This is a genomic window from Xanthocytophaga flava (assembly GCF_030068545.1).
GTDB lineage: Bacteria > Bacteroidota > Bacteroidia > Cytophagales > 172606-1 > Xanthocytophaga > Xanthocytophaga flava.
On sequence record NZ_JASJOR010000013.1, the window covers coordinates 1 to 115,343 of the forward strand.

Genomic DNA, 115,343 nt, shown 5'->3' on the forward strand with positions numbered 1-115,343 from the left:
TTATTCTTTTTTTGGCAAGTCCCTACACACTGCCTGAGGGGCTTGCCAAAAAAAGAATGGGCTATTGGGTGTTTCTGGCAATTAGACCTGAACTTATATTTTTGTTCACTTTTTTCTTGCATGTTCACAACAAAACTTTTGACGTGAATTCCGATCAGCTACTTAGTGAGACTGTAAAATTCTAAAATTTAGTAAAATATATTAACGGCTTGGAACACCACTATTTCCACCTGCGGAAGAACGATTTCCCCCAAACATCCAATGCAATCCTAATTGTACACCCACAAGTAAATTAGCTCTACGTCCAAACAAATCATTAATAGCTTGTTTAGCTGTTTTATCCTTTAGTTCATTTACCAGATCTTCATTTCTCATATCGACAAAGCCATAGTTTGCCCGAACTTGTGTAGATAGATACAGATTATTTCCAAGATCAATATCAGCACCTATCCCAAATGCAATCTGGACATCTGTTTTCTTAAATCTTTCTATTGCATCCTTAGCTTCTGTACTAAATATCGTTTGCTTGGTAGCAGGGTATTGATATGTTCCATCCGAATTTACTTTCACCGGTTCACCTGTGTTTGGATCAGTTGGGGCATCTGCACCAGGAGGCAACTGCAATGTTCCAGCCTTATACTGATCATAGACTTCTTTACCATTCGTAAGTAAAGATAATTGAGGCCCAAACATAAAGTTGAAACGTGTACGTGCAGTCCCAGTACCAAAGGAACGAAGTAATAGTGGTAAATGAATGTAACTCAGATCTACATTTCGTTGTCCTATCACTTGTTTTGCCACGTCTATAATTTCAAAAACCTGTCCTTGTTTTGAGAAGATAGACTCTAATTGTAAGCCAAATCCTCTTCCAAAGTCTACTCCTGCAGTAAATCCAATAGGCGCAAAATTGTAGGTAGGCTTTGCATTATAACGAGGATCTTCAGATAATCCTTTGTCCAATACAAATGTCCCATTATATGCACTGGTAAGTCCCAGATGTAATTTTGTCTGGGCATTTGTTTGGGAGAACCACCCTAAAATAATCAGGCTGGCAGAAACAAGTACTTTTTTCATACTAAACGCTGGCTATACGATGTAAAATTCAATTCAATAGTAAAGTGTTTTACTACAAAAATACATCAATGTATAGCGTGATTACCAGCAAGAAATAGTATAAACCTTACGCTCAACCGAAAAGCATTAAACCTATATAATCTCTACCAACCTTTTCAACTTTAAATGCAATACCAGAAATCGACAAAAGTGATAAAATCTTCAAGAAAGATGTTTCTAAATCAAAAATATATATTTACCTTTGCGGTTCTAATTTTTGGAGGGTGTCCTGTGAAAGATCTGAAAGACTTTGATATAGACATTATAGGGCTTAAAGATAAGGCCTATACATTCGATTTTGAGGGAAACAACAGCTTTTTCAAACTATTTGAAAATAGCCTGGTTGAGAGTGGAGTATTTAAAGTGAAGTTGTACCTAGATAAGTCAGCGACAATGATTCAGCTGAACTTTCATATTACAGGTAGTATTGAGTTAACGTGTGATCGTTCATTAGAACAGTTTGACTATCCTCTAGATATAGAGGAAAAGCATATTCTGAAGTTTGGAGAGGATGATAAGGAACTCACAGATGAGATTGAAATTATTAATCGTCATACAGCAACCATAAATGTAGCTCAATATATTTATGAGTTTATAGTTTTGGCGATCCCAATGAAAAAGATCCATCCTAAATTTGCAGATCAGCAATACGAAGAAAACGAGGAAGGCTTGTTAGTTTATCGATCTAAAGAGGAGGAAGAAACTTCAGAAGAAAAGGATGAAGAAAATATAGATCCGCGTTGGGCAGCATTGCGAAAATTGAATAATAATTAAATACAATCAGGTTTTCCTTCTTATATAAGAAGGAAAACTCTATATAAACAATTACCAAATCCTTTGTAAAAAACAATAAATTAAAATAGAAAATGGCACATCCTAAACGAAAGATTTCCAAAACCCGTCGGGACAAACGTCGTACGCATGACGTAGCTACACCTAAAGCTATCTCTATCTGCCAATCGACAGAAACTCCTCACATACGTCATCGTGCATACGTTGTAAACGGAGATCTATATTATAATGGCAAAGTAGTTATCGAAAACTACACAGCTATTGCTTAATACACAGAATTGTTGTATTGTTGAGCAAGCAAAATCAATAGGCAAGTAGCAATAGGCAACACGCAGTTGAGTAACTTTTATTGCTGATTGCCTATTGCTACTTGCCTGTTTTATTTTTCCACCAGCCACTAAACGCCTACATGAAAATTGCGATAGACGCAATGGGAGGTGATTTTGCCCCCGAAGCTATTGTCGAAGGTACATTATTAGCCGGTGAAGCCTTGCCCGCCGATGTTGAGTTAATTCTGGTAGGTCAGGAAGATGTAATTCAAGCTCTTTTACATGTGCCTGCCTTTTCTACTTCTGTTGTTGAAGTAATACATGCGCCTGAGGTAATTGCAATGGCCGAACATCCGACCAAAGCACTTACTCAGAAAACACGATCTAGTATTGCCATTGGCTTTCATCTTTTGAAAGAAGGCAAGGTAGACGCATTTTGTAGCGCGGGTAATACAGGGGCAATGATGGTGGGATCTATGTTTAGCGTAAAGCCACTCGAAGGTATACTACGTCCTACTATAGCATCTTTTTATCCAAAACAAGATGGAGGACATGGGGTTATTCTCGATGTTGGAGCCAATGCAGATTGCAAGCCTGAAGTTCTGGATCAATTTGCTGAACTTGGTAGTGTGTATGCCAAAAGTGTACTAAACATTGCGAACCCTCGTGTAGGATTGGTAAATATAGGAGAGGAAGAGCAAAAAGGAAACCTGATCTCACAACAAGCTCATCAACTTCTTAAAGTAAATAAGAAGATTAATTTTATTGGCAATATTGAAGGACGGGATTTGTTTACAGACAAAGCGGATGTCCTGATATGTGATGGTTTTACCGGAAACATTATCCTCAAGATGTCAGAATCATTTTATGATATATTCCATCGCCGTGGAATTGAAGACTCATTTTTAAGTGAGTTCAATTATGAAGCGATTGGAGGAAGTCCGATTCTGGGAGTAAACGGAAATGTTGTTATTGGACACGGAATCTCATCTCCTCTTGCCGTGAAAAATATGATTTCACTTGCAGTTAAAATGGTGGAATCAAAAGTTGTTACAAAGATTAAGCAAGCCTTGGAAAATAAAACTGTTTAAACTGGCTCAAAAAACTGGTGCGCTCCAGATTTTTGAGCCAGTTTTTTTATATACATACTATTTTACTAAAAGGTTAAAAGTTAGAATAAGAGTAATAAAGGCACAAAGTCCATCTTTGTGACCTGGCTCATCTAATTTTTATCCTTTTCTCTATTCAATTTTAACTCATTCGAATGACCGCCATTAAAGCTGTAATTACAGGTATCCATGGGTACGTACCTGACTATGTGTTGACCAATGCAGAACTGGAAAAGATGGTAGACACTAACGATGAATGGATCACTAGTCGCACAGGGATCAAGGAACGGAGAATTTTAAAAGGAGAAAATCAAGGTAGTTCACATATGGGAGCTAAAGCCGTAGAAGGACTACTCAAAAAAACAAATACAGATCCCCTGGATATTGATTTAATTATCTGTTGTACAACTACCCCTGACTTTGTTTTTCCTGCTACAGCTAACCTTATCTCAGATATGGTAGGGGCAAAAAAAGCATTTAGTTATGATGTACAGGCTGCCTGTTCAGGATTTTTGTTCTCAATGGTGACAGCTTCTCAATTTATTGAAACAGGACGTTACAAGAAGATTATTGTAGTAGGAGCGGATAAGATGTCATCTATTGTTGATTATCAGGATCGTACTACCTGTATTATTTTTGGGGATGGTGCTGGTGCTGTCCTAATAGAGCCTTCTACAGATCCTAGTTATGGTTTACAGGATTTTGTACTCAAAACAGATGGATCTGGAGTAGAATATCTTGTACAAAAGTCAGGAGGAAGTCGTCGACCACCTAGCATTGAAACAGTAACCAATCGGGAGCACTTTATTCATCAGGAAGGTGCTACCGTGTTTAAGTTTGCTGTAAAAAATATGGCCGATGTTGCAGCAGAAGTAATGGAACGTAATCATCTGACATCCGATGACATTGCCTGGTTATGTCCACATCAGGCAAACTTACGTATTATCAGTGCTACTTCTCAACGTATGGGAATCGGTGAAGATAAAGTAATGATTAATATCCATAAATATGGTAATACAACAGATGCTACCTTACCATTGGCGTTATGGGATTATGAACATCTTTTGAAAAAAGGTGACAATATTATTTTTGCAGCATTTGGAGGTGGTTTTACCTGGGGTGCCGCATATATGAAATGGGCGTATGACGGAAGTAAATTCGCTTAATGTATTTGGTCAGGCTTAATTTTCTATAGGGATAATTTCCTGATAAATAACTATCTGTGCAAATTGGCACACTAACCAGATATAACACGACAAACGTAAAATAGAAACATGAAAGCAAAAGAAATCCAAGACCTTATTGACTTTATTGCCAAATCCGGACTTGACGAGGTAAATATTGAAACAGAAAGCTTTAAACTAAATGTAAAACGTAGCAGTAGTCTTGTAACTAAGGCAGTTGAAACAACCTCTCAACAAATATTTGCTCCGGTTGCCACTCCTATTGCACCTGTTGTTCAGACTGTGGCTACTCAGCCTGTGGTATCTACACCTGCAGCAGAACCTGTGGCAGCATCAAGCAATACTGTTATAGTTCGTTCCCCTATGATTGGAACATTCTATCGTTCCTCTAATCCTGAAACTCCTGCTTTTGTAGAAGTTGGGGCAGAAGTGAAAAAAGGTCAGGTAGTTTGCATTATTGAAGCAATGAAGCTGTTCAATGAGATCGAAAGTGAAGTATCAGGTCGTATTGTAAAAGTGCTGGTAGAAAATGCTACACCAGTTGAATATGATCAGCCTCTATTTATTGTAGAGCCAAACTAATTCACTGAATGTGTAAATGAGCAATTGAGTAACTGAATAAATAAGCCTTTGTAAAAGACTCAACATAGTATCTGTTAGGTAGCTGGTTTATTCACTCAATTACACGCTTACATACTTACCCATTTCTCATCTATTGTTATATGTTTAAAAAAATATTAATTGCCAATCGCGGTGAGATTGCATTACGTGTTATTCGTACGTGCCGCGAAATGGGGATCAAAACAGTTGCCGTTTACTCTACAGCAGATAAAGATAGCCTTCACGTTCGTTTTGCAGATGAAGCTGTATGTATTGGTCCTCCTCCCAGTCGACAATCCTACCTGAATATACCTAATATTATTGCAGCTGCTGAGATTACAAACGCAGATGCGATTCATCCTGGATACGGATTCTTATCTGAGAATGCAGATTTTTCCCGTATTTGTCAGGAATATAATATTAAATTCATAGGGCCATCACCAGAGATGATTGAATCAATGGGTGATAAATCATCTGCCAAAGCAACTATGAAAGCTGCAGGAGTACCTACTATCCCAGGTTCCGATGGTTTACTTGGTTCTCTTGAAGAAGGAAAAGAACTGGCAAAGGCAATCAAATATCCCGTTATTATCAAAGCAACTGCTGGTGGTGGTGGAAAAGGTATGCGTATCATTCGTGATGAAGATGGTTTTGAGAAAGCATGGAATGATGCAAAGATGGAAGCAGCAGCTTCTTTTGGAAATGATGGTCTCTATATGGAGAAATATATTGAGGAACCGCGCCACATAGAAATCCAGGTGGTAGGAGATCAATATGGTAAAGTGTGTCACCTGTCAGAAAGAGATTGTTCTATCCAGCGTCGTCATCAGAAATTGGTGGAAGAAACGCCCTCACCAATTATTACGCCTGAATTACGCCGTAAAATGGGCGAAGCAGCGATCAAAGGTGCTAGTGCCATTAACTATGAAGGTGCTGGTACTATAGAGTTTCTGGTAGACAAACATGGTGATTTCTACTTTATGGAAATGAATACCCGTATTCAGGTAGAGCATCCTATTACAGAAGAAGTAACAGATTTTGATTTGATTAAAGAGCAAATTAAGGTGGCTGCAGGTGTACCTATTTCTGGTAATAACTATGAGCCTAACTTGCATGCCATTGAGTGCCGTATCAATGCAGAAGATCCTGCTAATGGTTTCCGTCCAAGTCCAGGCAAGATCCTGAATCTGCACCTGCCAGGAGGACATGGAGTAAGGGTAGACAGCCATGTCTATGCAGGTTATACAATTCCTCCAAATTACGACTCAATGATTGCTAAATTGATTGTAAGCGCACAAACTCGTGAAGAAGCTATTGTACGAATGAAACGTGCTTTACAGGAATTTGTTATCGAAGGGATTAAAACGACTATTCCATTCCACATCCGACTGATGGATGATGAAGGATTTAGAACTGGCAAGTTCACAACTTCTTATCTGGAAACCTTTGACTTTAAAGGCCTGTAGTAGATAAAAGCAATTCATAAAAGAGCCCTATTCGAAAGAGTAGGGCTCTTTTTTATGTAAGAGGTAAACGCTGTTAAAAACTTTTCGCTAATAGCTTATGTAAGATTTATAGATAAAAGAATAGGATACTTCTTGGTCTGCTTCCTTCATACCTCTACTGACAAGCCCATACCCACACAAGACTCTCTATAAACGAGAAGAATAATTTAAGTTTCCTTCAAAGGCATAAAAAAAATACATTAGATGGTGTCCTAGCTGCATTTTATATGACTTTTTCAGATATAAGTATTCCATTTAAATGAGAGCAGATATTGTGTACTCAGTAGTTTAAGAACTTTTTACTATACAAGTAAACGAAATTTATACTTAAGAATATAACTTTTCTAATATAGCATATACTATACTTTACTTCTGTAATATAAGACTTCAGAAAATACATGCACTTGTAGTGTATCACTTGTAAATCAACTATAGATACAAGTGATTCTAGCGAACTTAGCATAGGCAGAAATACAGTGTTAACGAGTAAGAAAATGTATTTTTATACATAAACCTTTAGCTAGGCTTCTACGTAAGACCCTCTATATAAGCCACATTGTCAAGCATATAAATCTGATCCAGCATGAAGATCTTTACATCAACAGTAGTAATGTTATTTTGTGTAGTATCTGTGTGGGCTCAATTGCCTAAAGTAAGATATACTGATACACTTGCCTATAATGCACGTCTGACACCCGATGCAGCGGTAACCAATGCATGGAATTGGTTTGATAATCATACTAAACATCCTGTTGATGCACAAGAGGCAAAGATGCGTAACGAACAAGGTATCTTCAGAGGAGTTGGAGCATTTCAATATGTCAGTAAAGTTGCCTCTGGTAATGAATATTCAAAAGGTACTATCTTTTATGTAGTTGCACTTCGTATTCATGAAGGAGATAAACAATATAGTTATGAGATTACCAATTTTACTCACCAGGCACGTGTTTCTTTAAACGCACTTACAACTGCAGATAAATATCCATATCGTGTAGAGGGAGATAAGATGTGGCACAATATGGTTTGGAAAGATATTAAACAGCAAGTAGATCAACATGCGAAGGAGTTGGTAGAGAGTTTGAATGCAGCCATGTTGGCCCCTTCTGTAGTAACACAAGCAAAGAAAGGCCCTGTAGTAATTGTGGTTAACAACTAAGAATATACACCTCGCAAAAAAAAGCCCATATTCAGAATATGGGCTTTTTTTTATGATACTCTTTTCTATTTCAAAGGATAGTCAAATATATATTGTCCTGATCCTACTTCTATTACTGTTGTATCTTTATCCATTTTTGCTGACTTGTTAGCAGCAGTGAGAGCTTGCCCATTCTCTTTGATATCAGAAGCATTACTTCTTGGCAACCGAATAGTTGCTGTTGTATTGGCAGGGATAGTGATGGTAACTTTCAATTGTCCGTTTTTCTGTTCCCAACCTGACATAATTTCTCCGTACGGGCTGTTCACGCTGGCCTTTGCATAGGTAAGCCGATCATCGGATGGTAGTTGAGGCTGGATAAGAATATGTTTATACCCAGGCTTGCCAACTTCAATACCTGCCACAACCCGATACATCCAATCGCCAATCGCACCATACGCATAATGGTTAAAGGAGTTCATTCCTTCATCCTGAAATGTACTATCGGGTTTCATTCCATCCCAACGTTCCCAGATCGTAGTTGCTCCCATTTTAACAGGATAGAGCCATGACGGATAGGACTCCTGTAGTAATAAATCGTAACCTACCTCTGTATGCCCATTGTCTGAAAGCACATGACATAGATAGGGTGTACCTAAAAATCCTGTCGATAGATGATTTCTACGACTTTTGATATCATCTACAAGATGCTGAGTAGCCATTGGCTTCAGATCTGCAGGTAGTAAGTTAAACATTAAAGCTAATACATAGGCGGTTTGCGAGTCGGAAGCAATGCGTCCAGCAGGTGTTACATATTCCTTGATAAATGTCTCCCTAATCTGTTCAAACAATTTAGCATACTGACTCTCATCTTCCTGTTTGCCCAGGATATGTGCAGTTTCTTTAAGCAAGTGGGTTGAATAGGCATAAAAAGCTGTAGCTATGTAGTCATTATTTGTATATCCGTCTGGTTCTGGATGACTATTTATCCCTGGTCTGTAAAAAAGCCAGTCACCAAACACACTTCCTCCTCTCCAGATATTTGATTTGCCAGCTTTGGAATGAATATATTCCACATAGGCTTTCATACTTGGATATTGTACTTCTAGCATCTGTTTATCCCCATAAATTTGGTATAAGGTATAAGGTGTAATCAGGGCTACGTCACCCCAACCAGCAGAGGTTCCTTTCATCACCTTCTTTAAAACATCCGGAATAACAAACGGAACACCTCCATCTGAATACTGATCCGCTGCTACATCACGCATCCATTTGGTGAAAAAAGCAGCTACATCCATATTAAATCCAGCAGTGCGACAAAATACCTGTGCATCACCTGTCCATCCAAGACGTTCATCCCGTTGAGGGCAGTCTGTAGGTACATCCACAAAATTGCCTTTTTGTCCCCATTGAATATTATGTTGTAACTGGTTGACTAATGCATTTGAGCACTCAAATGTACCGATAGGCTTCATGTCTGAATGAATGACAATGCCTGTTAGGTTCTCTGGCTTTATCTCGCCCGGAAATCCTTCAATAGCAACAAAACGAAATCCCTGAAAAGTGAAGTGAGGTTCAAAGGTTTCTTCACCCTCTCCTTTGAGAATATATTCAATGCGTTGTTTAGCCTGACGAAGATTAGCTGTATAGAAGTTTCCTTTCTTGTCCAGAATCTCACTATGACGTAATACGACTTTGGTGCCAGCAGAGCCACTTACTTTTAATTTAATCCATCCTACCATATTTTGTCCCATATCGGCAACAAGTATTCCTTCGGGAGTTCGAAATATCTTTGTGGGCTTAATCTCCTGTATTTTTCTGACCGGAACACCAGCGGAACCTATCAAATTGGAAAAGGTATGGGTAACTAAGCGTACTTTATGCCAGCTTTTATCATTAAACCCTACAACATCCCAGCCTTTCTTCTCCATACGGGCATCATATACCTCTCCATTGTAAATCTCAGAACTGCGTACAGGACTATCCTGAGTTGACTTCCATGTTTCATCTGTTCCAACAATGGCCTGAGATCCATCCTGATAACGGATCTGTAGTTGACAGAGCAAGGCCAGTTGATTGCCATAAAAATTCCAGCTATTATCAAAACCTATCGTTCCTCTGTACCATCCATCTCCGATCATAGCACCTACTGCATTTTTTCCCTGTCTCACCTGTTCTGTCACGTCATATACCTGATATTGTAGCCGACTGTTATAACTGGTCCAGCCTGGAGTAAGTAAATCTTGTCCAACCCGCTGTCCGTTCAGATAAAGTTCGTACATACCATAGGCTGTCACATATACCTTGGCAGAAGCGATAGGTTTGTTGAGCGTAAACTCTTTGCGAGCCAATGAAGCAGGACTGGCTTTTAGTGTATCACTAGGCATCCCAGGTGCTATCCATTTGGCTTTCCATTCTGTTGGCAATAGGATTCCCATTTCCCAAAAAGCTGTTTCGCTCCAAGCCGACTCTTTATTGTTTGTATCCCATACACGCACCTGCCAATAATATCGTTTCCCGGATTCTGTCGCTTTTCCTTTATAAATTTGTAGTATCGATTCTGACGACTTTACTTTACCCGAACTCCAAACCAGACTCTGGGCAGAAAAATCCTGTTTCGTTGCTACTCGAATTTCATAGGAATCCTGGATAGTATTTCGGGTGTCACTATTCAGCTTCCAGCTCAAACGAGGCTGTCGTACATCTATTCCAACTGGATTGACTTTATGTTCACATGACAAGTCCTTTACTTGAAGGGTTTGTGCTGATAATACACCAGCAATGAAGACTAAAAACAGGTAAATAAATGGTTTCATATGGTAAGTGAATTAATCAAGAGGTATCAGTTCCTGGAGAAATATACTATTGTTACAGGCTGCTGCCTAATCCTATCAATACAGTTGAGAATACAATCAGAAATAGTCCTATGTAAACAACTATGAAAGTTTTGGAGCTTGCACCTGCCCATTCTTTCAACAACAATCCCCATAAGGTACTAAAGGTAATAATAAATGCCATATGCATAGTCCAACCTGCAAACCGTAAATCACCACTTAAGTAGTTATCTCCCATGCCGTAGAAGAAAAACTGGAAATACCAGGTTGTGCCTGCAAGCATTGCCCAAAAATAATTACGGCTAAGGGGAGTCTGAGAGTTGGTATAATCACCAAAGGACTTATTACGCTGATTGAGAATCATACACCAGATGAAGTTGGTTGTAAAACCTCCAAGGAGTAATACAGGATAGATTGCATTGTTTTGCCATAAAGGATCTGTTCCAAATTCGACAGCTTTCAAGGCGATGGGTTTACCAGCAGCTAGACCAAAGGCAAAACAGGCACTGAGAATACCGGATATAGTAGCTACCACAATTCCTTTTTTCAGATCAAACTCAGCTATGGTCGCTTTCTTTTGTTCTCCACTCAGTTCTTTCTCTTTCATCATACCTGCACGTCCACAAACTGCAATGCCTAGTAAACAAACAGCAACTCCTGCCAGCGTAAATATTCCTGTGCGTGTAGAGATAAGCTCATTAAACTTGCCGTCCCAGATAGGGGGAATTAATGTACCAAATGCCGAACAATACCCTAAAGCGATTGCCATCCCCAGTGAAATACCCAGATACCGCATGGCTAATCCAAATGTAAGCCCTCCAATACCCCACAATACGCCAAAGAAATACGTCCATCCTAAGGTATCTATCGCAGTAGTTGTGATAGAGGCTACTAACTCTTTTACTGTTAAGCTTCCCATTAGCCACGGAACAATAATCCAGGATGCCACACCTCCAACAATCCATGCACTCTCCCAGGACCATTGTTTGACTTTGCGAAAAGGTAAATAAAAACTGCCAGAGGCAAAGCCACCTAAAGCGTGAAAGAAAACACCAAAAAAGGAACTCATGAATACGAATTGGATTAGTAAGTGGAGGAAATCTGCTTGTATAATTAAAAGAAAATCTTACACTTTATTACTAAAAAACTCTTCTGTTCATGAACTTTCATCCTGTAGTGTCCTGCTTGTTTATAAAAGGTATAGTATCCAAACATTTATCCAGGAGGTATTAATCTCTGGGATTTAGAACTAACTTTAATGTCACTTACAAATTCAGGAGAATAGCACAAAACAGACGTATTTATAATGAGGAAATTAGTAGCTTCAATTGGGCTTTATGGTCTGATAATGCTTTGTAGTGTTTCAAAAGCACATGAGGTAATCACTCCGTTATTGCTGGCAAAACTCAGAGAAGGTGACTTAATTTTTCAGACTTCACTTTCAGAGCAAAGCAAGGCTATCCAGTTAGCTACAAAGTCTACCTATTCTCATTGTGGCATTATCTATAAGGAGGGAGGTAATTATTATGTATTTGAAGCGATACAACCTGTAAAGATTACACCTCTTACTCAATGGATTTTGCGTGGTAAGGATAGTCATTATGTGGTCAAACGCTTGAGAAATGTAGATTCTGTTCTGACCGAAAATACATTACAAAGGATGAAACAGGTTAGTGAACAATTCAAAGGCAAAGACTATGATTTAGCCTTTGGCTGGAGCGACGACAAGATATACTGCTCTGAACTTATCTGGAAAATATACAAACGTGGTGCCGGAATTGAATTGGGCCGGCTCCAAAAGCTTAGAGATTTTGACTTAACAAATGATATAGTAAAGACAATGCTAAAAACACGTTATGGTCATAAAATACCATTGGCTGAAACTGTAGTTTCTCCACAATCCATATTCTCCAGTTCACAGTTGGTTACAATACAAGAGGTTGAGTAGATAACATATCTATAAAATGATACTCTCATGAAGAATACAATCAAGTTCTCGGAAAAAATCCTTATCCATGAGTCAGCAACAAAAGTGTTTGACTATACTCAGGATTATACAAACAGACTTAAATGGGATACATTTCTGAAAAAAGCAGATTTAATAGGAGAGGCAACTGAGGCAGGCAAAGGTGTCAAGGCTTATTGTGTAGCTCATAATGGTTTAGGTATGGAAACAGAATATGTAACATTTAACAGACCCAGAGTTACAGCTATTAAAATGACAAAAGGTCCTTTTCTGTTTAAAACATTTCTAGGTTCATGGACATTCAAAGAACTGTCAGCAAGCCAAACTGAGGTAATCTTCCTTTATTCTTTTGAGTTACGTTTTCCCTTTTATATTTTTAGGTATTTTGTTAATCGCAATCTTCGAAAGAATGTAAGGCAAAGACTAATAGATTTAAAGACTTGTATAGAGAATAAATCGGATATTGACCTTGTTCGTCAGGATTTTGCTTAAAATCTGTTATCAAAGTTATTCGTGTAAACAATGTCTCCGTTTAATCCCTTCAATTCAATAAAATCAATTTCACATAGTCCATTGGATACAAATCCAATCCCGGTTAAAAGTTTGGAGGTTGTTTTATAAGAAGTTGCAAATACGTCTTTGTTATTTATTCGTATCACAGCTTGTTTATCTTTGACTCGTACTTCAAGGTCCATCCATTGTGTTACGTCAAAACCCAAAGAAGCCAGGTCTGTTTCTTTTCCACTGATGAAGTGTTCTCCAAACTGTACCATAGACTCGCTGGAACAACCTTTAGGCGTACTGGTAAAGAACATAGTATACCTTTGACAGAATATTTCGGGCATCAGGTATGGACACGAATTTTTTTTGACTTCTTTTACCCGTATTTTGGTTTTTAAAACATAGTTATCCCCATCAACATGCATTTTGCCAGGAAAATAAGTATAAAGATATTCTTTCTCTTTATGTATGTCAATGTGACTATTTAGTAGATCAGCCTCTATTATACTCAACATGCCATCGTGTACAATCTGATCAGGGTAGATGTAATCTGGTTTGCTGCTGGGATTATCTTTTGCAAAGAAAAACCATCGGTCTGTTGGAATATTGATATCAATAGTCTGGATAACAGAATCATTGGCGATTAATTTGGCAATATGATAACCTGGTTCGTAATAAATATCTGTGAGAGTATAATTGTTTTTGGATATACGAACTCTCCGATTTTTATCCCATGACTGTTGAATAAAGAAGCTATCAGCTTGTACTTCATCTACATTATAGGTAAAGACCACTGTATTGGGAATATCATTGTTTGTATTAGTCCGTGCAGAAAAAGTTGCTCGATTTACATTGGCAAATGGTTTCTTTCCAGAGAACTGAATGAATCCCAGTACAGCAGTAACTCCAATAACCAGATACATTACAACGGCTAGCCTGAATCTCTTGTTTGTTAGCGAGGAGGCTTTTTGAACAGGATTCTCTGTATCTATAGTATCTTCTTTCGCTAACTGATTCTCTTCTTTATCCCTGAAAAGGGCTTTATACTCTTGCCAATTGTGATACCCCAAATATCTGGAAATGGCATCTAGTGTTGCAATCTGAGGTAAACGACTGAACTCCCCATTCAGCAGCCGTTTGATTGTAATACCACTGATCAATGTTCCTGTGTTATCTTCTATGCGTTGGCTAATGTGGTCAAAGTCTCTCTGAGTCAGACGGTCTACTTCTAAATATCCATTCTTTTTAAAGATCTCAAGCAGACATTTTTTAACAATGTATTGGTCAGTCATATATTAAGCAGGCTTTGTCTGTAATTTGGTTTGCTTTTGCAGAGTTTTGATCAGGTTTTGATGATACAATTTGTCACTACCATCCATACTTTTATGCAGTAGAATATTGCTTTTGCCAGCAACTTCCCAGTAAACAAACTTGCTGATAGAAAGAAGTTTTAGAGAACGAATATACACACAAAACATATGAAAGAACCTGTTAAAATTGGCCATTTTTTTTATGGTACAGCGTTGATTGTATATGGAGTCCAGCAGTTTATTTATAGTAATTTCCGAAATGTCCAGTTTCCTGCATGGCAATCCTATCTACCTCTACTATCTATCTGGGCTTATCTGACAGGGATTGGATTAGTATTGGCAGGTGTATCAATTAGTATTGGCAAAAGAGATAAAGAGGCGGCACTATTAGTGGGTGGAATATTTCTATTTTTGTTTCTGTTTGTTCATATTCCATTCGAACTCTTTGGTGAAGTCAATAGTAGTCTACACCTGGCCTTGTGGCTGGATGCATTAAAAGAACTTGCCTTGTCAGGAGGTGCATTTGTGATGGCAGGTTCATTTCAGGAGAGCTCTGTACAGGCAAGAATAATGGCCCCTCTGCGATTTCTGGAAAAGCTTACACCATTAGGAAGTACACTATTTTCAATCCCTATGATTAGCTTTGGAATTATGCATTTTTTGTATGCCGACTTTGTAGGCACTTTAGTTCCAACATGGTGGCCAGATCATTTGTTCTGGACTTATGTTACAGGGGTGGCTTTAATAGCTGCCGGAACTGCTATTATCCTAAAAATAAGACAAGGTATTATTGGGCTGCTGTTTAGTATAATGTTATTGTTCTGGGTTATTTCTCTGCATATTCCCCGAGCGATTGATGAGCCTTTTGCGGCAAGAGGCAATGAAGTTTCCAGTGCATTTGATGCATTAGCTTTCTGTGGAATTACCTGGGTAATCGCACTCAGAACGTTAAGAAGAGACCTTAAAGAAATATTTACAAAGTAATTTGTTAACTGATACTGACAGATTACTTTGTATCCAATATATTAACACAGAGTGAATAAAAATCAGAGCAAAATAGATTCCTTAATCAAAGAAACATCTTTACTCCCTTTCTCGGTAATAAACAACCTCTCCACGTCGTCCACTGCTACCATTAAAACCAGACATTCCGGGTCTTCCATTGCTGCCACTTCGGCCACTGGGCTCTCCACTACCACCCCGTCCTCCGCTACCAGCTGAACCTCCGCTACCACCCCATCCGCCAGAGCCGCCAACGCTAATAGCCTTAATAATATGAAGATAGGGTTCGGCTGCTTTAGTATGATATATGTAAATGTTTCCTCCATCTCCACCATGTCCGCCGGGTGCACCATTGCCTCCGTCGCCTCCATTTCCTCCATGTGTTCCCGGATGCCGGATTACTTCATCAACATAGGTACTGTCATTGACTTTCTTTTTTTTTGTCTCTGTTTTCCCATCAACTCCGGCACCTCCATCTCCACCATTTCCACCACTCCCTCCGCGTCCGCCATCTCCTCCTCTTGCTCTAATAAACAAATTCCCTTGTGCTGCATCAATTCGGTAAAAGTTACTTCTACCTGTTTGCAAGTCTGTGACCTTAGCATCAACTAGTGTAGTTTGCAGAATATCATCAAAATAAGCATCTACCGTAACTTTTATATCATGTCCTTGCTCTCCATTTTCACCTGGACTTCCCCATCCTCCATTACCTCCATGACATTCAGATGAACCATTTGAACCAGAAGAACCGCTAAAGCCCATTCTACCATCACTTGCTGATGTATTATAAGAATATTTTGCTTTGTAATCGAGTTTAAATGAAACGGCACCACTTTCCGGAATTGGAAAGTCTTTACCATACGCATACACGGCTACCGTATGATTGGGAATAGCATAGGCATCTGGCCATATATACAAATGATTGCGTTTGATCTCGCCACCTTCTACTCTATAGTTGAAATCAGCGAGTGATATCATGCCTCCTCTTTTCTGATTTACAACAGAAGTAGATCCATCACTCCATTGAAGTGCCAGTGCAAAAGGAGTATTAAATCCAGGAGCTTTTACAAAATCGTCTGGCAATTCTGGTTTAATGGCAACCGGAAAATGATAAGGAATAGGTATTTCAGAATAAAGAGTTTTTTTCTTTCGGTCATACACCCGTATAGTAAACGATTTCTGCTTTATTAAAGCCAGATCATGAGGTATATGCAAAACCCCATTTCGAATGCGTGGTTCTATACTAGATTCAATATATAATTTGCGCCAGGGAATTTTTCCATTAAGTAATCCTTTGGTTTGAGAGACTTTCCCTTCTTTTGATACAAAAGAGAACCCTATAGAAAGAGTATTACCAGGAAAAACAAGTTTCTCCTTTTCAAGAGAAATCTTTACAGAATCGGAAAACTGAGCATTTGCAGGATTCGCCATGCCTACTATGCATAAGCATAACAGATGAGTAAAGATACGTTTCATAGGTGTAGCAGATGTATGAGTGTTTTATCTGCTAGTTCATACAAATAATTATTCACAAACTATAGATAAAAGCAGTATTTCGAGAGCAATTCTCATACCATTTTTGTACATTCTATATAAAAATAAGTATTAAAAAGAGGAGGTTTCGAGCTTATGGCTGAAGGTTTGATAGATAGGGCTGATCAAATCAGTATTGCAACAAATACTAATAATTATGCTAATTTAAACCCCATTAAAACCCTTGAAATAACTGCTTTATGCTGATGACTTTGTCAACTAAAGAGGTGATGCTGCAACTTTCCACCCTGTGGCAAGTTCTATCTGCTAACATTTGTAGTGTAAAATTCTTTGATTAATAACATGCCAATTAAAATTCTTGACAAAGGCATCTGCGTATTGAATTTATAACAGTATGTTTCTTGCGGTGAATTCCGATCAGATTTTGTTTTTACTGTGAATTATACGCAAACATAAAAATGATAGGAGTTCCAGTCAAAATAAAATCTGTAGTGAGGCACGCCCAAAAGCAAAAATGCAGGGAATAATATTCAAACTCTCTGTCAGTTTATGAAGCTGTCTTGCCATTGCTAAAAAAAGTATGCAGTGAATCATGCATAACAAAACAATCACTTTCTTTTGCTTACACTATAAAATAACTCTTGTGATAGATCTTAGGCTTACCACTTACGACTAGCCAGGACAAGTCGGGTTGCCATAAGCATGACCACAATGACACTCAAAAAATAGATTATGTTGCGGGAATCTATCAAACCGTTACTAAGTGCCTGATAATGATAATCAAGTCCTAACTGGTTAACAAAATAAGCCAGCTCTCCACCAGATGTAAGTGAGGAAAGAGAGCTAAAGCCAGCAAATAAGACAAAGCATAAAAATGCTGCAATAATAAATGATACAATCTGATTTTCACTGATACTGGATGCAAAGATCCCTATTGCAGAAAAAACGGCTGCCAATAATAATAAACCAATGTATGACCCAGCTACCCCAGCTGAATCAATATTACCTTGAGGGCTCCCCAGATAATATACACTGAAATAATAAATTACTGTAGGTAACAGAGTAACAACAATAAGTAGGAAAGAGGCCAGGTATTTGCCTAAAATAATATCCCAGTCTGTCAAAGGACGTGTCAATAAGAGTTCCATTGTCCCTCCCTTCTTTTCTTCAGCAAATGAACGCATAGTTACTGCTGGAATCAGGAACATGAACACATAGGGAGCTAATCCAAAAAGTGAAGACAGATCGGCGAACCCGTAATCCAACACATTTGAGTCAGGGAAAACCCAAATAAATAATCCAATGCCTGTCAGAAAAATGACCATAATCAGATAGGCAATTAAGGAATTTAGGAAACTGTTGATCTCTTTACGTAGTATGGTAAACATGCTCTTTGCTGAATGTGAGACAAATTGATTGGTAAAGTTGAGAATTTTTTTCTAAAAACCGTAATCCGATCATAAGGTAAGATTTCTGATACAATGGACTATTTTATCTATCCATGCTCTAGTATTTTTGTAATGTCATATTTAAATCTATCCGCTATGCAAAAAAACACCTCTCTTCTTGGCGTATTTTTCCTGCTTATTTTTTTGTCGGTGCCTGTGTTTGCACAAAAGAAATCAAAATATTCTCCAAAAGCTTCAGGTAAGACGATGACAGCATTGCCTGTAGAGGAGAAAAAAGCAGAATCTGCAGCAAAAGAAGATACAAAGCAAAAGGAAGAAGCTACTGTAGTGACCGAAGAAACATTTCCAGGGCTTGAATCCGTGACCAATGCAGAATCAGAATCTACAGAAGAGGCAACACCTGCACCTGTTCCGGTAGAAGAAGACCGGGTATATACGGTAGTAGAAAAAGCTGCGGAATTTCCAGGTGGATCTACAGTGATGCACAAGTATATTGAAACAAATTTGCACTATCCTAAAACCGCAAAAAAAGCAAATGTTACAGGAAAGGTATTTACAAAGTTCCTGGTTGAGAAGGATGGAACTATCTCAGAAATACATATTGTAAAAAGCCTTGGATCTGGTTGTGATGAAGAAGCAACACGTATCATTAAATCAATGCCAGCTTGGAAGCCTGCATCTAGTAGAGGACGTGTAGTACGGTCATTTGTAATGCTTACAGTAGATTTTGCCCCAGCAAATTAATTCTGATATTCAAAATCTGATATTCAAAAGTGCCTGTTGAAAGGCACTTTTGCTTTATAGGTTAATTCTCCGGTGCTTCCAGAATACGACGAAGATAATTAACCTGTCCCAGGTGATAGTTGAGATGTGTAGCCAGATGAATTAGGAAATAGCCTGTTTGTATATCGTCTCCCCAAACCTGTTCAGGATAGATTTGTTCAAGATCACTTTCTGTAAGTTGTTCAAGAACCTGTGTTACCATAGCTTTAGTCTGTGACAACGCATCCAGAATCTCCTGTACTGGAACATCCTTTCTGGAAAACTCAGCAGCTCTATCCCTAACATATCCTGTATTACCTAATTGTTTCCCAAGATAGGTATTTAGATTGCCTATCAGATGAAGACATAGATTACCTGCAGAGTTAGTAACCCCGGTTTTGGTAAGCCATAGATTCTGTGAATCATTGAATAATGTTACTTCTTTGATCAGTCGGTCCAGATCCCGTTCATACAACTGGATAAGCCAGGTAGTAGTAGTCATTTTACTCGATTTATTCTAATTGTATAGCGTTTCACTTATTTAGTTAATTGACGGAATACATCTTCCAATGTATTCTCTTCCTGTTTCAGGCCAAGCAAAGGCCAGTTATGCTGAGCCGCAATCTGAAAAATGGACGCCCTTACATCTGTACTGCCATCTGTAAGAATCTCGTATGTATTATTCCCTCGTTCTGTTATCGATTGCACCCCAGCAAGACCTGCAATAATCTGAGTGTTGATAGCTGAGCCAAACTCTACAATGATACGAACAGCTCCTTGTTGATGGGCCTGCAGGTCTTTCACTGTGCTATCTGCTACTATTTTACCTAGATTAATAATAATAACCCGATCACATATTGCTTCCACTTCCTGCATAATGTGTGTTGAAAAGATTACTGTCTTTTGCTGACCTGCATTTTTGATTACCTGTCTGATCTCTACAATCTGATTGGGATCAAGACCTGTAGTAGGTTCATCCAGAATCAAAACCTGTGGATCGTGAATAAGTGCTTGAGCTAGTCCAACACGTTGCCTATATCCTTTTGAAAGAGAACCTATTTTCTTTTTCTGTTCACGGGTCAATCCACACAATTCTACCATCTGCTCAATACGTTTTGAAAGAATACTCCCTTTCAATCCATGCAGCGAGCCGATAAACTGCAGATACTCCTTTATATACATATCCAGATACAAAGGATTATGTTCCGGAAGATAACCGATATTGCGGCGTACTTCAATAGGTTGTGTCAGCACATCATATCCACATACAGTGATTGTACCTTCTGTCGGTGGCAGATAGCAGGTAATGGTTTTCATTGTAGTAGATTTTCCAGCCCCATTAGGTCCTAGAAACCCCACAATCTGTCCAGGTTGTGTCTGAAAGGAAATATCATTTACGGCACGTTGTTCGCCGTATATTTTCGTAAAATGAGAGACGTTTATAGACATAGAAACAGCACAATAGGTCTATTCTAAAATTATACAAGGTTTGTAAAGTAAAGTAAAAATAGTTGAACTTTTGTAATAACAGGCGTAGCTCATTGACTTATAGATCTGTTCCTGTTATAATCGATAGAAGAACACGTTCTGTTTATGAAACCTAACTCCTTGTTACTTATTTATAATCAATGTTTTATACTTTTAAAAGTATAAAATTCTCTTTATTGACTACAATTTATATGCTACTGATCATCTTTCCGCGGGACTTTACAATTAAATAATACACAAAGCAAGGCCTTGTCATTTTTTTTTCTTACTTTTGCGGGCTAATTTAAAACCAACTGCTAGTAGCGGAGAGCTACTAGCCTTAATCCCATGCAAAATATTAGAAACATTGCGATTATTGCCCACGTTGACCACGGAAAGACAACGCTGGTTGATAAGATGATTCATGCTGCCAAGCTTTTCCGCGACAATCAAGAGTTTGATGACTTGATTCTGGACAATAACGAGCTGGAACGTGAACGCGGTATTACGATTGTCTCTAAAAACGTTTCGATTCGTTATAAAGATATAAAAATCAATATTATAGATACTCCTGGTCACTCCGATTTCGGAGGCGAGGTGGAGCGGGTACTGAAAATGGCAGACGGAGTACTATTATTGGTTGATGCTTTTGAAGGTCCAATGCCTCAGACTCGTTTCGTATTAAACAAAGCTCTTGAGTTAGGTCTGAAGCCAATCGTTGTTGTTAATAAAGTTGACAAAGAAAACTGTCGCCCGGATGAAGTACATGAAGCAGTATTTGATCTGATGTTTAACCTGGGTGCAACAGAAGAACAATTGGATTTTCCAACTGTATATGGTTCTGCCAAACAGAACTGGATGGGATATGACTGGAAAACTCCAACTACTGATATCACAGCACTACTGGATTCAATCATTAAATATATTCCGGCACCTCCAGCATTGGAAGGTCCTGCCCAATTGCAGGTAACATCACTGGATTATTCTTCGTTCGTAGGTCGTATTGCCATTGGAAGGGTTCATCGTGGTACATTAAAAGAAAGTAGCCCTGTTGCTTTGATGAAATCTGACGGCAGCATTAAGAAAGCAAGAATCAAGGAGATTCAGGTATTTGAAGGGCTGGGTCGTGTAAAAGTTCCGGAAGTAAGTGCAGGTGATATTTGTGCTATTATAGGTCTGGAAGACTTTGAGATTGGAGATACTATTGCAGACTCAGAAAAACCTGAAGCATTGCCTCGTATTTCTGTAGATGAGCCAACTATGAGTATGTTGTTCACCATCAACAACTCTCCATTCTATGGTCGTGATGGTAAGTTTGTAACCTCCCGTCACCTACGTGATCGCTTATTTAAAGAGACAGAGAAAAACCTGGCACTTCGCGTTCAGCCTACTGATAGCGAAGATCGCTTTCTGGTATTTGGACGTGGTATCCTTCACTTGTCTGTATTGATTGAGACAATGCGTCGTGAAGGTTATGAATTACAGGTTGGCCAGCCACAGGTACTTTTCAAAGAGATTGATGGTATTCGGCATGAGCCAATCGAATTAATGGTAGTGGATGTTCCTGAAGAAAGTGCTGGTAAAGTAATTGAATTGGCTACTCAGCGGAAAGGTGAACTGATGATTATGGAACCTAAAGGAGATCTGCAACACCTGGAATTTAATATTCCATCACGTGGTATCATTGGATTGAGAAGTAATATTCTGACTGCAACACAGGGTGAAGCTATCATGACTCACCGTTTCAAAGAATACGAACCTTACAAAGGACCTATCCCTGAACGTATCAATGGATCATTGATCTCAATGGAAACAGGACCTGGCACTGCGTATACTATCGATAAATTACAAGATCGTGGTCGCTTCTTTGTAGATCCAGGCGAAGAGGTTTATATGGGTCAGGTTATTGGAGAGCACACTCGTGATAATGATATTGTGATCAATATTCAAAAGACTAAAAAGCTTACCAATATGCGTGCCTCTGGTACAGATGAAGCTGTACGGATTGCACCTAAAGTTCAGTTCTCATTAGAAGAATGTTTGGAATACATTCAGAAAGATGAATATGTAGAAGTTACGCCAAAAGCAATTCGCATGCGTAAAATTTATCTGGATGAGAACGAACGTAAACGTATGTCTAATAAGATTGAGAATGACTAATCTCAAATTCTATATAGTAAGATTAAAAATCCCTGGTAGTACTACCAGGGATTTTCTTTTTTTAGAACTAATAGAATCGAAATTATCTGTAGTCTATCAATACACATCTCTCTCTCCTTTTTATAACAACATAGTATCAAAAGCAATGAAACATTTGAGCAGGTACATAGTTTGTTAGTATATACGCTTTGTATACACTAAATAAGTAGCTATGGAGGAAACACATGCACAGGATTATCAACCTTTAGAAAATTATGGAATTATAGGAAACCAGGCTACGGTAGCTCTGGTTGGGCTAAAAGGATCTATCGATTTTATGTCTTTTCCCCGCTATGATTCCCCAACCATTTTTGCTGCATTATTAGATAAAGATAAAGGAGGCCGTTTCCAGGTTGTTCCCCAGTTAAACAATATTGGGTATAAACAAATGTATCTGCCAGATACAAATGTTCTCCTGACTCGTTTTTTATCTTATGAAGGATTGGTGGAAATTACAGATTTTATGCCGATTGCAGGTAGCGAATATGAATGTACCCTGATTCGCAAAGTGATGGTGGTGCGGGGTGAAGTAAAAATTCGCATGGATTGTTGTCCTCGTTTTAATTATGCCCGCACACCCCATACAGCTACTCAGCGAGAAAATCAGATCATCTTTAAAAGTGAGGAAGACAATACATTACTGCGGCTTGTAAGTGACTGTCCATTACAACTTACTAATGGAGATGCATCAGCAGAACTTACTCTTCATGAGAAAGAGGTTGTTCACTTTGTATTTCAGATGATACCTCGGGAAGATATAGAAAATGACCTCTTCAAGGGTAAAGAATCGATTGTAAGCCAGGTAGATAAAGCCTTTCTGGAGACTGTACACTATTGGAAAGATTGGACTAAACAGTCGGCTTACAAGGGTCGTTGGGCAGATATGGTTAACAGATCCGCACTGGTTCTTAAAATGCTTACCTCTCGTAAATATGGCTCTCCTGTTGCTGCCGCCACACTGGGTTTACCAGAGGCTGTAGGCGGTATACGCAACTGGGACTATCGATACACCTGGATACGGGATGCCGCATTCACCATGTATGCATTTATACGTCTTGGTTTTACAAAGGAAGCTGGTGACTTTATGCGTTGGATACGCAAACAATTTGAAAAAAATATAGAGGAAGGAGGTGGTCTGCAACTAATGTATGCCGTAGATGGCACCGCTGATTTACATGAAGAAGAACTTACTCATCTGGAAGGATATTTTGGCTCTAAACCTGTACGGATTGGTAACAATGCTCATAATCAGTTGCAACTAGATATTTATGGAGAATTGATAGATAGTATCTATCTATATGATAAGTATGGGGAAGCTATTACCTATGACTTTTGGCAACAACTTTGCCGGCAGATAGAATATGTTTGTCAGAACTGGAACCAGAAAGACCATAGCATTTGGGAGATACGCTCAGAGATGAAAGATTTTCTGTATTCGCGTGTTATGTGTTGGGTAGCTGTAGACCGAGGAATTCGATTAGCAGAATCTCATGCATTTCCTTATCCATTTGAAAAATGGCGTACTATTCGCACAGAGATATTTGAAGATATTTACCATAATTTCTGGAATGAAGACCGCAAAGCCTTTGTGCAATATAAAGGGGGAGATGTATTAGATGCAGCAGCCTTAATCATGCCATTGGTTCGTATTATTAGCCCTTATGACCCTCGCTGGGTTTCAACTTTAGAAGCTATTGAAAATGAACTTGTCTCAGATACATTGGTATATCGTTACAATACAGAACACTTTGAAGATGGTGTTGGGGGAGGAGAAAGTACTTTCTCCATGTGTTCATTCTGGTATGTAGAGTGCCTTGCCCGTGGAGGACAGCTGGAAAAAGCCCGTCTTTATTTTGAGAAGATGATGGGGTATGCTAACCACCTTGGATTGTATGCAGAACAAATCGGTTTACGTGGTGAACAGCTAGGCAACTATCCTCAGGCGTTTACACATCTGGGACTAATTAGTGCAGCCCATTATCTGAACCGGGCACTGGAAAAATCAAAGATTTAATTATTTGAAGCCACGCTGCCGCATTGCTTCAAATACCAGAATAGCAGTGCTGGTAGACACATTCAAGGAGTCTATTTGCCCACGCATCGGTATCTTGATTTGATCATCCGCTTCTTGTAGCCACTTATTGCTGAGTCCTGTGGCCTCAGTACCCATCACAACGGCTGATGGTTGCGCCAGATTGACTTCATGGTAAAAATGAGTGGCAGTAAGTGCAGCAGCATACGTACGAATATTTTTCTGGCGGAGCCAATTTATGGCTTCGTCAGAGGTACAAACCACTACCTGGTTACTAAATAAACAACCAATTCCAGAACGGATGACATTTGGATTATAAAGGTCTGTTTGTGGATCACAAATTATAACAGCATCTATATGAGCGGCATCAGCCGTACGAAGGATCGCACCTAAGTTCCCAGGCTTTTCTACCGCCTCCAATACAATTATAAACGGATTGCTGCTCAGCTTCAAATCCTGCAAACGAAGCTTCTTAGGAACTATTAATGCTACTAAGCCATCCCGGTTTTCTCGATAGGCAATTTTATCAAACACAACTTTACTAATCTCCCAACTATGTTCAGGTGAAAAGTTTAGAGGAGCAGGGTGTAATTCTTTACAGATAAAAAGGGTGTGTAATTTGTAGCCAGCCCTCAAGGCAAGTTCTATCTCTCTTTCTCCTTCTACTACTGTCAGGTTCTGCTCTTTTCGCTCAGAAGCTTTCTCCAGTAATCTAATAACATTTTTAATCTTCGGGTTTTGCGGGCTAGCGATAAGTTCCATACTATTAGTAAACAACATTCTGGCACAAAGATACTATACGAAAGGCAGAATCATTAGTCAAACAATGGCCACAGCACTCCGAAGCCTAGTGTACGTCTCTGACCAGGATAATAAGGGGTAGTAAAGTATCCATTTCCAAATACAAGTCCCTGGTTTATATGTGACATTTTAACAAAGAGTCGCACTCTGCCTACACGAGCATTGGCAAACACATCGATAACAGGATATCCTTTTACTAAAAATTCATCCTGAAGATAGAACTGTGCAATGGCAGGCATATAGGCATTGGCATAGTAATCAGACTTATAATGTGCATCTATACCTATCTGCATAAATAATGCTTTTCTGAATAGGAAGCCTTCTGCATACCAACGTGAATTGATAAACCATTGAGGCATCCTGATAACATTTACATTATTGGTGGTTTGTGTAAATACTACCTGATTTTCGGTATGAAATATCTTACCATGTAGGTTCAATGATGTACCTACGTTAAAAATCTGAAAGGCACTGCTTTGTTGTGGCTTTATATCCTGATCAAGATAAATATAATTGGCTAGATTACTAATGGATGCAGATGGTTCAAAAGTTAATGCTTTGTATTTTAGAGTCAGTTGCCCGGATAGTTGATTCACACTCACAGGGCTAAAATCATTGCTCCATCGGAAATGGTTGCTGTACATACGTTGCTGTACAAAAGTGGGAGAATAGAGCATACTTAGATAGCTTACTTTAAACCAGGGAGATTCAAACGTTCCGCTTAGCTTATAATCTCTGAATAGTAAAAATTCTGCCTCTGCATATAATTTAATATTCTTTTTAAAGCTATACTGTCCCCAGGCACCCAGAAAAGTCTCCCCTTTTTTATAAGTCACAGGGTTATATTCTGTATTTGTGGTAGTATATAATCCTGTATAAGTAGCCTTAAAATCTCGTCTGCGGGCATATAAACGATAATCCCACCCCTGATACTTTCCTTTCAAACCAATCCGATTCTCATATACCACATAACGCATTACATCATGTGTAGTATCATCAGAGAAATAATATCTGTAGTTTGTATCGGATGGAGAAACATCCGGATAAAAAAAGTTGTCTTTACCTCTCACGGATGTATACTCACTATAGGTATTGTCGTTATCATAGTAATCATATCGCTGTGTTTGCCGATCAAAAATATGATATATCTGAAATCCATTACCAAACTTATATTGGTGGTAAATGTGCCAGTTGTTTCGATAATCATTGCCACGTACCATCTGAGTAGGAGGATTACCTGATATGGCAGGAACTAATTGTGAAACAGCATTTTCTGCAAAATTGTCCAGCAATGTACTCTGATCCGCCCCCAGATTATTCAGGATTCCACCTTGTTCATTTACCCAGTGATTCTGATGAGAGAAATGTGCAAGTATATGATAAGAACTATCACTTGATATCCATCGTGTGTAAGCACTTACGCCATAATGATCTACTTGTCTTTCACTACGTTGTATATATCCATATTGTTTACCTGAAGTTATTCGTTGAAAGTCAAACCCAATATTCCATCTCGAATTGATATTGCGGCTATGTCCAAGATTCAGTAATTGCTGATATAAGCCGCCCTGAACATATTTCAGATAGGTGTAAGGAGATTTTGTATCGTAGTACTTTATTTTATCGGGAGTTAATGCATACAGATCATATACATTCATACCAAAGTATGTACCAATTTGTGCAGGAGGCGCATAGAAAACAGGTCGTATGGCAGTTCCAAGGTTTCCCAGATCTACATATCGATTGTTATATCGGTTTACAAAATTGTAATTATGAATATTCTCCAGCAAAGTATCGATAGCATAGGTAGTATCCCGATTGGTAAGCAAGTCGCTTTCAAGTAAGAATCGGGATGTTTCAGGGCCATATACCTGTTTGGTAGAATCGTCCAGAATACTACTTCCCGTCCTGGATTTACGATCTTTGGAACCGGAAAGTGGCCCGCCTTTGCCTCCAGGAATTTGAGCCTGAGCTACATAGCCAATAAACAGTAATAGAACCAGCTTATAGAGAAGCCGTGATAAAGCTTGTAATGAATTCACACACAAATGTACAGCAGAATTTTAATTTGGTAAGAAATTACCTGGAAAAAGGATAGTATTTTTCTGATCAATTATCATGCCTTCATAAAGTGAAAGCATAATTTCTTTTTGCCGCAAAGTTCGTCAGGTAAAATTTGGGGAATAAAATAAGAATAATGCTACTATAATTTATTCAATAGTGAGGATGCCTTTTCTTTAAATATATCTGTAGATTGAGTTAATAACCGTAGATGTTCTTTAGCTTGCTTTGGCTCACTTTTTCTAAGATGAATTAAAGCCAGATACCATTCAGCCTGAGATACAAAACTACTATTAGGATGTTTGACAACTTCCTGCATATACGCCTCTGCTTTATCAAGTTGGTTTACCTCAATACTTGCAATCCCTGCATAAAATAGCAAATCAGTATGTTCTTTTCCTATCTGTGAGGCTTGCTCAAAATATTTGAGAGCATCTGCATAGTGTCCTTGTTCATAAAGTTGTAACGCTTCTGTTCGTGAAGTCGGTCCTTCAACTGTATTTTGTAATGTATAGCCTATTACGTTAGGATAGGGTTCATAATATTGGCTAAACAGCTTTTTATTATAAGCTCTAGTATATAGAAAATACCCAGTAGCTAATAAAACAGGTAGTAAGGCAAGAAAACAAACTTTCCAATTATTTTTTCGAATACTGGATAATGGAATATCTGCATACGCCTCTTTTGCCTGGATTTCTGCCTCCAACTGTTGTAGTCGCTGCTTTAATTCCACACGGGAAAAATGATTTTTTTTATTTGCTTCATTCATAAAAAATGGATATCCAAAATGCAAAACAGTCTACATTAGTTAGTTACCTTTTTGCGAAAAAGTAAACGTTAACTATGAACAAACTTGATTATCAATAGTTTATTTTTTTATTGAATTGTTTTTTTGATTCTGCTACCTTTAGCACATCAAAAATTCAAGCCTTATTTTCAGCTATCTTTATTTACATTTTCATGGTCCGCAGTTGCCTTTTCATTCTTTTGTCTTTTTGTGTTTTTGTTCAGTGCCAGCCAAATAGAGCTAGTGAAGAAAACGTTGAAATCAATAGTGATTCTCTTCAAGTTCAGCTTAGTACAATTACAGACAGTATGCAGATTAGTTGGAGTACACTGATTGAATCAGATAATCTGAAAATACAACAGATTAAAGACCTCCTAAAAAATATATCCCAATCCTGTAAATATGACAAGACTCTTTATACTCAGTTAATAAACCAGGAGGAAACCCTTTTATCCAAACGTTATACAGATCCGGATTCACTAACAAATGATCAGATCGATTTTTATGATAGTGCTACAGATTCTCTACTAACAGACCTTACTTTATTCTATGAAAAAACTCATGCCACAACATGCTGTCTATCATGTGATTCTCTAGAAAAAAGAATTGATAGCCTTACTAATGAGGTAGCCACTCTACGTAGAAAATATGACAATTATACAGAAGAATACAATGCGCTGATTATTCAACAGAAAGAAGCACTTTCGACTATCAAATCCGAATATAAAAATCTAAAGCCCAGACAACTTTTTTCTCCCATGTAATAAGACTTACTTTACTAAACTACAGACAAGTATAGGCACACTTTCTACTATTAGGGATGGAAAGTGTACTCTATATTTTGTCTGTATGTTCAGTTTAATATTGCTTTAAAACTTACACAAAACTTATATTCTGGAAAGACTGTAAATATCTTTATTTGGCAATTATATCTTTAACTCTGCTTTTATTTTGGACATTGTAAACACAACCAAATTAATAGCAAGTTTTCCCGATATAAACAATATTTTTCTGAGTATATTTTAAAAATATCTTAGAATAGTAATATGTTTTTAAAATATTTTACCTTTGCAGCGTTCCTATCCAATGGAGGAGCAAACAACTATTTATAACCCATATCGCGATACTGCGTATACATTTTTTAGATTGTTTTATTGCATACTATTCAACTTTCTTCATCAATTAACTCTTTAATTTAAAATCTTCGTATGGCTTATATCGAACCCGCGCCAATCAAAGACAAGGAAAATCCTCTGGAATCCATGATGTCACGATTTGACGCAGCGGCGCAACTTCTGGGTATAGATGAGCAAATGTATCATATACTCAAAGTACCGGCAAGACAGGTAATTGTAGGATTACCTGTAACAATGGATGATGGTACCATCAAAGTATTTGAAGGAATCCGGGTAATACATTCTAACATATTAGGTCCGGCTAAAGGTGGAATCCGCTTTGATCCGGATGTAACACTGGATGAAGTACGTGCCTTAGCTGCCTGGATGACGTGGAAATGTGCAGTCGTAGACATTCCGTATGGGGGTGCCAAAGGAGGTATCGCCTGCAATCCGCGTGCAATGTCTTCCGGGGAGATCGAGCGTCTAATGCGTGCTTATACCATTGCAATGCTTGATATATTTGGACCGGATAAAGATATTCCTGCTCCGGATATGGGAACCAGTCCACGCGAAATGGCTTGGCTTATGGATGAATATTCTAAAGCAAAGGGTATGACAGTAACTGCAGTAGTGACTGGTAAGCCTTTGGTTCTGGGAGGCTCTCTGGGTCGGACAGAAGCCACTGGACGAGGAGTAATGGTAACGGCATTGGCCGCCATGGAGAAACTTCGGATTAACCCATACCGTTCTACAGGTGCCGTACAAGGATTTGGTAACGTGGGCTCCCATACAGCTGCTCTCTTACATGAGAGAGGAGTCACTGTACAGGCAATCAGTGATTTAAGTGGAGCTTATTTCAATGACAAAGGAATTAATATAACAGAAGCCATGCGCTATCGGGATACTCATGGGGGATCGTTAGAGGGTTTTGGCGGTGCTGAGAAGATTACCAATGATGAGCTGTTAACGCTTCCTGTAGATGTACTGGTTCCGGCTGCGAAAGAAGATGTAATTACAATGGAAAATGCATCCAGAATACAGGCTAAGATGATTATTGAAGGTGCCAATGGACCTACTTCTGCATCTGCGGATGCAGTAATCAACGAAAAGGGAATTCTGGTAGCTCCAGATATTCTAGCCAATGCAGGGGGTGTAACTGTCTCTTATTTTGAATGGGTGCAAAATCGGCTGGGCTATAAATGGACTCTGGAACGTGTCAATCGTCGTAGCGACAGAATTATGCGGGATGCTTTTGATAAGGTATATCAGACTTCACTGGATTTTAAAGTTTCCATGCGTATTGCTGCTTATATTGTAGCGATCAAGAAGGTATCTGATACATACAAATACAGAGGTGGCTATTAATAGAAGCCTTACCGTCTTAAAACTAAAAGGGTCCAGTAAGCATTTACTAGCCCCTTTTAGTTTTGGAAGAATTTAACTTTACTCTATCAACTTTGCGTGAATCTGCATAATCTCTTCATCTCCAAAAAGTATTTTCTTTGTGGTTTTAATTTTATAATTCGCCAGATAAACACTGTTCTGGTCAGATGTCTGAAAATCTAATGAAAGAAGCTTTTCAGACTTGTACAGATAATTATTCTGAGCAATAACACCTTCCATTCTGGCTATTTGCGAAGCACCAGACGCAAACTGAATCTTCAAATGCTGCACTACCGAGTTCTTTCCAGATTTGAGGGTATACAAACGTACACCAGGTGCAGGAGACGTCACACTGTAATTATCTTGTAGTCCAGGTTTACTAATATCCAACTCTCTGAAAATAGCTAATTCTTTTCCCCAATCTACATCTTTAATACGCTGATCCTCAGTTTGGCCATCTACGAAGATTTCCTTGTTTACGACAGGTTTTACAGAATCAAGTAATGAAATCTGCATGTCAATAAGTGTATCAACACTGACAAATTCAGCAGAAGAAGGAGAAGTTTTAACAGAAGGACTTCCACAAGCCCACAAACAGCAGGTACTTAACCCAAGAAATATTATCTTTTTCAACACAGTCAGTATGATAAATAATATAAGTATTCTATCGGAAAGCTCTGTTGAAGGTATACTTTCCAAGGTGAATTCAGAAAGTATACCTTTCTATACCATCTTTTAAGAGATCAGAATATTTCCTGTCATCTCAGCAGGAATATCTACTCCTATAAGTGTTAAAATGGTAGGAGCCAGATCACCCAGTTTTCCATCCTTCAGAGTTCCTTTGAAATCATTATCTACTAATATACAGGGTACTGGATTAGTAGTATGGGCAGTATTTGGTGTACCATCAGGATTAACCATACAATCAGAATTACCATGATCAGCAATAATGATTGAAGTATACCCATTCTCTAAAGCTGCTTTTACTACAGCTTCTGTACACTGGTCTACTGCTTCACAGGCTTTCACTGCTGCCTCAAACACTCCTGTATGACCAACCATATCTGCATTGGCAAAGTTCAGACATACAAAATCTACTTCTTTTTTCTGCAATTCCGGAATGATAGCATCTCTGAGTTCAAATGCACTCATTTCTGGTTTCAGATCATAGGTAGCCACTTTAGGAGAGGCACACATCAAGCGTTTTTCACCTTCAAATGGCTCTTCACGCCCACCAGAGAAGAAGAAGGTAACATGCGGATATTTTTCTGTTTCAGCAATCCGGATTTGTTTTTTGCCCGCTTTTGATAATACTTCACCCAATGTATTATTCAGATTATCCTTATCAAAAATAACTTTAACATTCTGGAAGGTGTCATCATAATTTGTCATTGTCACATAATACAGATCCAGTTTTTCCATTTGAAAGTCAGGAAAATCCTGTTGAGTCAATACCTGAGTGATTTCTCTTCCACGATCAGTACGGAAGTTAAAGCATAACACTACATCTCCTTTTTCTATCAAGCCTACAGGTTTTTCGTCTTTATCTGTAAGAATAATTGGCCGGATAAACTCATCTGTCACACCGCTTTCATACGATTTACGAATACCTTCCAACGGATCCTGTACATTTACCCCAACTCCTTTGGTCATAGCATAGTAGGCTTGTTTTACACGACCCCAGCGCTTATCGCGATCCATTGCATAGTAACGACCCGTAATAGTAGCTACTTTTCCGGTTGATGTACTCAGGTGATTTTGGAGATCTTCCATATAAGCCAGCCCTCCTTTGGGATCAGTATCCCGACCATCCATAAAAGCATGAATGAATACATCTGAAAGACCATATTTATGAGCAATGCTACATAACCCCTTCAAATGATCAATATGAGAGTGAACACCTCCATCAGAAACCAATCCGATAAAATGGACTTTCTTGCCATTATTTTTTGCATAATTTAATGCCTCTACCAATACAGGTTCATTGTCTAGTGTATGTTCTTCAACTGCTTTGTTTACTTTTACCAGATCCTGGTAGACTACTCTCCCAGCACCAATATTCATATGTCCTACTTCACTGTTTCCCATCTGACCTTCTGGTAATCCTACTTCCAGTCCGGAGGTGTTTAACTTGCTGTGTCTATATTTAGGATAAAGGCTATCCATGAATGGTGTTTGTGCCTGGTCAATTGCTGAAACTTTAGAGTCAGATGCAATACCCCATCCGTCAAGAATAACGAGAATAACTTTCTTGTTCATGAAAAATATAAAGTTAACTATGTGATTATATAGATGTATTTTATTATACTAGTACCATTTGTCGATCATTACAAATACATATACTCTGGTAAAATAAATGCAATGACAATAGTAAAGTTCAATTCTGCTTTATTTTTTGCAAACGTGCACAAATATAATTAATCTTATATCCTTCCTGTATAGAAATGATTGTTCAAACCACTACCTTTACATTCTATCGCAGCCCTTGGACAAAAGTAAGAGTAAATATTCTTTCTAAAGGAACTCGATGCGTTGGCTATAAAAAATAGAAGCTTTGGCATAGTTTTAGCGATATACATACAGAACTCCTTATTCTTATTATGAACATGAGCAAAGTAAATAAAATCTTCCTGTGGTCGCTGGTTGTGAGTCTTATGATTGTAGCTTATGCTAAGCCTCAAGCCCAGGATGATGTTTTTAATGGTGCAAAGGTGGCGCTGAAAAGTGGGAATGCAAGAGAACTCGCAAAATATTTTAACTCTAATATTGAACTGATTATTGAGTCTGAACATGTAGAGATGGATAAAGTTAGCCAAACTCAGGCAGAACTTATTTTACGTACATTTTTCCAGAAAAACCCTGCCAAAGACTTTGCCTACGTTCACCAGGGTGCTTCTCCTGAAGGATCTAAGTATAGTACGGGTAGCTACATGTCTGGCTCTAAGTCCTATCTGGTTTATATTGTAGTAAAACAGTTTGGAGGAAAATATATGATTGACCGAATCGATTTCAGGGAAAAAGGTTAGTCAAGAAAACATCTCCCATACAATAAAAAGCCCTTCACTATCTAGTGAAGGGCTTTTTATTTTGTAGTTAGTATCCATCATCGAATTACCTGCAACCATCCACGACAAGAAGCGCCATCTGGAGAAGTAAGCTTATAATAATAGATAGCATTTTTCACATTGGTTGCATGCCAGTCATTCTGATAGGATTCATCAGTATATACCGGACGTCCCCATTGATCTACAATCTCAACTTTCCATCCTTGTCTGTAGGTCTCAAAATAAGAATTAGATGGGTGGTTGGTAATAATATTAACAGGAAGGTTGACTGGGTTAATGGTTATATCCTTTGTTACAATTTCTTCACAATGTCCAAGCAAAGCACGCAAAACGATCTGATAGTGAGCTATCTTGTCTTTAATGCCCAGCGAAAGTGTATCACTGATAGGATGTACCACCCCTAAGCTATCTATGAGTTGCCATTCTGCAGTGCTTCCATTAAGTTTATTTATCAGTCGAACACGGGTTTGTCCACCACATTCTGAAGAAGTTATAATATCAAAATCGGGTTCAAATGTATTAATGCTTACTGTTGTACTCAATGTTTTGGTACAGCCATTCTTATCTGTGATCACTACAGTATAAGTAGTGGGTTGGGTAGGTTTGACTATAGGATTCGCTGATTGTGGATCATCCATACCAACAGATGGGCTCCATTCATAAGATACGCCTCCACTTGCCCCTAATTGGATACTTTCTCCAGCACATATTACAGAGTCTTTCATTATAGTAAAGAGCGTTCCACTTACAACAACAGATTTACTTACTGAATCTACCTTTTTGCAGGTAAGTGGATTATATGCCTTCAATGTAATGGTAAATTCGCCTAATCCATTTAATGTCAATTGTGGTGAAGTTGCAGAGGAAACCACCTGACCATTTACAAGCCATTGGTATTGACTAGCTCCTTCACTTAGATTCGCCACTTGTACCAATCTGGGTGATCCACAGGAATCTGCAGATACAGTAAAATCAGCCTCCAGATTATCAAGATTTATTTTAAAAGCAGCATTGTTACAACCATTAATAATATTATTACTATCCAGTTCTCCATGATTCTTGTCAGAATAAGCTCCTATTGTTACAGGAAAAGTATTACGATCCCGACAAGCACAAACTGCATGATAGATTGTTCCGTCTGGACTGAATCGTGAAGTACCACCATCTACATGATTATCCCTGGCTGGAGATCCAAAAAATGTCCCATACAAAAGCTGTGATGCATTCTCATTCAAAATTGCCAGATAAAAAGAGTCTTCTTTTGGCCCATTAAGTGAATTAGGGGTAGTGGGCATTTTTGAATTATTTATACTAAGATACTGATGTTCAACGGTGCCTACGAAAAAAGTATTCACATCACCTCCCCAGCCAGCCAAATAAAGGAATCCACATGCACTCCTCATAAACGCAGTAGGCGTTATTTCTGGCCTCTTGATTCCTCCTCCGATAACAGTTGAAAATAAGGTTTTACTAAAAGTTTTATCCAATGCATGAATAAACTGCCCACTTGAAGGTTGGTTAAATGTACCTGATGTTATTGTATATTCTCCAAGGGTAAGTCCAAATACATATACATTCTCGTTCGGATCAATATCAATGAGATAACTTTGATCTGAATTACTTGTACCCATATACGATAGATGGGTTAATTTTTGATTCTGAAAACTTGCCACAAAACCATCTTCTCTACCTGAAAGAGATTGTTTAATCACTCCTTGCGTAGATGGCAGGTTAGAACTGCTTGTACCCCCAGTAATATATACGGTACCAGATGAAGCTATACGAATACCTCGTGCCGCATCAAATCCATTTCCCCCCAGATAGGTACTCCAAACCAAATTGCTTAAGGTAGGGTTAAATTCGCAGACAACGACCTCATTTGATCCTCTGGATTGTGTTTGGGATGCATTTACCAAAGGGAAATCACTGGAAAGAGTGGTACTTGCGATATATATATTTTCCTGAGCATCCAGGTTGACCTCTCCACGAAGCTGATCACCATAATTAAATATATCTAACCCAATGTCATCAAATCGGTCCCGCTGATTTAATCCATCATTAGATGAACCACCCAAATATGTTGAACCAATTAGTGTACTTGCAGAAGCATTTAGTTTGGCAACAAACAAGTCACTACCATTACTATAAGATACTCGTACAGGGCTAGCGAAAATACCGCCATTAAAGCTCTGGTCATAGGCATCAGAAGTTACCGGAAAGTCTGTTGAACTGGTAACACCAAGAATTATCAATTCATTGGTACTGGTAGTGATCATACTTTCAGGCATTTCTGTTTCAGCACCACCTAGGTAAGTTGCATAAATAAGAGACTCTTCTCCCTGCAAATTTGGATTATATTTCAATATAGCTACATCTGTCATTCCGCTAAATGCTGTTGAAAAGGCACCAATAGTCGCAGGAAACCTAGTTCCAAATTCAATTCCACCTGAGTACAGATTACCATCCTTATCATACGTAGCAGTATACCCCCAGTTATCGGTATATGATCCAGAATAGGTAGCAAAAACCAATACAGGATCTATTACCATCGCTGATCTCCGATTATAGCCTTTGGGGAAAGAAAAAGAAACAACATTATTGTTCAGTGTAAAGGAAGAAGCTATTTCATGTCTGATACCTTTACTCGTAAGTTGATAAGTATAAGGGGGTGTTTCTGTGACTTTGTTAACAGAAGTCTCCGTAAATAAAAAACCATTATCCAGCTTTAGCTGATTCATTCCCTTATATTTCATCTGGATCGCTTCTGGATTTGCCTGTGCTGCCACATGAAACTCATACTTGAATGTGCCATTCTGAGCAAACAAACGCAGATTTATGCCAGGATAAATATCCTTATACATAATTTCTGCAAATGCAGCTACATTGGATGCCCAGCGAGAGTGGTCTTTCCCTAAAAAGTAATTACGCTTTTCCGTATATTCTTCCTTGCCTTCAAGTTGTGTACTGGCACTGGCTCCCTGAAAACTAACTTCAAATCCATGGGCACGAATTCTATCTTTTTCATTTCCACCCACTGCAACATCCTGTCGTGATGCTGGCGTGGAATGTTTCGTATCTCCCAGATGTTGGCGTCCTACATCTCCTGTATGATAAAATACATAGACAAGTGAATTTTTCTTCAAAAAAAGAAACCCACCTGGAATAGCAGCACGATACAAAATATCTTTATCCCATTGTCCATCATTACGCACAAAGCGAGGGGAAGGTGCGTTGGACGCGAAACTGGCTAGAGAGATAAAGAAAAAAAGAGGTAAAAGAAATTTCATAGAAAAGCGGTTTAACAACCTAAGTTACTAATAATTCATCAGTTGAGACAATACAAAACAGGAAGAGGAGTTGATTATGAAGTTTACAAGGTTCTGAAAAAAACTGTAGACAAATCTAATCTTTTGATAATTACAGAGATATGAAATTAGCTAAAGTATTTTTTCCTTTCACTGAATAAAAATATTCCTGTATAATTTTTAAAACCCTGTAACTTTGCGCCCCGGTTTGGCTATTTATCTATCTGAAATAACACATATTCATCATGAAACTCTGGCAAAAAGAAAATACAAGCACTGCTGAAACTATCGAAAAATTTACGGTTGGCAAAGATCGGGAAATGGATTTGTATCTGGCTGCAGCGGATGTACTTGGTTCCTTGGCACACACACAAATGCTGGAGTCTATTGGGCTTCTAACGAAAGAAGAGCTTACTCAAATTCATGCTTCACTTAAACACATTTATCAGCATATACAAAAAGGACAATTTGTAATAGAAGATGGGATCGAAGATGTGCATTCCCAAATTGAATGGCTGCTTACACAGACGCTGGGCGAAACAGGAAAGAAAATACATAGTGGCCGTTCCCGTAACGATCAGGTTCTGACAGATATAAAACTCTTCCTGCGGGATCAGGTAACCACTATTGCCAACGAAACCAAACGACTCTTTGATCTGCTTAACACACTAAGTGATCAGTACAAAGATATTCTGCTGCCAGGTTATACCCATTTACAAATTGCGATGCCATCTTCTTTTGGCCTATGGTTTGGTGCCTATGCAGAAAGTTTGGTTGACGATATGTTAGTGCTACAATCTACTTATAAGATTACCAATAAGAATCCTCTGGGCTCTGGAGCAGGCTATGGTTCGTCCTTCCCATTGAATCGTACATTAACCACACAATTGCTTGGATTTGAAACACTCAATTACAATGTTGTATATGCTCAGATGACTCGGGGAAAGACAGAATATAGTGTGGCTACTTCTATTGCAGCCATTGCCTCTACTCTTTCGCGGTTGGCTATGGATGTTTGTCTATACAACAGCCAGAATTTCAGCTTTATTACATTACCTGATGACCTGACCACAGGCTCCAGTATCATGCCACACAAAAAAAATCCGGATGTGGCTGAGTTATTGAGAGGAAAAACGAATCGCCTGAAGGCTCTACCTCAGGAATTGGCACTTTTGATGAGTAATCTTCCATCTGGATATCATCGCGAAATGCAGTTGACCAAGGAGATCTTGTTCCCAGCATTGGATGAGATCCTGAATTGTCTGCAGATTACTCACTTTATGCTGGAACATGTGCGTGTCAAAGAAGATATCTTGCAGGACTCTCGTTATCATTATCTGTTTAGTGTAGAACGGGTTAATGAACTCGTTCTACAAGGGGTTGCTTTCCGTGATGCGTATAAGCAGGTTGGGAAAGAAATTGCAGATGGAACCTATACCCCCAATCTGAACATTCAGCATACACATGAAGGTAGCATCGGTAATCTGTGCAATGCTCAGATTGCCAATGAAATGCAGAAGGTAATGGATGGTTTTAACTTTGAGAAAGCAGAAAAGGCAGTAGCAGACTTGCTCAATGCCTAAGTTTCAATCTATTTTCATCAGTAAAAAAGGGATTCTTTTGCAAAAGAATCCCTTTTTGTTTAAATGTTTGATGTGTTTTCTTTGTCACTAACGACAGAAAAATTGTTGATTCTTACATTGTAGGACAAACAAATATATTTTTATCAATCGGAATATTTGCTTTCATATACGTATACGTTTTTTTAGCTGCTGTAGGGCTGCTTCCTGAGTCTTCGACTGTAAATGGGAACCATACACCGTTCACTTGCCGATAATCAGAATAATAGATCTGAGCACCATCCGGACCTGAAAGATACCTTGTTTGTGACATAACTAACCGATAGGTATCTGCATCAATATAATATAGATCATATGATTTTTTATCTGGTTCTAACTGAACAACAAAGCATCTTTTTCCTTCGATTATATCTTCACCCTGTAGAGAAATCTTATATCCATTTTCTTTATATGGAATAAGTTTGTTAGCGAAAAAGTTGGGTTTACCTGAAGGACGAATAAATTGTAGGCGAAATGAGGTATCCGTTCCAACAATTTTTTTATCTGACAAACAAGAGATTCCACTATTATTACACACTTTCACCATTATATTTGAAGCAGTGTCCGTTAGAAGATATAGTGCCAAACTGGGGCGTGACAAGTAAGCGATCTGCCGTTGTCCTTTTGCATTCACCCATTCCATCTGCATGGTTTGAATGGCATCCAGATTTTCTCTGCCACCCAGAGCAGCAATGTACTTAGTATAGACTTCATCAATAGTTTGGCTCCATACCAGAGCAGGTTTTACAGAAATCAAAAACAGAGTTAAACAGAGAGCGAGTTTGTTTTTCATTGAATTAGAATTAGTAAGATTAAAAAAGAAAGAATGAGCGTTTAAATCATATGTAGTAACAGTACGCTAACTTCTCTAAATCCACATATCTCATTTCTGCACTTACCTGATAATTTTCAACCAATAGCGTGAGTAGGTAATATTAGGATAAATTCAACTATATAAACGATACTTTTATTTTTTATTGTATAGGTTGGTAACTGGTAAAACAAAGAAGATTGTTTATAAATTCATCATCTACTACTATTGTATTTCATAAGGAAGATTCGTATCTCAGCCATATCCTTTGCCAATGATTTTACCGCATTGTTATTTTTATTTTGATTACACACGAAAAATTCAGATTTCCTTTCGAAATTGCCCCCTAAACCTGTAAGACTTTATCAATTTGTTCACGTTTTAATTCATTAATGCATTTATGCCACTTTGGGGAATAGATTTAGGCGGCACAAAGATCGAAGGTGTAATTCTGGAGTCTGCTAATGATACAAAAGTTATCAGCCGATTACGCATTGACACAGAGGCTGATCAAGGCTATGAACACATTCTGGATCGTATCGTATTGCTTGTGCAGAAATTATCTGCTGAATCAGGCCTTACTCCTGTTACATTGGGAATTGGTACACCAGGTACATTAGATCCTATTACACAAACACTGAAAAACAGTAATACTACTTGCATGAATGGAAAACCATTCAAGAAGGATCTGGAGGCGAAACTAGGATTTCCGATTGCATTAGCCAACGATGCCAATTGTTTTGCATTGGCAGAAGCCCGCCTGGGTGCAGCTAAACGTGTAATGCCTGATGCAGAGGTTGTATTTGGGGTGATTATGGGTACTGGTGTAGGGGGAGGGCTGGTTGTACATGGCAAAGTAATTAACGGACGTCAGGGAAATGGCGGTGAGTGGGGACACATTTTTCTGGATGAATCAGGTGGTCCATGTTATTGCGGGCAGACCGGATGTGTTGAAACAGTGATTGCAGGTCCTTCTTTGCAACGATACTATGAGTCGATCAGTGGCAAAAAAGCTACCCTGAAAGAAATAGTAAAAAGTTATGAAGCAGGCAATGACCCACATGCCCAAGCAACCATCAAGCGCCTTCTTGAAATGTTTGGTAAAGGTATATCCGTGATTATCAATATTATTGATCCGGATATCATTGTAATGGGAGGAGGTGTCAGCAATATTGACTTGCTATATACTGAAGGTATTGCAGAAGCTAGCAAACATATTTTTAACACCAAGCTGGATACTATTTTCCTAAAAGCAGAACTAGGTGATAGTGCTGGTGTGTTTGGAGCAGCTATGCTGGTAGGATAAGAATTTTTGATTACAAAAGAAAGGCATCTGTAACAGATGCCTTTCTTATTCAGATTAGGTTTATAAGGGTTTGTTATTTTTATTTCTGACTACGAGCAATAGGGCTTGGAGATGCACTTTGATGAATAAGTTCCATCAATTGTTTTAGTACAGAGTCCCCACCACGAGCATCATCATACACATCACGACCTAAAGCAATCTGCGGACGGATACTGCTTTTTTCCAAATCGTCTTCACGATTTACAATTGAAGTAGACACATATACTTTAGTCAATGTATTTGGTAGATCATATTTTATCAGATCACCAAAAGATACTGCCTGGCAAGCTGCATTCTCTTCACCCACGATAATTCCAACATGTTGATCTTTACACAATTTTACTAACATACTGGCAGCAGAGAAAGTAGCACCATTTGCCAGAATGTAGACTTTACCACTGTATTTCTTTTCAACATTAGTGATAAAGTGTTGTTTGCTGGTAATTTCTACTAAAGTTCCAGGTGCTGCTCTGTCGATACGTGCAGCATATGAATTGCGGCTCAGTTTTTTCATCAATATTTCAATGAAAGAAAGCTTTTTCTGCTCTTTCAGGAATGTACTAGACTTTACCATCACTTTGCTTTCTACATTCACAGGGCTAATATAGCTGAACAAACGATATGCATTGTGTACCAGTCCACCTGGATTGTCACGTAAATCAATTATCAGATTCTGAATATTTTTTGCATTCAGTTGTTTGAAAGAATCTGCAAGGAATTTTTCATATGTAGCATTATCATGCTTATTTTCTGAATTATAGAAAGTATTGATATCCAGATAGGCTGTAGAAGTAGCTTCATCTATATTAAATCTGCGTGTCACTTCATCAACAGCATTGGCAGTATTGATAGTGCTACCCGTAACAGCATCAATTTTTGATTTACGAACAGAACCATCCTGCATCCGGTAAGAGACCTCATACATATCTGTAGGTTCATACAAGGACCAGTACAAAATATCGAATGTAAATACATTCTCCAGTTGACGCCATCTTGCTTTCTCCAGGTTTGCATCTGCACTTAATAAAGGCATCATTTTAGCGATAATCTCTTCAATCGCTACTCCATTTACTGTCAACAACTGACTACCTAGAGCTGTAGAGTCCAGCATAGTAGAATAGTTCTGACGGATATAAGCTTTGTTATCTTCAATGGCCAGGCTCAGAGGAAAGAATTTACCTCTTTCAGATACATAGTTTACCAGTGACTCATTGGACTCTGCATACAGGTGGCCATCCTGAACCAGAGCAACCAGTTCACGAACGATTGTCAGAAATTCATTTTCTGAAATAGTAGAATCTTTTTTCTGATCCAGAAAAGCAATTTTATTGGCAAAAGTCTGATGAAAAGTCAGGCTGTCTGTAAAACAGTACAAACAAGGGTGAGCCTCTTTCATCACAGCCTCCAGTTTACGAAGATCTTCAATACAATCATCTTTTTTGTAACGAACCAAGCTTTTCTGATAAGCAGACGCACTGTAATTCTCAACCCGGTTTGCTTCAGTTTGTGCAAATCCGACCATCATTCCCAAAAAGGTTACAACAAGAAGTAAAGATTGGCGTGTCATAAGTGCAAGTTCAATTGAGTAATATGAGCTTTTGTAAATCTATATACGCTTTTCGGAAAAAAAGTCACCCGGATAATGAATTTTTTGCAAATTCGCGGTTACTTTAAATAAACCATTGAAAATAAGGGAAATAACCTTACAAATTTCACTTACCACACAATCTCTCGAAAAAAAAAGTTTAAAAAAATGTCAAAAACGATGCGAAATATTCACTTGACCCTGCTTTTCTTCCTATGTAATATTTTTTTAGTTTTTGCACAAAACTCAACTTTTGATACAAAGGATGAAATAGAAAAAGAAGTTAGATCGCTGGAAATGAGGCGATTCGAAATGATGGTGCATAAAGACACCAAAGGACTGAGTGAAATTTTAGGTGAAGATTTGGTGTATATTCATGCAAATGGCGTGTTAGAAAAAAAATCTCAATTTTTAGAAACTTTAGACAAAGGGAAGACCTTATACCAGTCTATTCAATCTGAAGAAGTAGGAATACGGGTTATCGGAGATGCCGCAGTTATCAATGGAGTAGCTACTGTACGGGTATGGACAGCAGGTCAGACGCTGGATATGCATCTGCGTTATACAGATGTATATGTGAAAAGAAATGGAAAATGGCAATTGATTTCCTGGCAATCAACACGGATACAACCCTAAACAATGCAGGACTTTAGCATAAAGAAGGCTCATAGATAGAATTAAAGCTAAAAAACAAAACCTCCTGCATTCCCTTTCGGGAATTTTTTCAATCTTTGCGCCTTGAAAATTCTTATCTAACGGTAAAATCCGGAAACAATCAACGGAAAACTATTTTCGTTATGCTGAACCAACGACAAATTATTAAAGACTTACTCCAATCTACTGCATTTGATACGGAGGTACATGTAAAAGGCTGGGTACAAACTACCCGTATGAACCCTTATATTGCTTTCATTGCTTTAAATGATGGTTCTACTATTAATCACCTGCAGATCGTTGCGGATATCTCTATTTTCGGACAAGAGTTTATTGATAAGATCAAAAATACAGGTACCTGTATTGCTGTAACAGGTAAACTGGTAGAGTCCCAAGGTGCTGGTCAGCGAGTAGAGGTACAGGCTACACAGATAGAATTATATGGAGAGTCAGATCCGGTAAGTTATAAACTTCAGGCTAAGCGACACTCTATGGAGTTTATGCGTGAGATTGCACACCTTCGTCCGAGAACCCGTACGTTTGGTGCCATATTACGGATACGCCATACATTGGCTTATGCGGTTCATAAATATTTTAACGATAATGGATTCTTCTATCTGCACACACCTATCATTACAGGTTCAGATGCAGAAGGAGCGGGAGAGATGTTTAGGGTAACAACCCTTGATCCGGTGAACCCACCCCTAACTGAAGATGGACAGGTAGATTACAAACAGGATTTCTTTGGAAAGCCAACGAACCTTACTGTATCTGGTCAATTAGAAGGGGAACTGGGAGCTATGGCCCTTTCTAAGATCTATACTTTTGGACCTACCTTCCGGGCTGAAAACTCTAATACAACACGCCACCTGGCTGAGTTTTGGATGATTGAGCCTGAAGTAGCATTTAACGATCTGGAAGATAACATGAATCTGGCCGAAGATTTCGTTAAGTATGTTATTGGGTATGCGATGGAACATTGTGGTGATGATCTGGCCTTTCTGGAAAACCGCTTGATTGAAGAGGAAAAGAATAAAAAGCAGGAAGAACGAAGTCCTATGCTATTGTTGGAAAAACTTCGTTTTGTACTGGATAACCCGTTTGAACGATTAACCTATACAGAAGCCGTAGATATTCTGGTAAAATCCAAACCTGCTCAAAAAGGGCAGTTCAAGTATCCTGTAAGCTGGGGTATAGATCTGCAATCAGAACACGAACGCTATCTGGTTGAAAAACACTTTAAAAAGCCGGTGATTCTGACCAACTATCCAAAAGATATCAAGGCGTTTTATATGCGTCAGGATGATGATGGAAAGACGGTACGTGCAATGGATGTGTTATTCCCTGGCATTGGAGAAATCATTGGAGGTTCTCAACGGGAAGAACGGTATGAGAAGCTTCATACCAGAATCAAGGAACTACACATTCCGGAAGAAAGTCTTTGGTGGTATATGGAAACCCGTCAGTATGGTACAGCTCCTCATGCTGGTTTTGGTTTAGGTTTTGAACGTTTGGTGTTGTTTGTGACTGGTATGACTAACATTCGTGATGTGATTCCATTCCCAAGAACCCCACAAAATGCAGAGTTCTGATCGTGACTATTCTATTTATACATAAAATAAAAAGCGTCTGACATATATCAGGCGCTTTTTGTTTTATCTTTATCGAACTACCTTCTTCTTTTACAAAATACTTGATTGGGTATAATCTCTTAAAGAATAAACTGTACATAACTTTATGCAGAGTTTGCGGTGAATTCCGGTCACTTTTTCTTCTTGCGGTGAGTTATGCGCAAACAAAAAAATAATCGGAATTCCGGTCAAAAAATAGTTTGCCATGAGTTATGTGTAAACAAAAAAATGATTGGAACTCTGGTTAAAATAAAAAAGTGATTGGATCTATACACAATTTGTTCATGGATCGATGGACCTGCCTTACCTTCTCTAAAAATATTTTGCAAAGAATAATTAGCAAACATAAAATAATCAGAATTCGGGTCAGACTTTAAAATGATTATTATTTGAATTTTTCAAAGTGATTACTATTCTAGTTAAAAACACTTTTTGTCAGAGATCATCTTAACTCATTTACCCTTCATCCTATCACGTAATTAACCCACTGTAATATCTGAATTTCTACTCTAGTACAGGGAACAGGTTTTGTTTTTGTTAGTAGGTCACTTCCAAAGACTATGTAATATGAAACAGATAAAAATCTTTGCAGGGCATCTTATGCTCCTTTTAGCTTTATCTCATTGCAACTCGCAATCCCAACAGAAAGAGAATGAAGCATCTGGTAACACAAGCCGTAAAGAAGAACTGGCAACCCAAACAGTTTCCATGCCTAAACCCTACGAAACCAAGTCGGTAAAAAACTTTAGTAAAGTACTGGGTTGGTCTGGAAATCAAAAACCAACAGCTCCTCAAGGCTTTACTGTGACTAAGTTTGCCACAGATCTGATTAATCCACGATGGGTTTATGCTGCACCGAATGGAGATATATTTGTAGCCGAAGCTAATACAGAATCAGAAGGAGTAAAGAAAATTGCAGATGTAGCCACAGGTAAGGCCAAGTCACAACGACTTGGTGCAAGTGCTAACCGCATTACACTCTTCAGAGATACGAATAAGGATGGCAAACCTGATATGCGACATGTATTTCTAACAGATCTGAATCAGCCATTTGGTATGCTGGTACTGGGTAACTTTTTCTACGTTGCCAATACAGATGGACTCTGGCGATATCCTTATCAGGAAGGACAAACGCAGATGAAAGCTAAGGGAGAAAAAATCGCGAGCCTGCCAGCAGGTGGTTACAATAATCACTGGACCCGTAATGTGATTGCTAACTTTGAAGGGTCTAAGATTTATGTATCTATCGGTTCGGGAAGTAATGTAGCAGAACATGGCATGGACAATGAGAAGCGAAGAGCCAATATTCTGGAAATGAATCCTGATGGCACACAAGAACGCATCTACGCAAGCGGCTTACGAAATCCGGTAGGCATGGACTGGGTTCCTGGCACTAATACCTTATGGACTACAGTAAACGAACGGGATGAACTAGGTGATGAACTGGTGCCAGATTATATGACCAGTGTAAAAGAAGGAGGATTTTATGGGTGGCCTTATGCCTATTTTGGCCCTAACGAAGATCCTCGTCTTAAAGGAGAGAATCCCGAACTGGTACAGAAAACGATTGTACCAGATGTGGCACTAGGTTCTCATACAGCTTCATTGGGATTAACATTCTATGATAAAAAAGCTTTTCCTGCCAAATATCAAAATGGTGCTTTTATTGGCCAGCATGGCTCCTGGAACCGGTCAGAGCTTTCCGGATACAAAGTAGTATTTGTTCCATTCAAAAATGGAAAACCTGCAGGTCAGCCTGAAGATTTTTTGACAGGCTTTGTTGCGGATCAGGATCAAAGCAGAGTATATGGGCGCCCGGTGGGCGTAGAAGTTTTGGCAGATGGATCTTTACTTGTGGCTGATGATGCTGCCAATACGCTTTGGCGGGTAAGTGCTCAATAAAACAAAAGATTTACTTCTTTTCAATATCTTAGCTCTCCTTTGATGTAATTATAGACACATCAAAGGGGAGTTTTTATTTATCAAAAAGTCAGGAGTTTTTCTTAGTAAAGAAATAGTTTACAAACGGGAATACCGTATCTTTGGGCATGAAGTTCAAACACCAACCTGATCAAGCCCGTAAGGCAAGCGATTACACCATGAAAGAAGCCATTGATGAGCTTTTACGTGTATATCGGCTACGTAGTAAGTTTGATGAAACTCATGTGGTTCATGCATGGGGGCGTATTATGGGTGTGGCCATTGCCCGGCGTACTGAAAGGGTATATGTACAGGATCGTAAGTTATTTCTTCAAATCACTTCTCCTTCTCTGGCAAATGAACTTTTACTGGGAAAATCCAGAATTATTGAACTTCTGAATGAAGAAGTAAAAGCCAATGTTATTGATGATGTTGTGTTTCTATAATTGTTTAATCAGTTGCTCCGTTTGTCTTAAAAAACACAGGACAGGATTACAATAAACACAAAAAAAATCCTATATTCGCTTTCGGAGAAACCGATCTTTGTATTAACCAGACAACATTGAATTTTGAGATAAAACTTCCTCTTTTTGAGGGACCTTTCGACCTACTGCTTTTCTTTATTGAAAGGGATGAGTTAGATATACATGATATTCCTATCTCACGAATTACAGATGAGTTTCTAACGTATCTTCATAAACTTGAAGCCATCAATATTGATCTGGCCAGCGAATTTATTCTGGTAGCAGCCACTCTGATGCGTATCAAGGCCAAGATGTTATTACCTCGTCCTGAGCTTGATGAACAAGGCAATGAGATAGATCCTCGGGATGAACTGGTAAAGCACCTGCTTGAATACAAAAAATACAAATCTGTGATTGGTGAATTTTCTAAATGGGAAGAAGACCGACAGAATCAGGAAGTACGAGGAAATATTGTAAAAGAACTGCATAGCATTGCGGAAAAAAGCAATGTTGATGTAGAACTTCAGGACCTGGACCTTTACAAACTACTAAAAGTATATCAAAAAGTACTGACCCGCTACCAGATCAATCAGAACCGCCCTATACATAAAGTAATTCAGTATCCATATACAATTGAAGGTCAAAAAAAATGGATTACGGAACGCCTAAATGCCGACTACCGGCTTTCCTTTACTGATATTATTGCCTTGAATGACAGCAAAATTGCCGTTATCTATAACTTTCTTGCTATCCTGGAAATGATTCAGTATGGGTTAGCCTATATACGGGTAGGTGAAGGTTTCAATAACTTCTGGATCGAACGCAAAGAAGAAAAAGAAGAACAGGAAGCCCTTGTTGAAGGCGAATAATAAAGTAAAGAATCTGTATAGAAATGGGAGCGAATACACTCCCATTTTTCATTTATCAGCTATCTGTATCTTTTCCCTTTATCTGGCAGGCTCTTCGTCTCGTTTCCTTCTCCACATTCCAAACAATTCCCCAAAAACAGTTCCTTCCACAATCCGACGAAATACATTGTAATACAGTGTAAGATATAATAGTCCTGTCATCATCCACATCATAATCATATTAAACCACAAGGTAGGAATCTGAATGCCCAGAAAAGGCTTGCTGGGAGCATAAAAGTGTGTTCGCCAATCCCAAAAGCTACCTGTAACTACAGGCGTATGATAAATAGGATAGATCTTCTGAATCAAACTACCTTTGTATTCTATGATTCTATTCTCTGTTGTTGAATTTGTAGCCAGCTTTCCAATAATCTCATTGTAATAACGGGCACGTTGCTCAATCAGTTGCTGACGGGCTTCCTCTCCTTGAGTTATTCTCCGCATCAAGCTATCCCGTTGGTCATAAGCCTTATTGTATTTCTGTAAATAAAATAAACGTGATCTATCCAGAAAATGCTTGAGTCGTATAGCCAGTTTATGTGTAAATCGTGTAGGTGTAATGCTATCTACTCCTGCAAAACGCATAGTAGGATTCTCAGTCATTTCATGTTTTACTTCATGTCGCAATACTTCCAGATAATCAATATATTGTTCATTATAGAGCCTGTCTTCTGCATCCTCCAGACTCATACAATATTCCAATTTTGATGATAAGGTCGGCAGATAATATGTCTTTTTGTAATCTGCTACAGCAATATCTTTATCATACGGGTAGAAGCGCTTTTCATATCGGTTATGCATAAACTGCTCAACTACCAATGCTTCAAATCCCCAGCGTGAAGCCATAAAATCACCCATCACGGGTACCTCTCCCTGTTTATAGATAGCAGGATTGATCTCATCAAACTTTATTACGATCCCTCCAAGTACTAGTTGTGGAATAAGCAGTATAGGAATCAGAATGTAGATAGTAATAACTGAATTAAATGTGGCAGAAACATTAAGGCCCAGCATATTCGCAAAACATGCCCCACTAAAGAGTACAAAGAAGTAGGTGAGATCCATACCATCAATACCTACAACCCGATTGGCAACTAATATATAACTTACCGTTTGTATAACTGAGAAACCAAATAATACAAACACCTTTGAAGACAGATAACTATTACGACTTAAATGTAGAAAAGCTTCTCGTTTTCTCGTTTTAGCATCTTTAATAATTTCCTCTGCACTTATGGTTAAACCCATAAACAGAGAAATGATAATACTCATAAAGATAAAAGCTGGAATATTGACATTCTCAGCAAATATGTATGTCCCTTTATTTGTTAGTTCATCTACCGGATGATAACGTACTATATATGATAATATCAACGCAAGCAAAGGTGCTTGTATAAGATTGATTGTAATATACTGTCTGTTACTAAGCTTGGCCAGAATATCACGTATAGTATAGATACTCCACTGTCTAAGTCGGTTCGGGATATTTAAGGTATGTGGCGGTTGCTCACGTGTGGGAGTTAAAACAGGTAGCTTGACTTTCTCTTTAAAATAATAATACCATCTTTGTGGGGAGATTTTACGGTCTGTGGTTGGATTGCCATACTCATCTACAACTTTAGCTTCTAGTATGTTAAAGATTTGTTCTGAGTTAATTTCCAGTCTATCTACCTGATGTACCAGATTTTTGAAATAGAGAACACCTTCTGTTGGGTTCCCATAATAAACCTGATAACCACCTGTATCCATCACAATTAGTTTGTCAAACATCTTGAAGATTTCAGGAGAGGGCTGATGGATAACCACAAAGATCAATTTGCCCAGCATGGTTAACTCCCGCAATAAATCCATGATGTTTTCAGAATCCCGTGAAGATAATCCTGACGTTGGCTCATCCACAAACATCACAGAGGGTTGCCTTACCAGCTCCAAACCTATATTCAGACGCTTTCGTTGACCACCACTAATCGTTTTATCAAGAGAAGAGCCTACACGTAAGTCCTTTACCTCATATAACCCAAGGCTTCGTAATGTTTGTACAACCAAACGATTTACATCAAACTCCGACAGATGTGCAAAACAGAGTTGGGTAGTGAAATACAGGTTCTGATAGACAGTTAGCTCTTCAATCAGGAAGTTTTGCTGTGGTACATAGCCAATTACACCCTGTACACAATTTGCCTGCCTGTGAATATCCAATCCGTTGATTAGTACGCGGCCTCTTTGCGGATGCAAATTTCCATTAAGGACGTTTAACAAAGTTGATTTCCCAGAACCACTTGCTCCCATGATCGCTACCAGTGTACCTGATTCTTCTGCGATATTCACAGGATGTAATCCCTGTTTTCCATTAGGAAAGAAAAACTCCATCTCCTTTACCTCAAAAACAATACGCTGAATACGTTCAGAACGTAAAAAATGACCTATAATGTCACTGTAATAGATTGTTTCCGAAGATGCCCTAATTACGCTGCCACTAGTTAGAGGTGTGACATAATGTGATTTAAGTTGTTGGCCATTCAGAAATACCTCAGTAGCAGGGTGTGCCGCTCCTAACAGATACATATCTCCTTCTGTAAGACGGAGTACACCTAGTGTGCTCTTTATTCCGGGTTTTTGTAAATAGGCAGATATCAGATCTTTGGGAGGATCTTGTGAGTCTATCAGTAGTACATTTTCGGATTGAACACTATAAATGTCCCTTGTCTCCACAAACTCACGAATAGTTGTGTATATACTTTTTTCAACATGCAAAGCTTCACACACTAACCGCATAAAATGATCTTCTGAAGAAGAAAATGTATTGTCAGCTAAACCTATTTCAATCAGACGTAAAACGATGATGATCTTTTGCTTGAGTTCTAGCTCGCTATTGATCTGGGAGCAAATGCGGTAGATCTCCTCATCTGCCGATGAGGAGGTTTTCAGATAGTTCTCGAATGCACGGATATAGGTAGGGACTGACTCATCGTCAACATTTTCGTATAAAAACTTTCGAATTGTTTCCCGTTCTTCTTCTGAAATACCATCAATTCTCGCACTGATGGCAAGTAGTTGTAAAATGGCTTTTAATACTTGTTCTCTCACAGAATATTGAAATGTATGCGTTGTTTGAGGCTAACAATATGTCAGCATTAGACTTAACTCCTTTCAAAATTATAAACCTCTCTCATGATTATAAAAACGAGAGGAAGTAAATTTTTTGAAAAAATTACGGGAAAAAAATGGGGAATAAAAACCAAAAAATATTTTATCTGATTCTTATATGCTATTCAGATGTTTGGCAAAAAGCAACAAACACGCGTTTTTATTTGAATTTCCCTATTTTATCCCTCTATAAGCTAGCTACAGAAGATTGTATTTTCTCTATTATTGATATAAAATAAACTTAAATCCTGAAGACGTAGTTATAATAAAATCTTCGTCAATTTTTCTCACTATTCTTATCCTGCCATGAAAGACACAACCACAATCAATGCCGCAACTGCCGGAACATTTATACTTGCAGGAGATTTACCTGTCAATCGAATGGGGTATGGAGCCATGCGCATTACCGGACAAGGCATTTGGGGACCGCCTGAAGACCGGGCAGAAGCTATACGTGTACTTAAAAAAGCCGTTGAAGTAGGAGTAAATTTTATTGATACAGCAGATAGCTATGGCCCTGATGTTTCAGAAGAAATTATAACAGAAGCTCTTTATCCTTATCCCAAAGATCTGGTCATTGCCACTAAAGGAGGCTTTACCCGTACAGGACCTAACCAATGGTCAGTGAACGGGCAACCCAAACATTTGAAAGCAGCTCTGGAAGGAAGTTTGAAACGCCTGAGGCTTGATACAATAGATTTGTATCAACTCCATCGATTTGACCCTCAAGTACCTGTGGAAGAATCTCTTGGAGTATTAAAAGATGCTCAGGATAAAGGCCTGATTCGCCATATTGGTTTATCAGAGGTTTCTATTCAGCAGATTGAACAGGCTAGTAAACTTGTAAAAGTTGTATCTGTTCAGAATATGTATAACTATGGAAATCAACGCTGGAATGACGTATTAACCTGGTGTGAACAAAATCAGGTTGCATTTATTCCATGGTATCCTTTACAAGCAGGTGATCTAAGTGCCGAAAAAGCATTAAAGAAAGTGGCAGAGAAACACAATGCTTCTGAGTATCAGATTGCATTAGCATGGCTATTAAAAGCCTCTCCTGTTACACTTCTGATTCCTGGAACATCCTCTGTCGACCATCTGGAAGACAATGTATCGGCTGTCAATATTTCATTGGATGAAGAAGATATGAGATTGTTGCCCAGAAAATAAGTTTATACTAAAAGGGTGTTGTAAGAATATGCAACGCCCTTTTAGTAAGAATAATGTTTATATACTACTTACATTCTCCTGTTCTTTCAGCATCAATGCTATTCGTATTTTTTCATAGCTATGCTTCTGATCTAGATACTCAAACAGTGGTTGTAGTCTGTCTCCTTTTTGCATTCCCAGTTTTTTGGCTCCAGCCAGTATATTGTTTTTATCTTCCACTGATATAAAACGACTCCAATCAATGACAATACCCTGCTGACTTAGTTTTAGGAAATGTGTAAATATCGTTCCTGGAGACATATTCCGCTTTGTAGCAATATCTTCAATGTTATTTCCCTGTTCATACAATTGCTGTGTCAGTTGATAGGTATCCACATCTGCTAATCGGGCAGCACCTTTGTTTTGAGCCAGAAAATCCAGAATAGCATTCAAAAATGTCTCACCATATCGGTTAAATTTCTCCTGACCCACACCCGTAATATTCAGCATTTCTGTCTTAGTTACAGGTTTCTTTTGTGCCATATCCGAAAGTGAAGCATCACTGAAAACAATGTATGCAGGTACTCCTTCATTATCAGCTAGTTTTTTGCGGATGGTACGAAGATGTTCAAATAGCTCATCCCGAATAATTTCGCGTTTGGTTTTCACAGGCTCTGTTGTTTCTACAACAGCTGCTTTACGTTCTGAGAAAGGCACAAAAGCGGATAACTGTACCGGACGATTTTCTTTTAATACCTGCCAACTGGCTGTATTTAACTTAAATACATGTCCTTCATCATAGGCAATATCCATAATGCCCAGATTCAGCATCTGGTAGATATAATCAACCCATTCTTCATAGCGAACATCCTTACCAGTACCAAATGTTTTCAACTGCTGATATCCTTTTGCTGTTATCTCATGCCGATAGGAACCTCTTAGTATATCAATCAGAAGACCCAGTGCTACTTTTTCGTTGGTACGAGCAATCGCAGAGAGTGCTTTTTGCGCAAGTACTGTTCCATCAAATTTGGTACGAGGGTTTTTACATACATCACAATTGCCACAATCAGTATCTATACTTTCATTGAAATAGCTAAGTAGTACCCGTCTACGGCATATATCAGATGTTGCATACTGCTTCATTCGATCCAGTTTGGCATTAAGTAGTTCTTTACGTTCAGGAGATGCTTTCTCATTAAAATCCATTTGCATCATCACATCTGCGTAACTATAAAATAAAAGGGTATCACTAGGTAAACCATCACGCCCAGCACGTCCGATCTCCTGGTAGTAACTTTCAACATTTTTAGGAATGTTATAATGAATTACCCAACGCACATTTGATTTGTCGATACCCATCCCAAAAGCAATAGTTGCTACAATAATCTGTACGTCATCCTTCAAAAATTCATCTTGTACTGTGGATCTTTCATCATTATCCATACCCGCATGATAGTACTTTGTTTTATAGCCAAGTTCGTTTAGCTTAGCTGCTACTGATTCTGTAGACTTACGACTCAGACAATACACAATACCTGGTTGATTCGGATGTTTTAAAAGAAATTCATGAATCGCCTTCATCCGGTTACGGCCTTGCAAAACCGTCAGACTCAAATTAGGTCTGTCAAATGAGGCTATAAATACCTTTGCTTCTGCAATATCCAGTTGTTGAAGAATGTCCTTTCGGGTTACTTTATCTGCAGTAGCCGTAAGAGCCACCACAGGTACCTCTGGAAAGGATTCTTTCAGAATACTAAGTTGGGTATATTCCGGACGAAAATCATGTCCCCAAAAAGAGACACAGTGAGACTCATCTACTGCAAACAGATTGACAGGAAGGGTATGTAAAAAGGCAAGAAAGCCATTAGCAAAGATTTTCTCAGGGGAGACGTATATAATTTTAATTTTCCCACTCTCACAATCTTTAAGAATCGCATTTTGCTCAGACGTATTGAGTGTACTATTGATATAGGCTGCCTCAATCCCATTGGCTTTTAATGCCTGTACCTGATCTTTCATTAAAGCAATCAGTGGTGAGATAACCACTGTTATTCCAGGCAAAACCATTGCAGGTACCTGATAACAGATTGATTTTCCACCACCTGTAGGCATGAGAACCAAACAATCTTTTTTGCCAAGTATTGTATCTATAATCTCTGCCTGTAACGGGCGAAATGCATCATACCCAAAATATTGTTTGAGAACAGCTTCTTTAGTCATGGTTTGAATACAAATAAAAAGTAGCACCAGATCATTATCTGTGCTGCGAGGATAAAGACAAATAAATATTTATTCTTTCAGAGACAAAGATGTAAACGCTTCTGATTCGATTAACCAGAGTACTTCTTTGTTTTTAACGCTGCTGTGGGCTAGAATCTTTTAATCCTAACTTAGTAAGATGACCTTATCTATTTGCAAAGATACTATTTTACTTCACTCTCTTCGAGTAAATACTCTCCCTGAGAGGCAATTTCGCCTAAAGATAGACCCGCAGCTTCGAAAACAACTTTCTTAATAAGTTCTACATGTGTTTGAGTGATAAAGTGGCCAGCAAGTGGCAGGAACATGAAGCGGGCCTTTTTACATTTGATGTGTTTTTTGGCAAATGTCAGGTTGAGAGGATCTGCAATCCAGTCTTTTCCGCCCTGCAATACAGTAAGAGGAGTATTCAATTGTTGCCATTTAGGCTCTAGTTCGCGTAGCTCACTAGCATGAGCAAATTTTTCTGCAGTAGCTACAACAAATGAATGTGGTAAAAACCATTGTACTACCCGATAGCGGGCTGCTCGTGCAAACCAGAATATTTTTTCTTTTTCAGGGTCAATAGGAGGAGCCACCATACATAGGTATTTTACCTTTTCTGGCGCCAAAAGCGTCAGCTGTGCAGCAATAGCAGCTCCATACGATCTGCCTACTACAATAGCAGGCTGGCTTTTTGTGGCTTCATTTAATAAAGGTAATATTCCCTGTGCCTGCTTTTCGATAGATGTTACAGCAAACTGGTTTTTACGTTTAGATTTGCCATACCCCAGACGGTCTACTGCAATAATGTGAAAATGTTTTTGCAACACTGTATCATCCAACATATTCATATAGCCATACCAGCCACCAGGGGCACCATGAATTAGTAATAAAGTAGGTAAAGTATCAGAGCCAACACTCGCATAGTGTAAGGTTACTGAGTCATTTTGAATCGAATGGAAAGTAGGTTTGACAGGAAGATGTTTGTAGTGCTTGGCAAACTTCTTATCCGTCATAATCTGACCCCGAAAACATCCTGTTGCTGTAGCTAAAAATAGAAACAAAACAACATACTTCACAAGATAAGTCTGAATGAAAACGATTCGATTCATAATTTACTACAACATTTATAATTGGCTTATCCTAACTAAATAATCCTGCCAGATCCATCTAACAGGATGTTTTTATGGCTTTTATACTGAGGCAGTATTTCTATTTTATAGGAAGACGAGTGGCGGGTTGCAATAATTAACACTACTTTAACACATAGACTACTTCTTTTCCAATGTCTTACCAAGATACAAAACATTATCCTGAGCCTAACGTGTAATTGTTTTGAAAAACTTACACTTCTATTATTTTCTATATGGCTATTTTTCTACGATAATCTCTTCAGCTTCGTTACCATCAATCTACATTTTTTATTTCCGTAGAGCGGTTATCTCAAGTTAATCTTTTAGTAAAGTCTGCAAGTAAAAAAATATTTTCACAAATCTCTACTAATTCTATAGGAATATTGATAATAATATTTACTTTTGTTACCTCATTCAGATACATACTATTTAAAAGCAAGTCTTATGTTTAATTTTTTCTCTGTTTTTGAGTATTTGGATTGTCTATATGTTGATTAAAATCCAAATCTTCTACATACTTAGCCTATATACACTCAGAGTACAATGATTTGAATTTCAATAAGTTATTATTAACTTGTTAAGTTGCAAGACCGCTGCATTTCAAACAGTCTACTGGATGCCTGAACGATTCTGTTCCCACCAGACAAATCTTTATCATTCCATGAAAAAAAAATTATTCCTATTCTATGTGCTTTTCAACCTGGTAATACTATCTCTGTCTGCGCAGGATAATCTATTACTTATAAGTGGAAAAGTTATTGACAATCAAACTCAGGAGCCACTTGTTGGAGTTACTGTGCAGATTAAAGGTACCATAAGTGGAGTTATTACTGATGCAAAAGGTGCCTTTGCATTAAAAACAAAACTAAAATTTCCTCTTACACTTGTTTTTTCTTCTGTTGGCTATGCACCTCAGGAGTATGTAGTAAAAACCTTGGAAGATAAGATCAATGTGCAACTGGAAACCCAGACTATGTTAGGTCAGGAGGTAGTTGTAACAGCTTCCCGTGTTGAAGAAACGGTAATGAAATCGCCAGTCGCAATCGAAAAACTCGATCTTAGAGCAATAAAAGAAACTCCTGCCCCCAGCTTTTTCGATGCTATCGAATCTGTAAAAGGTGTCCAGATGACTACTCTTAGTCTAGGATTTAAGGTTCCCAATACCCGTGGTTTTGGCAATACAACAAATCCGCGCTTCTTACAGTTGGTAGATGGTGCTGATACACAGGCACCAGGTTTAGGTGTATCTATTGCCAATACAGTAGGCCCAACCGAACTGGATGTTGAGAGTATTGAGGTGACTCCTGGAGCATCCTCTGCATTATATGGAATGAATGCCTTGAATGGTATCTCCAATGTGATTACCAAATCACCTTTTTATTATCAGGGACTTAGTGTCTACCAAAAAGTTGGAATTAATCACATCAATGACCCAGACTATTCCGTTCGTCCGTTTACAGAAACAGCTATCCGGTATGCCACAGCATTAAATGATAAACTTGCGTTTAAAGTAAATGTTGGATACTTAAAAGGAACTGATTGGGTAGCGAATAATCCCTATGACTTAAATGCAACAGCGAATAGCTCAACAGGGCTACTAGGAGCAGATAATCCAGGTAAAGATCCATTAAACTCATATGGAAATGAAAGCTCAAACCGAAAAACTCTTACTCTGGCAGATGGCAAACGGTATGAAGTGCGCCGGACAGGTTATTATGAAAAAGATCTGGTAAATGATGACTACAATGTAAGTAACCTGAAAGCGGATGCAGCTATTCATTATAAAATCACCGAGAAACTAGAAGCTAGTTATGCTTATCGTATAGGTGTTTCGGATGCCATCTATCAACGTGGTAACCGGATTCGTTTAGATGATTACCGAATTCAACAACACAAGGTATATCTACGAGGTACTAATTATTTCTTCCGTGCTTATCTGACTCAGGAATACACTGATAAGTCTTATAACATACGTCCAATGGGTGAGAACATAGACCGGGCATTTAAAACAGATGCAAAATGGTTTAGTGAGTACCAGAGCAAATACAATGAATTGTACAATGGTGGTGTGTCTGTAACAAATGCCCACCAGCAGGCACGAGCATTTGCAGATGCAGGGCGTTATGAACCAGGTACCAAAGCCTACAACGATAAGATGCATGAACTAACTTACATCAATAATTGGGATATTGGAGCACAACTTCTGATGAATCATAAATTTTATCATCTGGAAGGACAATACGACTTCGCGGGCAAGATTACCTGGATTGATCTGCTGATAGGAGCTGATTTCCGTGATTTCCTGATTACTCCAGAAGGAAACAGTTTTATCAATCCGGACAAAAATGATCCTTTGGGTATACTTCACTATAATAAAGTGGGTGGTTTTGTACAGGCAACAAAGTATTTGTTAAATAAAAATCTAAAACTGGTAGCTTCTGCACGTCTGGATAAGGCACAATATTTCAATGCAAAACTAAACCCACGGATTGCTGCTGTCTATACACTGAAAGAAAAACATAATTTCCGTGTTTCTTTCCAGAATGGTTACCGTTTTCCTACTCTGTTTGAAGGATTCTCAACAGTTAACAATGGTGGTGTAATTCGTTATGGTGGTTTATCTTTGCTTACTAATGGATTGTTTGAAAACTCTTACCTGCGTAGTTCCGTAGATGCATTCCAGAAAGCAATTACGAATGATGTAAATCAGAATGGCAAAACTCAGGATCAGGCAATACTAGACAACAAAGATCTGCTGGTTCGTAATACATATACTTACCTGAAACCAGAACAGATTGAAGCCTTTGATATTGGCTATAAAGCATCTCTGTTCAATGATAAAGTATTTCTGGATGTAGATGGTTATTATAATATCTATAATAACTTCATTGATCAGGTTGAGATTGTTGTTCCTAAGACAACTAAAATTGATGATCAGGCAGAGGGAGTGAGTCCTGCAATTTATGAAGCAGCCGATAATACGAAACAAACACGTTACCGGATGTGGACAAACGCCAAGAATACGTATTATAATTATGGAGCATCTTTGGGTATTACTTACAATTTCTTTCGTAAGTTTACTTTTACCGGAAACTATAGTTATGCCAAATTAGCAAAAGTAGATCGTAAAGATTCCGGACTAGAAACTTCATTCAATACCCCTCAGGATATTGTAAACCTAAGCATCGGTAATCGTGAGATAGCAAAAAACCTTGGGTTTAACATTGCATGGCGCTGGCAATCCAGTTTTGCCTGGCAGGCACCTCTGGGTAATGGAACAGTACCTTCGTATTATACATTTGACGGACAGATTACCTATCGATTACCTGCTATCAAGTCGCAGATCAAGATTGGCGGCTCTAATTTGTTGAACAAACGCTACTTCCAGTATTTTGGCGGACCAACCATTGGTGCATTCTATTATACAACCATTACAGTAGACGGGCTCTTACAGAAATAGGCGCAGCTTCATCTTGATTTAATTCATAGTCTAAATCCTCCAATCTAACTCTTGATTGGAGGATTTTTTTATTGAAAGATTCTATCTTTGTATACTCCTCTTCATCTATTCAAGATAATGAAACACAGATACTTCCTTCTCTTTATTCTACTGCTAACTGCTGCTTTTTCTACAAAAGCACAAACTACCAAACAAACTACAACAGTTCGCCAAGTATGGATGGCGTATATGAATCAAACCCGACTTTCCGAAAAGTGGGGTATATGGACAGATTTTCATTTACGCACAAAAGACGACTTTGTAAAAGACCTATCTCTATCTATTATTCGTTTGGGTGGGACATATTACTTTGCCACTAATACTAAACTCACAGCGGGTTATGCATATGTAAACTTTTTTCCTGCTGAGGGGCATGCCAATATTTCGCAGCCAGAACACCGTATCTGGCAACAATTGCAGTGGCATACCAATTACACTCGTATCCGCACTATGCAGTGGATTCGCTTGGAAGAACGGTTCCGTCACAAAATTAAGAATGACAATGAACTAGCAGACGGATATAATTTTAATTACCGAATCCGTTACAACCTTCAATTCTTCGTTCCTCTCAGTAAAAATAAGTTTGCACCTAGAACCTTTTCCTGGGTTGTAAATGATGAGATACTCCTCAACTTTGGTAAAGAGATTATCAATAATTATTTCGACCAGAATCGATTTTTTACAGGCTTAGCTTATCATGTAAATGATCATGATAACTTCCAGTTTGGCTATAGCAATGTATTCCAGCAATTGGCTGCAGGAAATCGTTATAGAAATATACATGTTATTCGTTTATTTTACTTCCACAATATGGATCTGAGAAAAAAAGAAAAGGGGTAATAATCATTTATTCCATAGGCTGTTACAAGTTGTAAAAATCCATTGTATAGCAAAATTACTTTCCACTAGGCATTTGCAACTGGTGCAGGAAAACTTTTTCCCTAATTAAAATTGTTATAGAAGATACAAGAGTTGCAACTGGCAAGATACTGAATATGTGTTTCTTTCGAGTAAATGGCACTTGTTTCGGCATTTTTAACTAATTTCGTGCTCTTTTATTTATTCTATCACTCAGTCATTCAAAACTGTGAAGTACAAGGAATATAAAAATGCGGATTATCCGCAGATTGCCAAGGACGTACTTGCGTTCTGGAAACAGAATCGTCTGTTTGAACAATCGGTTAGCTTTCGCGAAGGCAAACCCAGTTTTACGTTTTATGAAGGACCGCCGTCAGCCAACGGAACACCTGGTATTCACCACGTTATGGCACGGACTATTAAGGATATTTTTTGTCGCTATAAAACGTTAAAAGGCTTTCAGGTAAAACGTAAAGGTGGATGGGATACACATGGATTGCCGATTGAACTGCAGGTAGAAAAAGAACTGAATATTAAGAAAGAAGATATTGGTGTAAAAATAAGCATAGAGGAATATAACAAAAAATGCAGGGAAACCGTGATGCGCTTTACTGATCAGTGGAATAACCTTACTGAACAGATGGGCTATTGGGTAGATCTTGAGCATCCCTATGTTACCTATCAAAATGACTACATTGAATCTTTATGGTGGCTATTAAAGCAACTGCATGAGAAAGGACTGCTTTACAAGGGCTATACTATTCAGCCATATTCACCAGCAGCGGGTACGGGATTAAGTTCACACGAGTTAAACATGCCAGGAACGTATCGGGATGTAAAAGATACGACCATCGTTGCGATGTTTAAGGTGTTAGAGAATGCAAAGTCTGAATTCTTATTCAAGTTAAAAGAACCTCAGACTGATGTATTTGTATTAGCCTGGACAACTACTCCATGGACACTTCCTGCCAACTCAGCATTGACAGTAGGAAAATCTATTGACTATGTATTGGTAAAAACCTTCAATCCCTATACGTATGCTCCTGTGCAGGTAGTATTAGCCAAAGCACTGGTAGGAAAATACTTTACTGAAAAAGGAAAAGATGGTGACTTTGAAGCTTATCAGAATGGCGATCATAAGATATTGCCATGGACAGTTCTGAAAGAATTCAAAGGTGGTGATCTGGAAGGCGTGGAATATGAACAATTATTGCCATTTGTAAAGCCTGATGCTCCAGCATTTCGGGTGATAGTAGGTGACTTTGTTACTACTGAAGATGGTACAGGAGTGGTACATACTTCGCCTACATTTGGTGCAGATGACTTCCGGGTTGCTCAGCAAAATGGCATCCCTGCTATCATGGTGAAAGATGATACAGACAAAGAAATGCCTGTTGTAAACCGTAAAGGACAATTCGTAAAAGAAATAGGTAGCCAGTTAGCCAAGAAAGTACAGGAATATAGCATAAAGACACATCGTCCATTGGGAGAAGATGATTTTTATGTGAAAAACTATACAGCTGAGGATGAGAAAGCGGGTGATTACAAGACTACTGACGAAATCATCTCTATCATCTTAAAGCTGGAAGGCAAGGCGTTTAAAGTTGAGAAATACGAACACACCTATCCACATTGCTGGCGTACAGACAAGCCGGTACTCTACTATCCACTGGATAGCTGGTTTATCCGTACTACAGTAATGAAAGACCGATTGGTATCACTAAATAAAACCATCAACTGGAAGCCTGAAAGTACAGGAACCGGTCGCTTTGGCAACTGGCTGGAAAATCTGGTAGACTGGAACTTGAGTCGTAGCCGTTTCTGGGGTACACCTCTGCCTATCTGGCGTAGTGAAGATGATGAGGAGGTATGTATAGGATCAGTGGAAGAACTGAAACAAAGTGTAACTCATGCACTGAAGGATACAGTATTGTCAGCAGAGCAACGTGAAAAGAATGAGAAGTTCCTGACGCAGCTAGCCAAGGGAGAACACGATCTACACCGTCCATATGTTGATGAAGTATATCTTGTATCTCCAAGTGGTAAGGTAATGTTCAGAGAGCCTGATCTGATCGATGTATGGTTTGATTCAGGTGCAATGCCTTATGCACAATGGCATTATCCATTTGAGAACCAGGATATCTTTAAAAATAGTTATCCGGCAGACTTTATCTCAGAAGGAGTAGATCAAACTCGTGGATGGTTCTTTACACTGCATGCGATTGCAGGTATGCTGTTTGACAGCATAGCTTTCAAGAATGTTGTATCAACAGGTCTGGTTCTCGACAAGAATGGAGAAAAAATGTCGAAGCGTAAGGGTAATGTAGTAGATCCATTCTATGCCTTAGGTAAATATGGCTCTGATGCAGTACGTTGGTATATGATTTCTAATGCTAACCCATGGGATGATCTCAAATTTAGCTGGGAGAAAGTGTATGAAGATGGAAAAGGCGTACGTTATGTCCACGACATAAAGAAGGAAGCTGCGTTCTATAACGAGATGCAGTTGGTTGACCAATATTCTGATGGCATAGTTGAAGTACAACGTAAGTTCTTTGGCACATTGTTTAATACCTACCAGTTTTATGCAATGTATGCCAACCTTGACAACTACAAACTTTCTGAGTTTGATCGGGTTCCATATGAAAGATTATCAGAATTGGATCGTTGGGTTATATCAAAGCTTCAGTCACTAATACTGGAAGTAGACGAGGCGTATGACAATTACGAACCAACCAAAGCAACTCGTGCGATACAATATTTTGTAACAGAACAGTTGTCAAACTGGTATGTACGTTTGTCACGTCGTCGTTTCTGGAAAGGAGAACTTTCGGAAGATAAGAGAGCCGCTTACGAAACCTTACAAGAATGTCTGGTTGTCATTGCTCAACTTATAAGTCCTGTAGCGCCATTCTTTGCGGATTGGTTGTATCAAAATATGACCGACAATGTACGGGAAGAGGCGAAAGCAAAAAATACGCCACTGGCACCAGAATCTGTACACTTGACTGATTTTGTAAAGGCAGATACTCAACGTATCGACAAAAAGCTGGAAGAATCTATGGATCTGGCGCAACGTTATTCGTCACTGGTACACTCACTGCGTAAGAAACACACATTGCGGGTACGTCAGCCATTATCACGTATATTATTGCCTATCCTGAATGAAGATCAGAAAGATCGTGTTCGGTCAGTAGCAGATCTGATTCTTTCAGAAACAAATATCAAAACGGTTGAATATGTTGATGATGCTTCCGGGTTATTGATAAAGAAAATCAAACCTAACTTTAAAAAGCTAGGTAAAGAATATGGTCCGAAACTGAAAGAGGTTGCAGCATTGATTCAGGCAATGAATCAGGATACTATCCGTGAACTGGAAAAGACAGGTCGGTTTGTAACCAGTCTGAATGGAGAATCACTTACGATCACACCAGAAGATGTTGAAATCTCTGCGGAAGATATTCCTGGATGGATCGTGGCTAGTGAAAGTGGTTTAACTGTTGCCTTGGATATCACATTGAATGATGATCTTCGCCGCGAAGGGATTGCACGTGATGTTGTAAACCGTATTCAGAATCTGCGTAAGGACTCAGGTCTGGAAGTTCAGGACAAGATCCGGTTGACATTCCAAAATCTGGACACTTTTGTAGACTCAGCACTGGAAAGCAATCGTGAGTACATTTGCTCTGAAACACAGGCACTTGAACTCGCAATTTCATCACAGGTTACAGGTGCAGTACCATTAGATCTGGATGAGTTTACACTTAATGTCAAACTGGAAGTTATAAACTAGTCTGGCCTATACTTATACTAAACAAAAGAGCCTCTGTTTCCAGAGGCTCTTTTGTTTATTCATCAATTCTAAAATCAGAGTGGTATAAAATTCTTATGTTAAATTTTCCATCCTCAAGATTTTTAGATTTACCTGCTTTATTATACAATTTACACGAAAACTCTCCAGTAATTACTTGCCTCATTGTTGGATAAGTTGTTGGATCGGTATTCTTAACAACAGAAGTGATTTTAAATATACTACCTGTTTGATCGGCAGAGCCATAATCAGAACGCCATTCTTCTCCATCGTTGTCTATATAGCTGATTACAATTCCATTCTTATAACTTTCCTCGTCTATCGTATCACCATCCTGACTATCTCTACCATAGATGTAAGTTTGTGGTTTAAATAAACTATACATAGTTGCTTTCCATACGTCGCTATTTTCTTCTGTCCTTTGCATTACTTTAGTTACTAATCTAATTTCTATTTCATTAGTTTCTGTGATGTTATAAATACCGCCAAATTGCGTCATATATTCTTCTCCCTCTCCATTGCCAGAGGAATTATATCCAGTCCCCATTCCCATACCATTTGCACCAGTATTATCTGTTTCCAGAATAGTACTCTTATTATCAATAGTGGCTTGTATATAAAATTCCTTAGAGGGTTTAGGTTGAGAAGGTTCATCTTTTGATTTGTCACAACTTGAAATTAGTGTTAAGACTACTAGTAATAATGCTGTTTTTAATAAAATTAAGTTTTTCATATGTTAACGACAATTTAAGTAATAAATTTTTGAAGATATGTTTTCGAAAACTATAATAAAGGCAGAAATACACCAAAAGAGTGAGATTATATATGTGTAATAAAGATTACTTTTTAGTAAATATTTCTTTATAACAGCCAGTTCTTGATATTAGATAAAATGAAATTTTTCGTCCATTTTTTTCGTTATTAAAAGGAATGGATAGTGGTAAAAAATTTCGCTAAAAGCAAAAAAAATGGTAACTTTACCGTAGTATTTTTCCGTTTAAGGAGTAGTTTACTTCTTTCATTTAAATCCTTACTTTTTTCGTATTAACATTCTCATTATCAAGAATTTTTAATTTATTCCATAGAACAAGAACTATATGAGCGAAATTGTAGAAGAGCAACCCACAACCGTTAACTATGGTGCTGACAGTATTCAGGTTTTAGAAGGTCTAGAAGCAGTACGCAAACGCCCGGGTATGTATATCGGGGACACTAACGTAAGAGGTCTGCACCACCTGGTATGGGAAGTTGTTGATAACTCAATTGACGAAGCTTTAGCTGGACATTGTGACAGAATTGAAGTAAGCATCCTCCCTAATAATGGAATTGTAGTCGTTGACAATGGTCGCGGGATCCCTACAGATATTCACCCAAAAGAGAAAAGATCAGCATTGGAAGTTGTAATGACTGTCCTACACGCCGGAGGTAAATTTGACAAAGATAGTTACAAGGTTTCGGGTGGATTGCATGGTGTAGGGGTATCCTGCGTGAATGCATTATCATCACATCTGAAAGTAACTGTTCAACGTGAAGGAAAAATGTTTGAACAGGAATATTCTATGGGTAAGCCTCTGTATCCTGTTAAAGAAATAGGAAAATCAGATAAACATGGAACAACAGTAGAGTTTCATCCTGATGCAACTATATTCACCACAACAGAATATAAATATGAGACCATTGCTACCCGTTTGAGAGAACTTTCTTATCTCAATCGTGGCATTACAATTACGCTTACAGATTTTCGTGAGAAAGATGATAATGGCAACCCTATTACAGAGGAATTCTATTCAGAGGGTGGATTAATTGAATTTGTTGAATATCTGGATTCTACCCGTGAAAAACTTATTCCGCAAGTTATTTACATGGAAGGGGATAGAGCTATTCCGGTTCAGGTTGCTATGCACTATAATACTTCTTACTCAGAGAATGTGTTTTCGTATGTCAACAACATCAACACGATTGAAGGCGGTACTCACGTAGCTGGTTTCCGGGCAGCATTGACCCGTACTTTAAAAGCATACGCAGATAAAGAAGGGATGCTTGATAAAGTGAAAATTGACATTGCAGGAGATGATTTCAGAGAAGGTCTGACAGCAGTGGTGTCTGTAAAGGTTGCAGAACCACAGTTTGAAGGACAGACCAAAACAAAGCTTGGTAATTCAGATGTTTCGGGTGCAGTAAATACTACGGTTGCTGATATTCTTCAAACATGGCTGGAAGAACATCCTAAAGAAGCTCGTCAGATTGTCAATAAAGTAATTCTGGCGGCTCAGGCTCGTCACGCTGCCCGCAAAGCGCGTGAGATGGTTCAACGTAAAAATGTATTATCAGGAACAGGTCTACCTGGAAAACTGGCAGACTGCTCGGAAACAGATGCATCTCTTTGTGAAGTATATCTGGTAGAAGGTGACTCTGCAGGTGGAACAGCGAAACAAGGCCGTAACCGGGCATTCCAGGCTATCCTTCCACTGCGTGGTAAAATCCTTAACGTAGAGAAAGCGCAGGAATATAAGATTTATGAGAATGAAGAGATCAAAAATATGATCACAGCGTTAGGGGTGCAGTTTGGTAAGGATGGTGATGAAAAAGCATTAAATATGGATAAGCTTCGTTATCATAAAATCATCATCATGACAGATGCAGACGTTGATGGAAGCCACATTCGTACATTGATTCTTACATTCTTCTTCCGATACATGAAGCAACTGATTGAGAATGGCTATCTGTATATCGCTCTTCCTCCTCTGTATCAGGTAAAGAAAGGAAAAGAGTTCCGCTATTGCTGGAGTGAAGATCAACGCGATGTAGCAATTAAAGAATTAGCGAAAGAAGGTCGTGAAGATTCTGTACATGTTCAACGTTACAAAGGGTTAGGAGAGATGAACGCAGAACAGTTATGGGAAACTACCATGGACCCAGAGCGCCGTAGTTTAAAACAAGTAACTATCGAATCTGCAGCTGAGGCTGATCACTTGTTTTCTATGCTTATGGGAGACGAAGTAGCACCTCGTCGGGAATTTATTGAGAAAAATGCCCGCTACGCAAAGGTAGATGTATAAAAAGAACAGTTAGTCTGGAAAGATGAATGAACATTCTATTCACCTTTCCAGATATTTTTTAACAGGAAGTGATTATTCAGGATTGTTCATTCATTAACCAGTAGAAAAGTGCTTAATCAAGCTGGAAATACAGAAGATAAAAAGGGGCAGGCCGCATCTCCCCCTTTTTCATTTTTACTACAACCAATCTTTCGTTTACGTGATACTATGTTATCACGTGAGAAAGTTTCGAATGTAATTGGACAAAGTAATTATATCAGTCGGGATCTAAGTTGGCTGCAGTTTAACTGGCGGGTACTCGATCAGGCAAAAGATTCCAAACGTGGTTTATTTGAGAGACTTAAGTTCTTAGCTATCACATCATCGAATCTGGATGAATTTTTCATGATTCGTGTAGGGAGTTTATATAACTACATAGATTATGGAAAAGAACGTGTAGATTATTCAGGTTTGAGGGAAATGCCATTTCGTAAAACATTACTCAATACGGCGCAGGCTTTTTTCAAAGATCAGCAAGATGAATTTAAGATACATCTTCAGCCACTCTTCAAGCTTAACAACTTCATCATTGCCAAACCATCCGAGTTAACAGATGATGAACGTTCGGATGTACTGGCTTACTTTATGCGCACGATATTTCCGATGCTTACACCAATGGTGTTTGACGGATATCATGCGTTTCCAATTCTGGTAAATAAAGTTCTCATCTTTGGTGTCGTAACCAAAGATGATAGTCGCGAAGGACAAAGACTTTCTTTTGTACAGATTCCTCAGAACCTTCCCCGTTTCTTTGAAATCTATCGGGACGAACAAATCGTGTTTGTTCCTATTGAAGAAATTATTCGCATGGAAATTGGTAAGCTCTATCGAAACGTTGAAATTGTATCTGTGAACCTTTTCCGGATTACACGAAACGGAGATTTTACGCTGGAAGAAAGTGATGATGTAGAAGCTGATTTCATTGATGAAGTAAAGCAAAAGCTGAAAACCCGACGTACAGGCCGTGTTGTTCGGATAGAGATTGAACCCGGTGCCTCGTACTGGATGATGAAAACACTGAAGACTCGCTGGGAACTGGATGACGACAATGTGTTTGTAGCAGATAAGATGCTGGATTTTACCTCTCTATGGCAGATTGTAGGACACAAAGAGTTTCGTGATCGTATTCCTCCGATTCCACCACAGGTTCCATCACTGGACTTACCGCCAAGTCTGAAAGAGAAAAATATTTTTGACGTACTCAAACAACAGGATATTTTACTTCATCATCCGTACAATAATATCGAACCTGTTGTAGACTTACTGGAAAAATCAGCAGAAGATCCTGACGTTCTAGCCATTAAGATTACCATCTATCGTTTAGCTAAACATTCACGTATTACCAACGCGCTTTTAAAAGCGGCTGAGAACGGGAAACACGTATCCGTATTATTTGAGGTTAAAGCGCGTTTTGATGAAGAGAATAATATTCGTGAAGCACAACGTCTGCAGAAAGCGGGCTGTTTTGTGGTATATGGAATCAGCCGTTATAAAACCCATACAAAGCTTTTACTCATAGTTCGCAAAGATGGAGACGGTGTAACACGCTATGTCCATTTGTCCAGCGGAAATTACAATGAAGACACATCCAAAATCTATACAGATACAGGACTCCTAACTACCAATGAGATCTATGCACAGGATGTATCTGAGTTTTTTAATGTAATAACAGGGCACTCTCTTCCAAGCACCTATCAATATCTGATTACTGCGCCAAGAGATATGCGCCGACAGTTGATTGAACTTATCCGGCAGGAGGCAGAAAATGCCAGAAAAGGATTGTCTAGTGGTATTGTAATCAAAATCAACTCATTGGAAGATAAAGAAACCATAGATGAGTTGTATCTGGCATCACAAGCTGGGGTGCCTATCAATCTTATTGTCAGAGGAATCTGTTGTTTGAGACCTGGAAGACAGGGATTGAGTGAAAATATTACGGTACGTTCTATTGTGGGAGATTTTCTGGAACATGCTCGTCTGTATTATTTTCATAGCAACGGCGACCCGAAAGTGTATGGTGGTAGCGCAGATATGATGGTACGAAGTTTTGATCGTCGTGTAGAGTCGTTATTCAGACTGGCATCACCACGTATCAAACAGCAAGCTATAAATATTCTGGCTTACAACCTTAGAGATAATGTTAACTCTTATGTAATGCAGGAAAACGGAGAGTATTACCGTTGCATCACAGACAATACGCCTTTCAATATTCACAAGGAATTTTACAATGTAACACTGGAAGAAGTAGAAAAAGCAAAGTTGTTTTAATAGTGAAGATTATCTAACAAAAAAGCTCCACAGTCTGGAGCTTTTTTGTTTTATCAGCATTATTCATACTTCTTAAAAATAGCGGTTGCATTGTGTCCGCCAAAACCGAATGTGTTGCTCATCGCATAACGGATTGAATGGCTCACACTTTTGCCAATTACAATATTAAGTCCTTGTGGAATATTAGGATCCAACTCTTTGGTATTGATAGTAGCAGGAACCATACTTTCTTTAATAGCCATTACAGCAGCTATAGCCTCAATAGCACCTGCACCACCCAGCAAATGGCCTGTCATAGACTTAGTAGCAGAAATGCGTAAATTGTTGTTTCCACTAAACAAAGTAGCTGTTGCCTTCATTTCGCTTAGATCTCCCAATGGAGTTGATGTTGCATGTGTATTCAGGTAATCAATATCTGAAGCCTGAATACCTGCATCTTCCAAAGCTGCCTGCATACCTAATACAGCACCTTCACCCTCAGGATGAGTACCAGTAAGATGATATGCATCTGCTGACATTCCTCCGCCAACCAGTTCGGCATAAATCTTAGCACCCCGTGCTTTTGCATGTTCGTATTCTTCCAAAATCAAACATCCTGCACCTTCGCCCATCACAAATCCATCACGTTCTACGTCAAATGGACGGGATGCAGTTTCAGGGCTGTCATTGCGGGTAGAAAGAGCCTTACAAGCATTAAAGCCTCCAATACCTGCTTCGCAAATAGGAGCTTCTGAACCACCTGTAACAATGGCAACTGCTTTACCTAAACGAATGTAATTGAACGCATCAACCAAGGCAGAGTTTGAACTGGCGCAAGCAGAAACAGTAGTAAAGTTTACTCCGCGAAAGCCATGTTTGATAGAAATCATTCCGGACGCAATATCAGCAATAGTCTTAGGAATAAAGAAGGGATTGAACCGCGGAATTTTTCCACCTTCTACATAATCTGTTACCTGTTCCTGAAAAGTAAAGAAACCTCCATTGCCAGATCCCCAGATAACACCTACTTTGTCTTTGTTAAGTTTTTCCAGATCAAAGCCCGCATCTTTCAAAGCCTCATCAGCAGCAACAAATGCATACTGAGTATACGCATCCATCTTTCTTACTTCTGGTTTCTCAAAATGTTGCAAAGGATCATATCCTTTCAGTTCACAGGCAAATTTTGTCTTAAAATGAGTGGTGTCAAATTTAGTGATAGGAGCAGCCCCGCTTTTGCCTTCTACTAAGCTTTTCCAAAATTCTGCAAGATTATTACCTATTGGCGTAAGTGCTCCCAGGCCGGTAACAACTACTCTTTTTAATTGTAACATGATAAAGTTAAGGAATAGTGAAACAGTAATTACTACGTATTAATCACAAAACGGCGCGAAAATAGTATCTTTTTACCAGTAAAAAACCTTATTTGATGAAAAATAACAATAACGAGCTCAATTAAAATAGTTTGATTCCTATTCTTAAGTCACTATGGCAATCAGGTAATGGGGTATCTTTTTTGCAAAATTTTAATATTATGACCAATTTTGTGCCTTAATCCGCGATACTTTTGTCAACTACAGATTCTTATCCTACTCAAACCCTTACACTTCCGGAAGGCAAAAAAATTTATTTTGCATCCGATTTCCATTTAGGTGTTCCTAATGCTGTAAGTAGTCGTAACAGGGAAGCAAAAATTGTAAGATGGCTGGAATCTATACAGGATTCAGCTCATGCTATCTTTATGGTAGGTGATATATTTGATTTCTGGTTTGAATATAAATATGTGGTGCCCAAAGGTTTTTTACGTCTACAAGGCAAATTGGCAGAACTAACAGATGGGGGTACTCCTGTATTTTTCTTTACAGGTAATCATGACATGTGGATGTTTAATTACTTCAAGGAAGAATTAGGAATTCCAGTTTTAAGAGAACCTACTACCTTCATTGTAAACAACAAAAAGTTATTGGTAGGACATGGAGATGGTCTGGGTCCTGGCGACTATAAATACAAATTCCTGAAAAAGATATTTGCGAATCCACTTTGTCAGTGGCTATTTGCCCGAATCCATCCTAATCTTGGAATGGGTATAGCCAATGCGTGGTCTCAAAGCAGTCGAGCTGCCAGTACCAAAAAAGGGGAGGAGAAATTTATGGGTGATGACGAATGGATATGGAGTTACTGCAAAGAGGTAGAGCAACAACAGCACCACGACTTTTATATCTTTGGCCACCGACACCTGCCTTTGGATAATCTTCCTGTAGGCGAAAACGCGACGTATACCAATCTTGGAGAATGGATACATCACTGTACATATGCATCTTTTGACGGAAAAAAGATAAATCTAGAGGTTTTTACCGGATAATAACTCTTCCAGGTTCTACTAGTTGACAACCTACTCGTTAGCCATTGAAATACACATGTGTCACATATCGTCAATGTCTATTCCAGATTATTTTTAGTCTGTTGATCATAACAACATGTTTTCCCCAAACTCCGGTTCTGGTTCGCCAGATTTCTTCAACACCTGCTGTTGCAGTCTCTGTTGACAAGTATGATCGCCTAATCACAGCTGATGAGAAAGGAAACATTACTGCTTATGATACCTTGGGTAATGCATTGTATTCCTATTCGCCTGCTGTCGTTGGAGATGTATCTATGCTGGAAGCCTGGCGTTCTATGCAGATACTTGTGTTTTACAGAGATTTGCAACAATATGTGCAACTGGACCGCTTCCTGACACCATTACCCGGATACAATCAACCGGCTCGTTTGCAAACTGAAGAGATAGGATTTGCCAGAGTTATGACACTTGCTTATGATGATCAGTTATGGATATTTGATGATACAGATTTTAGTTTGAAAAAATATGATCTTCAAAGGCAGAAAGTGGAAATGAACTCGCCTCTCAACCTGATACTCAAAACCCAGGATTATCAGATTACCTGGATACGGGAGTATCAGAATCAATTATTTGTGGCTGATCGTAATTCTGGAATTCTGGTATTTGATAATCTGGGAAACTACCGTAAAGCATTACCTTTTAAAGGATTAACTTATTTTCAGTTCTTGGGAGAAGAACTATATTTTACAGATAAAGAAACGTTATATTTTTTTAATATCTATTCCCATTCTCAACGGAGTATTAAACTACCTGTAGCTGCAAAGTTTGCCATATTGGTAGGTCGATATTTAGCTATCTATACAGACAAAGCCGGTTTTTTATATTCTTTCAAATAGTATCTTTGCAGTTTGGCGATGTACATTAGTGGTATACAGATAAAAGCGCAATTTTTACATAGAATATAATTTCTTTTGTGAAAATTGGATTATCAAACATAAAGATGTATTTCGAAAATTTAATTTCCATTCAGATTTATACATTTGTTTCATAATTACAAGTATCATTACGTATTCTAAGTATTCATCGTATTTTTCTTTTTATATATTATGGTTAATGTACAAGAGAAAGTGACAGAAATGCTGGTAGAGAAGCTCAACATAGAGCCATCTCAGGTAACTCCTACAGCTAACTTTATTAAAGATCTGGGCATTGATTCGTTGGATTATATTGAGTTGATCATGGAATTTGAACAAGCCTTTGACATACGAATTCCAGATACAGAAGGAGAACAGCTTAAAACAGTAGGACAGGCAGTAGATTATATTGAGAAGAAGCTAAATGAGCCTAAAAGTGTAGCTTAAAATTTAAAAATAGAAATCCGAAAATATCTCCATTTTCGGATTTCTATTTAGTGAGTAGCCTTAAAAATTACCGTAATCTACCTGTAAGCAGGTTAGACCTAAGTCTTTTCGCCACATGGCTACGACCTGATCACGGTCGTCAATTACCATTTCTACAAAGTATTTATTGCGAATATAAGTTTCAAACATTTCCTTTTTCACAATACTATCCTTGCGCTGATCTTTGGGTGTTCGCAAAAAAAGCTGAAAATGTTCCTTTTCAGTCCAATCGAAATACTGTGTGATCCAGGCAGATGTCTCGTTGTGACATATACCATCCCTGCCAGAAAAGAATATAATATGGTAGCCATGATTTTTCAAAGACTTGACCACATTGATCACATTCCACTTGGGAAGATCCTCACCAACCCGCTTCCAATCATAAGCCATACGCCCATTCATCTTTGCAACTGTGCCATCAATATCTACCAGTACACACTTAGGTAGTGATTCATCTTGTTCAAGTGTTATGGTAATTTCTGGCTGTGGTGTAATGACTTTGTCAAAATTAAAGTTCTTTTTCAGTATTCTCAGTTTCTCGTATTGTTCACGAATAATACGCTCTCCAACAACATCCAGCCGCTGTTTGTCTCGTTCAATTGCTTCTTCCAATGATATCTCAATCAGTTTAAACCGAATCTCGACTTTATAGTTTGAGATAACATTAACTAATTCATTGATATATTTTTGGCGGATATGAGTATTATCTATCAACACATTCCATCCTCTATCCAATGCTTTTTGTATAGCTGTCTCCTGTAGTTCATTTACCAGCATCTCAATACGGTTGATGGCCTTGACATCCCATGTCCAATAGTCATTTAATGAGACAGTCAGAATGCTTTTTCGTAAATCATCCCGATTGATTCGAAGCCAGTTTGGATTATCCTGAACAAATTGTTTGGCGAAGGTCGACTTTCCGCTTCCGCTAATTCCTGTTAAGATTAAAACTTGTTGCATAGTTTATAGTATAGTGTATCCGGTCAAAGATAGAGATGTATTTCTTGTAAGAACAGAGTTGTTTTTAGTTTATGGTTTAGTGCTATCTATCAAATAAAAAGCCTCGCTTTATCGGGCGAGGCTTTTATATAATTAAAGAAGATTTATACTATTTTGGTAGATTGCTTGTTGTAGCACCTTCAAGCACTTCTTTTAATTCTACACGGCTTCCATCTTTATAAGCTACGATCCATGCATCTTTTACGCCCATTTCCCGCAGGTATTTCTTGAAGTTTTCAGCCTCCCAATAATCGCCAAAGAATCCAAGTGTATATTTTTTAGTTCCGTCAGAATCTACATCGCCGCTAAAGTTCTTATTATTTTTAAAGTATTTTGTCAGATCCTTATTTTTAAAAGCTCCTACTTGTACCTTAAAAACCACTCCATTAGAAGACATTGGACCACCAAAACTATTTTTAGAAGCTTTGTCAGCTGCAGTTTTCGCATCTGTCAGCTGTTTTTCGTTTTCCTGTAATTGCGCTTTTACTTTACTGATCTCTGCATCTTTGTCACTCAACTGAGTTTCAAGGTCTACCACACGGCTATTTAAATCTGTTTTATCTTGTATCAAAGCATTCTTCTCATCATACAATGCTTTCAATTTCAGAGGATCCATATCCTTTAATTTCTTCTTCCATTCTTTTTCCAACTCTTTATCCTCTTTCGATTTTTTTTGGGCATATACCCCGGTAGTAACGCTTAATGAAAACAAGATAATGAGTAAAAGCCAGTTCTTTTTCATGTGTATCATATAATTGATGAAATATAAACAGTTTACGTAATGTTTGGAAAAAAGATACACTTTGTGTATCAGAGAGTTACCTTATCTGTGGCAAGGTATATTTTTTTTTATAAAAAAACCAGGTAACACCTTTCAATCACTTTCCATTTGGCAAAAATATTTTTATTTTCCTGATGGCTTATGCTATTTTTATATGAAAAACATACGGCCTTAGAAAAACACAAAACATAATTTATTTGGAAACGACTGGAAATCAATATAGTGAATATACCAGTAGCAAGAATAGGGCTCTTTTATCCACACAATGGAAATACTTATCCACATCCTTCATAATCAACCCTATAATTGTCTGAGTAGTAATTTATTAACTACCCCTTGAAAAACACCAATTTTGTGGATAACTCCGTAGGGCTAAAAATGAGGATTGAATACATTTTAGCGACTCGTTATTAGAAATACGAAAGAATGCCTTACATATGTTAACAATTTTTTGAAGAAAAAAAGCAGAAAATACGCAGAATGATTGCAATATTACATCCTTAAATCTGTACGATTTATTTTCATGAAAGCAATTATTCCGGTAGCTGGGGTAGGATCAACTTTACGCCCCCATACACATACACAACCCAAGGCACTGGTTCCGGTAGCGGGAAAAGCTATATTATCATATATTATGGATGACCTGATTGCAGCAGGAATCCGTGATTTTATATTAGTCATAGGTTATCTGGGTGACAAAATAGAAACATACATATCTGAAACGTATCCTGATATTCAAGTTACTTATGTAATTCAGGAACCACGCGAAGGCCTCGGTCAGGCAATTTGGCTTACCAGAGAACATATACAGAATGACTCCGAGGTATTAATAGTGTTAGGAGATACAATTGTAACCCTGGATTTACAAACTTTATTGGCCTCACCTATTTCAATGCTGGGAGTCAAGAAGGTAGATACTCCCTGGTCATTTGGTATTACAGAACTCGATAATCAGGGAACAATCAAAAAACTGGTAGAGAAACCAAAGATCCCCAAATCAAATTTTGCTCTTGTCGGTATTTACAAGATTACAGATATTCCTGCATTGCTTGCTGCATTACAATACATTATTGACAATCAGCTAAAGACGCAGAATGAATATCATCTGACTGATGCACTGATGAAAATGGTGGAAGATGGAGCAAAGATTACAACTATCCAGGTTAATAACTGGTATGACTGTGGTCGTAAAGAGACGTTGCTGGAAGCAAACTCCATACTAATGAATCGTGCAGAATTTAAGCGTAAAGACTATCCGGAATTTACAGAGAGTATCATTATTCAACCTGTCAGTATTGGCAAAAACTGTAATATTGTATCGTCTATCATTGGTCCTAATGTAGCGATTGGTGAAAATACCGTGATACGTTCATCTGTAATTCAAAATAGCATTATTGGCTCTTTCAGTGCTCTTGAAAATACACTGCTCCACCATTCTATTATAGGTAACGACAGTTCATTGAAAGGGCTTACTCAAAGTCTGAATATTGGAGATAATACGGAGATTAATTTCAGTGATTCCAGTAAATAGGTGAGCAACGGGGTTATAAAACAAAAGCAGGTAAATACATTGTACTTACCTGCTTTTGTTTTTATAAATGTATTAACTACCAATCACCACCTGCTCCACCACCACCAAAAGAACCTCCTCCAAACCCGCCAAATCCACCACCACTACTTCCCCCACCGCCACCGCCCCAACCACTAGAACTACCACCACTGCCAAAAATAATAAAGGGAGGTACTGTGCTACCAAATCCTCCGCCTCTGCCGCCCCGACCTCTACCACCGCCTCCACCCATCTGCCGGATAATCGGAATAATCACAAAAAACAGGATAAACAAAAAGACAATGATGCCAATACCACTTCCTCCCTTATTTGATTTGGATTTTGGCTCACCTTTAAACTCTCCTGCAGGAAGTTTGGATAAATAAGATGTCGCTTCATCCAAACCTTTGTAATAATCCTGGTTCCGGAAATTCGGCTTTAAATATTGTTCGGCTACACGCTTTGCAATAACATCAGGAATAGACCCTTCCAGACCGTAACCAGTAGCAATAAAATATTTTCGGTCTTCAATGGCAACAGTGATAAGTAACCCATTATTTTTTCCTTTCTGTCCAACAGCCCATTTGTTCGCCAGTTGGAATGTGTAGTCTCCCGCATCATAGTTTCCATATGAACGAATAATTACAATGGCAAACTGAGTAGAAGTTGAATCATTGTAAGTACGTAGTTTCTGTTCCAAAGATTCCTTATCTCCAGCACTCAATACCCCTGCAAAGTCATTGACAAGACGAGGTGGATTAGGCGCATCAGGAATGCCTTCCTGAGCGTGTGCGACAACGAAAGAAAGAAAGAATAAAAAGAGATAGATATAGTATTTCACTAGAAATAGAATGTTAGAACACTGTGTATGTATACAAATACCGAGGAGTAGAAAGGAGACTTAGGTATGTCAGTGGTAGTAATTTACTTATTCCCCAAATGAAATATCATCAGAAAGCTCATTTACGTCATTTGACTGATACGGGAAATGTGACTTCAACTGTTGACCAGCCTGTTCTATTCCCGTAACCAATCCATCTGCAATCTTGCCCTGACGGAACAATGCTCGCATCATCTCTTTAATATTTTCCCAAAAATCAGCAGGAACAGCTGCATCAATACCTGAATCTCCCAGAATCGCAAACTTATGATCCTCCAGAGCTATATAGAACAATACTCCATTATGGAGTTGTGTACGATTCATTTCCAGTTGGATAAATACTTCTTTTGCACGTTGTATAGGCTCTGAAGTGCAATGGCGTTCCACATGTACTTTTACCTCACCTGAAGTATTTCGTTCAGCATCCTGAATAGAGGCAACAATGCGTTGTTTTTCTTCTTCTGTAAACATACTCAAGGAAGCAAACGGGTTGTGATGAATTTCACAACCCGTTTATAGTTAGATAAAAGGTTTCAGAGTTGTATTCACTATTGATACGTATCAGAATTGAACAGTTGGGACTTTGTCAGAACCTGTCTGTGCCTGGAAATATCCCTTTTCATCAAACCCGAATAATCCAGCAAATATGTTATTAGGAAATCTTCTTCTGGTTGTATTGTAATCCTGCACAGCATTATTAAAATTCATACGTTCTTGGGCTATTCGATTTTCAGATCCTGCCAAATCTACACGTAGTTCACTAAAAGCACTAGTAGCTTTCAAATCAGGATATTGTTCAGCAACTACCAGCAAACGACTTATTGAAGAACTCAATGCATCCTGTGCCTGCTGAAAACGTTGAATGTTTTCAGGTGTAAGCTGGTCGGAGTTCAGGTTTATTTCCGGACGGGTTGCATTGGCGCGTGCCTGAATGACTGATTCAAGGGTAGTCTTTTCAAAATTAGCTGCCCCTTTTACTGTATTCACCAGATTTGGAATCAAATCGGCACGACGCTGATATACGTTTTGCACTTGTGCCCATTTACTATTTACATTTTCTTGTTTTTCTACCAGACCATTATAGGTACTACATCCGCCCATAAGGGCAATTAAAACAATAGCTATTACGGCAATAAGGCCAATATTTTTCATGGATTATAAGAGTTAAAAAAGAATGTGTCAGTTAATGATAAAAGATTAGATCAGTAACCTGGCTTGCATCAAAATACCCAGGAGCAGAATAAAGAAAAATTATTTTTCAACAAATAGCACTTTATAGATGTAAGGAATAAAGAGTCTATTCCCTACATTTTTGTTAGATGTCCAGACTACGGTGTTCCTTCTCTATCTTTTCAAACTCTTCTTTTGAAATAGGCTTAAATCCATCTGCATACATCTCGTCAAGGTCTTCCTGAGTTAGTTCAAATTCGTCTCTTCCCAACGTTTCTTCTTCAACAGCTATCTCAGTAGCTTCGTAAATGTACTCATCCTCTGGATCTGAGATGGTGTCGATCTTATAATACACAGCCCCATCCGAGAAAGGCTTTTTTAAATAAATAGTAGGCATATAAATAATAAATGTTCTGCACGAAAGGTCAAAAATTAAATCGATTTATACAAATATTATTCCTGATGGCGGGCACGATTATAGGCGCAAAAACAAGTATATACTTGAACCTTTCTACCTAAATATCTCTCATATGGCATGTAAGTTTTTTTGCGCAATAGTTCTGTCCAATCTGGTCACTTTACTTCCTTATCCCGAATATAATCACAAATAACATGCTATAGGAACTCCTGGCATTTGTCTGGAGACACGATAAAATTAATTTCTGCTATGAAATACATTTCTCTTTTTACTCTTGCAGCAAGCTTGTTTGTCATGACAGCTGCTACTACACCAACTGCCAAAGAATATTATCAGGCAGGTATGGAAAATCTGAAGAAACAGAATTTTGTGGAAGCCATTGGCAGATTCACAGAGGCTGTCAGCGAAGATCCATCATATGCTGATGCTTTCTATCAACGTGCAAGAGCCAAAGAAATGTTGGCCAAACAGAAAGGGTATACTGATAGCCAGCATTATGGCGATTTATTACAGGCAATGCGTCTGGGAAATAAAGAGGCTGCAAAAGATATACAGGAAGGTTATGCTGGAGAATGTGTATCAGGCTTGGCTCACGATCTTCGTCCAGAAGAGGTATTCTGTCTGGATGCAAGTAGTGCTAACCTGAAAAGTACACCTGAAAAACTAACTCAGATGAAAAATCTGATTCAACTTAGTGTAGGTGACAATGAATTAAAAGATATCAATGGTATTCTGGCAAATAATCAAACACTTCTGTTTCTGGATGCTCGCCAAAACCAAATTGAGACTTTATCTGCTGATATTAAAAAACTGACTTATTTACAGGAATTAAATCTGCGTGATAACCAGCTTACACAATTGCCTGCAGAAATAAAAGAATTGAAAAACCTGCGTACATTAACTCTCACCGGTAATCCTATTGAAGATAGTGAGAAAGATAAAATCAGAGAGATGTTGCCAAAATGCAATGTGTACTTTGGTGAAAACGAAGCAATTGCCAAGACAAAATCAAATACTAAGTTTCGTCCGGCTCGTAAAGCTACTGAAATGCAAGCAACTAAAAAAGCGCCTAAAAGATTGTAATCAGTCTATAATACTATATGGTATAGTCCCAAGCCTTGCTCTGGGACTTTTCTGTTTTCCGCTGGGTTGTAATTGCGAATTTTAAAAGATATAAATCCCATCAGAAATATGTCTATTTAAATTCCCAAGTCTGAATATAAGTCTTAATTTATAAGTTTTTAGCCATTTTTTTCCTTGGCATACATATTGTCTACATATTCAATCATCTGATTGTCAATAGTGTATTTTGAAACATTGTCAATCTATTTTCGTATATGATACAATCTATGTATATAACCTTTTATAGCTATGAAAAAACTATTTCTACCATTAATAGCGATTCTGGTTTGTATATCCGTAATGCAGGTATGGGGACAAAATCTGGCAACTATCAAAAAAAAGCCAGCTATGAGAGCTCAGGCACCTGAAGATATAGTAAAGACACTGACAAATAATGCAGGCTTTGTATCATTAACAAAAGCAATTAAAGTTGCAGACTTTATAGGTGCACTCAGTCAGGCAGGTCCTTTTACCATATTTGCACCAACAGATGAAGCATTTAGTCAGATTACAGCTTTTCCAGAATGGCTACAACCAGATAATAAAGAAAAGCTGGCATCAATTTTAAAATATCATGTTGTTCAGGGAAAATTGATGGCCAGTGAGCTTCGTGACGGTCAAACTATTCCTACATTAAATGGTGAAGAACTCACTGTTTCAGTATTGAATGGTAAAGTTTTGATTAATGGCGCGGAGATAACTCAACCCAATATGATGGCAGCCAATGGGGTAATTCATGTAGTAAACAGAGTAGTATTCCCGGGAGCCAATCTGGGTAATAAGTAGGCCTGAACTTCATTCATACACCTGTTTTTAATAGCACAAAAGGCTCGCTAGTTAAGCGAGCCTTTTGTTTACCAGAGTTGAAAAGATGCTAAACAATCTTTTCGAGAATCTCAATATATCTCTCAATTCCTTTCTCAATCTCTTCCAGATAAATAAACTCATCAGCAGAATGAGAGCGGGCTGAATCTCCAGGTCCCATTTTAAGACTAGGAACATCCAGTAATGCCTGATCTGAAGTAGTCGGTGACCCATAGGTAGTAAGTCCTAAACTTTTACCAGCCTCCACAATAGGATGGTTTAGTGGGATGCTGGATGGCTTTAATCGTACAGAACGAGCATTTACTTCTGACAAAAGTCCATTTTTCAATACTAATAATACATCCTCATTACTATACTTATCTGTAGTTCGTACATCGACAGTAAAGGTACAAGTATCTGGTACTACATTGTGCTGTGAGCCAGCCTGTATTATTGTGACAGTCATTTTAATAGGTCCGAGCATTTCAGAGACCTCAGGAAACTCATAATTACGTATCCATTCGATATCCCGCATGGCTTTATAAATAGCATTTTCGCCTTCATTTCGGGCTGCATGCCCTGCCTTACCTCGTGTAACACAATCTACTACCAAAAGACCTTTTTCAGCAACTGCCATCTGCATTTGAGTAGGCTCACCCACAATGGCAAAATCAATAGGAGGTAGATGAGGAATAATCATCTCTAACCCTTCTCTCCCTGAAATTTCTTCCTCAGCAGTTGTAGCTAGTACAAAGTTGTATTTTAGCTCTGATTTGTCATAGAAATGAAGGAAAGTAGATATTAGAGAAACTAAACATCCGCCTGCATCATTGCTCCCTAAACCATATAGCCTACCATCTTTCTCAATTGGGTCAAACGGATCTAATGTGTAAGAAGCATTGGGCTTAACCGTATCATGATGTGAGTTCAACAGAATTGTTGGCTTTTGCGAGTCAAAATATTTATTCGTTGCCCAGATGTTATTCTTAACACGTTGAAAGGGTATACCTTTCTCTTCTAAAAAATTGGCTATGCAATCACCTGTCTTGTCTTCCTGCTTTGAAAATGAGGGAATTGCTATGAGCTTTTTAAGTAAAGCAATAGCTTCCTGCGCCTGCGAAAGTGTATGAATCATAGAAGCTTATTTAATGAAACATGCAACGGTTTGTTTTATGAAACCGTCTCTACAAAGTAAAGAAAGAAAATCGGAAAAATGTACAGGATTCATAATCCATATACTACATAAGTTGTTCCTAGCATTCTACTTATCTAGCAACAAAGCGAGTAACAGTCTAATTATTAATTACTTACATATACAACAAGAGACATAGTCAAAACCCTTGATACAAAGCATCCGAGGTATTCATCTATAATATACCACGATGCTTAGGTAGATATCCTGCTATTTTTACTATGGCTTTCATAACAAATTTCTATTTTTAAGGCTAAGTTGAATTTTTCAGAGCCATAAGTATGATTACATTTTCTGCCGTTTTACAGAAGTTTGCCAGTAAAGGTGAAAAGACCGGATGGACATATATTGAGTTACCTGTAGAGATTACAGAAAGTTTAAAGCCTGGTATGCGACAAGCTTTTCGGGTCAAAGGGAAACTGGATAATTTTCCAATTAAGTCCGTCTCATTGATTCCAATGGGAGAAGGTACTTTTATCATGGCAATCAATGCCAGTATGCGCAAGGGAATTCAGAAAGAAAAAGATGCAATCGTACAGATGTCCCTTGAGGTAGATGACGATCCTTTACCTGAGTCGGCAGATTTATTGGCTTGTCTGGAAGACGATCCCAACGCACTGGACTTTTTTAATCAGCTAACCAGAGGTCATCAGAATTATTTCTATAATTGGATTGAGAGTGCCAAAACACCTCAGACAAAGGCTGATCGTATCGCAAAAAGTATTAAAGGCTTAGCTATGGGGATGGGTTATGGGGAAATGATACGTTATTTTAAAAACCAGAACTCTCAATCATAAATTAATCAATCGTTCTGGTTTCTTAACGTTCACTTTGGAAAGCTTATAGGGTCAGTTTGGTGCCTGACTGTGCATGCACATTATCTGCATGAATAATATGAACTTCTTTTACACCCTGATCTAATGCTGCAAAAGCATTATCCAGTTTTGGAATCATCCCTTTAGATACAATACCATCTGCTTTTAACTGGGCATATTTCTCTTTATTGATATCGGTGATAACAGAATCATCATCTTCAGGATTTAACAAAACTCCTTTTTTTTCAAAACAATAAACCAGATTTACCTCTGTCCCTGCTTTGGCTAATGCTGTTGCAATGGCAGACGCCATAGTATCTGCATTTGTATTTAGTATTTGTCCTTCGGCATCAACTGTAAGTGGAGCAATAATAGGCGTCAGATCCTGATTAATAAAGGCAAGTAATTGTGTAGCATTTACCTGTTCAATATCGCCTGCAAATCCATAGTCAATTACCCCAACAGGCCGCTTTTTAGCTAAAATTACTCCTGCATCTGCTCCCATCAAGCCAATAGCATTACACTGTAATGCCTGTAATTGCGCTACCACCTTCTTATTAACCAACCCTCCATACACCATGGTTACGACATCCAGCATAGGCTCATCTGTAATGCGGCGTCCATCAATCATTTGTGTGGTGACACCCAGTTTCTCTGCTACCTGAGTTGCTATTTTCCCACCTCCATGAACCAGAATCTTGCTTTCCTTAATAGATGCGAAAGCAGATAGAAACTTCTGTGTGGCCGAAGGGTTATCAATTACATTGCCACCTATTTTAATTACATATACTTTACTCATTTGATCAATTCAGCTATTTAAAAACACAACGTATGATTAGAGCCCAGATAGAATTTGCTTTAATACTACCTGTGCTGACCATACTCTATTACCTGCCTGAGGGATAACAATAGATTGTGGGCTATCTAACACCTCATCTGTTACTTTCAAATTGCGGCGTACAGGTAAGCAATGCATAAATTTACCATTATCGGTCAGGAGCATTTTATCCATTGTAATCATCCAATCCGGATTCTGCGTGAGGACTTTGCCATAGTTTTTGTATGATGACCAGTTTTTGGTATAGATAAAGTCTGCCCCTTCAAAAGCTTCTCGTTGATCATAAATCACCTTTGCATTGCCTACAAATTCAGGTGCCAGTTCATACCCTTCTGGATGAGTCACCACAAAGTCCACATCCGATATATTCATCCATTCTGAAAATGAATTGGCTACAGCCTGAGGTAGTGATTTAAAATGCGGAGCCCAGGTAAGCACGACTTTAGGGCGTGGCTTGGTTTTATATTCTTCTATTGTAATGCAGTCTGCCAATGATTGCAATGGGTGTCGGGTAGCCGATTCCAGATTGACAATAGGCACACCTGCATACTGTTTGAATTTATTAATGACAATTTCCTGATAATCCGCATTCCGATCCTTTAATTCTGCAAAAGACCGAACAGCAATGATATCACAATATTGCCCAATTACAGCTGCCGCTTCCTTTACATGTTCAGCTTTATCTCCATTCATTACCACTCCATCCATCATCTCCAGTCCCCATGAATCCTGATTTACATTCATCACCATTACCTCCATACCCAGATTCTGCGCTGCTTTCTGAGTACTCAGTCGTGTTCGCAAACTGGAATTAAAAAATAACAGGCCGATGGTTTTGTTCTTACCCAATGCTTTGTCTGCAAATGGATTTTTCTTGAGCTGAATGGCTTCCTGTACCAATGCTTTCGGGTCAGATACATCAGCGAGGGAAATAAAGTTTTTCAATGCGGTCAATAGTTAGGAAAGGTTAATGATATTCTTTTGAGGGCGAAAATTACTATATTTTGAAAATAAAAAAGCTAACCTGCTTTAAAACTTTGCAGGTTAGCTTTAGAATATTTGCAGGAATACCTATTGTACTACTATCTTCTCTCTGATCACAGAATCTCCTTGTCTGGCTTCAAGGATATACATTCCAGACACAGAGTAGAAGTCTTTTACTGCTACACTAGGTATTGTCCCTGTAGAGAACTTACCTGCATAACATTGCTTTCCAATCCGATCATATACAGTTACAAAAATATCTCCCCCCTTCTCATCCGTTATTGTTACCTGTACATAATCAGCATGTGATACTGGATTAGGAAATACTCGTGATAAAGTGGCAACTGCACCTTTATTTATAGAAACCACTCTGGAATAGGCAAATTTTTCATCAAAGTCAGTTTGTTTAACCCGATAGTATGCAACTCCTTCTGCAGGGCTTGGATCAACAAACTGATAAGACAATACATCAGAACTATTACCAGCTCCATCAATAGTTGCTATTGGGGTAAACTCTTTTCCATCAGTAGATCTTTCAACAGTGAAATAATCATTGTTTTCTTCTGACGCAGTAGCCCAGTTTATTTTGACTTGCCCTTCTGTATAAGCTCCGCGTACATAAACGAATGTAACAGGTAACGCAACCACACAACCATTCTTTATACGCCCTGTAGCAGTTACTGTTGCCGAACCTCCTACATTATCAAATCCAGTAGGAGTGTTAAGATTATCATACATACCCAATAATGTATTGTTTGCTCCAAATACACCACCATTGATTGTACTTTCACCTAATACTCTAATAGTACCACATCCACCACCAGGTAGAAGCGGATTGTTTATACTTCTTGCAGTGCCATTAGTTTGAGTATAGTCATCTAGAACAGTAAATTGTGTTCCTGATACTGTAAGAATAGTTCCATTGCCGTTCATTTGATAATCATCTGCAATAGTAAATGATACTCCAGTATGTGTCAAAGATGCATTATTATTTAGTGTTAAATCACCAGTTCCAGCAACAGGGATTCCAAAATTTGTCTGAAGCACACTAAAATTTCCAAGATTCGTTACAGACGAGGAATTATTGATTGTTAGATTTCCATAAATACTCATACTAGCAGTATTTGTCTGATTTGTAATATTGCTTGAAGATAGACTCAAATCTATCCACACAGAGGGACCCCCAAAATCGAAAATATTATAATTGCGGATAGTAAAATTATTACCAAGAGTTATTCCAGTAGGAAGAAAAGCAAGTGGAGCACCTACATATATAAGATTATTAGTAATTCTGACAAGAGTTACTCTTCCATAATTATTAATTGTTAGATTACTACCTCCTGCTCTAACAATTCTAGCTTGATCTGCAAAGTTAACATTTTGCCCAATACATAAAGTAACGTTATTTCTGCTTCCCAAGTCAATTGTTCCCAAAAAAGTACCACTTCCGTTTAAACATATTGTTTGGCTTGTCACACTCGGATTTAGATCTACTTGTAGAGTTCCATTTGGGTTATTACCAACATCTAAAGATCTATTACAACCACTAGTACATTGTTGTGCCTGTACATCAAAAAGTGAAAAAAGTATAACGACCAAACTCAACCCTAGCTGGATTGCCCCTTTTGCCCATATGTTACTAATTGTAGATGTTGCCTTCATAGCATGTTATTATTTGAATGTTAATTACACATGTAAGAAAAGTATCTGCCTGAACAGTAATCTGTATATTAATCCAGCAGTATAGACAAATGTAAACGAAAAGGAATGAAAAAGATAGGATTTTATCGAAAAAACTGACATAGTATCTATAGGTTTAGAATAAAAAAAAGATTTATGGCATGTAAGAAACTGGAATGAAAATACTTTTTCGCTATTGAAAGTATTTTACTAAGACTTTACCATACAAATCTATTATGCAGAGTGACTTACCTTTTGGATTAGTTATGATATTTATTTATCATTATTTTCCCCTATCTAATAAAACTACAGATTTTATTCATGTTGAGAATTCACAGAATAGTGAACTTGTTCGCTTATTGCAATAAATAGAAAAGGGCCTCCCGTTACCAGGAGGCCCTTTCACCTAAATTATGTATACTAATAGATTAAACTCCTACATTTTCTGCTTTTACTATTTTAGAAAAAGCCTCCAGGAAAATATCCACATCTGCTTTTGTTAGTGCAAGTGAAGGTAACAAACGAAGTGTATGTTTGCCTGCATATCCTGTAAAGATATGGTGTTCAAATAAAAGTTTCTTACGCACTACTTCTACAGGCTCTTCTGTTTCGATACCTATCATCAACCCACGCCCACGTACTTCTTTCACACCCGGAAGACCTTTTACATTGTCCATCAGATAATCACCTACAACAGCAGCATTCTCAACCAGGTTTTCCTGCTTCATCACATCCAATACAGCAATACCAGCAGCACAAGCCAGATGGTTACCTCCAAAAGTGGTTCCCAGCATACCATGTATTGCTTTGAATTTAGGATGAATCAATAGTCCTCCAATCGGAAACCCATTCCCCATGCCTTTAGCCGTAGTGATCAAATCTGGCTGTACATCATAATGTTGATGAGAAAAGAATTTTCCACTACGTCCATACCCACATTGCACACTATCCACAATCAGTACAGAACCAAATTTATTACACAGTTCACGGGCTTTTTGCAGAAACTCACCACTCGTTACATTGATACCTCCAACACCCTGAATCCCTTCTACAATGATGGCACAAACCTCTTCATTCATTGCATCTTCCAATGCTTCCACATCGTTGAATGGAATGAAGTGCACATGGTCAGTAGGATTGATGGGTGCAGCAATAGCTGGGTTATCTGTAGCAGCTACCGCACCTGCTGTACGTCCATGAAAAGATTTCTTGAACGCAATTATTTTTTTACGACCATTATAAAAAGAGGCCAGCTTCAATGCATTCTCATTAGCTTCAGCACCAGAGTTTATCAGAAACAAATGATAGTCTTCATAACCTGAAAGCTTTCCTAACTTCTCGGCTAACTCTGTCTGAATCGGAATCTGAACAGAATTTGAGTAAAAGCCAATCTTATTGAGTTGTTCAGTTAATTTCTGAACATAGTGAGGATGTGTATGCCCAATGGAAATTACAGCATGTCCCCCATAGAGATCAAGGTATCTCTGTCCTGTAGCATCCCAAACATAACTTCCCTGTGCTTTCACAGGCTCAATATCATACAGCGGATATACATTAAATAAATCCATGGTTGAAAGAAGGGTTTTAAATGTTGAAAGCGATCAATAATAATTTAAAATGCCACAGACTTTAAATCAAGGCCTGCTTTTTCATCCAAGCTAAATAATAGGTTCATATTCTGAACAGCTTGTCCGGATGCCCCTTTGGTCAGGTTATCAATAACACTAGTGATCAGTAACTGATCTTCGTGTTGTTCCAGGTGTAACAAACATTTATTAGTATTGGTAACAAGCTTTACATCAATCTCACTGTCTACCACATGCGTAAATGGATGATTCTGATAGAAATCGCTATAATACTTTTTAGCCTGTTCCATTGTTCCTTCAAATGTTGTATATACACTTGCCAGAATCCCACGAGTAAAGTTTCCTCTGTATGGAATGAACCGGATTTTTTCGGAGAAATTATTCTGTAACTGTGTCAGGCTTTGCCGAATCTCTTTTAAATGCTGATGTGTAAATGCCTTATATACAGAGATGTTGTTATTTCTCCATGTAAAGTGTACTGTATCCGCTAGTTTCTGGCCTGCTCCGGTACTTCCTGTAATAGCACTGATATGTACCTCTTCCTTCAACAATCCATTTTGTGCCAGAGGCAGCAGAGCTAACTGAATAGCTGTAGCAAAACAACCTGGGTTGGCAATATGCTGTGTTTTCTGGATACGAGCCTTGTTCAGTTCAGGCAGTCCATATACAAACCCATTGGATTCATCCCGAAAATCCTGGCTCAGATCAATGACCTTAGTTTGCAAAATAGCAGGATTATCAGCTAGAAACACTTTAGCTTCACCATGTCCTACACATAAAAACACTACATCTACAGGTTCTTGAAAGCTATCGGCAAATGTCAGGTCTGTTTCTCCAATCAGATCATTATGTACTGAGTACAGAGGTTTCCCTGCTGAACTTTTACTATGTACATAGGTAATTTCCGCATTCGGATGGCGTAGCAAAATCCGAATCAGTTCTCCTCCTGTATATCCTGCTCCTCCAATAATACCTATTTTAATCTTTTTCATTCTTATTTAATTCATTTCCAAGAGTATCTTTAATTTTTTCAATCAATGCCTTATTCTCTTTCATCAACATCTCCTCAGAACGTACAATATCAACAATATAGATCTGAATGAGTTGATAAATAGCCTGTCCTGTATCCTCCCCCTGATTAGTGAATAAGTCGACCAGCTTGCCCAGAAAAATCTGATTCATATCATCCAGCTTTTGCTGGCCTGTATAAATCGACGCTGTCTGATGAAACAAATCATAAGGCAATATCTGTAAACCACCTCCATGAATGGCTGAAGTAAAGGCTGCACTACGTAAAAAAGCCGGATTTAATCCTCTGAACAACTGCTGCCCTCGTCTGATCCGTTCTGCGTCAGGCAACTGCTGCTGGCGCCATGTTTCAAGTGAGTCTTTTAGCTGCAGATGATACTGATAAGAGTTTGTCAGACTTTGAACGTTACTTTGTGCTTCCCGATAGATCTGTCTCAGCATTTCCTGTTTTAATTCCCGTTCCCGTTGCTGGTCCTGCCAGTCACTAGCAAGAATGCCCAAGTATACACCCAGCATAGTTACAACAACTGGCAGCAAAACATCTTTGAACCAGGAAATATCTCTGAAGACAGTTTTCATATGGATATTTATCGGCCTCTACTAAGTATCTTACTACTAAATGTGACTATTGCTCATTCACCTTGTGGTAAATCATAGTTTGATTTGACATGATCTTAGAGAAACCACGAACATCATCACCTGTCCACGCATTATTCATTTCACCATAGCTACCAAATTTTGCAGACATCAGATCATGCTCTGATTGAATACCAATTACATAGAAGCGGTAAGGAGATAGTTGTACATGTACTGTTCCAGTTACATTTTGTTGAGTATCTGCTAGGAAAGTCTCAATATTACGTGCTACTGGCTCTAAAAACTGGCCTTCATGTACCATTGTTCCATACCAGTTCCCTAACTGCTCTTTCCAATATAACTGGCCTTTGGTTAATACATGCTTTTCCAGTGTATGATGTGCTTTAATAATAATCAAAGGCGCTGCTGCTTCAAATCCTACACGTCCTTTAATGCCTATAATAGTATCTCCTACATGTATATCGCGTCCAATAGCAAATGGCCCTGCAATCTCCTGTAGCTTTTTAATAGCATCTACTGGATTCGCAAACTTTTCGCTATTGATACCTTTTAATTCTCCTTTTTCAAAATACAACTCAACCTGCTCTACATCTGTTTTGGTAAGTTGTGTAGGGAAAGCAGATTCTGGTAGATATTGATTTGATGTCAATGTTTCTTTACCGCCTACAGATGTACCCCAAATACCTTTATTAATAGAGTAAGCAGCTTTAGTCCAGTCTTGTTCTACACCTTTCGCCTTCAGGTATTCAATCTCTGCCTCACGTGATAAACGCATATCCCTAATAGGAGTGATAATTTCTACATTTGGAACCAGAATACGGAACACCACATCAAAACGCACCTGATCATTACCGGCACCTGTGCTACCATGTGCAATAGCTTCAGCATTGATGCTACGCGCATATTCGGCTACTGCTAATGCCTGAAACATACGCTCTGCACTTACAGAAAGCGGATAAGTATTATTTTTCAGTACATTTCCAAAAACCAGGTATTTCAGACACTTCTCATAATACTCATTCACCACATTTACAGTCTTATGACTCTTTACCCCCAGTGTCTTTGCACGATTTTCAATATTTATCAATTCCTCATCCGAGAAACCGCCTGTATCAACCAGAACAGAATGAACTTCCATACCTTTCTCTTCTGAAAGGTATTTTACACAATAGGAGGTATCTAAACCACCACTGAAGGCCAATACTACTTTTTTTGCCATTGTATTAACTAAATATAGAATGAAGGTATGTTGTAAATGTAATCTTGCATAGCCTGATCTATGAGTGGCCTTTACAAGTATTAGTCTCTGTTATGAATCGAAATCTAGTCACTTAGTTTAACGATTGACTTCTTACCCATATTGAAATTATATTCCCATCGTTCCTCATACACAGAAGCATATTCTAATCGAACATGAATATACCCTGTCTTGAGTGCTTCTCTGAATTGCCTTGTATTGATAGCGCCACCTACTTTAATCCATTCAATCTCTTCGTTAGAGGCCAATACTCTATCCTCCCAAATCTGATTGATTGCTTCTCCTTCGTTCATGTTACCACCTGTGACCTTTTGAATCAAATCCCGTTCGTCTTCACAAACTTGGTCCCGATACCAGATCTCTATTTTTTTAATGATAGCAGGTCCAACACCTTTGTTGGTAATTCTGATACCACAAAAGTTCTGAGCAGAATCCGGTAACATCTGAGTCTGTGAATAGATATGCAAGCTAGGCCACATTGATGCATATTGCTGCTTTCGTTCGATTTTCACCTGATAAACAGATGTAAACAATGCACAAATGCTAATAACAGTAGCCATGATTGCAATGATCTTATCACTGCTAAGGCGTTTGAGAAATGTCATCTAATACAATATTGGTACGAAAAAAGCCCCCCTTTGTAGATGCAAAGGAAGGGCAAAATTATTGTCTTACTAAATAAAATTTCTCAAAAACTGTTCTTCTACTCAAATATAGACTTGATTAAAGCAGCAATTGCGGCAATGATTGCAGAATATACCAGAATCTTCTCTCTCTCAACAGGCTTCTTAATTTCAGGCATTGGAACCAGTTTAGACTCTTCAGCATTCCCTCCACCATTACTGTTTCCATTTCCGTTTTTATTACGAAACTTAGACAAAACAGATTCTTTCAGACGTAACCAACGTTCGTATACCTTTGTTTTGACGTTGAAATTCCATTTTGACTCCCGCTCTTTCTTTTCAGCTTCAGCCGGATCGTATAACATCCCTGTACAGATACACATCTTCCGATTTGTACGAGTCAGTACATCATAATTCACACAGCTGGAACACCCTTTCCAGAAGTCATCATCATCTGTTAACTCACTGAAAGGAACTGGCTCGTACCCTAAAGCTGAGTTAATCTTCATTACTGCCAGACTGGTAGTAATGCCAAATATTTTTGATTCAGGGTATTTACTACGGGTAAGCTTGAATATTTCTTTTTTAATGTCTTTTGCAATGCCACTTTTGCGGTGATCCGGATGTACAATCAAACCTGAATTGGCAACAAATTTTCCATGCCCCCAACTCTCAATGTAACAGAATCCCACAAAATTGCCTTGTTTGTCAGTTGCAACTACTGCTTTTCCCTCCAGCATCTTCTTTTTGATGTAGTCTGGTGACCGTTTGGCAATTCCGGTTCCACGGGCTTTGGCACTTTCTTCCATATGCCGGCATATTTCCTCAGCTAAAGCAAGATGTTCGTATTTAGCTGTCTGGATAGTGTATTGATTCATCTTTTAGTTAAAGCATAAACAAGAGAAAGGTGAAACGAATAAATAATGTGCTGATATAAGAATAATAGAAATAAATATCAGAATAGCACAAGGAATACAATAGGTAACACTCGTAACACGGGTGCGGATAATCAGGAACAAAAACTACGGAAATTTTCAGAGGCGTTCTGCCACATAGGCAAAACAATATTATGCTAGGGCTGGCACCCTAGGTCGCGGAAATCGTGGTGTTGTATGTACAAAGAATTGTAACATTTCCGGGACTTTTAGTTTAAAATAGTTTTAACAATCTTTTAAAAACTGCGCAAAGGTGATAAAAAATTAAATACAAAACGCAATTAATTTTAATTTTTTATCACATACACTCCTTTAACTTGCAAATTTGCCAAAAGGTTCATTTCATACATTTTGACTTTCTTTATTCTTAAAAATCCTGGGCTTAGGTTCTCAAAAACAAATGGTACAGGTGCAAAACCCGTACCACATTATTATATTTATATAAAACTCTTTGTATTTCTTACAAGTTGGGTTGTGGTGTAACTCGGAGATAAGGCTTAATTTTCGTATAGCCTTTCGGGAATTTTACATCTGCATCTTCATCTTTTACTGCAGCTGTAATGATTACATCCTGGCCATGCTCCCAGTTAGCAGGTGTTGCAACACTATAATTTGCAGTTAGTTGCAATGAGTCTAATACCCGTAGTATCTCAGCAAAATTGCGTCCAGTCGAGGCAGGATAAGTAATTGTCAACTTAACTTTGTGATCAGGTCCAATGATAAATACAGATCGTACCGTAAAGCTATCTGATGCATTTGGATGGATCATATCATACAGGTCAGCAATTTTACGATCTGAATCTGCAATAATAGGATAGTTAACAACTGTATTCTGGGTTTCGTTGATATCAGGTACCCATCCTTTGTGTGACTCCAGACTATCTACACTCAAAGCAATAATCTTTGCATTGCGCTTGGTGAACTCGTCATAAATGCGAGATGCAGCACCAAGTTCTGTAGTACATACAGGTGTATAATCTTTAGGATGTGAGAAAAATACTACCCAACTGTCTCCCGCCCACTCATAAAAATCAATCGGGCCCTGAGTTGTTTCAGCCTGAAAATTAGGAGCTATATCTCCCAGTCTTAATGTTGCCATGTTATTAAAAGTTATAAGGGTACAAAAGATATAAAACAAATCCCTATCATATTAATAGGAATACTAGTCAAATGTAGAGTAAAACTTTTTTACCTACAAATTTCGCTTCAATTTATTGGTTTTCGCTTTTAATCAAAAATTTCAGTTACTAATACAATCTGCTGATCATCAAATAATTGCTAGTCTGTTGTAGTACTGTTACCACTACTAAATCTTTCTATATTTTATATATGCTTCCCTATTCCTCATCTGCTTTTATATAGTATTATTATAAAAAAGAAGAATAGCTTATCACATATGCTAATGATAAGCAAATCCACTATATATAGTCACGAAGTAAACCTGAATGAAATGTAGCTTATATTCCTCTTGTACAATCATCTGAAAAAAATCATTTAATATTTTAAAATTATATTTTTATCATTTTTAAAAATATTTTGTATTTTTGAGTCATTAAAATATTAAAGACAGATATATTTTATTATTCAGACCGCTTGTATATCATGACAAACGATTTAGCCTACCACTATTCTATTCCATCCACTGTACAAAGAATAGAAACACAAACAAACATTTTTCTCTCTCATTATAATGAGGACGCTGTAAAGGAAGTATCCTGCTTTTTCTGGGGAAAGCTCAAAGAGCCTTATCTAACAGCAAAATGCCTGACCACTCTTTCAAAAGTGGTACGATCACGTTTTGCTTTGTCTCCACAGGAAATAGCAGCCATGCGTGATCCTATTGTAACAGCAGGTGCAGGTAAAATGCGCTTTGAGGCATTCTCTTCCTGCAATGGAATATATGCGCGATTGGATATATTACCGGAAGGCCTGGACGGAGAGTTTCTTTCCAGTGGTACTACCAATGTAGATTTCAATGAGCCTATGATTAATGCACTGACAGGCATTCTGAAACAGGATGAGGTGTTTCTTTCTGTAGGACAAAAAGAAGTAATATTGGAGAAACAGGGGGAACAAGTAGTAGAACGCAAAGTAACACTGCCTACCCGCTGGATAAAAGGTCTTACCTCTGTGCAGTTGTATCTTGCAGAAATGGACGAAGTGTGTAAGTTAACGAAGCTACAAACCATTCAGTTGTTTCAAACTCTTCCCAAAGGCACTATTAGAACAGCTTATTATCTGACTATGAGAGCTGGTAAAGCAATTTTTACCCCTGCCTCCATGGATGGAGCTATTATGATTGGTGGGCTTCATCGCGTACGATTGCTGGAAGGTTTACTCCCCTTTATTGATAACTTTAGTGTATACGCAACTCCTGATCGTCAGGCAAGCGCCTTTGTTTTATCAATGGGAGCCTTACGATTTATATTCTCTCTATCTGCTGATCCTTATCGGGGATTCTCAGGTGAAGGCAATGTATTGGATAATCTGACTGACAATATTCCACTGGAATGGATTCGGGGAGCCAATCACCTCTTGAAAGCGAATGAAGAATTTAATCCAACACTCTTCTCACTGGAAAACGACATTGAATTCGAAACGGTTGAATCTCTTTGTCCAAGTCTGTCTGCTATGGGACTGTTAGGCTATGATCTCACAACAAGACAACACTTCTATCGTCGTCTGCCTTATAAACCAGAGCGTATTGCCAGCCTGAATCCACGCCTAAAAAATGCCCGCAAGCTAATAGAGAAAGAAGAGATAGAACTACTCATCCATACACCTACCTGTACAGAAGCTCGTGTGAAAGGAACTAACGTCTGGCATACTGTCCTGATTGATGAACATACACAACGTTGCACATGTCAGTGGTTCACAGACTATCAGGGAATGCGTGGCCCATGCAAACATATACTCTCTGTAAGAATATTGACAGAGAATATGGAAGCCTCCAGCTACTAACTTCAGGAGTTCACTACTTAAAACAATTGCTTACTTGACTCATTTCCAGAATATCTCTTTTCGTTTTTTTATTATCCCTTATACCGCTTATACCTATGAACTACGCTGACCAACTACAGGAAATTATAGTACAGGAGAAACCAGATCAGTTATTGCCTTTTTTACAATCCTTACCTGCTGGAAATCTGGAGGAGTTACGCAAAAAGATAAAAACGTTAAAAAAACAACTTGAGAAGTATATTGAAATACGTATTGGAAACTGGGGTAGAAAAGGAACTGCAGGACAAACCAATGTATTGCAATTAGCCGCTTTAGGCTTACTAAGTAAACAGGACCTCTTCTCATCAGATTATATTGTTCGCCTATTTAATAACCACAGCCAGTCAGATATTTGGCCTTATATTCTGGAAATACTAAAATATCGCCAGGAAGACTGGTTCACAGACTGTCTGAAACATCATCAGCAGAAAAATGAATGGCTTATCATAGACTATCAGAAACTTCGTGAGTTACAGATGCTGGGGATTATCCAACATGATAAGGAATTGTTTACCAAACCCATGACATATTTGCTTCAAATACCCTGGAAAGATCAGCAGGAAACACAAAGGGATGTTTACTCTCTTATCTGTCAGGATGACTTCTTATTAAAAAATGACCTCTTATCTATATTTGAATATGAAACAAATCTGTATTGGATAAATCATTATTACAGCAAAGATCGCAAGCAGACACTTAACTGGACGGGCATTTTTCTCAGATTGGTTGAAGAAAACAAAATAAACCGACAATTGATATTACAAAAGTGTCTGCATGGCTTGAAACGGGATTTTAATAAAAACCTTCTTGGCTGGTATAAAGATCTGTTTAATGAATTAAAGCCAACTATTGGCGAACGCATAACTCTACAGCAAGGTATCTGCGAATTGCTACATTGTACATCTACACAACCTGTAAACTTTGCTATAGAGCAGATAAAACATATTTATACTCACCCAGATTTTGACTTTACAGCATTATCTACAGGTGCAGAAAGTTTATTATCTCGTAGTGATGTACGTACAGCAACCCGTACTTTGCTGGCGATTTTCGAAAAATCAGTAAAGATACGTCCGTCTCTGGCAAAACAGATTTCTCTGCTTGTGTGCAATGTGTTTATAATAGATGATGCCATTATACATGAAAAAGCAGCCAAATTAATCAATCAGGTTGGAGATCGGAAAGATCAAGCATTATTGGAACAGTTAACATTGTTTAGTGATCAGTTATCTGCAACCGCAAGAGATTTGTTACAGGAATTTCTTCCTGTAACTGAAGAAGAGTCTTCCTGCATTTATGAAAAGCAGGAAGACTCAATACCGCAACGCATTACCAATCAAAATAAACTACAACCTATAAATTCCTGGAATGATTTGCTCTTTCAGATTGGCAAAGTTACCAGCCATTTGAATACAGAGAATCTGGAATTATTACTTGATGGATTGATACGTCTCCAATCCGCTGTACCTGCCAACTTTCACGAACAGGTAAAACCGTATCTGCGAAAGCCCGAACAGATGCAGTGGCTATATGGCATGGAGGGATTGATCAATGCATTGATTTCTGATTGGGCAAATCAAGGAAAGACGCATTATGTAAGTCAGGTAAATCTAAATAATACAGATCGATTCCTGTATATTTATCAGCAGCGGTTTGAACAGGTTATTAATAAAATACATGACAAATCAACTTTGCCTTTATTAGCAACACCTTCACATGCACCCTATTGGATTGCGCCTGAGGTATTGGTAGACCGAATGCTTGCTTATCAAAAGCACAATACACCCATCGACTATCTGGATCTGGCAATTGCCATAGCCCGTACAAGCCAGGAAGAAAAAGAATCTGCATTAGAAAAAGCAGAACAGCTCACAGGTTTTTATAAGGAATTGATGCTATTTTTTCTGGGAGATACAGTAGCACCAACGCTTTCCAGTAAATCATCATTTCTGAAGCCTATTTCAGATGTGATGACCAAACTCATGGATAAACATAGTCTTCGCAGGCCTCGAAAAGAAGATGAGCAGCATATCCTGTGGGCAGTAGCTGCACGTACCAAAAATCCATCTGGGAAGTTTGATTTTCTGGAATCTACCTCTTGGGCAGCCGTACCCAATGTAATCTCACCATTTGCATTGGAATGGGAGATGCAACACAAAAACTATTCGTATAAAAACTGGGATAAAACAATTATTACTATCCGTTATAGTGTCATTCACTTACAGTTACCAGATAAAATCTATTCTCCTATTGGGTTGTTGTATTCGCAACATATATCTAAAAAAGAAGACCTTTCCTATTATTATATAAACGAAAAAGATGCGGAGTTACTCTTTTCACTTAGCCCACATTATCCGGAAGCATTGTATATACAAGCCATACAAGCTGGCACAATACGTTCAGAATTGGGGGAAGAAACAGAACGCCGGATTGTGAGTGCTGTATTACGCACCTTATTATCTCCAGATCGTCCTTTTCAGATAGCTTCTACTTTATTACTTGCTACTGGCTTGTTACATGCCCAAAATACAACCCGAGGCATTGCATCTGAGGTAGTGGTTCAGGCTATTTCTGACGCTCGACTGGATACTTATCTTTTAGGTGAAATGTTAGGAAAACTTATTACAGGCAACTATGCACCTGTGCAACGTTTGATTGGCGCTCTTACTCTGGTCAAAGATATTTCAGCCCTACACGATTCGGCATTAGAACAGATACTGGAATCGTTGATCATCCAATTGGAAGGAGCACCGCCCAAAAATCTGAAAAAACTATTGGAACTCTATCTGGATATTTGCAAAAAACATCGTCGCCGAACAACAACAACCATAAAAGAAAAAGCGTCCGTCTGGCAACAGAATGCTACATTAAAACCAGTTGCAGCCAAAATTGCACAACTTATCAGTGAACCGACTGCAGCCTGACTTTGCTACTACGACAAAACATTACTTTAACGAATTCATCTTCAATTCTGGATTTTACCAGGTTGCATTATTCTATTATTCTGCCACTGAAGTATCTTCAGTGGCTTTTACTTTCCTGGTTAACAAACTTCAAACAGATACAGTACCAAGGCATATATAGCTTTTGTTATGCTAATAGGAATAAACTGGAAACATTGTATTAGGGCTAGCATATTTAAATGCTAAAATGTTCAGAACCTGCTAATATGTACTCTGGATAACTAAAAGACTGACCAAAGTTTGATCATCAGCATCAAATTATCAAATAAGCATCCTTTTCATTTTTTGCATTTAAATATGTACTTTGGGTCCATGTTAACACTCCTTAAAGCATACCAAAAACGGCTAACTAACCTTACGTCATCCAATAAATCGCTACTTCTGTTGACACTACCTTCAGAGCAGTTTTTCGATCTTCATGAATTGGATTTTCTTGACAACAGACCTTCATTTGAAATTGTCTGTCAATTAATTGCGGGTAAGAATAAGATTGCTCTTTGTGATGTACTAGACAGCAGGTATGACAAAGTGAATGAAGCAACCAAACGATTACGACGTATTGTCCGGACAGCTTCATTTATTGAACAGGAACGTGGTGCGCAGGATTTGTATGTTGGCTATCCTATGATACATGGGAAACTTATTGATGGCACATCTGTCAGATGTCCGTTATTATTTTTTCCTGTACACCTGGCACAATCTGGTAACCGTTGGGAATTATATCCAAGAGAAGGCGAAGAGATCCAATTGAACAAAAGCTTTTTACTCGCTTATTCCTACTTCAATAATGTAAAGATTACAGATGAATGGATAGAGACAGACTTTGATGATTTTAGTAAGGATAGTCTGGAATTCCGAACCCGACTCTATGAATTATTAAAACAAAGTCCTCTTGAGATAAACTTCAACCAGGATACCTTTACAGATAAGTTGCAGCCATTCCAAACGTTTAAAAGAGGAGATTTTGAAGCTTTACAACGCAATGGAGAAATCAAACTCTATCCTGAAGCCGTGCTGGGAATTTTTCCGCAAGCAGGTTCTTATTTGATGCCTGATTATCAATATCTGATTGAAAAGAATGAGTGTAAAGAAACAGAAGATTTCTTTCTTCGGAAAATTACAGAAGAAAGAAAGAGTAAGGTTTCAAATGAGGAGAATTTATTGACACCATTGCCACTAGATGCCTCACAGGAGCAGGCTATGCAAATGGTAAAGTCAGGTAAGTCGGTTGTGGTGCAGGGACCTCCGGGAACAGGTAAGTCACAATTTATTGCTAATCTCATGGCAGACTATGCTGCACAGGGGAAACGAGTGCTATTGGTGTGTCAGAAACGGGTTGCACTGGATGTGGTGTATGAACGACTTCGGCAAGTAGGGATTACGGACTTCTTGGCGTTAGTGCATGATTTTAAACAAGATCGCAAGGCACTGTATGAGCAGATAAATCGGCAGATAGAACGTATAGAAGAATATAAACGTCTCAATCTGAGTCTGGATGCGATCTATCTGGAACGTAACTTTACACAGGAATGCCGGCGAATTGATAAGCTTACTCAGGAACTGGAAGAGTTTCGGAAAATATTATTTGATGAGACGATTTGTGGTGTGTCAGTAAAAGAACTGTATTTAACTAGTAGTCCTGACAAGCTCGGTGTTTCTCTTAAAAAGGAATATAAACATTTTCGGTTTGGAGAAACGGATGATTTTATGCGACGTCTGGCTGCATATGAATCCTATTTGCCCTTAGAAGCTGAATTTTATCCCTTGCATGATCGAGTTTCCTTTCATGCGTTTACTTATTCTGACCAGGATCTACTTACAGAATATCTTCAGGAAGTACCTGCTACAGCACAAAGTGTATTGATACAGGCAGATCGAATAGCCAATTTGAAGCTAAGTATCTCGGATCTGGAAGTATTGACAGAAGAAGAACGAAGGATGCGGCAGGTATTTGAATTGATTCCTGATGAACCTGTATGGCAGATTTTTCTTCATTATTACAAAGGTAATAACGCATTTGTGACATCTAAGTGGTTAGATAAACAGGAGAAAGAGATATTAAAATGCCTTAAGGGAATAGGTATTGAGAGGAGTCTTTCTGTGGACCAATTGCCTCATGCTTTGGAATTATGTATGAATGCTTTGGATGCCCGTCAGAATCTGTTCTCATGGATCAGGTGGAGTTGGTTTTCAGGACAAAAAAAGGAAGTACAGTCTATTGCCGATGACAATGGAGCATCCCTGGAACGAAGTGATTTGAAGAAGTTGGTAGAGAAGATTAAACGGCGAATTGCATTCGAGAAAGTAAAAGAAAATCTTGCTGTTGCCTGGAATACTGAAAACCTGTATGAGCCAGATTTGGCTAAGCAATGGTTTGAAAATCAGCGAACTGCCCGAAAAGCCTACAAGCTATCCAGGAAACTTGCCTCTTTCTATCCTTTATCCTCTTTATTACAGGGCTCTTATAGAGTGTTTCAGGAGAAACTCTATCAATTGCAGGCCATAGCAGATGAGTGGAGGCAAAGCAAAGTAAGATGGAGACGCTATCTGACACAGGAACAGGTGACACGTGCCTGGAAAAATCCGCTGAGTATTCAGGATCAACTCATTGCTCTTGCAGAAGACTTTGATGCTCTTTGCGAACTGGATAAGATTAAGATTAGTTTTTCCTCACAAGAGCGTGAGGTATTAACAAAGATACATGCCTATTATGCTGCATTAAGTAAAGATGACCTTTCGCAAAATAATTTATCTGGATGGGCCTTCCTTTTTGACAATAGCCTACGACTGTCATGGATTGATCATATAGAAGGGCAATATCCTATTTTACGGGCAGTGTCAACACATAAGCTTAAGCAGATGGAGGATGAGCTACAAGAAGCTTTGTTAAAAAAGCAAAATCTGAGTCGGGAGATGTTGTTGATGAAACTCAGGGAGCAAACCTATCGGAATGTAGAGTTTAACCGATTGAATAATCTGGTTACCTACCGTGATCTGAAACATCAGGTCTCAAAAAAGCGTCACATTTGGGCTTTGCGGAAATTATTTGCAGAGTTAGGAGATGAAATATTTCAACTGGTTCCTTGCTGGATGGCTTCTCCTGAGTCCGTTTCTGCTATTTGGGATATTCATTCTTCGGATGTTGTTTCTGGCGAAGACAACTCTGTTGTTGCAAAGGCCAGAAAAACAGTATTTGATCTGGTGATTTTTGATGAAGCTTCCCAATGTTTTGCTGAACGAGGCTTACCTGCCATGGCTCGAGGTCAGCAGGTGGTTATCACAGGTGACAGTAAACAATTGCAACCGAATGATTTGTATCAGATTCGGTATGAAGAAGATTTAGAAGAGGTACCTGATTTGGAAGTTAATTCTTTGCTGGATCTGGCATCAAGGTATTTACCTCAAACTCAACTTAAAGGGCATTATCGTAGTCAATCATTGGAATTGATTGATTTTTCTAATCGTCATTTCTATCAGCATAATCTGGAATTACTACCTGACTTTACTCTGATTAACAAAGCAGATCCTGCCATCCATTATGTTAAAGTAGATGGTATTTGGAACGATAGCCAGAATCAGGAAGAAGCGGATGCTGTTGTTACATTGGTTCAAAAGCTTGTTCTGCAATATCCTGAGAAACAAATCGGGGTAGTGACGTTTAATTACAAACAACAGGGGCTGATACAGGATAAGCTTGAGTCAATCACTATAGAACATGGATGGTTGTTGCCAGATAGTTTATTTGTCAAGAATATTGAGAATGTCCAGGGTGACGAACGGGATATCATTATTTTCTCATTAGGTTATGCCCCTGATAGTGCTGGGCGACTAATGATGCAATTTGGTAGTTTAAACCAGCAGGGAGGAGAGAACCGACTGAATGTTGCGATTACCCGGGCCAAAGAACGTATTTATGTTGTTTCCAGCCTTCATCCACAACAACTACGTACAGATGATGTCTTACATGAAGGACCTCGGTTGTTACAAAAGTACCTGGAATATGCATGGCAGGTCTCTGTTGGGGAGTATGTCCCTAAACCTAAAATATCAGATAGATTTGTATCTAAAAAATTACTAAAAGATAGGATTGCAGAAGCACAGTCTGAGGCAGTAAAAGAATTGCCTTTTGCTGATATCACTCTAAAGCAGGAGGGAAGATATGAGGCTCTGATCCTTACAGATGATGACTTATACTATCAAAGTCTGTCTGCTAAGGAGGCACATGCTTATACACCTTTTTTACTGACAGCCAAGCACTGGAAATTTAAACGTGTATATAGTAGAGAGTGGTGGAAAAAGTCAGGACGCTTGCCTAAACAATAAAAAGTAAAAGCCCGTACTTTACAGATACGGGCTTTTACTTTTTCTACTTCTTATTCAGTAATTTACTATATCTCGCAGGATCATTCAGAACTTCTACTGCTGCTTTTAATTCTTTGTCGTTATCAAACGAAGCTTCTACCATACCCTTCTCAAAATAATAACGGGCTACTATTTCTTCTTCCAGTGCTTCTTTAACCTCTGTCTTGAATTTTTGCAGGTCAGATTCCTTGTTATGATACATCTTGTTTTTTAAGGCTTTAATCTGTTCCTGAATATCCTCATAATATTTTTCCTTCTTTGCATACGCAATCAGATCTTCTACACTTCTTTCTACCTGTGTAGTATAATCATAATCTTTACTGCCAAGCCATTTCACAAACTCCTGATATTCTGCATCTGTAAGCTTAAACTCTTTCGGGGACTTTATAGAAGCATGTTCATTCGTATACTTATTGGCATAATCGAATAGCAGGTTCTTATTATCCAGACTGAAGAGAATCTGAGGGATCAGCGACTTTTCTACTTCTACATCAGGTGAGATTCCTCCTCCATCATATACTACACGTCCACTTTTAGTTTTAAATGCAACACGTAAGGAATCCGGAATTTTGCCAACGCTGCCATCTTCATTGCGATGACTGTAATCGATTGCCTGAATACAACGGCCACTAGGAATATAGTATTTAGCTGTTGTCACTTTTAGCTGTGAATTATAAGACAATGGACGAGTAACCTGAACAAGGCCTTTACCATAAGTACGTTGTCCAATCAAAACACCTCTATCATAATCCTGAATAACACCAGACACAATTTCAGCAGCAGAAGCACTTCGGCTACTGGTTAATACTGCTACCGGAATATCTGTATCTACTGGTGGGTTCAATGCTGTATAGACTTTGTTCCAGTCTGTAACCTTTCCTTTAGTGCTTACAATCTCAACATCTTTAGAAACAAACAGATTGGAAATATTAACAGCCTCACTTAATAAACCACCTGGGTTGTCTCTTAAATCCAACACGATTTTCTTAGCCCCCTTACCTTTTAATTCAATCAGCGCATTTTTTACTTCACGGACAGCGCCACTTGTAAAGTCTTCCAGGTGAATATATCCAATATCATTGGTTACCATGCCATGATAAGGTACATTATCGATTTTAATATTTTCACGTGACAGAGGGACTTCTATTGATTTATCCTGCCCATATCTTTTAATTGTGAGTTTCACTGGAGTCCCTGCCTGTCCACGGAGTAGCTTATTCACATCCAGATAGGTTTTATTTTTCAGATCAATATCATCAATCTTGATGATCTCATCACCTACCTTTAGTCCTGCCCGAACTGCCGGAGAGTTGTCATGAGGCATAATCACGTATGTTTTGCCCATACGAGAACCTACAACTGCACCAATTCCTCCATATTGTCCGGTAGTCATGGTTCGATAATCTTCAATTTCATCTTCAGGAATGTAGTCTGTGTAGGGGTCCAGAGATTTTAACATGGCATCAATGCCTACTTTCATCACATGATTGGGATTTACTTCATCTACATAGAAGTTATTTACTTCACGGAAAAGTGTACCAAAAATCTCCAGATTCTTCGCTATTTCGAAGTAACGCTCTCCTGGATCAGAGAATGCAAAGCCTCCCAGTAATGCTGCTGGAATTGCTGCAAACAATAAAGATTTACGAACTTTAATCATAATATTTTTCAATGCTGATTAATTACAACTGAAAAAAGTTGTAAAATTTAGCAAATAGATAACGAAAAGCCAAAGATTAAATTGTTAAAATGATGAGTGGCTAGTAGGCTGAAGTCCAGTGTCTTGTAACTTTTTCCAAACAGCATTAAATTTTTTGCTCAGAATGTCAGAAGGTAGTATTTCCTTACTTACATAGATAACACTCAGATAGGCTGGAAAGACAGACGGAGGAGTAGCTGAAAGCCATTCATACTTATGATGACGATAGATTTCCTTTAATCTGCGACGTATCAGATTTCGTTTGTTTGAGCGCTTAAAATTTCGCTTGGAAATAGAAAAAAATATTTGAGGATAGGCGATTTCTTCGTTTGTTCTGGGAAGATATTGAATCCGAAAAGGATATAAATAAACAGAGGAACCTTTCTGAAAAAGTTCCTCGATTATTTTTTTGCTACAGAGCCGTTCAGCTTTGGGAAGATTTTGGTTTTTTACCAACATAAGAAATAGTGATCAGCAAATAATCATTAGTATAATAGCCAACGACAAATGCTAGAAATGATCAGCTAGTATAATTATGCTTTATGTCTTCTTTCGTCTGACACAGTTAGTTTTTTGCGTCCTTTGGCGCGACGGCTTGCTAACACCCGACGTCCATTAGGGGTCGACATTCTTTCAAGAAAGCCGTGCTTGTTTCTTCTCTTGCGCTTGGAGGGCTGAAATGTACGTTTCATGACAATAAACTTAATATTATTATTTTAGATGTATTTCTAAAAAACAGGGTTGCAAATATATGGAAAGCATTTTAAAATAAAAACATTTGATCGTATTTTGTTGTATATTAATCTGGATAAGCTTGGTTTGGGCTTATTTTATTCCTGGTATAGTACTTGTAATACGGTTTGCCCAACTGCTTTAAGTGTATTCTTATCTATAATCTGCATGTTATCTGCATGAGTGTGATGATATGCTCCAAACTCGCCTTCTGTTGAGAAATCTATAATATCGATAGTTGGGATACGTGCATACTCATTGATATATACATGATCATCTATAATTTCAGGAGCCTGACCGTTACGGAAATATTGCCCATAGCCTAATGCCTGTCCTATATTCCATACCTTATCTACAATACCAGCAGCATATCTTACTGAACTTCCTTCTCTATTAAAAACAGCGTTTTTACCCCCTGCCATGTCAAGTAATATCCCAAAATATGCAGAGTAGCCTGGTTTATGCAGGTTTTTACCCCAATGTTGAGAGCCCAGACAGTAGTATTCTACATTAGATTCTGGATTTGTGTATTTGTCTCTGTTTTCGAAATCTGGAATGCCATAATCTTCCACATCGAAAAGAATAATGTCCACTCCAACATTGGGTTTTGTTGAGGCAGTTGATAAGACTCTGGCTATTTCCAGTAATATGCCGACTCCGCTGGCTCCATCATTGGCACCATCAATAGGTTGCTTGGTTTTGGCGCTATCTTTATCGGCCACATGGCGGGTATCCCAATGAGCTGCCAGGAGAATATGTTTTGGTGCTTTTGCATTAAATGACGCAATGATATTGCGTGCCTTAAGTGGTGTTCTATCATAGGCGCTAGCTGTAAACTCCTGTACGGTTACTTCAGCCCCATATTGTTTTAATGTGGCTATCAGATAATCTCCACAGGCACGATGTCCGGCAGTATTTGGGACTCTTGGACCAAATCTGACTTGTCTGTCTACAAAGCTGTACGCAGAGTCTGCGGAAAAATCAGGTGCTTTTGTTGTAATTACAGATTGGCTTTCTGTTGTTTGTGTAGTTTGGCTTTCGCCTCCTTTGGAGCCATCTTTACAGGCTGATAACCACACTACTGCTCCTATAAAAAATATAATCTTTTTCATCAGAAAAAATAATACCCGCCTCTTCGGTTAATAAGATAGTTGTTTCAGGTGTATTCGAAAGAGGCTAAAGAAACGTTACAAAAATCAACTTTGCAAACATTCTTTCTTTAATTCTGATAGGGTTAACTCAAACCGAAGATTATAAGTTTAAACTCATCGGCGCATTTTTAGTCTTAGATATTCAGATGAATTAGATTCGAAAGACAACTTAATGAGCATAGAAAGTTCATTTTCCCATATTAAGGTGCATGCCAGTGGATATTTCTGATCACTGATTGCTATATAGGTGGTATCATAACCAGAGATCTGCTTGGCAGTAAGCTTATATGTACTAATCTGAATCATTGGTAGTTCAGTTTGGTACATATCATAGTATACACAGGCTAACTTTCCATTAAGAGGAGATATTTGTGGTTTTTCAAAGAAAATAGCTGTATCACCCGTTTGCTTATCTACTGTAAAATATTCATACCATTCATAGCCCGTACATTCCATTATATATTTATCAATGTCTGGTAAATATCCAATGTATTTGTACTCAAGAAAATTATCGTCCTTAGAAAGATTGTTTTTTACAACAAAGGATTTACCTGTAGCTAATGGTAATCTGATTTCTCCGTTAATTATTTTAAACCGATTAGTATCTCTCTTTATTTTATCCTGATAAGTTGTTTCACTGGATGCAAATTCTTTTTCTGAGATAACAGACAATACAAAACGTGTAGAGTCAGTAGGCTGAACAAAAGAAAAACGGGTGGATGCAATTACCTGTGGTTCCTGTTTGCGTCCTTCCAGCTTATGCACTGCTACGGTTTGGGCTAAAGCAGATTGCCTGCCACTGTGACATGAGAACACAGTGACAGGAATCGTTATTACTAAGAGTATCTTTTTGACCATCAGAATACACTGGAAAAAGAACCAATACTTGTTATGAGAGTGCATAGGCGTTCCTGTTCAAAAGAGATACTTACCCAAAATGACAACTTATTAGCCTTCGGCCACTCAATCAAATAATTACTCTTCATAGGCCCAGGCTATACCAGTTTTCATATCACGTACAACAACTCCAATTTGTTTCAATTGAGCCCTAATTTCATCTATTTTTGTGTAATTTTTCTCGACTTTTGCATCTTTATAGATAGTAAGAAGCTCAGAGAGTAACAACTCAAATGCATCAGGTTTCTCTTCTTTGAGTCCTAATACTTCTTCGATAAAAGTTACATATGTTGTGCGAAGCATATTAAAACCTTCTTCTCCCAGTTCCGCACTTTGTATTTGTCCTAATTGCAATTGATTTATTTTCTTAAGCAGATCGAAAAGCTTGGCAATAGTGACCGCTGTGTTCAGGTCATCATTCATAGCATCATAACAACCTTGTGCAGCTGTCTTGATATCTTGCAAATGCTTTTCATTTACCCCTACTCCGTCTACTTCAGAAAAGGTTTTTGTTTTGATATAATGAAGTCCATTTATTAAGCGCCGATAGGCTTTTCCTGATGCCTGTAGCGCATCATTGCTTAAATCCAGTACACTTCTGTACTGCGATTGTAGCATAAAGAACCGTACAGTCATTGGGCTGTATGCCTGAGTCAGGAATAAATTTTGCCCAGTAAACAGTTCATCTGGTAGAATAGAATTGTCTTTTGATTTAGACATCTTTTCTCCATTCAACGTCAGCATATTTGAGTGCATCCAATATTTTACGGGCTGTACTCCATTAATACCTACTGCCTGAGCAATTTCACATTCATGATGGGGGAATTTAAGATCCATACCACCACCATGAATATCAAAGTGAGTACCCAGATATTTTGTACTCATACAAGTACATTCCAAATGCCAGCCAGGGAATCCCTCACCCCAAGGCGATTTCCAACGCATAATATGTTTAGAGGAAGCCTTTTTCCAGATTGCGAAATCCAGAGGATTCTGTTTTTCCGACTGCCCATCCAGTTCACGGGTTTCATTGATTAGTTCTTCTATTACCCGGCCAGAAAGTTGTCCGTAGTTCTGATATGAAGACTGGTATGTATTTATATCAAAATATACAGAACCATTTGATTCATAGGCATATCCTTTTGAGATTAGTTCCTTTACTGCCTCAATCTGTTCTACCATATGTCCTGTCGCAGACGGCTCTATACTTGGAGGCAACATATTCATGGTACGTAGTACATCATGAAAATTATTGGTATAGAACTGGACAACTTCCATTGGTTCCAGCTGTTCTAAACGCGCTTTCTTCGAAATCTTATCTTCTCCGTCATCCGCATCGTTTTCTAGGTGACCTACATCTGTGATATTTCGCACGTATCTGACTTTATAGCCTAAGTGAAGCAAATACCGATACAGTATATCGAATGTAAGAAATGTACGTACATTGCCCAGATGGACAGAACTATATACTGTCGGACCACACACATACATACCTACGTAAGAAGGGTGTATGGATTCAAACAGTTCTTTCTGACGTGTAAGTGTATTATAAAGTTTTAATGGCTGGGGATTCACAAAGAGTAAAGAATTTAAATTTAAAGATCAGGAATGTTTCATGCATGAAAAGGTTTACATGCAACAACATCGATCGTGGTATTTGTTCAGTAGCATACTTCTTTTGTGGAAAAATTTGAGTTCACCAGAACCATATATGAAAAATGGCAACAAAGATACAGAGGTTTTAACTATAGCAAAGAGTTTATCCCGAGGAAAGTTAAAAACTACAGATATTCTTCATTTTTATAAGTGGGTTGCTTAGGAAAGGATAGTAGTTTGAATACCAGCCATAAAGATAGTTATTTTACTTGTTTCTCCTTTTGGAGTGAGGTAAAATATTTCTCTAATTCAGATTCAATGACAGTAAAAGTCTGATCTTTCAATGATTCCATATCATTAACTGTCATTCCTTTTGTTGGAATAGGTTCATGAATGATTACTTTTATGCCTTTACGTAAAAATAACAGCTTTCCATCATCTGGTAGGATCTGCCAGTTATATGGGAACGTTATGGGAACAATAGGCACCTGTGTATCAATAGCCATCCGAAAAGCCCCATCCTTAAAAGGTGCCATTCGTGGAGGTTGTTTGGATTTAATGCCACCTTCCGGAAAGATTACAATGCTACGATTGTGCTGAAGAAAATTCACGGATTTCTGTACAATTCTGTAACGTTCCAGTTTGCTCTCCCGATTGACCGGAATATGAAGCTTGCGAAACATATAGCCAAACAGAGGAACTTTGGTAATCTGGCTTTTTCCAATGAAAGCATAATAGTGAGGCAACACCACTCCCATTACTGCAATATCCAGATAGGAAAAATGATTGGAGCAGAATACATAGGCTTGATTATCAGATAATGTTGCTCTATTCTCTATATCAACAGAGATACCACATAATGGAAAAAATAATTGCCCCCATAAACGATTAAGGTAATGGGCTTTGGGATGCCATTTTTCACGTTGTAAAAACAACCAGAAAAATGGAAACAACAATAAAAACAATCCAAGAAACCAGAAATAACACCAAAAAGAATACAGTCGTCGCATGAGCTAGTGAGAACAATTACTCCAGCAAACTACATAAGCTGAAATAGTTGGAACAGAAGCGCAAATTAGAGAAAAGCAAGAGATTGCCCGAATAATTGGTTTAAAATTATTTCTGAAGGGAGGTATGTGAATGTTGATAGTCAATACAATTCACCTTTCATAACCGTAATAGCCTGCCCTCCAAGTAATACCCGGTCATTTACTAAGCGAACTTTCACAACACCTCCTCGTGCAGAGGCCTGAAAACCCGTCATAGTTGTTTTGCTCAGTTTTGCTGCCCAATAAGGTCCTAAAGCTGTATGAGCAGAACCTGTAACCGGATCTTCATTCACACCTACAGCAGGCGCAAAAAAGCGGGAGATAAAATCATAGTCAGTTGATTGGCTACTAGCTGTAACAATCGTGCCTCGTATGGGCAATTTGCTTAATTCAGAGAAATTGGGTTGTAAGTTTCTAAGTACTTCTTCTGATTCAATCTCAATCAGATAATCCATCTTATTATTTCCTACAAAAATAGGATTGACACCTAATGCTTCTGTCAATCCTTCTGGAGCGGTTACTTCTATTGCTTGTTTAGCAGGAAAATCCATTTCAATCCAGTCACTATTCTTTGTGCAGGTGAGAAGACCACTTCGTGTAAAAAAACGGGCGGTATCATCATGAGATAGTTTTTGAAGTTGCCAGAGTATATGTGATGTGGCCAGGGTTGCATGACCGCATAAGTCTACTTCTACTTTCGGGGTAAACCACCTTAGTCGATATCCATCTTCTTCAGGCCAGGCAAACGCTGTCTCAGAGAGATTCATTTCCATAGCCAGATTCTGCATCCATTCTTCTTTAGCTGGTTCTTCCAATAAACAGACAGCCGCAGGATTGCCTCCAAAAATGCGTTGAGTAAATGCATCAACCTGATAGATATTCATAGACGTGTATGGTAAGGTATAGTCAATAAGATGTTATACTATCAAAGGAATACTTTTTTCGGTGTTTTTTCAAAATAATTTTTTAGGTTTTCCGTCTAGCACAAAACCAGTTATTCAATCAGACCTTTACATAAACTACTATATTCCATGCTTTCCAGATTAATGGTTTTATTGCTCATTGTAGTTCTATTCTTTGGAGTTGACTATTATGTATATCATGCTTTACGTACTTTGCCTGAATCGTTTCGGCGACCAGCCCAGTGGATCTCACTTTTTTTCTCTATTGGTTCAATAGTTTCACTGTTGTTGTTCTTTTTAATACCAGGTTTACAAGGTTCTGTGATGCGGAATTTTCTTATGACTATGGTATTCACTAATCTGTTGATTAAGCTCGTTGCAGGGATCTTTGTACTTTTGGATGACATTATTCGACTAGGCAAATGGGTGGTATCTAAATTTACTTCCTCAGATGCAACAGCCCAAGCTCCAACCACGAGTCCTCAGGATGCTGCACCTGTAATTCCTCGTTCTGAATTTCTGATCAAAGCTGCTGCCATTGCAGGGACAGTTCCGCTTGTTGGAGTTGGTTATGGTATATTGTTGGGTGCACATGATTACAGAGTTCGTAGAGTAACCTTACGATTGCCTAACTTACCCCGTTCGTTTGACGGAATACGTATTGCTCAGATTTCAGATATTCATTCAGGTAGTTTTTTCAATAAGAGAGCTGTTACAGGAGGAGTCGACATGTTGTTGAAGGAAAAGCCTGATATGATATTTTTTACAGGAGACTTAGTTAATAATATTGCAGAAGAAGTTGCAGAGTATGTTCCCATCTTCCAGAAGTTAAAAGCTCCATTAGGTGTATTCTCGACATTAGGTAATCACGATTATGGGGATTATGTGAATTGGGAGAGTGCAGCTGCAAAAACAAAAAACCTTCAGGATCTGATGCACGCTCATAAACTGATGGGTTGGGACTTGCTGATGGATGAAAATCGGAAAATTATTCAAAGTGGAGATGAACTCAGTATTATTGGGATTCAAAACTGGGGAAGAAGCTTTTCAAAACATGGTAATCTGGCAAAAGCCTATAAGGGAGCAGAAGATGCTCCTGTAAAACTGCTTCTATCGCATGATCCTACACATTGGGATGCTCAGGTCCGTCCAAACTTCCAGGATATTGATGTGGCATTTGCCGGACATACACATGGTGCACAGTTTGGAGTAGAGATTGGAAATTTTCACTGGAGTCCTGTTAAATATGCCTATAAGCAGTGGGCTGGGTTATATCAGGAAAAAAATGATGTAGGAAAAACGCAATATCTGTATGTGAATAGAGGCTATGGATACATTGGTTTTCCCGGACGTGTAGGGATGCCCCCTGAAATAACTATTTTTGAATTAAAAGTAGTCTGATTTAAACATAAATAGCTGATAATAGTTTACTATAAAGTTTTTCACTATGTCCGGCTGAAAAGTGTAATTTATTTTTCTACAGAAATGAACCATTTTCATAGAAAAATAAATTACATGTAAACACAGACTACCTTTTAAAAACACTTACTAACATGAAAAAACTACTTTTTACCTGTTTTACACTTTTAGCAACGGGTATTTTTACATTTGCACAGAAAGTTGAGAGTTGTTGCCAGATCTCAGCTACAGATGCAATGGCCCGGTTAGTAGATGACCCAGAATTCGTAGCTAGCCATTTGGCTCCGCTTCCCTATATATATGAAGGTAAAGATGGCAAAATGATTACTTTTAAAACAACAGACGGTAAAACCGCTAATGCTTTTGAATTAAAGGCAAAAACAAAATCCAATAAGTATCTCTTTGTGTTTCAGGAGTGGTGGGGATTGAATGACTACATCAAACGTGAATCTGAAAAATACTATAACGATCTGAAAGGCGAAGTGACTGTGATCGCATTGGATATGTATGATGGAAAAGTAGCTACTGATCCTGAAACTGCAGGGAAATATATGGGAGAAGCTAAACCTGAGCGCCTGGATGCTATTACCAAAGGTGCAGTTGAGTATGTAGGAAAGGATGCAAAGATAGCAACAGTTGGTTGGTGCTTTGGTGGTGCGCGTTCTCTTCAGGCGGCTTTAGTAAGTGGCAAACAAGCTGTTGGCTGTGTGATGTTTTATGGTATGCCTGAAAAAGATGTAAATCGGTTGAAAACTTTACACACAGATGTATTGGGTTTGTTTGCAGGAAGAGAGAAATGGATTAACTCAGAAGTTGTTTCCCAATTTGAAAAAGACATGCAGGCTGCAGGAAAAAAAGTAACTGTAAAAACATTCGATGCAGAACATGCTTTTGCAAATCCAAGTAATCCCAATTACGACAAAGCAAAAGCGGACGAAGCATATATGATGGCAATCAATTACCTAAAAGGAAAGTTTAAGGTCTAAAGTTGAATAATCTCACAACTCAAAACCCTGTCTCTTTCCTGAGCAGGGTTTTGTTTTTTATGTCTATACAGTTTCTTTGCCAAATTGTTTTCAAGTTCATTTCCTGATTTATTACTTTGCACACAAATTATTTTTAGCATTATATGATCCAGAATCCAAAACGATATACTGTTACAGCGGCTTTAATATATGCCAATGGCCCGATACACATAGGTCATTTGGCAGGTTGTTATATTCCGGCTGATATTTATGTTCGCTACCTGAGAGCCAAAGGGGCTGATGTGCTCTTTGTGAGTGGAACCGATGAACATGGTGTACCTATTACTATTCGGGCACAAAAAGAAGGCATTACTCCCCAGGAAGTTGTAGATAAATATTATAAGCAAATTCGGGATTCTTTTGCTGAATTTGGTATTTCATTTGACATCTATTCCCGCACAAGTAAGAAAGTTCACCATGAGACTTCTCAGGAGTTCTTTAAAGACTTATATGATAAAGGCGTCTTTGTGGAAGAAGTCTCTCAACAGTATTATGACGAGAAAGCAGGTCAATTCCTGGCTGACCGATATATTGTAGGTACATGTCCTAATTGTGGCAATCCCAATGCCTATGGCGATCAATGTGAGAGATGTGGGAGTACATTAAGCCCGATGGAACTTATCAATCCACACTCTATGCTAAGTGGTGGAAAACCAGTGTTGAAAGCAACTAAAAACTGGTATCTTCCTTTAGATAAGATGCAGCCGCAGATTGAAGAATATATTGCCTCTCATCCAGAGTGGAAGGTGAACGTTGCTGGACAATGTCAATCATGGTTGAAACAAGGCCTACAGCCACGTGCAATGACTCGTGATCTGGATTGGGGCATTCAGGTTCCTCTGCCTGATACAGAAGGTAAGGTGTTGTATGTGTGGTTTGAGGCACCAATTGGCTATATCTCTGCCACCAAAGATTACTTTACTGCCAAGAAAATGGGAGCGGCTCCTGAATTGTACACAGCTCCTGTACCAGAGACAACAACACCTGGTGATTGGGAAGTGTACTGGAAGGCCAAAGATACCAAGCTGGTGCACTTTATCGGAAAGGATAATATTGTGTTTCACTGTATTATTTTTCCGGCAACCTTGATGGCTGAAGGAAGTTACATTCTGCCAGAAAATGTACCCGCTAATGAGTTTATGAACCTGGAAGGAGATAAGATCTCTACCTCACGTAACTGGGCTGTATGGTTGCATGAATACCTGGCTGAGTTTCCCGGTCAACAGGACGTATTACGGTATGTACTTACTACGAATGCACCAGAAACAAAAGATAATGAGTTTACCTGGAAAGATTTTCAGACTAAAAACAATAGTGAACTGGCGAGTAACCTGGGTAACTTTGTAAATCGGATTATCACATTAACACATAAGTACTACAAAGGAGAAGTTCCTGCTCGTGGTGAATTGTTTGATATAGATAAAGAACTGATAGAGGGACTGGCAAAAGCTCCTGCTGAAATTGCAGAGGCAATTGAAAACTATCGGTTTAGAGAAGGTTTATCTCTGTTGATGGATATTTCCCGTATGGGCAATAAATACCTGGCAGATACTGAACCCTGGAAAAAAATCAAGGATGATCCTGAACGGGTAAAAACTATCTTAAATCTTAGTGCTCAGGTTGTGGCTAATTTGGCTGTTCTGTCAGAGCCTTTCCTGCCATTTACATCACAAAAGATATATGACATGTTAAATATTCCTATTTTGAGATGGAATCAGGCAGGAAGTGTGAATTTAATTCCTGATGGACAAGTTTTTGGATCCGCGGAAATATTATTTTCTCAAATCGAAGATGCTACTATTCAGGCTCAGGTAAAGAAACTCGAAGATTCTAAGAAAGCAAATGAATTAGCCTCTAAAACAGTAGCACCTGCTAAGGAAGCTGTGACATTTGATGACTTTCAAAAGATGGATATTCGAGTGGCTACCATTCTGGCTGCTGAGACTGTTCCTAAAACTCAGAAATTGTTAAAGCTGACATTAGATACAGGATTGGATCAACGTACTGTTGTGAGCGGGATTGCTGAACATTACAAGCCAGAAGAGATTATTGGAAAACAAGTGTGTTTACTGGCAAATTTAGCCCCAAGAGATATCAAAGGGATTTCCTCACAAGGAATGATCCTGATGGCAGAGAATATAGATGGTAAGTTGACATTTGTAAGTCCAGCTACGTTGATTACAAATGGGGGGACCATACGATAAGTAGTAACTGATTAAAGTTA

The 115,343-nt window shown here is 38.4% G+C and carries 89 protein-coding genes; 43 read left to right on the top strand and 46 right to left on the bottom strand.

The annotated features are described in order from the left end of the window. Positions 1-185: hypothetical protein (locus tag QNI15_RS19075; protein ID WP_314033044.1), on the top strand; the 185-nt coding region annotated here is incomplete at its 5' end. Between the two features lie 16 nt (positions 186-201). Here the strand turns inward: QNI15_RS19075 and QNI15_RS19080 are convergent. Continuing rightward, positions 202-1,074, bottom strand: coding sequence for an outer membrane beta-barrel protein (locus QNI15_RS19080; RefSeq protein WP_313991160.1), 873 nt, complete (start codon positions 1,072-1,074; stop codon positions 202-204). Positions 1,075-1,239: 165 nt separating this feature from the next. Here QNI15_RS19080 and QNI15_RS19085 point away from each other — a divergent pair, with 165 nt between their 5' ends. The 7 genes from QNI15_RS19085 to QNI15_RS19115 all read left to right on the top strand — a co-directional run bounded on the left by QNI15_RS19085 (position 1,240) and on the right by QNI15_RS19115 (position 7,728). After that, positions 1,240-1,887, top strand: coding sequence for a YceD family protein (locus QNI15_RS19085; RefSeq protein WP_313991157.1), 648 nt, complete (start codon positions 1,240-1,242; stop codon positions 1,885-1,887). Positions 1,888-1,979: 92 nt separating this feature from the next. Further along, entirely contained in the window at positions 1,980-2,174 is a 195-nt protein-coding gene (gene rpmF, locus QNI15_RS19090; RefSeq protein WP_313979323.1) for a 50S ribosomal protein L32, read from the top strand. Positions 2,175-2,314: 140 nt separating this feature from the next. After that, positions 2,315-3,265: a phosphate acyltransferase PlsX gene (plsX, locus tag QNI15_RS19095; RefSeq protein WP_313979320.1), complete on the top strand. Its 951-nt coding sequence runs from the start codon at positions 2,315-2,317 to the stop codon at positions 3,263-3,265. Positions 3,266-3,438: 173 nt separating this feature from the next. Next, positions 3,439-4,449, top strand: coding sequence for a beta-ketoacyl-ACP synthase III (locus QNI15_RS19100; protein WP_313979318.1), 1,011 nt, complete (start codon positions 3,439-3,441; stop codon positions 4,447-4,449). Between the two features lie 108 nt (positions 4,450-4,557). Continuing rightward, the gene (gene accB / locus QNI15_RS19105) at positions 4,558-5,049 is read left to right on the top strand and encodes an acetyl-CoA carboxylase biotin carboxyl carrier protein (RefSeq protein WP_313991154.1); all 492 of its coding nucleotides are present in this window, start codon (positions 4,558-4,560) and stop codon (positions 5,047-5,049) included. Between the two features lie 140 nt (positions 5,050-5,189). Beyond that, the gene (accC, locus tag QNI15_RS19110) at positions 5,190-6,533 is read left to right on the top strand and encodes an acetyl-CoA carboxylase biotin carboxylase subunit (RefSeq protein WP_313979312.1); all 1,344 of its coding nucleotides are present in this window, start codon (positions 5,190-5,192) and stop codon (positions 6,531-6,533) included. A 622-nt stretch (positions 6,534-7,155) separates the two neighbouring features. Then, positions 7,156-7,728, top strand: coding sequence for a hypothetical protein (locus QNI15_RS19115; protein ID WP_313979310.1), 573 nt, complete (start codon positions 7,156-7,158; stop codon positions 7,726-7,728). Positions 7,729-7,793: 65 nt separating this feature from the next. Here the strand turns inward: QNI15_RS19115 and QNI15_RS19120 are convergent, their stop codons facing one another. Together QNI15_RS19120 and rhaT are read right to left on the bottom strand one after the other, a co-directional pair. Further along, positions 7,794-10,523 carry a glycoside hydrolase family 78 protein gene (locus tag QNI15_RS19120; RefSeq protein WP_314033046.1) on the bottom strand — a complete coding sequence of 910 codons (2,730 nt, stop codon included), beginning with the start codon at positions 10,521-10,523 and terminating at the stop codon, positions 7,794-7,796. 52 nt (positions 10,524-10,575) lie between these two features. Further along, complete coding sequence (gene rhaT / locus QNI15_RS19125) at positions 10,576-11,610, bottom strand: L-rhamnose/proton symporter RhaT (RefSeq protein ID WP_313991149.1); 1,035 nt, start codon at positions 11,608-11,610, stop codon at positions 10,576-10,578. Positions 11,611-11,847: 237 nt separating this feature from the next. Between rhaT and QNI15_RS19130 the strand changes: the two genes are divergently transcribed. Together QNI15_RS19130 and QNI15_RS19135 are read left to right on the top strand one after the other, a co-directional pair. Then, on the top strand, positions 11,848-12,489 hold the full coding sequence (locus QNI15_RS19130; RefSeq protein ID WP_313991145.1) for a YiiX family permuted papain-like enzyme: 642 nt from the start codon (positions 11,848-11,850) through the stop codon (positions 12,487-12,489). Between the two features lie 27 nt (positions 12,490-12,516). Then, positions 12,517-12,999: a type II toxin-antitoxin system RatA family toxin gene (locus QNI15_RS19135; RefSeq protein ID WP_313991142.1), complete on the top strand. Its 483-nt coding sequence runs from the start codon at positions 12,517-12,519 to the stop codon at positions 12,997-12,999. Here QNI15_RS19135 and QNI15_RS19140 read toward each other — a convergent pair. Next, on the bottom strand, positions 12,996-14,300 hold the full coding sequence (locus QNI15_RS19140) for a hypothetical protein (RefSeq protein WP_314033048.1): 1,305 nt from the start codon (positions 14,298-14,300) through the stop codon (positions 12,996-12,998). The two genes, QNI15_RS19135 and QNI15_RS19140, sit on opposite strands and share 4 nt — an antisense overlap. A gap of 186 nt (positions 14,301-14,486) precedes the next feature. On the opposite strand from QNI15_RS19140, the gene QNI15_RS19145 reads away from it, so the two are divergent. Further along, positions 14,487-15,302, top strand: a complete 816-nt coding sequence (locus QNI15_RS19145; protein ID WP_314033050.1) for a hypothetical protein — start codon at positions 14,487-14,489, stop codon at positions 15,300-15,302. Positions 15,303-15,401: 99 nt separating this feature from the next. Here QNI15_RS19145 and QNI15_RS19150 read toward each other — a convergent pair whose 3' ends face one another. Both QNI15_RS19150 and gldF read right to left on the bottom strand, forming a co-directional pair. After that, positions 15,402-16,796, bottom strand: coding sequence for a hypothetical protein (locus QNI15_RS19150; protein WP_314033052.1), 1,395 nt, complete (start codon positions 16,794-16,796; stop codon positions 15,402-15,404). Positions 16,797-17,473: 677 nt separating this feature from the next. Next, entirely contained in the window at positions 17,474-18,202 is a 729-nt protein-coding gene (gldF, locus tag QNI15_RS19155; protein ID WP_313991131.1) for a gliding motility-associated ABC transporter permease subunit GldF, read from the bottom strand. Between the two features lie 156 nt (positions 18,203-18,358). Here gldF and QNI15_RS19160 point away from each other — a divergent pair, with 156 nt between their 5' ends. Further along, positions 18,359-18,967 (top strand): energy transducer TonB, encoded by a 609-nt coding sequence (locus tag QNI15_RS19160; RefSeq protein WP_313991129.1) that lies wholly within the window; start codon positions 18,359-18,361, stop codon positions 18,965-18,967. A 61-nt stretch (positions 18,968-19,028) separates the two neighbouring features. Here the strand turns inward: QNI15_RS19160 and QNI15_RS19165 are convergent, their stop codons facing one another. Continuing rightward, positions 19,029-19,487, bottom strand: a complete 459-nt coding sequence (locus QNI15_RS19165) for a DinB family protein (protein WP_314033054.1) — start codon at positions 19,485-19,487, stop codon at positions 19,029-19,031. A 35-nt stretch (positions 19,488-19,522) separates the two neighbouring features. Then, positions 19,523-20,434 carry a gliding motility-associated ABC transporter ATP-binding subunit GldA gene (gldA, locus tag QNI15_RS19170; RefSeq protein ID WP_314033056.1) on the bottom strand — a complete coding sequence of 304 codons (912 nt, stop codon included), beginning with the start codon at positions 20,432-20,434 and terminating at the stop codon, positions 19,523-19,525. A 366-nt stretch (positions 20,435-20,800) separates the two neighbouring features. Between gldA and typA the strand changes: the two genes are divergently transcribed. Next, entirely contained in the window at positions 20,801-22,612 is a 1,812-nt protein-coding gene (gene typA / locus QNI15_RS19175; RefSeq protein ID WP_313979288.1) for a translational GTPase TypA, read from the top strand. Between the two features lie 211 nt (positions 22,613-22,823). After that, positions 22,824-24,665 carry a glycoside hydrolase family 15 protein gene (locus QNI15_RS19180; RefSeq protein ID WP_314033058.1) on the top strand — a complete coding sequence of 614 codons (1,842 nt, stop codon included), beginning with the start codon at positions 22,824-22,826 and terminating at the stop codon, positions 24,663-24,665. Here the strand turns inward: QNI15_RS19180 and QNI15_RS19185 are convergent, their stop codons facing one another. The 3 genes from QNI15_RS19185 to QNI15_RS19195 form a co-directional block, all read right to left on the bottom strand. Continuing rightward, a complete protein-coding gene (locus QNI15_RS19185; RefSeq protein ID WP_314033060.1) occupies positions 24,666-25,445 on the bottom strand; it encodes a TrmH family RNA methyltransferase in 780 nt (259 codons plus the stop codon). It lies immediately after the preceding gene. A 53-nt stretch (positions 25,446-25,498) separates the two neighbouring features. Continuing rightward, positions 25,499-27,526 carry a putative porin gene (locus QNI15_RS19190; RefSeq protein ID WP_314033062.1) on the bottom strand — a complete coding sequence of 676 codons (2,028 nt, stop codon included), beginning with the start codon at positions 27,524-27,526 and terminating at the stop codon, positions 25,499-25,501. 161 nt (positions 27,527-27,687) lie between these two features. Continuing rightward, a complete protein-coding gene (locus QNI15_RS19195) occupies positions 27,688-28,314 on the bottom strand; it encodes a tetratricopeptide repeat protein (RefSeq protein WP_314033064.1) in 627 nt (208 codons plus the stop codon). Positions 28,315-28,640: 326 nt separating this feature from the next. On the opposite strand from QNI15_RS19195, the gene QNI15_RS19200 reads away from it, so the two are divergent. Both QNI15_RS19200 and QNI15_RS19205 read left to right on the top strand, forming a co-directional pair. After that, positions 28,641-29,096, top strand: a complete 456-nt coding sequence (locus QNI15_RS19200) for a hypothetical protein (protein ID WP_313991110.1) — start codon at positions 28,641-28,643, stop codon at positions 29,094-29,096. A 444-nt stretch (positions 29,097-29,540) separates the two neighbouring features. Next, positions 29,541-30,815 (top strand): Glu/Leu/Phe/Val family dehydrogenase, encoded by a 1,275-nt coding sequence (locus tag QNI15_RS19205; protein WP_313979275.1) that lies wholly within the window; start codon positions 29,541-29,543, stop codon positions 30,813-30,815. 78 nt (positions 30,816-30,893) lie between these two features. On the opposite strand, the gene QNI15_RS19210 is transcribed toward QNI15_RS19205, so the two are convergent. Both QNI15_RS19210 and gpmI read right to left on the bottom strand, forming a co-directional pair. After that, entirely contained in the window at positions 30,894-31,466 is a 573-nt protein-coding gene (locus tag QNI15_RS19210; RefSeq protein WP_313991108.1) for a hypothetical protein, read from the bottom strand. Between the two features lie 102 nt (positions 31,467-31,568). Continuing rightward, positions 31,569-33,092: a 2,3-bisphosphoglycerate-independent phosphoglycerate mutase gene (gene gpmI, locus QNI15_RS19215; RefSeq protein ID WP_313991104.1), complete on the bottom strand. Its 1,524-nt coding sequence runs from the start codon at positions 33,090-33,092 to the stop codon at positions 31,569-31,571. Positions 33,093-33,439: 347 nt separating this feature from the next. Here gpmI and QNI15_RS19220 point away from each other — a divergent pair, with 347 nt between their 5' ends. Then, the gene (locus tag QNI15_RS19220) at positions 33,440-33,859 is read left to right on the top strand and encodes a DUF4783 domain-containing protein (RefSeq protein ID WP_313979267.1); all 420 of its coding nucleotides are present in this window, start codon (positions 33,440-33,442) and stop codon (positions 33,857-33,859) included. A 77-nt stretch (positions 33,860-33,936) separates the two neighbouring features. On the opposite strand, the gene QNI15_RS19225 is transcribed toward QNI15_RS19220, so the two are convergent. Beyond that, entirely contained in the window at positions 33,937-37,185 is a 3,249-nt protein-coding gene (locus QNI15_RS19225; protein ID WP_314033066.1) for a DUF7948 domain-containing protein, read from the bottom strand. 263 nt (positions 37,186-37,448) lie between these two features. Here QNI15_RS19225 and argH point away from each other — a divergent pair, with 263 nt between their 5' ends. Continuing rightward, positions 37,449-38,786, top strand: a complete 1,338-nt coding sequence (gene argH / locus QNI15_RS19230; RefSeq protein ID WP_314033068.1) for an argininosuccinate lyase — start codon at positions 37,449-37,451, stop codon at positions 38,784-38,786. 112 nt (positions 38,787-38,898) lie between these two features. Here the strand turns inward: argH and QNI15_RS19235 are convergent, their stop codons facing one another. Then, the gene (locus QNI15_RS19235; protein WP_314033070.1) at positions 38,899-39,615 is read right to left on the bottom strand and encodes an outer membrane lipoprotein-sorting protein; all 717 of its coding nucleotides are present in this window, start codon (positions 39,613-39,615) and stop codon (positions 38,899-38,901) included. Positions 39,616-40,033: 418 nt separating this feature from the next. On the opposite strand from QNI15_RS19235, the gene QNI15_RS19240 reads away from it, so the two are divergent. Further along, a complete protein-coding gene (locus QNI15_RS19240) occupies positions 40,034-40,939 on the top strand; it encodes an ROK family protein (RefSeq protein WP_314033072.1) in 906 nt (301 codons plus the stop codon). A gap of 79 nt (positions 40,940-41,018) precedes the next feature. Here the strand turns inward: QNI15_RS19240 and QNI15_RS19245 are convergent, their stop codons facing one another. Next, positions 41,019-42,545 carry a S41 family peptidase gene (locus tag QNI15_RS19245; protein ID WP_313991090.1) on the bottom strand — a complete coding sequence of 509 codons (1,527 nt, stop codon included), beginning with the start codon at positions 42,543-42,545 and terminating at the stop codon, positions 41,019-41,021. Positions 42,546-42,743: 198 nt separating this feature from the next. Between QNI15_RS19245 and QNI15_RS19250 the strand changes: the two genes are divergently transcribed. The 5 genes from QNI15_RS19250 to QNI15_RS19270 all read left to right on the top strand — a co-directional run bounded on the left by QNI15_RS19250 (position 42,744) and on the right by QNI15_RS19270 (position 48,101). After that, positions 42,744-43,199 (top strand): nuclear transport factor 2 family protein, encoded by a 456-nt coding sequence (locus QNI15_RS19250; RefSeq protein WP_313991087.1) that lies wholly within the window; start codon positions 42,744-42,746, stop codon positions 43,197-43,199. Positions 43,200-43,360: 161 nt separating this feature from the next. After that, complete coding sequence (gene asnS, locus QNI15_RS19255; RefSeq protein ID WP_313991084.1) at positions 43,361-44,809, top strand: asparagine--tRNA ligase; 1,449 nt, start codon at positions 43,361-43,363, stop codon at positions 44,807-44,809. 606 nt (positions 44,810-45,415) lie between these two features. Continuing rightward, entirely contained in the window at positions 45,416-46,750 is a 1,335-nt protein-coding gene (locus QNI15_RS19260; RefSeq protein ID WP_314033074.1) for a PQQ-dependent sugar dehydrogenase, read from the top strand. Between the two features lie 146 nt (positions 46,751-46,896). Further along, positions 46,897-47,214: a DUF721 domain-containing protein gene (locus QNI15_RS19265; RefSeq protein WP_313979241.1), complete on the top strand. Its 318-nt coding sequence runs from the start codon at positions 46,897-46,899 to the stop codon at positions 47,212-47,214. Positions 47,215-47,330: 116 nt separating this feature from the next. After that, positions 47,331-48,101, top strand: a complete 771-nt coding sequence (locus QNI15_RS19270; protein WP_313991078.1) for a segregation and condensation protein A — start codon at positions 47,331-47,333, stop codon at positions 48,099-48,101. Between the two features lie 78 nt (positions 48,102-48,179). Here QNI15_RS19270 and QNI15_RS19275 read toward each other — a convergent pair whose 3' ends face one another. Then, positions 48,180-51,227, bottom strand: coding sequence for an ATP-binding cassette domain-containing protein (locus tag QNI15_RS19275; RefSeq protein WP_314033076.1), 3,048 nt, complete (start codon positions 51,225-51,227; stop codon positions 48,180-48,182). Between the two features lie 366 nt (positions 51,228-51,593). Here QNI15_RS19275 and QNI15_RS19280 point away from each other — a divergent pair, with 366 nt between their 5' ends. Continuing rightward, complete coding sequence (locus tag QNI15_RS19280; protein WP_314033078.1) at positions 51,594-52,457, top strand: aldo/keto reductase; 864 nt, start codon at positions 51,594-51,596, stop codon at positions 52,455-52,457. A 57-nt stretch (positions 52,458-52,514) separates the two neighbouring features. Here the strand turns inward: QNI15_RS19280 and recQ are convergent, their stop codons facing one another. Continuing rightward, positions 52,515-54,659, bottom strand: a complete 2,145-nt coding sequence (gene recQ, locus QNI15_RS19285; RefSeq protein WP_314033080.1) for a DNA helicase RecQ — start codon at positions 54,657-54,659, stop codon at positions 52,515-52,517. Between the two features lie 203 nt (positions 54,660-54,862). Then, positions 54,863-55,792 carry an alpha/beta fold hydrolase gene (locus tag QNI15_RS19290; protein ID WP_313991069.1) on the bottom strand — a complete coding sequence of 310 codons (930 nt, stop codon included), beginning with the start codon at positions 55,790-55,792 and terminating at the stop codon, positions 54,863-54,865. 682 nt (positions 55,793-56,474) lie between these two features. On the opposite strand from QNI15_RS19290, the gene QNI15_RS19295 reads away from it, so the two are divergent. The 3 genes from QNI15_RS19295 to ileS all read left to right on the top strand — a co-directional run bounded on the left by QNI15_RS19295 (position 56,475) and on the right by ileS (position 63,963). Next, positions 56,475-59,273 carry a TonB-dependent receptor gene (locus QNI15_RS19295; RefSeq protein ID WP_314033082.1) on the top strand — a complete coding sequence of 933 codons (2,799 nt, stop codon included), beginning with the start codon at positions 56,475-56,477 and terminating at the stop codon, positions 59,271-59,273. 117 nt (positions 59,274-59,390) lie between these two features. Next, on the top strand, positions 59,391-60,152 hold the full coding sequence (locus QNI15_RS19300; RefSeq protein WP_313991062.1) for a DUF2490 domain-containing protein: 762 nt from the start codon (positions 59,391-59,393) through the stop codon (positions 60,150-60,152). Between the two features lie 247 nt (positions 60,153-60,399). After that, positions 60,400-63,963, top strand: a complete 3,564-nt coding sequence (gene ileS / locus QNI15_RS19305) for an isoleucine--tRNA ligase (RefSeq protein WP_314033084.1) — start codon at positions 60,400-60,402, stop codon at positions 63,961-63,963. A gap of 55 nt (positions 63,964-64,018) precedes the next feature. Here the strand turns inward: ileS and QNI15_RS19310 are convergent, their stop codons facing one another. Further along, a complete protein-coding gene (locus QNI15_RS19310; RefSeq protein WP_314033086.1) occupies positions 64,019-64,714 on the bottom strand; it encodes a hypothetical protein in 696 nt (231 codons plus the stop codon). 364 nt (positions 64,715-65,078) lie between these two features. On the opposite strand from QNI15_RS19310, the gene gyrB reads away from it, so the two are divergent. Together gyrB and ppk1 are read left to right on the top strand one after the other, a co-directional pair. Continuing rightward, complete coding sequence (gene gyrB / locus QNI15_RS19315) at positions 65,079-67,040, top strand: DNA topoisomerase (ATP-hydrolyzing) subunit B (RefSeq protein ID WP_314033088.1); 1,962 nt, start codon at positions 65,079-65,081, stop codon at positions 67,038-67,040. Positions 67,041-67,247: 207 nt separating this feature from the next. Next, positions 67,248-69,347: a polyphosphate kinase 1 gene (gene ppk1, locus QNI15_RS19320; protein WP_313992387.1), complete on the top strand. Its 2,100-nt coding sequence runs from the start codon at positions 67,248-67,250 to the stop codon at positions 69,345-69,347. A gap of 59 nt (positions 69,348-69,406) precedes the next feature. On the opposite strand, the gene fabF is transcribed toward ppk1, so the two are convergent. Next, on the bottom strand, positions 69,407-70,657 hold the full coding sequence (gene fabF / locus QNI15_RS19325) for a beta-ketoacyl-ACP synthase II (RefSeq protein ID WP_313991051.1): 1,251 nt from the start codon (positions 70,655-70,657) through the stop codon (positions 69,407-69,409). Positions 70,658-70,890: 233 nt separating this feature from the next. Here fabF and QNI15_RS19330 point away from each other — a divergent pair, with 233 nt between their 5' ends. The 3 genes from QNI15_RS19330 (at position 70,891) to QNI15_RS19340 (ending at position 73,025) form a co-directional block, all read left to right on the top strand. Then, the gene (locus QNI15_RS19330; RefSeq protein WP_313991048.1) at positions 70,891-71,685 is read left to right on the top strand and encodes a UDP-2,3-diacylglucosamine diphosphatase; all 795 of its coding nucleotides are present in this window, start codon (positions 70,891-70,893) and stop codon (positions 71,683-71,685) included. A gap of 44 nt (positions 71,686-71,729) precedes the next feature. Then, complete coding sequence (locus QNI15_RS19335; RefSeq protein ID WP_314033090.1) at positions 71,730-72,560, top strand: hypothetical protein; 831 nt, start codon at positions 71,730-71,732, stop codon at positions 72,558-72,560. A gap of 210 nt (positions 72,561-72,770) precedes the next feature. Beyond that, positions 72,771-73,025 (top strand): acyl carrier protein, encoded by a 255-nt coding sequence (locus QNI15_RS19340; protein WP_313979205.1) that lies wholly within the window; start codon positions 72,771-72,773, stop codon positions 73,023-73,025. A 60-nt stretch (positions 73,026-73,085) separates the two neighbouring features. On the opposite strand, the gene QNI15_RS19345 is transcribed toward QNI15_RS19340, so the two are convergent. Then, positions 73,086-74,024, bottom strand: coding sequence for a phosphatase domain-containing protein (locus QNI15_RS19345; RefSeq protein WP_313979203.1), 939 nt, complete (start codon positions 74,022-74,024; stop codon positions 73,086-73,088). Between the two features lie 148 nt (positions 74,025-74,172). Next, positions 74,173-74,805, bottom strand: coding sequence for an Ezrin/radixin/moesin family protein (locus tag QNI15_RS19350; RefSeq protein ID WP_313979201.1), 633 nt, complete (start codon positions 74,803-74,805; stop codon positions 74,173-74,175). Positions 74,806-75,367: 562 nt separating this feature from the next. Between QNI15_RS19350 and QNI15_RS19355 the strand changes: the two genes are divergently transcribed. Next, positions 75,368-76,375 carry a sugar phosphate nucleotidyltransferase gene (locus QNI15_RS19355; protein ID WP_313979199.1) on the top strand — a complete coding sequence of 336 codons (1,008 nt, stop codon included), beginning with the start codon at positions 75,368-75,370 and terminating at the stop codon, positions 76,373-76,375. 76 nt (positions 76,376-76,451) lie between these two features. Here QNI15_RS19355 and QNI15_RS19360 read toward each other — a convergent pair whose 3' ends face one another. The 4 genes from QNI15_RS19360 to QNI15_RS19375 form a co-directional block, all read right to left on the bottom strand. Further along, positions 76,452-77,234, bottom strand: coding sequence for a TPM domain-containing protein (locus QNI15_RS19360; RefSeq protein ID WP_314033092.1), 783 nt, complete (start codon positions 77,232-77,234; stop codon positions 76,452-76,454). A gap of 87 nt (positions 77,235-77,321) precedes the next feature. Next, positions 77,322-77,744, bottom strand: a complete 423-nt coding sequence (locus QNI15_RS19365) for a TPM domain-containing protein (protein WP_314033094.1) — start codon at positions 77,742-77,744, stop codon at positions 77,322-77,324. Positions 77,745-77,834: 90 nt separating this feature from the next. Continuing rightward, positions 77,835-78,425: a LemA family protein gene (locus tag QNI15_RS19370; protein ID WP_314033096.1), complete on the bottom strand. Its 591-nt coding sequence runs from the start codon at positions 78,423-78,425 to the stop codon at positions 77,835-77,837. A gap of 163 nt (positions 78,426-78,588) precedes the next feature. Then, positions 78,589-78,840 carry a hypothetical protein gene (locus QNI15_RS19375; RefSeq protein ID WP_313991028.1) on the bottom strand — a complete coding sequence of 84 codons (252 nt, stop codon included), beginning with the start codon at positions 78,838-78,840 and terminating at the stop codon, positions 78,589-78,591. A gap of 270 nt (positions 78,841-79,110) precedes the next feature. On the opposite strand from QNI15_RS19375, the gene QNI15_RS19380 reads away from it, so the two are divergent. Together QNI15_RS19380 and QNI15_RS19385 are read left to right on the top strand one after the other, a co-directional pair. After that, on the top strand, positions 79,111-79,944 hold the full coding sequence (locus QNI15_RS19380) for a leucine-rich repeat domain-containing protein (protein ID WP_313991025.1): 834 nt from the start codon (positions 79,111-79,113) through the stop codon (positions 79,942-79,944). Between the two features lie 288 nt (positions 79,945-80,232). Further along, positions 80,233-80,769: a fasciclin domain-containing protein gene (locus tag QNI15_RS19385; protein WP_313991022.1), complete on the top strand. Its 537-nt coding sequence runs from the start codon at positions 80,233-80,235 to the stop codon at positions 80,767-80,769. An 88-nt stretch (positions 80,770-80,857) separates the two neighbouring features. Here QNI15_RS19385 and QNI15_RS19390 read toward each other — a convergent pair whose 3' ends face one another. Beyond that, the gene (locus QNI15_RS19390) at positions 80,858-81,922 is read right to left on the bottom strand and encodes a M20 family metallo-hydrolase (RefSeq protein WP_313991020.1); all 1,065 of its coding nucleotides are present in this window, start codon (positions 81,920-81,922) and stop codon (positions 80,858-80,860) included. Positions 81,923-82,260: 338 nt separating this feature from the next. Here QNI15_RS19390 and QNI15_RS19395 point away from each other — a divergent pair, with 338 nt between their 5' ends. Next, the gene (locus QNI15_RS19395; RefSeq protein WP_314033098.1) at positions 82,261-82,776 is read left to right on the top strand and encodes a YdeI/OmpD-associated family protein; all 516 of its coding nucleotides are present in this window, start codon (positions 82,261-82,263) and stop codon (positions 82,774-82,776) included. A 43-nt stretch (positions 82,777-82,819) separates the two neighbouring features. Here the strand turns inward: QNI15_RS19395 and argB are convergent, their stop codons facing one another. The 10 genes from argB to QNI15_RS19445 form a co-directional block, all read right to left on the bottom strand. Continuing rightward, entirely contained in the window at positions 82,820-83,593 is a 774-nt protein-coding gene (gene argB, locus QNI15_RS19400) for an acetylglutamate kinase (RefSeq protein WP_313991013.1), read from the bottom strand. A 36-nt stretch (positions 83,594-83,629) separates the two neighbouring features. After that, on the bottom strand, positions 83,630-84,577 hold the full coding sequence (locus QNI15_RS19405; protein WP_313991010.1) for an N-acetylornithine carbamoyltransferase: 948 nt from the start codon (positions 84,575-84,577) through the stop codon (positions 83,630-83,632). Positions 84,578-84,703: 126 nt separating this feature from the next. After that, positions 84,704-86,278 carry a T9SS type A sorting domain-containing protein gene (locus tag QNI15_RS19410; protein ID WP_313991008.1) on the bottom strand — a complete coding sequence of 525 codons (1,575 nt, stop codon included), beginning with the start codon at positions 86,276-86,278 and terminating at the stop codon, positions 84,704-84,706. A gap of 446 nt (positions 86,279-86,724) precedes the next feature. Next, positions 86,725-87,864, bottom strand: coding sequence for an aspartate aminotransferase family protein (locus QNI15_RS19415; RefSeq protein ID WP_314033100.1), 1,140 nt, complete (start codon positions 87,862-87,864; stop codon positions 86,725-86,727). Positions 87,865-87,908: 44 nt separating this feature from the next. Beyond that, a complete protein-coding gene (gene argC / locus QNI15_RS19420) occupies positions 87,909-88,874 on the bottom strand; it encodes an N-acetyl-gamma-glutamyl-phosphate reductase (protein ID WP_313991005.1) in 966 nt (321 codons plus the stop codon). After that, positions 88,861-89,490 carry a hypothetical protein gene (locus QNI15_RS19425; RefSeq protein ID WP_314033102.1) on the bottom strand — a complete coding sequence of 210 codons (630 nt, stop codon included), beginning with the start codon at positions 89,488-89,490 and terminating at the stop codon, positions 88,861-88,863. The genes argC and QNI15_RS19425 overlap by 14 nt, the downstream gene beginning before the upstream one ends. Before the next feature lie 46 nt (positions 89,491-89,536). After that, positions 89,537-90,727, bottom strand: coding sequence for an argininosuccinate synthase (gene argG, locus QNI15_RS19430; protein WP_313990999.1), 1,191 nt, complete (start codon positions 90,725-90,727; stop codon positions 89,537-89,539). A gap of 104 nt (positions 90,728-90,831) precedes the next feature. After that, the gene (locus QNI15_RS19435; protein ID WP_313990996.1) at positions 90,832-91,371 is read right to left on the bottom strand and encodes a hypothetical protein; all 540 of its coding nucleotides are present in this window, start codon (positions 91,369-91,371) and stop codon (positions 90,832-90,834) included. Positions 91,372-91,469: 98 nt separating this feature from the next. After that, positions 91,470-92,267 (bottom strand): GNAT family N-acetyltransferase, encoded by a 798-nt coding sequence (locus tag QNI15_RS19440; RefSeq protein ID WP_313990993.1) that lies wholly within the window; start codon positions 92,265-92,267, stop codon positions 91,470-91,472. A 517-nt stretch (positions 92,268-92,784) separates the two neighbouring features. Further along, positions 92,785-93,423: a peroxiredoxin gene (locus tag QNI15_RS19445; RefSeq protein WP_313979160.1), complete on the bottom strand. Its 639-nt coding sequence runs from the start codon at positions 93,421-93,423 to the stop codon at positions 92,785-92,787. A 503-nt stretch (positions 93,424-93,926) separates the two neighbouring features. Between QNI15_RS19445 and QNI15_RS19450 the strand changes: the two genes are divergently transcribed. From QNI15_RS19450 to QNI15_RS19460, 3 genes are all read left to right on the top strand, one after another. Continuing rightward, positions 93,927-95,285, top strand: a complete 1,359-nt coding sequence (locus QNI15_RS19450; protein ID WP_314033105.1) for an SWIM zinc finger family protein — start codon at positions 93,927-93,929, stop codon at positions 95,283-95,285. A 95-nt stretch (positions 95,286-95,380) separates the two neighbouring features. Next, positions 95,381-98,248, top strand: coding sequence for a DUF6493 family protein (locus QNI15_RS19455; protein WP_314033107.1), 2,868 nt, complete (start codon positions 95,381-95,383; stop codon positions 98,246-98,248). 351 nt (positions 98,249-98,599) lie between these two features. Beyond that, entirely contained in the window at positions 98,600-102,610 is a 4,011-nt protein-coding gene (locus QNI15_RS19460) for an AAA domain-containing protein (RefSeq protein ID WP_314033109.1), read from the top strand. A gap of 43 nt (positions 102,611-102,653) precedes the next feature. Here QNI15_RS19460 and QNI15_RS19465 read toward each other — a convergent pair whose 3' ends face one another. From QNI15_RS19465 to QNI15_RS19500, 8 genes are all read right to left on the bottom strand, one after another. Next, complete coding sequence (locus tag QNI15_RS19465) at positions 102,654-104,309, bottom strand: S41 family peptidase (RefSeq protein ID WP_313979150.1); 1,656 nt, start codon at positions 104,307-104,309, stop codon at positions 102,654-102,656. A gap of 84 nt (positions 104,310-104,393) precedes the next feature. Further along, positions 104,394-104,807, bottom strand: a complete 414-nt coding sequence (locus QNI15_RS19470) for a ribonuclease P protein component (protein ID WP_313990981.1) — start codon at positions 104,805-104,807, stop codon at positions 104,394-104,396. Positions 104,808-104,881: 74 nt separating this feature from the next. Continuing rightward, positions 104,882-105,040, bottom strand: coding sequence for a 50S ribosomal protein L34 (gene rpmH / locus QNI15_RS19475; protein WP_313979147.1), 159 nt, complete (start codon positions 105,038-105,040; stop codon positions 104,882-104,884). 138 nt (positions 105,041-105,178) lie between these two features. Next, positions 105,179-106,192, bottom strand: a complete 1,014-nt coding sequence (locus tag QNI15_RS19480; protein WP_313990978.1) for a M28 family peptidase — start codon at positions 106,190-106,192, stop codon at positions 105,179-105,181. Between the two features lie 153 nt (positions 106,193-106,345). Next, on the bottom strand, positions 106,346-107,134 hold the full coding sequence (locus tag QNI15_RS19485) for a hypothetical protein (protein ID WP_313990975.1): 789 nt from the start codon (positions 107,132-107,134) through the stop codon (positions 106,346-106,348). 72 nt (positions 107,135-107,206) lie between these two features. Beyond that, a complete protein-coding gene (cysS, locus tag QNI15_RS19490) occupies positions 107,207-108,703 on the bottom strand; it encodes a cysteine--tRNA ligase (protein ID WP_314033110.1) in 1,497 nt (498 codons plus the stop codon). Between the two features lie 281 nt (positions 108,704-108,984). Continuing rightward, positions 108,985-109,734: a lysophospholipid acyltransferase family protein gene (locus tag QNI15_RS19495; protein WP_313990970.1), complete on the bottom strand. Its 750-nt coding sequence runs from the start codon at positions 109,732-109,734 to the stop codon at positions 108,985-108,987. A gap of 140 nt (positions 109,735-109,874) precedes the next feature. Continuing rightward, complete coding sequence (locus QNI15_RS19500) at positions 109,875-110,657, bottom strand: PhzF family phenazine biosynthesis protein (protein ID WP_313990967.1); 783 nt, start codon at positions 110,655-110,657, stop codon at positions 109,875-109,877. A gap of 147 nt (positions 110,658-110,804) precedes the next feature. Here QNI15_RS19500 and QNI15_RS19505 point away from each other — a divergent pair, with 147 nt between their 5' ends. The 3 genes from QNI15_RS19505 (at position 110,805) to metG (ending at position 115,323) form a co-directional block, all read left to right on the top strand. Continuing rightward, positions 110,805-112,076 (top strand): metallophosphoesterase, encoded by a 1,272-nt coding sequence (locus tag QNI15_RS19505; RefSeq protein ID WP_313990965.1) that lies wholly within the window; start codon positions 110,805-110,807, stop codon positions 112,074-112,076. Positions 112,077-112,228: 152 nt separating this feature from the next. Beyond that, positions 112,229-113,080, top strand: coding sequence for a dienelactone hydrolase family protein (locus QNI15_RS19510; protein WP_313990962.1), 852 nt, complete (start codon positions 112,229-112,231; stop codon positions 113,078-113,080). A 143-nt stretch (positions 113,081-113,223) separates the two neighbouring features. Beyond that, positions 113,224-115,323 carry a methionine--tRNA ligase gene (gene metG, locus QNI15_RS19515; RefSeq protein WP_314033112.1) on the top strand — a complete coding sequence of 700 codons (2,100 nt, stop codon included), beginning with the start codon at positions 113,224-113,226 and terminating at the stop codon, positions 115,321-115,323. Positions 115,324-115,343 lie beyond the last annotated feature (20 nt).

Coding starts and splice junctions, on each gene's coding strand:
- QNI15_RS19290 (WP_313991069.1), bottom strand. CDS start 55,792: ATGAATCGAATCGTTTTCATTCAGACTTATCTTGTGAAGTATGTTGTT.
- QNI15_RS19225 (WP_314033066.1), bottom strand. CDS start 37,185: ATGAAATTTCTTTTACCTCTTTTTTTCTTTATCTCTCTAGCCAGTTTC.
- QNI15_RS19505 (WP_313990965.1), top strand. CDS start 110,805: ATGCTTTCCAGATTAATGGTTTTATTGCTCATTGTAGTTCTATTCTTT.
- QNI15_RS19080 (WP_313991160.1), bottom strand. CDS start 1,074: ATGAAAAAAGTACTTGTTTCTGCCAGCCTGATTATTTTAGGGTGGTTC.
- QNI15_RS19470 (WP_313990981.1), bottom strand. CDS start 104,807: ATGTTGGTAAAAAACCAAAATCTTCCCAAAGCTGAACGGCTCTGTAGC.
- QNI15_RS19495 (WP_313990970.1), bottom strand. CDS start 109,734: ATGCGACGACTGTATTCTTTTTGGTGTTATTTCTGGTTTCTTGGATTG.
- QNI15_RS19150 (WP_314033052.1), bottom strand. CDS start 16,796: ATGAAACGTATCTTTACTCATCTGTTATGCTTATGCATAGTAGGCATG.
- QNI15_RS19195 (WP_314033064.1), bottom strand. CDS start 28,314: ATGAATGAAGCAAATAAAAAAAATCATTTTTCCCGTGTGGAATTAAAG.
- QNI15_RS19450 (WP_314033105.1), top strand. CDS start 93,927: ATGACAAACGATTTAGCCTACCACTATTCTATTCCATCCACTGTACAA.
- QNI15_RS19115 (WP_313979310.1), top strand. CDS start 7,156: ATGAAGATCTTTACATCAACAGTAGTAATGTTATTTTGTGTAGTATCT.
- QNI15_RS19120 (WP_314033046.1), bottom strand. CDS start 10,523: ATGAAACCATTTATTTACCTGTTTTTAGTCTTCATTGCTGGTGTATTA.
- accC (WP_313979312.1), top strand. CDS start 5,190: ATGTTTAAAAAAATATTAATTGCCAATCGCGGTGAGATTGCATTACGT.
- typA (WP_313979288.1), top strand. CDS start 20,801: ATGCAAAATATTAGAAACATTGCGATTATTGCCCACGTTGACCACGGA.
- QNI15_RS19415 (WP_314033100.1), bottom strand. CDS start 87,864: ATGGATTTATTTAATGTATATCCGCTGTATGATATTGAGCCTGTGAAA.
- QNI15_RS19510 (WP_313990962.1), top strand. CDS start 112,229: ATGAAAAAACTACTTTTTACCTGTTTTACACTTTTAGCAACGGGTATT.
- QNI15_RS19375 (WP_313991028.1), bottom strand. CDS start 78,840: ATGCCTACTATTTATTTAAAAAAGCCTTTCTCGGATGGGGCTGTGTAT.
- QNI15_RS19465 (WP_313979150.1), bottom strand. CDS start 104,309: ATGATTAAAGTTCGTAAATCTTTATTGTTTGCAGCAATTCCAGCAGCA.
- QNI15_RS19345 (WP_313979203.1), bottom strand. CDS start 74,024: ATGCAACAAGTTTTAATCTTAACAGGAATTAGCGGAAGCGGAAAGTCG.
- QNI15_RS19500 (WP_313990967.1), bottom strand. CDS start 110,657: ATGAATATCTATCAGGTTGATGCATTTACTCAACGCATTTTTGGAGGC.
- QNI15_RS19280 (WP_314033078.1), top strand. CDS start 51,594: ATGAAAGACACAACCACAATCAATGCCGCAACTGCCGGAACATTTATA.
- QNI15_RS19295 (WP_314033082.1), top strand. CDS start 56,475: ATGAAAAAAAAATTATTCCTATTCTATGTGCTTTTCAACCTGGTAATA.
- QNI15_RS19310 (WP_314033086.1), bottom strand. CDS start 64,714: ATGAAAAACTTAATTTTATTAAAAACAGCATTATTACTAGTAGTCTTA.
- QNI15_RS19480 (WP_313990978.1), bottom strand. CDS start 106,192: ATGAAAAAGATTATATTTTTTATAGGAGCAGTAGTGTGGTTATCAGCC.
- gyrB (WP_314033088.1), top strand. CDS start 65,079: ATGAGCGAAATTGTAGAAGAGCAACCCACAACCGTTAACTATGGTGCT.
- accB (WP_313991154.1), top strand. CDS start 4,558: ATGAAAGCAAAAGAAATCCAAGACCTTATTGACTTTATTGCCAAATCC.
- plsX (WP_313979320.1), top strand. CDS start 2,315: ATGAAAATTGCGATAGACGCAATGGGAGGTGATTTTGCCCCCGAAGCT.
- QNI15_RS19245 (WP_313991090.1), bottom strand. CDS start 42,545: ATGACACGCCAATCTTTACTTCTTGTTGTAACCTTTTTGGGAATGATG.
- QNI15_RS19235 (WP_314033070.1), bottom strand. CDS start 39,615: ATGAAAAACAAACTCGCTCTCTGTTTAACTCTGTTTTTGATTTCTGTA.
- QNI15_RS19355 (WP_313979199.1), top strand. CDS start 75,368: ATGAAAGCAATTATTCCGGTAGCTGGGGTAGGATCAACTTTACGCCCC.
- argC (WP_313991005.1), bottom strand. CDS start 88,874: ATGAAAAAGATTAAAATAGGTATTATTGGAGGAGCAGGATATACAGGA.
- QNI15_RS19485 (WP_313990975.1), bottom strand. CDS start 107,134: ATGCACTCTCATAACAAGTATTGGTTCTTTTTCCAGTGTATTCTGATG.
- QNI15_RS19455 (WP_314033107.1), top strand. CDS start 95,381: ATGAACTACGCTGACCAACTACAGGAAATTATAGTACAGGAGAAACCA.
- QNI15_RS19185 (WP_314033060.1), bottom strand. CDS start 25,445: ATGGAACTTATCGCTAGCCCGCAAAACCCGAAGATTAAAAATGTTATT.
- recQ (WP_314033080.1), bottom strand. CDS start 54,659: ATGACTAAAGAAGCTGTTCTCAAACAATATTTTGGGTATGATGCATTT.
- argH (WP_314033068.1), top strand. CDS start 37,449: ATGAAACTCTGGCAAAAAGAAAATACAAGCACTGCTGAAACTATCGAA.
- QNI15_RS19440 (WP_313990993.1), bottom strand. CDS start 92,267: ATGAATCAATACACTATCCAGACAGCTAAATACGAACATCTTGCTTTA.
- QNI15_RS19165 (WP_314033054.1), bottom strand. CDS start 19,487: ATGACTACTACTACCTGGCTTATCCAGTTGTATGAACGGGATCTGGAC.
- metG (WP_314033112.1), top strand. CDS start 113,224: ATGATCCAGAATCCAAAACGATATACTGTTACAGCGGCTTTAATATAT.
- QNI15_RS19140 (WP_314033048.1), bottom strand. CDS start 14,300: ATGACTGACCAATACATTGTTAAAAAATGTCTGCTTGAGATCTTTAAA.
- QNI15_RS19425 (WP_314033102.1), bottom strand. CDS start 89,490: ATGAAAACTGTCTTCAGAGATATTTCCTGGTTCAAAGATGTTTTGCTG.
- QNI15_RS19365 (WP_314033094.1), bottom strand. CDS start 77,744: ATGTTTACAGAAGAAGAAAAACAACGCATTGTTGCCTCTATTCAGGAT.
- QNI15_RS19205 (WP_313979275.1), top strand. CDS start 29,541: ATGGCTTATATCGAACCCGCGCCAATCAAAGACAAGGAAAATCCTCTG.
- rpmF (WP_313979323.1), top strand. CDS start 1,980: ATGGCACATCCTAAACGAAAGATTTCCAAAACCCGTCGGGACAAACGT.
- QNI15_RS19100 (WP_313979318.1), top strand. CDS start 3,439: ATGACCGCCATTAAAGCTGTAATTACAGGTATCCATGGGTACGTACCT.
- QNI15_RS19085 (WP_313991157.1), top strand. CDS start 1,240: ATGCAATACCAGAAATCGACAAAAGTGATAAAATCTTCAAGAAAGATG.
- QNI15_RS19370 (WP_314033096.1), bottom strand. CDS start 78,425: ATGAAAAATATTGGCCTTATTGCCGTAATAGCTATTGTTTTAATTGCC.
- QNI15_RS19130 (WP_313991145.1), top strand. CDS start 11,848: ATGAGGAAATTAGTAGCTTCAATTGGGCTTTATGGTCTGATAATGCTT.
- gldA (WP_314033056.1), bottom strand. CDS start 20,434: ATGTCTATAAACGTCTCTCATTTTACGAAAATATACGGCGAACAACGT.
- QNI15_RS19460 (WP_314033109.1), top strand. CDS start 98,600: ATGTTAACACTCCTTAAAGCATACCAAAAACGGCTAACTAACCTTACG.
- QNI15_RS19410 (WP_313991008.1), bottom strand. CDS start 86,278: ATGAAGGCAACATCTACAATTAGTAACATATGGGCAAAAGGGGCAATC.
- argB (WP_313991013.1), bottom strand. CDS start 83,593: ATGAGTAAAGTATATGTAATTAAAATAGGTGGCAATGTAATTGATAAC.
- QNI15_RS19300 (WP_313991062.1), top strand. CDS start 59,391: ATGAAACACAGATACTTCCTTCTCTTTATTCTACTGCTAACTGCTGCT.
- QNI15_RS19435 (WP_313990996.1), bottom strand. CDS start 91,371: ATGACATTTCTCAAACGCCTTAGCAGTGATAAGATCATTGCAATCATG.
- QNI15_RS19160 (WP_313991129.1), top strand. CDS start 18,359: ATGCAAAAAAACACCTCTCTTCTTGGCGTATTTTTCCTGCTTATTTTT.
- QNI15_RS19380 (WP_313991025.1), top strand. CDS start 79,111: ATGAAATACATTTCTCTTTTTACTCTTGCAGCAAGCTTGTTTGTCATG.
- fabF (WP_313991051.1), bottom strand. CDS start 70,657: ATGTTACAATTAAAAAGAGTAGTTGTTACCGGCCTGGGAGCACTTACG.
- QNI15_RS19135 (WP_313991142.1), top strand. CDS start 12,517: ATGAAGAATACAATCAAGTTCTCGGAAAAAATCCTTATCCATGAGTCA.
- QNI15_RS19390 (WP_313991020.1), bottom strand. CDS start 81,922: ATGATTCATACACTTTCGCAGGCGCAGGAAGCTATTGCTTTACTTAAA.
- QNI15_RS19445 (WP_313979160.1), bottom strand. CDS start 93,423: ATGGCAACATTAAGACTGGGAGATATAGCTCCTAATTTTCAGGCTGAA.
- ppk1 (WP_313992387.1), top strand. CDS start 67,248: ATGTTATCACGTGAGAAAGTTTCGAATGTAATTGGACAAAGTAATTAT.
- argG (WP_313990999.1), bottom strand. CDS start 90,727: ATGGCAAAAAAAGTAGTATTGGCCTTCAGTGGTGGTTTAGATACCTCC.
- QNI15_RS19265 (WP_313979241.1), top strand. CDS start 46,897: ATGAAGTTCAAACACCAACCTGATCAAGCCCGTAAGGCAAGCGATTAC.
- rhaT (WP_313991149.1), bottom strand. CDS start 11,610: ATGAGTTCCTTTTTTGGTGTTTTCTTTCACGCTTTAGGTGGCTTTGCC.
- QNI15_RS19350 (WP_313979201.1), bottom strand. CDS start 74,805: ATGAAAAAGAACTGGCTTTTACTCATTATCTTGTTTTCATTAAGCGTT.
- QNI15_RS19145 (WP_314033050.1), top strand. CDS start 14,487: ATGAAAGAACCTGTTAAAATTGGCCATTTTTTTTATGGTACAGCGTTG.
- asnS (WP_313991084.1), top strand. CDS start 43,361: ATGCTGAACCAACGACAAATTATTAAAGACTTACTCCAATCTACTGCA.
- rpmH (WP_313979147.1), bottom strand. CDS start 105,040: ATGAAACGTACATTTCAGCCCTCCAAGCGCAAGAGAAGAAACAAGCAC.
- gpmI (WP_313991104.1), bottom strand. CDS start 33,092: ATGAACAAGAAAGTTATTCTCGTTATTCTTGACGGATGGGGTATTGCA.
- QNI15_RS19200 (WP_313991110.1), top strand. CDS start 28,641: ATGCAGATTAGTTGGAGTACACTGATTGAATCAGATAATCTGAAAATA.
- QNI15_RS19385 (WP_313991022.1), top strand. CDS start 80,233: ATGAAAAAACTATTTCTACCATTAATAGCGATTCTGGTTTGTATATCC.
- QNI15_RS19395 (WP_314033098.1), top strand. CDS start 82,261: ATGATTACATTTTCTGCCGTTTTACAGAAGTTTGCCAGTAAAGGTGAA.
- gldF (WP_313991131.1), bottom strand. CDS start 18,202: ATGTTTACCATACTACGTAAAGAGATCAACAGTTTCCTAAATTCCTTA.
- QNI15_RS19220 (WP_313979267.1), top strand. CDS start 33,440: ATGAGCAAAGTAAATAAAATCTTCCTGTGGTCGCTGGTTGTGAGTCTT.
- QNI15_RS19260 (WP_314033074.1), top strand. CDS start 45,416: ATGAAACAGATAAAAATCTTTGCAGGGCATCTTATGCTCCTTTTAGCT.
- QNI15_RS19180 (WP_314033058.1), top strand. CDS start 22,824: ATGGAGGAAACACATGCACAGGATTATCAACCTTTAGAAAATTATGGA.
- QNI15_RS19250 (WP_313991087.1), top strand. CDS start 42,744: ATGCGAAATATTCACTTGACCCTGCTTTTCTTCCTATGTAATATTTTT.
- QNI15_RS19340 (WP_313979205.1), top strand. CDS start 72,771: ATGGTTAATGTACAAGAGAAAGTGACAGAAATGCTGGTAGAGAAGCTC.
- QNI15_RS19240 (WP_314033072.1), top strand. CDS start 40,034: ATGCCACTTTGGGGAATAGATTTAGGCGGCACAAAGATCGAAGGTGTA.